The sequence below is a fragment of the uncultured Gelidibacter sp. genome (genome assembly GCF_947500795.1).
Classification (GTDB): Bacteria; Bacteroidota; Bacteroidia; order Flavobacteriales; family Flavobacteriaceae; genus Gelidibacter.
In genome coordinates, this window is sequence record NZ_CANMTE010000002.1 from 1 (window position 1) to 115,343 (window position 115,343).

At 37.3% G+C, this 115,343-nt stretch carries 100 protein-coding genes and 1 tRNA gene (1 of these 101 running past the window's edge); 55 read left to right on the forward strand and 46 right to left on the reverse strand.

The window, feature by feature from the left end:
• A partial coding sequence (locus tag Q0947_RS05215) for a hypothetical protein (protein WP_299392935.1) occupies positions 1-283 on the reverse strand: 283 nt, incomplete at its 3' end.
• A gap of 592 nt (positions 284-875) precedes the next feature.
• On the opposite strand from Q0947_RS05215, the gene rplM reads away from it, so the two are divergent.
• The 6 genes from rplM to Q0947_RS05245 all read left to right on the forward strand — a co-directional run bounded on the left by rplM (position 876) and on the right by Q0947_RS05245 (position 4,716).
• Complete coding sequence (rplM, locus tag Q0947_RS05220) at positions 876-1,331, forward strand: 50S ribosomal protein L13 (protein ID WP_299392939.1); 456 nt, start codon at positions 876-878, stop codon at positions 1,329-1,331.
• Positions 1,331-1,717, forward strand: a complete 387-nt coding sequence (rpsI, locus tag Q0947_RS05225; RefSeq protein WP_299392944.1) for a 30S ribosomal protein S9 — start codon at positions 1,331-1,333, stop codon at positions 1,715-1,717. Before rplM ends, rpsI begins: the two co-directional genes overlap by 1 nt.
• Positions 1,718-1,910: 193 nt before the next feature.
• On the forward strand, positions 1,911-2,687 hold the full coding sequence (rpsB, locus tag Q0947_RS05230) for a 30S ribosomal protein S2 (protein ID WP_299392948.1): 777 nt from the start codon (positions 1,911-1,913) through the stop codon (positions 2,685-2,687).
• 92 nt (positions 2,688-2,779) lie between these two features.
• Positions 2,780-3,745, forward strand: coding sequence for a translation elongation factor Ts (gene tsf, locus Q0947_RS05235; protein ID WP_299392953.1), 966 nt, complete (start codon positions 2,780-2,782; stop codon positions 3,743-3,745).
• Positions 3,746-4,052: 307 nt separating this feature from the next.
• The gene (locus Q0947_RS05240) at positions 4,053-4,301 is read left to right on the forward strand and encodes a DUF6364 family protein (RefSeq protein ID WP_299392956.1); all 249 of its coding nucleotides are present in this window, start codon (positions 4,053-4,055) and stop codon (positions 4,299-4,301) included.
• A 151-nt stretch (positions 4,302-4,452) separates the two neighbouring features.
• On the forward strand, positions 4,453-4,716 hold the full coding sequence (locus Q0947_RS05245) for a hypothetical protein (protein ID WP_366915495.1): 264 nt from the start codon (positions 4,453-4,455) through the stop codon (positions 4,714-4,716).
• A gap of 594 nt (positions 4,717-5,310) precedes the next feature.
• On the opposite strand, the gene Q0947_RS05250 is transcribed toward Q0947_RS05245, so the two are convergent.
• The 9 genes from Q0947_RS05250 to uvrC all read right to left on the reverse strand — a co-directional run bounded on the left by Q0947_RS05250 (position 5,311) and on the right by uvrC (position 20,065).
• Positions 5,311-8,001, reverse strand: coding sequence for a carboxypeptidase-like regulatory domain-containing protein (locus Q0947_RS05250; RefSeq protein WP_299392965.1), 2,691 nt, complete (start codon positions 7,999-8,001; stop codon positions 5,311-5,313).
• A gap of 166 nt (positions 8,002-8,167) precedes the next feature.
• A complete protein-coding gene (gene pgi, locus Q0947_RS05255; RefSeq protein WP_299392969.1) occupies positions 8,168-9,814 on the reverse strand; it encodes a glucose-6-phosphate isomerase in 1,647 nt (548 codons plus the stop codon).
• Between the two features lie 3 nt (positions 9,815-9,817).
• Entirely contained in the window at positions 9,818-11,098 is a 1,281-nt protein-coding gene (locus Q0947_RS05260) for a peptidoglycan DD-metalloendopeptidase family protein (protein ID WP_299392972.1), read from the reverse strand.
• Positions 11,099-11,113: 15 nt separating this feature from the next.
• Positions 11,114-12,046, reverse strand: coding sequence for a tryptophan 2,3-dioxygenase family protein (locus Q0947_RS05265; RefSeq protein ID WP_299392977.1), 933 nt, complete (start codon positions 12,044-12,046; stop codon positions 11,114-11,116).
• Between the two features lie 6 nt (positions 12,047-12,052).
• Positions 12,053-12,838 (reverse strand): DUF3108 domain-containing protein, encoded by a 786-nt coding sequence (locus Q0947_RS05270; protein ID WP_299392981.1) that lies wholly within the window; start codon positions 12,836-12,838, stop codon positions 12,053-12,055.
• Positions 12,839-12,999: 161 nt separating this feature from the next.
• Positions 13,000-14,160 (reverse strand): 4-hydroxyphenylpyruvate dioxygenase, encoded by a 1,161-nt coding sequence (hppD, locus tag Q0947_RS05275; protein ID WP_299392985.1) that lies wholly within the window; start codon positions 14,158-14,160, stop codon positions 13,000-13,002.
• 305 nt (positions 14,161-14,465) lie between these two features.
• On the reverse strand, positions 14,466-15,620 hold the full coding sequence (locus Q0947_RS05280) for a homogentisate 1,2-dioxygenase (protein WP_299392990.1): 1,155 nt from the start codon (positions 15,618-15,620) through the stop codon (positions 14,466-14,468).
• Between the two features lie 353 nt (positions 15,621-15,973).
• The gene (locus tag Q0947_RS05285; RefSeq protein ID WP_299392995.1) at positions 15,974-18,139 is read right to left on the reverse strand and encodes a patatin-like phospholipase family protein; all 2,166 of its coding nucleotides are present in this window, start codon (positions 18,137-18,139) and stop codon (positions 15,974-15,976) included.
• A gap of 135 nt (positions 18,140-18,274) precedes the next feature.
• On the reverse strand, positions 18,275-20,065 hold the full coding sequence (gene uvrC / locus Q0947_RS05290; RefSeq protein WP_299392998.1) for an excinuclease ABC subunit UvrC: 1,791 nt from the start codon (positions 20,063-20,065) through the stop codon (positions 18,275-18,277).
• Between the two features lie 313 nt (positions 20,066-20,378).
• Here uvrC and Q0947_RS05295 point away from each other — a divergent pair, with 313 nt between their 5' ends.
• From Q0947_RS05295 to Q0947_RS05310, 4 genes are all read left to right on the forward strand, one after another.
• Positions 20,379-20,810 carry a RimK/LysX family protein gene (locus Q0947_RS05295; protein WP_299393003.1) on the forward strand — a complete coding sequence of 144 codons (432 nt, stop codon included), beginning with the start codon at positions 20,379-20,381 and terminating at the stop codon, positions 20,808-20,810.
• A gap of 70 nt (positions 20,811-20,880) precedes the next feature.
• Positions 20,881-21,753, forward strand: a complete 873-nt coding sequence (gene rimK, locus Q0947_RS05300; protein WP_299393008.1) for a 30S ribosomal protein S6--L-glutamate ligase — start codon at positions 20,881-20,883, stop codon at positions 21,751-21,753.
• An 8-nt stretch (positions 21,754-21,761) separates the two neighbouring features.
• A complete protein-coding gene (locus tag Q0947_RS05305; RefSeq protein WP_299393011.1) occupies positions 21,762-22,736 on the forward strand; it encodes a succinylglutamate desuccinylase/aspartoacylase family protein in 975 nt (324 codons plus the stop codon).
• 9 nt (positions 22,737-22,745) lie between these two features.
• Entirely contained in the window at positions 22,746-23,315 is a 570-nt protein-coding gene (locus Q0947_RS05310) for a 5-formyltetrahydrofolate cyclo-ligase (protein WP_299393016.1), read from the forward strand.
• Here Q0947_RS05310 and Q0947_RS05315 read toward each other — a convergent pair.
• From Q0947_RS05315 to panC, 12 genes are all read right to left on the reverse strand, one after another.
• Positions 23,297-23,959 (reverse strand): lipoprotein signal peptidase, encoded by a 663-nt coding sequence (locus tag Q0947_RS05315; protein ID WP_299393020.1) that lies wholly within the window; start codon positions 23,957-23,959, stop codon positions 23,297-23,299. The two genes, Q0947_RS05310 and Q0947_RS05315, sit on opposite strands and share 19 nt — an antisense overlap.
• A 176-nt stretch (positions 23,960-24,135) precedes the next feature.
• Positions 24,136-24,519 (reverse strand): TraR/DksA C4-type zinc finger protein, encoded by a 384-nt coding sequence (locus tag Q0947_RS05320; RefSeq protein ID WP_299393024.1) that lies wholly within the window; start codon positions 24,517-24,519, stop codon positions 24,136-24,138.
• A gap of 4 nt (positions 24,520-24,523) precedes the next feature.
• Positions 24,524-27,997 (reverse strand): isoleucine--tRNA ligase, encoded by a 3,474-nt coding sequence (gene ileS, locus Q0947_RS05325; RefSeq protein ID WP_299393029.1) that lies wholly within the window; start codon positions 27,995-27,997, stop codon positions 24,524-24,526.
• Between the two features lie 154 nt (positions 27,998-28,151).
• Positions 28,152-28,616 carry a hypothetical protein gene (locus Q0947_RS05330; RefSeq protein ID WP_299393034.1) on the reverse strand — a complete coding sequence of 155 codons (465 nt, stop codon included), beginning with the start codon at positions 28,614-28,616 and terminating at the stop codon, positions 28,152-28,154.
• An 8-nt stretch (positions 28,617-28,624) separates the two neighbouring features.
• A complete protein-coding gene (locus Q0947_RS05335) occupies positions 28,625-28,951 on the reverse strand; it encodes a hypothetical protein (protein WP_299393038.1) in 327 nt (108 codons plus the stop codon).
• Positions 28,941-29,174 (reverse strand): hypothetical protein, encoded by a 234-nt coding sequence (locus Q0947_RS05340; protein WP_299393041.1) that lies wholly within the window; start codon positions 29,172-29,174, stop codon positions 28,941-28,943. The genes Q0947_RS05335 and Q0947_RS05340 overlap by 11 nt, the downstream gene beginning before the upstream one ends.
• Positions 29,175-29,229: 55 nt before the next feature.
• Positions 29,230-30,588 (reverse strand): DNA repair protein RadA, encoded by a 1,359-nt coding sequence (gene radA / locus Q0947_RS05345; protein ID WP_299393046.1) that lies wholly within the window; start codon positions 30,586-30,588, stop codon positions 29,230-29,232.
• A gap of 72 nt (positions 30,589-30,660) precedes the next feature.
• Positions 30,661-31,830 (reverse strand): alpha/beta hydrolase-fold protein, encoded by a 1,170-nt coding sequence (locus Q0947_RS05350; RefSeq protein ID WP_299393050.1) that lies wholly within the window; start codon positions 31,828-31,830, stop codon positions 30,661-30,663.
• Between the two features lie 87 nt (positions 31,831-31,917).
• On the reverse strand, positions 31,918-33,057 hold the full coding sequence (locus tag Q0947_RS05355) for an alpha/beta hydrolase-fold protein (RefSeq protein WP_299393055.1): 1,140 nt from the start codon (positions 33,055-33,057) through the stop codon (positions 31,918-31,920).
• Between the two features lie 82 nt (positions 33,058-33,139).
• On the reverse strand, positions 33,140-34,111 hold the full coding sequence (locus Q0947_RS05360; protein ID WP_299393059.1) for a lysylphosphatidylglycerol synthase transmembrane domain-containing protein: 972 nt from the start codon (positions 34,109-34,111) through the stop codon (positions 33,140-33,142).
• A 2-nt stretch (positions 34,112-34,113) separates the two neighbouring features.
• Positions 34,114-34,464, reverse strand: coding sequence for an aspartate 1-decarboxylase (panD, locus tag Q0947_RS05365; protein ID WP_299393065.1), 351 nt, complete (start codon positions 34,462-34,464; stop codon positions 34,114-34,116).
• A 13-nt stretch (positions 34,465-34,477) separates the two neighbouring features.
• Positions 34,478-35,326 carry a pantoate--beta-alanine ligase gene (gene panC / locus Q0947_RS05370; protein WP_299393069.1) on the reverse strand — a complete coding sequence of 283 codons (849 nt, stop codon included), beginning with the start codon at positions 35,324-35,326 and terminating at the stop codon, positions 34,478-34,480.
• A 112-nt stretch (positions 35,327-35,438) separates the two neighbouring features.
• Here panC and Q0947_RS05375 point away from each other — a divergent pair, with 112 nt between their 5' ends.
• The 7 genes from Q0947_RS05375 to Q0947_RS05405 all read left to right on the forward strand — a co-directional run bounded on the left by Q0947_RS05375 (position 35,439) and on the right by Q0947_RS05405 (position 46,409).
• A complete protein-coding gene (locus Q0947_RS05375; RefSeq protein WP_299393073.1) occupies positions 35,439-36,248 on the forward strand; it encodes a glycogen/starch synthase in 810 nt (269 codons plus the stop codon).
• A gap of 50 nt (positions 36,249-36,298) precedes the next feature.
• Complete coding sequence (locus tag Q0947_RS05380) at positions 36,299-37,912, forward strand: DUF4270 domain-containing protein (RefSeq protein WP_299393076.1); 1,614 nt, start codon at positions 36,299-36,301, stop codon at positions 37,910-37,912.
• Between the two features lie 5 nt (positions 37,913-37,917).
• Positions 37,918-39,765, forward strand: coding sequence for a glutamine--fructose-6-phosphate transaminase (isomerizing) (gene glmS, locus Q0947_RS05385; protein ID WP_299393079.1), 1,848 nt, complete (start codon positions 37,918-37,920; stop codon positions 39,763-39,765).
• Between the two features lie 213 nt (positions 39,766-39,978).
• Positions 39,979-42,729 carry a TonB-dependent receptor gene (locus tag Q0947_RS05390; RefSeq protein WP_299393083.1) on the forward strand — a complete coding sequence of 917 codons (2,751 nt, stop codon included), beginning with the start codon at positions 39,979-39,981 and terminating at the stop codon, positions 42,727-42,729.
• An 11-nt stretch (positions 42,730-42,740) separates the two neighbouring features.
• Entirely contained in the window at positions 42,741-44,357 is a 1,617-nt protein-coding gene (locus Q0947_RS05395) for a G-D-S-L family lipolytic protein (protein ID WP_299393088.1), read from the forward strand.
• A gap of 191 nt (positions 44,358-44,548) precedes the next feature.
• On the forward strand, positions 44,549-46,057 hold the full coding sequence (atpD, locus tag Q0947_RS05400; protein WP_299393091.1) for a F0F1 ATP synthase subunit beta: 1,509 nt from the start codon (positions 44,549-44,551) through the stop codon (positions 46,055-46,057).
• Between the two features lie 76 nt (positions 46,058-46,133).
• Positions 46,134-46,409 (forward strand): F0F1 ATP synthase subunit epsilon, encoded by a 276-nt coding sequence (locus tag Q0947_RS05405; protein ID WP_299393096.1) that lies wholly within the window; start codon positions 46,134-46,136, stop codon positions 46,407-46,409.
• A gap of 58 nt (positions 46,410-46,467) precedes the next feature.
• On the opposite strand, the gene Q0947_RS05410 is transcribed toward Q0947_RS05405, so the two are convergent.
• The gene (locus Q0947_RS05410) at positions 46,468-48,255 is read right to left on the reverse strand and encodes a PDZ domain-containing protein (RefSeq protein ID WP_299393100.1); all 1,788 of its coding nucleotides are present in this window, start codon (positions 48,253-48,255) and stop codon (positions 46,468-46,470) included.
• A 98-nt stretch (positions 48,256-48,353) separates the two neighbouring features.
• Here Q0947_RS05410 and Q0947_RS05415 point away from each other — a divergent pair, with 98 nt between their 5' ends.
• The 9 genes from Q0947_RS05415 (at position 48,354) to Q0947_RS05455 (ending at position 57,147) form a co-directional block, all read left to right on the forward strand.
• A complete protein-coding gene (locus Q0947_RS05415) occupies positions 48,354-49,499 on the forward strand; it encodes an aminotransferase class I/II-fold pyridoxal phosphate-dependent enzyme (protein ID WP_299393105.1) in 1,146 nt (381 codons plus the stop codon).
• Positions 49,496-49,912, forward strand: a complete 417-nt coding sequence (locus Q0947_RS05420; RefSeq protein WP_299393110.1) for a DUF2007 domain-containing protein — start codon at positions 49,496-49,498, stop codon at positions 49,910-49,912. Before Q0947_RS05415 ends, Q0947_RS05420 begins: the two co-directional genes overlap by 4 nt.
• Positions 49,909-50,517, forward strand: a complete 609-nt coding sequence (gene bioD, locus Q0947_RS05425; RefSeq protein WP_299393116.1) for a dethiobiotin synthase — start codon at positions 49,909-49,911, stop codon at positions 50,515-50,517. Before Q0947_RS05420 ends, bioD begins: the two co-directional genes overlap by 4 nt.
• A 79-nt stretch (positions 50,518-50,596) precedes the next feature.
• Positions 50,597-51,862: an adenosylmethionine--8-amino-7-oxononanoate transaminase gene (gene bioA / locus Q0947_RS05430; protein ID WP_299393119.1), complete on the forward strand. Its 1,266-nt coding sequence runs from the start codon at positions 50,597-50,599 to the stop codon at positions 51,860-51,862.
• 82 nt (positions 51,863-51,944) lie between these two features.
• Positions 51,945-53,111, forward strand: coding sequence for a beta-ketoacyl synthase N-terminal-like domain-containing protein (locus Q0947_RS05435; protein ID WP_299393121.1), 1,167 nt, complete (start codon positions 51,945-51,947; stop codon positions 53,109-53,111).
• A 112-nt stretch (positions 53,112-53,223) separates the two neighbouring features.
• Positions 53,224-54,333 carry a serine hydrolase gene (locus tag Q0947_RS05440; protein ID WP_299393124.1) on the forward strand — a complete coding sequence of 370 codons (1,110 nt, stop codon included), beginning with the start codon at positions 53,224-53,226 and terminating at the stop codon, positions 54,331-54,333.
• A gap of 177 nt (positions 54,334-54,510) precedes the next feature.
• Positions 54,511-55,605: a biotin synthase BioB gene (gene bioB, locus Q0947_RS05445; RefSeq protein ID WP_299393127.1), complete on the forward strand. Its 1,095-nt coding sequence runs from the start codon at positions 54,511-54,513 to the stop codon at positions 55,603-55,605.
• Positions 55,606-55,731: 126 nt separating this feature from the next.
• Entirely contained in the window at positions 55,732-56,601 is an 870-nt protein-coding gene (locus tag Q0947_RS05450) for a cupin-like domain-containing protein (protein ID WP_299393131.1), read from the forward strand.
• A 54-nt stretch (positions 56,602-56,655) separates the two neighbouring features.
• Positions 56,656-57,147 carry a DUF6646 family protein gene (locus tag Q0947_RS05455; protein ID WP_299393136.1) on the forward strand — a complete coding sequence of 164 codons (492 nt, stop codon included), beginning with the start codon at positions 56,656-56,658 and terminating at the stop codon, positions 57,145-57,147.
• Between the two features lie 133 nt (positions 57,148-57,280).
• Here Q0947_RS05455 and Q0947_RS05460 read toward each other — a convergent pair whose 3' ends face one another.
• The gene (locus Q0947_RS05460; RefSeq protein WP_299393140.1) at positions 57,281-57,751 is read right to left on the reverse strand and encodes a regulatory protein RecX; all 471 of its coding nucleotides are present in this window, start codon (positions 57,749-57,751) and stop codon (positions 57,281-57,283) included.
• Positions 57,752-57,866: 115 nt separating this feature from the next.
• Between Q0947_RS05460 and Q0947_RS05465 the strand changes: the two genes are divergently transcribed.
• A complete protein-coding gene (locus Q0947_RS05465) occupies positions 57,867-61,190 on the forward strand; it encodes a choice-of-anchor D domain-containing protein (RefSeq protein WP_299393145.1) in 3,324 nt (1,107 codons plus the stop codon).
• Positions 61,191-61,230: 40 nt separating this feature from the next.
• Here Q0947_RS05465 and Q0947_RS05470 read toward each other — a convergent pair whose 3' ends face one another.
• From Q0947_RS05470 to gdhA, 4 genes are all read right to left on the reverse strand, one after another.
• Positions 61,231-63,642 (reverse strand): TonB-dependent receptor, encoded by a 2,412-nt coding sequence (locus tag Q0947_RS05470; RefSeq protein ID WP_299393150.1) that lies wholly within the window; start codon positions 63,640-63,642, stop codon positions 61,231-61,233.
• A 20-nt stretch (positions 63,643-63,662) separates the two neighbouring features.
• The gene (gene recO / locus Q0947_RS05475; protein ID WP_299393155.1) at positions 63,663-64,382 is read right to left on the reverse strand and encodes a DNA repair protein RecO; all 720 of its coding nucleotides are present in this window, start codon (positions 64,380-64,382) and stop codon (positions 63,663-63,665) included.
• Between the two features lie 19 nt (positions 64,383-64,401).
• Positions 64,402-66,774, reverse strand: coding sequence for a two-component regulator propeller domain-containing protein (locus Q0947_RS05480; protein ID WP_299393159.1), 2,373 nt, complete (start codon positions 66,772-66,774; stop codon positions 64,402-64,404).
• A 123-nt stretch (positions 66,775-66,897) separates the two neighbouring features.
• Positions 66,898-68,238 carry an NADP-specific glutamate dehydrogenase gene (gene gdhA, locus Q0947_RS05485; RefSeq protein WP_299393164.1) on the reverse strand — a complete coding sequence of 447 codons (1,341 nt, stop codon included), beginning with the start codon at positions 68,236-68,238 and terminating at the stop codon, positions 66,898-66,900.
• 293 nt (positions 68,239-68,531) lie between these two features.
• On the opposite strand from gdhA, the gene Q0947_RS05490 reads away from it, so the two are divergent.
• On the forward strand, positions 68,532-69,341 hold the full coding sequence (locus Q0947_RS05490; RefSeq protein WP_366915491.1) for a glutamate dehydrogenase: 810 nt from the start codon (positions 68,532-68,534) through the stop codon (positions 69,339-69,341).
• A gap of 73 nt (positions 69,342-69,414) precedes the next feature.
• Here Q0947_RS05490 and Q0947_RS05495 read toward each other — a convergent pair whose 3' ends face one another.
• Positions 69,415-70,554 (reverse strand): cystathionine gamma-synthase, encoded by a 1,140-nt coding sequence (locus tag Q0947_RS05495; protein ID WP_299393168.1) that lies wholly within the window; start codon positions 70,552-70,554, stop codon positions 69,415-69,417.
• 73 nt (positions 70,555-70,627) lie between these two features.
• On the opposite strand from Q0947_RS05495, the gene Q0947_RS05500 reads away from it, so the two are divergent.
• Together Q0947_RS05500 and Q0947_RS05505 are read left to right on the forward strand one after the other, a co-directional pair.
• Positions 70,628-71,377, forward strand: coding sequence for a DUF3298 and DUF4163 domain-containing protein (locus Q0947_RS05500; protein ID WP_299393172.1), 750 nt, complete (start codon positions 70,628-70,630; stop codon positions 71,375-71,377).
• A gap of 69 nt (positions 71,378-71,446) precedes the next feature.
• A complete protein-coding gene (locus tag Q0947_RS05505) occupies positions 71,447-71,803 on the forward strand; it encodes an ArsC/Spx/MgsR family protein (protein WP_299393177.1) in 357 nt (118 codons plus the stop codon).
• A 12-nt stretch (positions 71,804-71,815) separates the two neighbouring features.
• Here the strand turns inward: Q0947_RS05505 and Q0947_RS05510 are convergent, their stop codons facing one another.
• A complete protein-coding gene (locus Q0947_RS05510) occupies positions 71,816-72,292 on the reverse strand; it encodes a thioesterase family protein (protein ID WP_299393182.1) in 477 nt (158 codons plus the stop codon).
• Between the two features lie 205 nt (positions 72,293-72,497).
• On the opposite strand from Q0947_RS05510, the gene Q0947_RS05515 reads away from it, so the two are divergent.
• Genes Q0947_RS05515 through nadD form a run of 3 tightly spaced genes read left to right on the forward strand, consistent with a single transcriptional unit; the run spans position 72,498 to position 74,596 of the window.
• Complete coding sequence (locus tag Q0947_RS05515) at positions 72,498-73,358, forward strand: YicC/YloC family endoribonuclease (protein ID WP_299393186.1); 861 nt, start codon at positions 72,498-72,500, stop codon at positions 73,356-73,358.
• Between the two features lie 49 nt (positions 73,359-73,407).
• Positions 73,408-74,001, forward strand: coding sequence for a guanylate kinase (gene gmk, locus Q0947_RS05520; protein WP_299394965.1), 594 nt, complete (start codon positions 73,408-73,410; stop codon positions 73,999-74,001).
• Between the two features lie 13 nt (positions 74,002-74,014).
• On the forward strand, positions 74,015-74,596 hold the full coding sequence (nadD, locus tag Q0947_RS05525) for a nicotinate (nicotinamide) nucleotide adenylyltransferase (protein WP_299393190.1): 582 nt from the start codon (positions 74,015-74,017) through the stop codon (positions 74,594-74,596).
• 13 nt (positions 74,597-74,609) lie between these two features.
• On the opposite strand, the gene Q0947_RS05530 is transcribed toward nadD, so the two are convergent.
• Positions 74,610-74,969 carry a YraN family protein gene (locus Q0947_RS05530; protein ID WP_299393194.1) on the reverse strand — a complete coding sequence of 120 codons (360 nt, stop codon included), beginning with the start codon at positions 74,967-74,969 and terminating at the stop codon, positions 74,610-74,612.
• A 159-nt stretch (positions 74,970-75,128) separates the two neighbouring features.
• Positions 75,129-76,064, reverse strand: coding sequence for an LD-carboxypeptidase (locus tag Q0947_RS05535; protein WP_299393199.1), 936 nt, complete (start codon positions 76,062-76,064; stop codon positions 75,129-75,131).
• 246 nt (positions 76,065-76,310) lie between these two features.
• Between Q0947_RS05535 and metG the strand changes: the two genes are divergently transcribed.
• The 4 genes from metG to Q0947_RS05555 all read left to right on the forward strand — a co-directional run bounded on the left by metG (position 76,311) and on the right by Q0947_RS05555 (position 82,049).
• Entirely contained in the window at positions 76,311-78,404 is a 2,094-nt protein-coding gene (gene metG, locus Q0947_RS05540) for a methionine--tRNA ligase (RefSeq protein ID WP_299393205.1), read from the forward strand.
• Positions 78,405-78,482: 78 nt separating this feature from the next.
• Positions 78,483-78,950 carry an META domain-containing protein gene (locus Q0947_RS05545; RefSeq protein ID WP_299393211.1) on the forward strand — a complete coding sequence of 156 codons (468 nt, stop codon included), beginning with the start codon at positions 78,483-78,485 and terminating at the stop codon, positions 78,948-78,950.
• A 92-nt stretch (positions 78,951-79,042) separates the two neighbouring features.
• Positions 79,043-79,828: a copper resistance protein NlpE N-terminal domain-containing protein gene (locus Q0947_RS05550; protein WP_299393216.1), complete on the forward strand. Its 786-nt coding sequence runs from the start codon at positions 79,043-79,045 to the stop codon at positions 79,826-79,828.
• A gap of 97 nt (positions 79,829-79,925) precedes the next feature.
• The gene (locus Q0947_RS05555) at positions 79,926-82,049 is read left to right on the forward strand and encodes a Tex family protein (RefSeq protein ID WP_299393221.1); all 2,124 of its coding nucleotides are present in this window, start codon (positions 79,926-79,928) and stop codon (positions 82,047-82,049) included.
• Between the two features lie 3 nt (positions 82,050-82,052).
• On the opposite strand, the gene Q0947_RS05560 is transcribed toward Q0947_RS05555, so the two are convergent.
• From Q0947_RS05560 to Q0947_RS05570, 3 genes are all read right to left on the reverse strand, one after another.
• Positions 82,053-83,009, reverse strand: coding sequence for a calcium/sodium antiporter (locus tag Q0947_RS05560; protein WP_299393225.1), 957 nt, complete (start codon positions 83,007-83,009; stop codon positions 82,053-82,055).
• 140 nt (positions 83,010-83,149) lie between these two features.
• Positions 83,150-83,653: a hypothetical protein gene (locus Q0947_RS05565; RefSeq protein WP_299393228.1), complete on the reverse strand. Its 504-nt coding sequence runs from the start codon at positions 83,651-83,653 to the stop codon at positions 83,150-83,152.
• Between the two features lie 81 nt (positions 83,654-83,734).
• Positions 83,735-84,079: a hypothetical protein gene (locus tag Q0947_RS05570; protein WP_299393231.1), complete on the reverse strand. Its 345-nt coding sequence runs from the start codon at positions 84,077-84,079 to the stop codon at positions 83,735-83,737.
• Between the two features lie 149 nt (positions 84,080-84,228).
• On the opposite strand from Q0947_RS05570, the gene Q0947_RS05575 reads away from it, so the two are divergent.
• Together Q0947_RS05575 and Q0947_RS05580 are read left to right on the forward strand one after the other, a co-directional pair.
• Positions 84,229-85,179 (forward strand): hypothetical protein, encoded by a 951-nt coding sequence (locus tag Q0947_RS05575; RefSeq protein WP_299393233.1) that lies wholly within the window; start codon positions 84,229-84,231, stop codon positions 85,177-85,179.
• 68 nt (positions 85,180-85,247) lie between these two features.
• On the forward strand, positions 85,248-86,150 hold the full coding sequence (locus Q0947_RS05580) for a histone deacetylase (RefSeq protein ID WP_299393236.1): 903 nt from the start codon (positions 85,248-85,250) through the stop codon (positions 86,148-86,150).
• An 80-nt stretch (positions 86,151-86,230) separates the two neighbouring features.
• On the opposite strand, the gene ssb is transcribed toward Q0947_RS05580, so the two are convergent.
• Positions 86,231-86,566: a single-stranded DNA-binding protein gene (gene ssb, locus Q0947_RS05585; protein WP_299393239.1), complete on the reverse strand. Its 336-nt coding sequence runs from the start codon at positions 86,564-86,566 to the stop codon at positions 86,231-86,233.
• A 183-nt stretch (positions 86,567-86,749) separates the two neighbouring features.
• Between ssb and Q0947_RS05590 the strand changes: the two genes are divergently transcribed.
• Positions 86,750-87,394 carry a spermidine synthase gene (locus Q0947_RS05590; RefSeq protein WP_299393242.1) on the forward strand — a complete coding sequence of 215 codons (645 nt, stop codon included), beginning with the start codon at positions 86,750-86,752 and terminating at the stop codon, positions 87,392-87,394.
• Positions 87,395-87,455: 61 nt separating this feature from the next.
• A complete protein-coding gene (locus Q0947_RS05595; RefSeq protein WP_299393245.1) occupies positions 87,456-87,806 on the forward strand; it encodes a hypothetical protein in 351 nt (116 codons plus the stop codon).
• Between the two features lie 12 nt (positions 87,807-87,818).
• On the opposite strand, the gene Q0947_RS05600 is transcribed toward Q0947_RS05595, so the two are convergent.
• Positions 87,819-88,556, reverse strand: coding sequence for a hypothetical protein (locus Q0947_RS05600; RefSeq protein ID WP_299393248.1), 738 nt, complete (start codon positions 88,554-88,556; stop codon positions 87,819-87,821).
• A gap of 40 nt (positions 88,557-88,596) precedes the next feature.
• A complete protein-coding gene (locus tag Q0947_RS05605; RefSeq protein WP_299393253.1) occupies positions 88,597-89,091 on the reverse strand; it encodes a CBS domain-containing protein in 495 nt (164 codons plus the stop codon).
• 112 nt (positions 89,092-89,203) lie between these two features.
• On the opposite strand from Q0947_RS05605, the gene Q0947_RS05610 reads away from it, so the two are divergent.
• From Q0947_RS05610 to Q0947_RS05620, 3 genes are all read left to right on the forward strand, one after another.
• The gene (locus Q0947_RS05610; RefSeq protein ID WP_299393257.1) at positions 89,204-91,504 is read left to right on the forward strand and encodes a M28 family peptidase; all 2,301 of its coding nucleotides are present in this window, start codon (positions 89,204-89,206) and stop codon (positions 91,502-91,504) included.
• The gene (locus tag Q0947_RS05615; protein ID WP_299393261.1) at positions 91,497-92,306 is read left to right on the forward strand and encodes an NAD(P)H-binding protein; all 810 of its coding nucleotides are present in this window, start codon (positions 91,497-91,499) and stop codon (positions 92,304-92,306) included. The genes Q0947_RS05610 and Q0947_RS05615 overlap by 8 nt, the downstream gene beginning before the upstream one ends.
• Positions 92,307-92,409: 103 nt before the next feature.
• Positions 92,410-93,099 (forward strand): hypothetical protein, encoded by a 690-nt coding sequence (locus tag Q0947_RS05620; protein ID WP_299393265.1) that lies wholly within the window; start codon positions 92,410-92,412, stop codon positions 93,097-93,099.
• A gap of 140 nt (positions 93,100-93,239) precedes the next feature.
• Here Q0947_RS05620 and Q0947_RS05625 read toward each other — a convergent pair whose 3' ends face one another.
• Together Q0947_RS05625 and Q0947_RS05630 are read right to left on the reverse strand one after the other, a co-directional pair.
• Positions 93,240-95,306: a M13 family metallopeptidase gene (locus Q0947_RS05625; protein WP_299393269.1), complete on the reverse strand. Its 2,067-nt coding sequence runs from the start codon at positions 95,304-95,306 to the stop codon at positions 93,240-93,242.
• Between the two features lie 157 nt (positions 95,307-95,463).
• Positions 95,464-95,988: a hypothetical protein gene (locus tag Q0947_RS05630; RefSeq protein WP_299393274.1), complete on the reverse strand. Its 525-nt coding sequence runs from the start codon at positions 95,986-95,988 to the stop codon at positions 95,464-95,466.
• A 229-nt stretch (positions 95,989-96,217) separates the two neighbouring features.
• Between Q0947_RS05630 and Q0947_RS05635 the strand changes: the two genes are divergently transcribed.
• Positions 96,218-98,656: a hybrid sensor histidine kinase/response regulator gene (locus tag Q0947_RS05635; protein ID WP_299393278.1), complete on the forward strand. Its 2,439-nt coding sequence runs from the start codon at positions 96,218-96,220 to the stop codon at positions 98,654-98,656.
• On the opposite strand, the gene Q0947_RS05640 is transcribed toward Q0947_RS05635, so the two are convergent.
• A complete protein-coding gene (locus Q0947_RS05640) occupies positions 98,634-99,986 on the reverse strand; it encodes a sigma-54 dependent transcriptional regulator (protein WP_299393282.1) in 1,353 nt (450 codons plus the stop codon). The two genes, Q0947_RS05635 and Q0947_RS05640, sit on opposite strands and share 23 nt — an antisense overlap.
• A gap of 111 nt (positions 99,987-100,097) precedes the next feature.
• Positions 100,098-100,400 carry a hypothetical protein gene (locus Q0947_RS05645; protein ID WP_299393286.1) on the reverse strand — a complete coding sequence of 101 codons (303 nt, stop codon included), beginning with the start codon at positions 100,398-100,400 and terminating at the stop codon, positions 100,098-100,100.
• A 326-nt stretch (positions 100,401-100,726) separates the two neighbouring features.
• On the opposite strand from Q0947_RS05645, the gene Q0947_RS05650 reads away from it, so the two are divergent.
• The 10 genes from Q0947_RS05650 (at position 100,727) to Q0947_RS05690 (ending at position 111,475) form a co-directional block, all read left to right on the forward strand.
• Positions 100,727-101,689: an NAD-dependent epimerase/dehydratase family protein gene (locus Q0947_RS05650; protein WP_299393291.1), complete on the forward strand. Its 963-nt coding sequence runs from the start codon at positions 100,727-100,729 to the stop codon at positions 101,687-101,689.
• Positions 101,690-102,033: 344 nt separating this feature from the next.
• Positions 102,034-102,510 (forward strand): PA2169 family four-helix-bundle protein, encoded by a 477-nt coding sequence (locus Q0947_RS05655; RefSeq protein WP_299393296.1) that lies wholly within the window; start codon positions 102,034-102,036, stop codon positions 102,508-102,510.
• Between the two features lie 364 nt (positions 102,511-102,874).
• Complete coding sequence (locus Q0947_RS05660) at positions 102,875-103,321, forward strand: response regulator (RefSeq protein ID WP_299393301.1); 447 nt, start codon at positions 102,875-102,877, stop codon at positions 103,319-103,321.
• 7 nt (positions 103,322-103,328) lie between these two features.
• A complete protein-coding gene (locus Q0947_RS05665) occupies positions 103,329-106,913 on the forward strand; it encodes a PAS domain S-box protein (RefSeq protein WP_299393304.1) in 3,585 nt (1,194 codons plus the stop codon).
• Positions 106,914-107,058: 145 nt separating this feature from the next.
• On the forward strand, positions 107,059-107,622 hold the full coding sequence (locus Q0947_RS05670) for a helix-turn-helix transcriptional regulator (protein ID WP_299393307.1): 564 nt from the start codon (positions 107,059-107,061) through the stop codon (positions 107,620-107,622).
• A 10-nt stretch (positions 107,623-107,632) separates the two neighbouring features.
• Entirely contained in the window at positions 107,633-108,079 is a 447-nt protein-coding gene (locus Q0947_RS05675; RefSeq protein WP_299393311.1) for a response regulator, read from the forward strand.
• Positions 108,076-109,869 (forward strand): CHASE3 domain-containing protein, encoded by a 1,794-nt coding sequence (locus Q0947_RS05680; protein WP_299393314.1) that lies wholly within the window; start codon positions 108,076-108,078, stop codon positions 109,867-109,869. Before Q0947_RS05675 ends, Q0947_RS05680 begins: the two co-directional genes overlap by 4 nt.
• A gap of 173 nt (positions 109,870-110,042) precedes the next feature.
• Positions 110,043-110,189: a DUF5670 family protein gene (locus Q0947_RS15190; RefSeq protein ID WP_366915492.1), complete on the forward strand. Its 147-nt coding sequence runs from the start codon at positions 110,043-110,045 to the stop codon at positions 110,187-110,189.
• A 98-nt stretch (positions 110,190-110,287) separates the two neighbouring features.
• Entirely contained in the window at positions 110,288-110,413 is a 126-nt protein-coding gene (locus tag Q0947_RS05685) for a hypothetical protein (protein WP_299393318.1), read from the forward strand.
• Between the two features lie 48 nt (positions 110,414-110,461).
• Positions 110,462-111,475: an AraC family transcriptional regulator gene (locus Q0947_RS05690; protein WP_299393323.1), complete on the forward strand. Its 1,014-nt coding sequence runs from the start codon at positions 110,462-110,464 to the stop codon at positions 111,473-111,475.
• Positions 111,476-111,689: 214 nt separating this feature from the next.
• Here Q0947_RS05690 and Q0947_RS05695 read toward each other — a convergent pair whose 3' ends face one another.
• The 4 genes from Q0947_RS05695 to Q0947_RS05710 form a co-directional block, all read right to left on the reverse strand.
• Positions 111,690-112,610, reverse strand: coding sequence for a hypothetical protein (locus Q0947_RS05695; protein ID WP_299393327.1), 921 nt, complete (start codon positions 112,608-112,610; stop codon positions 111,690-111,692).
• A 100-nt stretch (positions 112,611-112,710) separates the two neighbouring features.
• A tRNA-Asn gene (locus Q0947_RS05700) sits at positions 112,711-112,784 on the reverse strand.
• A gap of 74 nt (positions 112,785-112,858) precedes the next feature.
• Positions 112,859-114,199 carry an RIP metalloprotease RseP gene (rseP, locus tag Q0947_RS05705; RefSeq protein ID WP_299393331.1) on the reverse strand — a complete coding sequence of 447 codons (1,341 nt, stop codon included), beginning with the start codon at positions 114,197-114,199 and terminating at the stop codon, positions 112,859-112,861.
• A 79-nt stretch (positions 114,200-114,278) separates the two neighbouring features.
• On the reverse strand, positions 114,279-115,343 hold the 3' portion of the coding sequence (locus Q0947_RS05710; protein ID WP_299393335.1) for a M1 family aminopeptidase. It continues 867 nt past the right edge of the window; 1,065 of the gene's 1,932 nt are visible here — the last part of the coding sequence; its start codon lies beyond the right edge, outside the window — the gene reads right to left on this strand; it ends in the stop codon at positions 114,279-114,281.

A 115,343-nucleotide genomic window follows, 5' to 3' on the forward strand; every position in this document is an offset into this window, starting at 1 on the left:
ATTTTATATAATTGCAGTATCTTTCAAAGTGGCACGGTTTGACCGAAACACGTGGCACCATCACTCCGAAATAGCCAGCTTCATCCTTTTCTAAAATATTACCTATTTCACTTAAGGATTCTTCATCTCTATAAACACCATTCCTATCATTCCACACTAACCACTCTATTAAATCCTCACGACACCAAGAATTCAATTCAACTTTAAGGCTATTAGGACTTAAGTCCATTATTTTGTAATTTGGATGTCTGAGCTTTTCTTCTTCTAGTGCATTAAAAGCCATATAATATAGTTTTAAGATTTCACTCCTAAAGATAGCAAAATTAAACATTAATTGACTGATTATATTACACTTATAAACTGTAAATCTAACTAATCTGAAGAGAAATTTCCTATCCTATAATATGATGACTAAATTTTAGAAGGTGAGCTCAAAGATTATAAAGGAGCAAAACCTATGAGCATAAATTGGGAACTTCAAGAACCAATGCCTCATTATTTATGGAAAGATGCGGCTAAACTTTCAGTTGGATAATTGCATTATAATGATGTCCATTAACTACCTCCCCACCCCAAATAAATGTTAATAACCTCAATCCCCTTTCAAAAATCCCACCTCAAATAAGGATGGAAACACCAAAACCTACCAAATCCTTAAGATTTTGATTTTGAGGGGTTCGCCCTACGCAAACGGTCTAAAACTGTTAAAAAGCATTCCAAAAACTGAAAGAATCTGAGCCACAGTAATTTTATCAACAAAATTCGGTGCATACTATTTGGTAATCACATAGATTATCGTAAATTTGCAAACTCTTTTTATGAGAGGAATGTTTAACCAGTTGCGCTTATGGCGTGACTTATAAAAATTAATTAGTGTGAATACATTAAGCTACAAAACGATTTCAGCTAACAAAGCTACTGTTGATAAGCAGTGGGTTTTGGTTGACGCTGAAGGGCAAACACTAGGTCGTTTAGCTTCTAAAGTTGCAAAACTTTTAAGAGGCAAACACAAACCTAACTTCACACCACATGTTGATTGCGGAGATAACGTCATTGTTATCAACTCTGAAAAAATCAACTTAACAGGAAACAAGTGGAACGATAAAACTTACATTCGTCACACAGGATATCCAGGTGGTCAAAAAAGTTTATCTGCTATGGAGCTATTCGGAAAAGATCCGGCTAGAGTAGTAGAAAAATCAGTAAAAGGGATGCTCCCTAAAAACAAATTAGGTGCAGATTTATTCCGCAACCTAAACGTTGTTGTAGGTGCTGAGCACACACATGCTGCTCAAAAACCTAAAACAATTAACTTAAACGAATTCAAGTAATGGAAGTAATTCACAAAATTGGCCGTAGAAAGACGGCTGTTGCTCGCGCTTATGTGTCTCAAGGTTCTGGGAACATAACAATTAATAAAAAAGACATGGCGGTCTATTTTCCTACTGCTACTTTGCAGTACAAGGTAAACCAACCTTTAGTCATGACTAACAATGAAAGCAACTTTGATATTACAGTAAATGTATATGGAGGTGGTATTACTGGTCAGGCAGAAGCAATCCGTTTAGCTATTTCTCGCGCAATGTGTGAGGTTGATGCTGATAACAGAGGCATTCTGAAACCAGAAGGATTGTTGACTAGAGACCCAAGAATGGTTGAACGTAAGAAATTCGGTCAGAAGAAAGCTCGTAAGAAATTTCAATTCTCTAAGCGTTAATCTTATTACCAACTCGATTGGAAATATGTTCAACTATATTTCCAATCAAGTTTTTTAAAAACAAAATTTAACCCAGTTAATGTTGTCTATCACACCGCGGTGTGAGGGTTTAGTTTAGCATCTAAATGGTAAAGGCGCGCAAAATGCAACCACTTTATCATTGCTAATTCAACAGAACGTAAACTATTACAAAATGGAAAAAGTAGAAGTAAAAGAATTACTTGAAGCAGGTGTACACTTTGGTCACTTGACAAGAAAATGGGATCCAAACATGGCTCCTTACATTTATATGGAGCGTAATGGCATCCATATCATCAATCTTTACAAAACAGCTGCTAAAATTGAGGAAACTTCAGAAGCCCTTAAAAAAATTGCAGCTTCAGGAAAGAAAATTTTATTTGTAGCTACAAAAAAACAAGCTAAAGACATCGTTGCTGAAAAAGCAGGTGCTGTAACTATGCCTTACATCACTGAAAGATGGCCAGGTGGAATGTTAACTAACTTTATTACTATCAGAAAAGCGGTTAAGAAAATGGCTTCTATTGATAGAATGAAAAAAGATGGTACATTCTTAACATTGTCTAAGAAAGAACGTTTACAAGTTGACCGTTTAAGAGCTAAGTTAGAGAAAAACTTAGGTTCAATTTCTGACATGACCCGTTTGCCAGGTGCTTTATTTGTAGTGGACATTAAACGTGAACACATTGCTATTAGAGAAGCCCAGAAATTAAACATTCCAATCTTTGCAATGGTGGATACGAATTCTGATCCACGTCAAGTAGACTACGTAATTCCTGCGAATGACGATGCTTCAAAATCTATTGACAAAGTTTTATCTATCGTAACTTCTGCAATTGCAGACGGTTTATCTGAGCGTAAATCAGACAAAACTGATAAAGATGATACGACTGTAGAGAAAACTGAAAAGAAAGCAGCTACTAAGAAAGTTGCCGCTGACGAAGAAGAATAATTAAATATTATACAATATCTTAAAGTCGTTTGTTTCTTTTCTTTGCTGAAAATAAATCGAACGACTTTTTTTAATAAATACACTTAGAAATTATGACAAAAATAACAGCTGCAGACGTTAACAAATTAAGACAAGCTACAGGTGCAGGAATGATGGACTGTAAAAAAGCTTTGGTTGAAGCCGAAGGTGATTTTGATAAAGCAATTGATGTATTGCGTAAAAAAGGTCAGAAAGTTGCTGAAAAAAGAGCGGACAGAGAATCTTCTGAAGGTGCTGCTGTTGCTAAATTGAACGATGACAACACTGTTGGTGTTGCTATTGTTGTTGGTTGTGAGACTGACTTTGTTGGTAAAAACGAGTCTTTCATCGCCCTAGCTAATGATATTGCTGATATTGCTCTTAACTGTACTACTAAAGAAGAAGTTTTAGCTTCTGATTTTGGTGGAATGACGGTTGCTGAGAAATTGATTGAGCAAACTGGTGTTATTGGTGAGAAAATTGATTTAAACGCTTTTGAAAGATTGGAAGCTCCTTATGTTGGTGCTTACGTTCATATCAATAAAATTGCTGCTTTAGTTGGTTTCTCTTCTAAAGTTGACAACGTTGAAACGTTAGCGAAAGATGTAGCTATGCAAGTAGCTTCTATGGGTGCTACTACATTATCTTACAAAGATTTTGATCCTGCATTCGTAGCATCAGAAACTGAAGCAAGAATTGCTGTTATTGAGAAAGACAATGAAGAATTAGTACGTTTAGGAAAAACGCTTAAAAATGTACCTAAATACATCTCTATGTCTCAATTAACTCCTGAAGTTTTAGCTCAAGCTGAAGAAGATGCGAAAGCTGAATTGAAAGCTGAAGGTAAACCAGAGCAAATCTGGGACAGAATCCTTCCTGGTAAAATGGAGCGTTTTATTGCTGACAACACAACGTTAGATCAAGAAAAATGTTTATTGGACCAAACGTTTATTAAAGACGAAAAGATGAATGTTGAGAAGTATGTTGCTTCTTACGGCGATGTTAAAGTTACTGACTTTAAACGTGTATCTTTAGGATAATCAACTCATTCCTGCGACGGCAGGAAACCTTTTAGGTTAAGCGCAAGCTAATCTTTTATTACAAAAGCCCCGACTTCATTCTTATTGAGGTAGGGGCTTTTTGTTTTGTATGCTTGTTTTGAACGATTGATAATACTAGAATGGATGGTGGATTGGTTTGCTGGAAGAAAACAGCAACTATGGCATTATCCTGGTAATTGTATAACGCCAACCCTTCCTAAGAGGATATAATTATCATAAAAAAAGCACAATCATAATAACGGTACTTATAAAATAATTATATTAATACGTATAATTAGAACCTGACATGGACGCAAAACTCACTTTAAAATTAAATCAAGAAATTATTAAAAAGGCAAAAATATATGCTTCAAATAAACAATTGAGCCTATCCCGTATTATCGAAGCTTACTTGCAATCTCTGGTTTCAGAAAAGATAACTTCTGATTTTGAAATCTCACCCTTTGTGAAAAGCATTTCTACAGGCACTAAAACACCAAGTAACTTGGATTATAAGGGAGCATACGGGGAACATCTGATGAAAAAATACAAATAAAAAAGCGGTTGTTTAGAGACACAACTGTCATGTTGGATTTCTTGGGTGAACGGGAACCCTTTTATGATGCAATCGCTAAAATTGCCACATTAGCGGATACAAACTGACTATTGTTGTTTCTCCAATTTCGTTTGCCACAGTAAATTACTTTATTTCAAAATTTGAAAGTCCAAAAATTGCCAGAGAAAAACTTCGTAAGTTTAAAATATTGAGTGAAGTATGTTCACTTGACGAACAAACTATTGAAAAAGGACTCAATTCATCAATAAAGGATTTTGAAGATGCGCTACAATATTTCAGCGCCACCGAATCAGATTGTGAAATCATCATTACTCGGAATGGAAAAGATTTCAAAAAATCGCTTCTGCCGGTGATGACTGCCGACGAATTCTTAAAAAGTTTGATTAAGAATTAACTTGTAGTATTAAGGAAATAGATTTGTTCATGGAAAACAATAACAATCGCTTTACCCTGATAATGGCGCATACGTAACGATAATCGACAATTAGTTTAGTTTAATCATACCTACGCCGCCTTCCCCTCAATCTGACCTGTTTTAAACCGTTTTAGAAAGCTTCTCTCCGCCAATTGATATTGGGCTTCAAAAGATATAGCACAAGCAATCACATCGCTTATAAACCTTTTTATACATGCTCAATTAGGAACGACTCCCCATTCTATTGTCATCATTTCTAAATCCTCTTCTTTATCGGTATATCACCCAGCAATCGCGAAGCTCCCCAAAGTTAAAAATGCGCCATTTCAACGCTTCAAATAATTCTATCACTCAAGTATTCCTAAGCATCATTAAGTGTCTTGTAAACCTCTTAAAAATGCTTGAAAAACGACCTTTGATCAACTTTTAGAGCCGCTTTAATCTTCGTGGCAGCAAAATCGGCCGTCTATAAAAATTTCAAAATAGTGCATAAAAAAAACGTCCATCAAATTGATGGACGCTTTCTACTTTATAATAACCTCCTAAGAGTGTTATATATATTTAAAACTTTGCTTAGAAGTTGTAACGTAAGCTAAAGTTCCAAGTTCTACCCCAACCGAAGTATCCTTGGTTACCATCAGCAACACCTTCGTAAACTCTGTTATTTGATACGTAAGTCCCTTTAGATGGATCACGTGGATCAACATTATCAGTTACCTGAATGTTAGATCTTAATTCAGAAAGATAAACTTCTCCAAATACGTTGTTCACGTTTAATCTCATCACTAAAGAATTAGTTTTCTCTTTACCTAAAAGCATTTTGTAAGAGATACCAGCATCCATAATGTCATAAGAAGGTAATTCTACGTTGTTTTTAACTGCACCAACATTAGCGTATAATTTATCATACATTCTATAGTCAGCATCAATAGAGAAACGCTCTAAGATTTCGTAGTCAAGACCTAAACCAACTGTAAATTGAGCAGCATCTCCAACTTTACCACCGTCAACATCTTGTGATTCTTTAGCCAACACAACACGGTTGTCGTTTCTTGTAGTTGTTACTGCGTCACCAACATATTCCCAGTTACCAAAAGAAGCGAATCCTTTAATATCTAATTTTTCAAATGGTTTTGCAACAACATCCAACTCAATACCTTGGTGTAATTGTTCAACACTTTCGTTAGTGATAAATACTTCAGTTCCTGCAGGAACAACAGTTCCTTCATAATCAGTATCTCTTGTTAAGATTCTTGAAGAACTTGTTACTCTATCTTTCCAAGACGTTCTGTAAGCGTTTAAGTTTGCAGTAAAGAATTGGCTCTTAAATGCATAACCAGCTTCCAATCCTAAGATTTTCTCATTCTCAGTTAATGGGTTTACTTGGTTAGTAAAGTTCAAGTAAATGTTATCGTGGTATGGTTGACGAGAGTAGTAACCAGCGTTTACGTAGATAGAGTTATCTTCGTTAAGTAATACGCTACCTCCAGTTTTTAAGTTGTAACCAAAATTAGTTACTTTTTCAGCATCTTTAAACTGAGTTAAGTAATCAAAACGATCTTCACGCTCATGGCTTTGGTTAGATACAGATCCTTGGAAGAATGCTGAAAAACCATCATTAGCATACTCTACTTGAGTAAATGCACCACCGTAGTTGATTCTTTCGCTATAGTCATAGTTGATTCTTTGATCTTCAGCAGCAGTATTGAAAGTTGCGTACCATGGCTCGATTTTATAATTTGTATCGATATTTCTCAATACATTGTTAGCGTTATTTCTTTGGTGATCAGCACCTCTTAAGTTAACACTTTCTTGCCATCCGTCTAATCCTACAAAGTTAACTACTTGTCTGTAGTGTGTACCGTAGTAAGTTCTTAAATCGATACCTGCGTTTAACGTTAAGTTTTCAGCAAGTTCTGTTTCAAAGTTAGTTACGAAACCGTACCAGTTATGGTTGTTTGCAGATGCACGTAATAAATACCCGCCATCAGAAAAACTTCCAGTTCCAATGTTTCTATTGCTTGCAGCAATGGCATCATAGTCGATTAAACCAGTTTCAGAATCTTTAAGTTTGTAAGCACTTCTTCCGTAGTTACCTGTTCCACCACCACGGCCCCAAGAAGCGTATAGTACAGTAGATAATGAAGTGTTGTCATTGATTGACCAGTCCCAGTTTAAGTTAGCTACTGGTTTGTGGTAGTAGTTAGTTCTTTCACTTAAATACTGACCATCTAAATAACCGTAGTTATCGTTGAATTTTCTTCCACGTTGTAAATACGTTGCAATACTTTTTGAGAAGTTTTGATCGTGTTGTTGTGGTGCACCAGTAATCAAGAAGTTGAAGTTATGGTTGTCATTTGCTTTGTATCCAACAGATACGAAGTAGTTTTGACCTTCACCAAAAGTACCGTGGTTGTAACCATCACCTTGCCAGTGTGTCAACATTGCACTTACACCCCATCCTGATTCTGTCATTCCGCTGTTATAACCTACTGTAGATTTGAAGTAGTTGTCATTTGCAACACCAGTTTGGATAAATCCACCTTGTCTTCTATCAGTTGCTTTAGTTACAAAGTTAACTGTTCCACCAACAGATGAAATCGCTAATTTAGAAGAACCTAAACCACGCTGAATTTGAATTGCGCTAGCAATATCAGACATACCTGACCAGTTAGACCAGTACATTTTACCATCTTCCATTCCGTTGATTGGTTGCCCGTTCAATAAGAATGCAGTATTATCTTGCTCAAAACCACGAACAGAGATTCTTGAATCTCCAAATCCGCTTGATTGTCCTGCAACATATACAGAAGGTGTGTTCACCAACGTAGCAGTAACATCACTAGTACCAACTTTAGCTTGAATTTCAGAAGCTCTAATCGTAGAAACTGCGATTGGCGTTTTTCTGTCATCAGCTAAATCGATAAGACCAGAACCAACAATAACAACCTCATCTAATGAGTTATCTGTTAATAAGTTGATTGTTCCTAAGTCTTGACCACTTGTGAACGTAATAGTTTTTGAACCGAAACCTACGTAAGAAATTACTAAACTACCAGAACTTGCTTGCGTAGTTAAAGTGAACTCCCCATCAAAGTTTGTGGTGGTTCCGTTTGTTGTACCTTTTTCAACAACGTTGGCTCCTGGAAGTGGTGCGTTCATGTCCGCATCCATAATCTTCCCCTTTACCGTGCTTTGAGAAAAAGCTGCTGTAGCAAATAACATCGCAACAGACATCATTAAGAATTGAGTAAATTTTTTCATTTTTAACGTTTAAAAATTAGATTTTAAATTTCGCGCAAAATTACAGTATTATTATGATTTAATAATACGAAAAGGTTAAGAAATATTTAACACCACGAATTTAACAGATTTTAACATTAAAAACTTCGCTATCAGAATGAAGCTACACGAAAGTTCTTAACAGTTTTTACCTAAATTTCTTATAATATGACAACAAATTCATTGTAGAACTATCATGATTGATAATTTCATCATGTGTATCGAATTCATTTAAAATTTTGGTGGCAAGCTGCTTTCCGAGCTCCACTCCAAATTGGTCATAACTGTAAACGTTCCATATCACGCCTTGCACGAAGATTTTGTGCTCGTAAAGCGCTATCAATTTTCCTAAACTTTTAGGAGTCAATTGATTAATTAAAATAGTATTTGTTGGCTTATTGCCTTCAAAAACTTTAAAAGGTCTAAGTTGTTTAGCTACCGCTTCACTAACACCTTGATTTTCAAATTCCTTGTTAATAACTTCTTCTGATTTGCCATTTAAGAGCGCTTCAGTTTGCGCAATAAAGTTGGACATCAGCTTATCTTGATGATCGGCATTGCCATGTAATGACTTGGCAAAACCTATAAAATCAGCAGGAATCAATTTAGTACCTTGATGGATTAACTGAAAAAAGGCATGTTGTGAATTGGTTCCCGGCTCTCCCCAAACAATATTCCCCGTTTGGTAGGTTACCTTCCCCCCGTTTCTGTCCACACTTTTGCCATTACTTTCCATATTGGCTTGTTGCAGATAAGTCGCAAACTGGTTTAAATATTGCGAATACCCAATAACGGCTTCACTTTCAGATTCGAAAAAATTAGTGTACCAAATACCGATTAATGCCAGTACAACAGGAAGGTTTGTTTTAAGATCTTCTGTCTTAAAGTGCTCATCCATATCATGGGCACCTGCTAACAAAGCATCAAAATTGTCATAGCCTACCGCCAAACTAATGGATAAGCCTACTGCACTCCATAAGGAGAAACGTCCACCCACCCAATTCCACATTGGGAAAATATTGTTTTCGTCAATCCCGAAGTTTTTGACATTCTCTATATTGGTTGAAACGGCCACAAAATGCTTGGCAATATCAGCCTCTGAAGCCGATTTTAAAAACCATGCTTTAATGGTATTCGCGTTAGATAAGGTTTCTTGGGTCGTAAATGTTTTGGAAACTATGACAAATAATGTGGTTTCAGGATTTAGCTTTTTAAGCACCTCGTTCACATGATCGCCATCCACATTGCTCACAAAATGCGTCGTCAGTTGATTCTTGTAATACTGTAGCGCATCGACTACCATCGCCGGACCTAAATCAGACCCGCCAATACCAATATTTACAACATCTGTAAAGGCTTTATTGGTGTAGCCTTTTTTTGTACCATCAACCACACTTGCCGAAAAGTCTTTGATTTTTGCTTTTACCTCATGGATTTCAGGCATAATGTCCTGACCTTCTACCATGATTTTTGCAGACTTCGGACTTCTTAAAGCCGTGTGCAATACTTCCCTGCCTTCAGTTTCATTGATGACATCTCCTTGGAATTGTTTATCGATAGCCGACTTTAATTCCGTTTCTTCAGCCAACTCCAACAACAAGTCTAGGGTTTTGGCGTCCATTCTATTTTTAGAATAGTCCACATAAAAATCTTCCCACTGAATGGTCATGTCTGACGCACGATTTTCATTTTCAGAAAACCACTGGGTCATATGCACATCCTTGATACTTTTATAATGTTCTTGAAGTTTAGCCCAAGCTTTAGTATGTGTAGGGTTGATTTTAGGTAGCGCCATGTGTTATTTTTTTGTGATTGAATATCCCTGCTCTATCGTTGTTTCATTTTGATATTGATACGGGATTTTATCCAATTGTATTTTTAAAGGTTTGATGTAATCTTTGTACTTAACAACCAAATGGTTTGGAATCGATTCTGATGTTGGCAGTTTTTCCTTAAACGGATCTACTTGCTGTCCATTTTTCCAAAAACGATAGCATACGTGAGGGCCTCCAGTATTTCCTGTCATCCCAACATAGCCAATAACATCGCCTTGTTTTACATACTGCCCTTTTTTAACAGCTTGATTTCGCATATGTAGGTACTGCGTGCTGTACGTGTCACTGTGTTTAATTTTCACGTATTTCCCATTCCCCCCTTTTTGGGTCGATTCTACTACCGTTCCGTTGGCGGTGGCTAAAATTGGTGTCCCGATTGGCGCTGCAAAATCGGTTCCTTTATGAGGTCTTAATGCGTAACCGTAATAAGCTATACGTCTATTTAAATTGTAACGCGAAGAGATGCGACCAAAATTTACCGGCGCTTTTAAGAAGGCACGTTTTAAACTTTTAGCCTTATCATCAAAGAAATCGCCTTTTTTAGTGATAGAATCGGTTTCAAATTTAAAGGCATAAAAATCTTCCCCTTTATGTTGAAAATACGCCGCTTCAATCCCATCCAATCCTGCATAGATGGAATCTTCAATATAGCGTTGTTTGTAGATGATCTTAAATTTATCGCCTTTTTGAAGTTTCCAGAAGTTGATGGTCCAAGCATAAATATCGGCCATTTCACCAATCAAACTCTGTGGCAAGCCTTGGGCATCCATAGTCACCGACAAACTCCCGTTAATTTCACCGGAAGCCTCTTTGGTAACAATAGTGACCGGTTTTTTCTCTTTGTAGGTTACAATAGAATCCGCAAAGTGGATCACTACATAATCGACATTATTCTCCTGATAAATAAAACACTGCGGCGTTTGCAAACTGTCTTTAGAAAACAGCATGGTATAAGGCTTACCAATTTGAAGTTTACGGATATCGTACGAATCTTTCGCACTCTCCGCTATCTGATAAATTTTTGGATAGGTTAAATTATTACGCTGCAAAATGGTTCCGAAACTATCTCCAGAACGGATCGTGTCTCGTTTTACGATATAATCATTAAGATTAAATCCGAACTCTCTAATTTCAACAGGTTTTATATAGGCTTGAAAAGGTGTTTTATTAATTTCTTCCTCGTTTTTACACGACCACATCACCACTCCCAACAATAAGGCTACTACTACACTTTTTAGATACATTAACTACTACATTTTTTACAGGTCCGTCCCCCAATTTTCTAATTCATTTTCGCTCCAAAGTTCCGGAAAAAATATGCGTCTTTGGTATTTAGGATGCATATATTTTTTCCAATCGCTTCCGCCTGTGGCTTCCCCATCACCAGAACCGCTTTCTATATAATGCTTTGCGGCATTGTAATGTGCCATCACCCAAGTTACATTTACGGTATAATCATAATGACGCATCGCCTTTACCAATTCCTCATTTTTCTGATCGGCTTCAGGAAGCTCTTTAAATTTGGTCCATAAGTTTTTAGTATTATGGGCTTCCATAAATCTTAAAAACTCATCTTTATAGCGCTTTTCAAAATTGACCAGCAAAATAGATTTCTTTCCCGTTTGATAATCTTTCCCTGCGGCTTGCCAATACAAATGTTCAAACGCATGAGTGTACGAAGTATTGCGATCAATGTCTTTGCGGAAGCGATAATCTATCAAATTAATCAATTCTGTAGATGCAAATTCGATCAATCGGTATTGCGCACTCTGAAATCCGCTGGCAGGTGTTAAGGTGCTTCTAAACTTCATGTACTGTTCCACATCCATTCCTTCTCTCATGATATTGAAGGAGGTTGTCAACATATCAAAATACCTGCTGATGCGCATTAATTTCGATTCAAAAAACGCGGTGGTAATAGCATCATTTTCGGACACTTGTGATATTTCCCAAAGAATCATCTTAAACAACAGCTCATTGATTTGATGATATGCAATAAAGACCATCTCATCAGGAAGCGTGGTTCTCTGCACCTGTAAATTCAACAGCGCATCGGTTTGAATATAGTCCCAATACGTAATAGGCTTACTGTGGAGTAAGCCTTCTAAATACGTGTGGGTATCTTGGTTTATAGCAGCATATTTATCCTGCAGTTCCTTTAAAATAGGATCGAAATCTTGTGGGTTGGACATTAGTTTTTAAAATTGTACTTTAAATGAATGTTTTAAGCCTTTAAAAGCTTCTAAATCGGCTCTCAAAGAACCTACAGCCAAATCGGCTTGTATGCGTAATGGAATTTTATTGTCGTCAGCGCTGACCCATAAGGTCAAACTCTCTTTCTCTTTAAACACACGACCTGCCATTACATAAGGTCTGAATTTTAATGTTTTTATCGTTCCGAAGGCCGTATTAAGCTCTTCCCTGCCTAAAAATTTGAGTCGGAAATTATAATTTTCTTCATCAAAGAACATATTTAGGCTCACCACATCCCCTTCTTTAATAGAGTTGGTATTGTAGTTATTTCTGAGATAGTAAAACGCCGAGACCATATCTTGGACGTTCTTCTCGATGGAATAAGACGCTTTGGTCTTCTCCTTCTTGTTATTAACGTGGGCTAAACCCGCATTATGATCAAATTCAACTTCAAGATCTTTGGTGTGCCCGCCTTCATCAATATCCCTGATGAATTTATATGGCAAGCCCGTGTTTTTATCAAAATAGGATTCATAACGGTCTTTAACCTTAAAAAACCATTTGATGGCTCCCGAAGTCCAGCCTTTGCCTACCACATGGTAGACGTCCTTTCCATTCAATCGGGCTTCTTTGACTTCCAAAGTGGCATTACCTGCTTTCAGAAAGCCACTATAACTCATTTTGAATTTGAACCATTCACCTGCCTCAAAGGCATTTTTTTCCTGTTTTTGTTGAGCTGAGGCGCCGAGGACTACGAAGAATAACGCAATGATCAATGTAAATTTTTTCATATCTCTGAATAATTGTAAATATAACTTCTTATACGATGCTTTCGTATGTATCCTCAATAATTACAATTAGCGTTCCAAAAGTATTAAAACAAAAAAACTCCGTCAAATTAATGCGGAGTTTTTAAACCTTTAAAAAAGTTAAATATTTGTTAGCGTTTTAGTTATAGTGTGCCACGCAAAGCTTGCTCTCTTTCGATAGATTCGAAAAGCGCTTTAAAATTACCCGCACCAAAGCCTTTGGCTCCCATACGCTGAATGATTTCAAAAAACAAAGTCGGTCGATCTTCCACTGGTTTGGTAAAGATTTGCAACAAGTAGCCTTCCTCATCAGCATCAATCATGATGCCCAAGCTTTTTAATTTTTCAATGTCCTCACGCAATTCATGACTATAGGCTTCCAAACGTCCCGGAACAGCATTATAATACGCTTCTGGTGGTGTCGATAAAAATTCAACACCTCGAGATCGTAATTTAGACACCGTGGTAATAATATCATCCGTGGCTACTGCAATATGCTGCACACCTGGACTTTCATAAAAATCGAGGTACTCTTCAATCTGCGAACGTTTTTTACCTTCGGCAGGTTCATTGATCGGGAATTTGATACGGCCATTGCCGTTGCTCATTACCTTACTCATCAACGCCGAATATTCGGTATGGATTTGCTTATCATCAAAAGAGAGGAAGTTCACAAAGCCCATCACATCTTCATACCATTTGACCCAAGTGTTCATTTCGCCCCAACCAACATTACCAACCATATGGTCAATAAATTTCAAGCCTACAGGCTCCGGATTGTAATCAGATTTCCATTCTTTAAATCCTGGCATAAAGGTGCCATTATAATTTTTGCGTTCTACAAACATGTGGACGGTTTCGCCATAAGTGTAAATCCCGGCTCTCACCACTTCACCATGTTCATCCGTCTCCACGGTTGGTTCCATATATGATTTTGCACCGCGCTTGGTGGTTTCTTCATACGCACTGCGTGCATCTTCCACCCATAATGCTACCACTTTAACCCCATCACCATGTTTCACGATATGGTCGTTAATTGGCGATTTACTATTTAGAGGCGTGGTCAATACCAATCTGATTTTATCCTGTTTGAGCACATAACTCACCTCATCTCTCGATCCCGTTTCCAATCCTTTGTAGGCATAACTTTGAAATCCGAAAGCAGTTTTATAAAAGTGAGCTGCTTGCTTGGCGTTACCCACGTAAAATTCTACGTAATCTGTACCCAATAGTGGTAAAAAGTCTGATGCCCCTTCAAAAATTTTCTCTAGCCCGTATTCAACGGATTTTATGTCTTTACTCATAGTTTTCTTTTTAGATGAAAGAAAAAAGAACAGAGAATAGAGACTTTTACACTCTCTAATTTCTCGCACTCTAGTCTTTCCTTATTTATGTTTTGTTTTTTATGTTTTTCTTTCGGAAAAAAGAGAAGCGACTAGAAACTTTGTATTCTTATAATTTCCATCTCTTAGTCTTAACTGCTTAATATTCGCATTATTAATTTTTATATCAAATGTCAATTGAAGCAGATCCACTCTCTTCTCTCTTCTCTATTTTCTATGTTCTATATTCTATTCTCTTAGTACTCAATACTAACTACTCAATACCATCAAACCCACGACCTAAAATAATCCTCATCCGCAATTTTCAAGGCTTCTTCAGTTATCTGCAAAGGCTTAAACGTATCGACCATTACGGCCAATTCATCGGTTTTAGTTTTCCCAATGCTGCGTTCTACAGCGCCTGGATGCGGACCGTGCGGGATACCAGCGGGATGTAGTGAAATATGTCCAGCATCCACATCATTACGGCTCATGAAATCGCCGTCCACATAATACAACACCTCATCACTATCAATATTACTATGGTTGTAAGGCGCAGGAATGCTCAACGGATGGTAATCATACAAACGTGGCACGAAACTACAGACCACAAAGGCATCGGTTTCAAAAGTTTGATGCACAGGAGGCGGTTGGTGGATGCGACCGGTAATAGGTTCAAAATCGTGGATTGAAAATGCATACGGATAATTATACCCATCATACCCGACCACATCAAATGGATGTGCCGCATAGATCATTTCAAAAATATCATTCTGCTTTTTGACTTTTATGAGAAAGTCGCCGGTTTCATTGTGGGTTTCTAATTCTTGAGGACGGCGTAGGTCGCGTTCACAATACGGCGCATGTTCCAATAATTGTCCAAACCAGTTACGGTAACGTTTTGGAGTATAGATTGGGCGGCGAGACTCGACAATGAACAAGCGGTTATCTTCCGTATCAAAATCCATTTTATAGATGATGCCTCTTGGCACAAGCAGATAATCGCCGTATTTGAAATCGAGATTTCCCAGATGTGTGCGTAGTTTTCCACTGCCTTTATGTACGAAAATCAATTCATCAGCATCGGTATTTTTATAAAAATAAGCTGTGGTAGACTGTTTTGGCGCTGCTAAAATGATGCTGCAGTCCGAATTGGTAAGCACTGTTTTACGGCTTTCCAAATAATCATTTTCAGGCTTCACTTCAAATCCGCGGAAGCGATACGATTGAATGTGATTGGCCTTGGCAATTTTAGGAGCTACACTGTATTGCTTTCTAATTTCCTTAACCTGCGTTGGACGTTGCTCATGATAGGAATTGGTGTACATGCCATCAAAGCCGATGGTGCCAAACAATTGTTCAGAATACAAGCTGCCATCCGGTTTTCGGAATTGCGTATGTCTTTTGGGAGGTATGTTCCCGAGTTTATGATAAAATGGCATTTTTTTGAGTTTAATGATCAATAATTACCCTGTGACTCCGTTGATTACGGCAGGATATGAAACTCTATAAAGATACAATAATGCGCGCTTATTCTGGATTCCTTTTGATAAGGAATTGAAGATGCTCTAATAAACCGGTCCAGAAAAGTGTGGTCATGTTACAAATATAGAAAAAAGATGCAAAGCACAGTGGGTTCGATTTTTACCGATAGCGATTTTTTAAAATCTCTTTAATGAAAGCGGCCTACAAACTTTAATACGCTCCGCTTGTCACACTGAGCGCAGTCGAAGTGTATTAAAACCAAAAACTACCTATTGTCACACTGAGCGCAGTCGAAGTGCATCATCAAGTGCTAAAACCAGAACCCCAAATTAAACAGCCAAATGCTATTGCCAAGCTCCGGAGAATATGTGTATTTTGCTTCTATAGGCCCCAAAAAGGTTTCTAATCCGTAACCAACAGCATAACCTGTGTATGGAGAATCTAGCCAATTTCCCGACTCAAAAAGTCCGTAACCGATATTGGCAAAGTTGGCCGCTAAAGTGATATGGTTTTTCTTAAAAATCTCATAATCCAAACTCAGCTTCCCTTTTACAAAACTATCTCCAGTGAGCGCCACGTAGTCATACCCGTAAAAAGAAATAAAGTTATTGATGAAATTATTCCCGTAACCCCCCAAAGCAAAATCGAGCGATTGGGTATTTGTATCGCCAATTTTAAATCCACCCTGGGTGAAAATATTGGCCGATAATTTATCAGTTATTCCAAAAGCGTAGCCTATATCTGCCTTGGCAATAGAGAACTTATCAAAATCCGCATTAAAATGTGAAGCATGAAAATAAAGATGAAAATCGCCGCTGAAATACACCCCATTTTTTGGATAGTATTTATGGTCATAGCGATCCAATCTTAACGTTGCGAAAACTGATAAGTAATCGGTGTTTTCAAAAAATCGTTCTTTATCTTGACCATTAGAAACTACAGTTTCTGATTTTATTTTCAAACGCTTATGTTCGCCTCCAAAACTTAAGGCAAAATCCTTTCTAAATAAAGTTTGAACATAAAGCTGATTGGTTTGATCTTCCAATTCAATATCAATCTTATTTAAGCCAACCAACGATTGCTCATAATCATTCAAAAACAGCTTGGCATTGACATTTCTATTAAATTGGTTAAAGCGCGAACGCACACCCACACTCCAATAAAATCCTTTGTCAATATAATACTCAAAATTATAACGGACCTGATCGCCCAAAATCACATCCAACGACATCACATCATCATCTAACAAGGCCCGTTTTTTGGTAAAATTAACCAGCATGGCACTTTTATAAAGATCATCATAATGCAATCCGAATTTCAAAAAATTGGTAATGTTAGTTTCTTCAACAGTAGCCGATAAATTGAAAACGTTAGGTGTATTCGTTTTTTCAAATTCATAATAAAACGTGGTAAAGTTGTTGGTGGCAACCAAATTATTCACCCCTTCCTTAAAATCTTCATAACTTACTTTTGTCTCCTCAATAAGTTTCAGTTTACCTAAAATATAAGCACGTGTATACCGATTATTGCCGTGAATTTTCACGCGATTAATCGTAATGCTATCCTGCGCTATCAAATCATTGGCAACCGGTCTTGTGGTTCTATATTTTGGAAGCTTTTTCAGATCGTCTAACTTCAGATTTGCCGCCTTAACCCCATTTTCAATAATTTTTTTGCCTTCACTAAAGGACACCACAGTATAATTTGTAATATCAGGTTTTATATAAATATCCGTATCTTTTGCTTTCTTAACCATATCACTAATTGTGCGATAATTATTGATTTGAAGTAAAATGGAAGGCGCAGAATTCAAATCGTCTCGGCTAGCCAATCCATCCTGTACATCAACGCCAATAATGATATCCATCCCTTTAGCTTTTAGCTCCTCAATAGGATAATTATTGATGACACCACCATCAATTAACACACGATCATTGATAATAACGGGCTGAAAAAGCGATGGAAACGCACCACTGGCAGTAACCGTCTGCGACAGATTTCCCTCATCTAAAATGATGGCCTCTCCAGTTTCGACATCCGTAGCGATACAAAAGAACGGAATTGGTAACCTTTCAAAACCTGGAACATCAGTTACATGCAAGGTCAACTTTGAAAGCAAATTGAACACGTTTTGACCTCGAGACAACGCCGACGGTAATTTCAATTTAAAATTAGTAAACGGCAAGGTCACCGCATATTTTTCAGAGTTATCACGCTCGTAGAATGTTTTGGCCGACCGCGGTAAATAATCACTGATTAGATCATCAAAATTGACCGATTTAAAAATGGAATCCAATTGCTTACCAGAATATCCCGACGCATATAAAGATCCGATAATGGCTCCCATACTGGTTCCCGCCACATAATCAACCTTAATATTGAGACTGTCAATTACTTTTAAGACTCCAATATGCGCAAATCCCTTGGCGCCACCACCACTCAATACCAAACCTACTTTGGGTTCTTTCAGTTGCATTAGGGGAATAGAGTCTTGTGCTCCCGACAAAAAAGAAGTGCATAAAAAAAGAAATGTGATGTAAAGTTTAGTTTTCAAATTATGTGTGTTCAATATGCAGACCTTCATGGCTTGCAATAGGTGTTTTAGCTTGTGTTATTTACTATAATATTCAAGAATCTTTTTTGCCCTTGATGCGCCAATAACAGCTTCCAATTCTTCAAAGGTAGCGTTACTGATGCGTTTAACGGTTTTAAAATGCGTCATCAAATCTACAATAGACTGCTCTCCTATTCCAGAAATCAATTCCAGCTCTGTAGTTAAGGCACCTTTGCTTCGGCGGTTGCGGTGGTGTTCTATGCCAAAACGGTGGGCTTCATTACGCAGCTGCTGAATGACTTTTAAGGTTTCACTTTTTTTATCTAAATATAGTGGAATTGGATCATCCGGATAAAATAATTCTTCCAAACGTTTCGCAATTCCGATAATGGCTATTTTCCCTCTCAGGTTTAGCATGTCCAAGCTTTTTAAAGCAGATGACAACTGTCCTTTTCCTCCATCAATAATAATGAGTTGTGGTAAGGGCTCCTCTTCTTCCAACAAGCGTTTGTAACGCCTGTATACGACCTCCTCCATTGAGGCAAAATCGTCAGCGCCAACAACGGTTTTTATATTGAAATGTCGGTAATCCTTTTTACTGGGTTTACCGTTTTTAAACACCACACATGCTGCCACCGGGTTTGTACCTTGAATGTTCGAGTTATCAAAACATTCAATATGTCGGGGCTCTTCACTCAGGCGTAAATCGACCTTCATTTGTGCCATTATTCTATTGGCATGGCGGTCCGGATCGATGATTTTCACCTGTTTGAAACGCTCCATGCGATAGTATTTCGCGTTGCGCTCGGACAAGTCTAAGATACGTTTTTTATCGCCCAACTTAGGGGTACTGACCTTAATATCTTCACCTAAATCAACCTCAAACGGCACATATACCTCTCTACTCTTACTGTGGAAGCGTTGTCGAATTTCGGTAATGGCAAGCTGGAGTAACTCTTCGTCCGACTCATCCAATTTCTTTTTAATTTCTAGCGTATGGGATCTAATGATAGACCCATAAGAAAGTTGCAAGAAATTGACATAGCCATAACCTTCATCAGAAACAATTGAAAACACATCTACATTGCTAATTTTAGGGTTGACAACGGTAGACTTGGCCTGATAATTTTCGAGAATATCAATCTTTTCTTTAATGCGTTGCGCCTGCTCAAATTCCATAGCATCCGCATGCGCCCGCATTTGTTGTTTAAATTGTGAAAGTGAATCTTTAAAATTACCTTTCAATATTTCGCGGATCGCGGCAATGTTTTGATGATAATCTTCTTCGGATTGATAGCCTTCACACGGTCCTTTACAATTGCCCAAATGATATTCCAAGCACACCTTAAATTTGCCGGCATCTATTTTATCCTGAGCCAAATCATAATTACAGGTTCGCAGTAAATACAGGCCTTTTATTAAATCTAACAGCGTTTTTACCGTTTTCATACTGGTGTACGGTCCGAAATATTCAGAACCATCCTTAAAAACGCGACGTGTAGAAAACACTCTAGGAAAACGCTCCTTTTTGATGCAAATCCATGGATAGGATTTGTCATCTTTGAGCAACACATTATAACGGGGTTGGTATTTTTTAATCAGATTATTTTCGAGAAGTAGTGCATCGGTCTCCGTTTCTACCACAATATGTTTGATGGTAACAATTTTTTTGACCAGTACTTTGGTCTTGCCGTAATCGTGGTTTTTGGTGAAATAAGAACTCACCCGTTTCTTCAAATTCTTTGCCTTACCTACATACAAAATCTTATCATTGGCATCAAAATATTGATACACTCCAGGCTCATTTGGCAATGTTTGTAATTGGATTTCTAAAGTAGGCTTACTCATAAATCAAAGATACTATAAGTTCAAAACATTTCCACAGAATGAATTTTAAGAATTTCATCTAAAAAATCAGATACTGAGATGCCTCATGAACTATGAGCGAAAACGGATAAAATAAAAAGAAAGAAACCTAACGATGGTGTCCCATTGAACGTCTGTTTCAAAAATTAAACAATTGAAACACTACAATTTACAAACCATCAAAAATAGGGTTGGTTATAATTGGTTAATTCATACCAAAAAAACAAATAGGTGATTTAGGAATTACAATAAAAGAATGAATTTTTATTACCTTGCGAGCCAATTATGTACAAACATGCCTAAAAAAATTATTGGCAGAGTCGATAAAGCCGATTTCCCAACACTTGATCTTTTTGATATTGACATCAAAATAGATACTGGTGCGTACACCTCATCCATACATTGCCATAAGGTTTTAGTTGATTCTGACACTAATGAACTGGTCTGTTTGTTTTATGATGAAGGCCATCCGTATTACAATGGGAAAGAATTCAGGTTTAAAGATTATACCTTTGCTAAAGTTAAAAGTAGTAACGGCATTGTTCAAAAACGCTACAAAGTAAAAACGACGATGGTGATATTTGATAAAAAATATCTCATTTCCCTTACCTTGAGCACAAGAGAAGACATGAAATATCCTGTATTAATAGGACGTAAATTCTTGACTAACAAATTTATTGTTGATGTCACGCAAAAAAATGTATCTTTTAGCAAGAAAAATAAATAGCCATTTTTGCTCCCTTTTAAATAGCATCATTTTAATCCTTATAAACTAAAAATTAAAGCCATCAAGCTCAATGAACATCATCGTATTATCCAGAAACCCTCATTTATATTCCACGCAACGCCTTGTTGAAGCGGCAAGACAACGTAAGCACACTTGCGAAGTTATCGATCCTTTAAAATGTGACATTATAATTGAAAAAAAGAATCCTGCCATTTTATATAAAGGCCGTGTTTTAGAAAATGTAGATGCTATTATTCCGCGTATCGGTTCTTCCGTAACGTTTTATGGAACGGCAGTGGTGCGTCAGTTTGAAATGATGAAAGTATTTTCAGTGGTGGAATCTCAGGCTTTAGTAAGATCTAGAGACAAACTGAGAAGTCTACAAGTACTGTCTCGTGCTGGTTTGGGAATGCCTAAAACGGTGTTTTCAAATTACACAAAAGATGCGTCAGAAGTTATTGCTTCTGTTGGTGGTGCGCCATTGGTTATTAAACTTTTAGAAGGTACTCAAGGCTTAGGCGTTGTATTGGCAGAAACCAATAATGCGGCAGAATCGGTTATTGAGGCGTTCCATGGTTTGCAGGCACGTGTGATTATTCAAGAGTTTATTAAGGAAGCAAAAGGTGCAGACATTAGAGCGTTTATTGTAGATGGTAACATTGTTGGAGCAATGAAACGCCAAGGTAAGGAAGGCGAGTTTAGATCAAACCTTCACCGTGGTGGTAGCGCTGAAATTATTCAGCTTACTGATGATGAAGAAAATGCGGCATTAAAAGCGGCAAAAGCACTCGGATTGGGTGTTTGTGGTGTCGATATGTTGCAATCTGCTCGTGGGCCATTAATTCTGGAAGTGAACTCTTCCCCAGGACTTGAAGGTATTGAAGCTGCGACCAAAAAAGATATTGCAAAAAGTATTATAAGATACATTGAACGTAACGTTTAACACCATTTATGTCTAAAGACACGGAGAATATCATTACCATTTTAGGGGAAGACATTCCTTTAGGGGCGTCGAGAGAAATCAATTTTAATATTGCAAAACTCCATACCTCTACAAAAATTGAAATCCCGATCATAATTGAACGTTCAAAAATTCCTGGACCTACTATTTTATTTTCGGCAGGAATTCATGGTGATGAAATAAACGGTGTTGACATTGTCCGACAACTGATTGCAAGGCGAATTAACAAACCAAAACGAGGCACAATTATTTGTATGCCTATTTTGAATATTTTCGGGTTCTTGAACAGTAAACGTGCATTTCCTGACGGACGGGACCTTAACCGGATGTTCCCAGGAAGCTCCAATGGTTCTTTAGCCAGCCGCGTAGCACACAGGTTAATGCATGAGATTATTCCGGATGTGGATTTGATTATCGATTTCCATACCGGTGGCGCAAGTAGATTTAACGCGGCACAGATTAGAATTGTAAAAGACAATCCTGAATTGGATGAATTGGCCCGTATTTTTGGCGCGCCTTTCGTATTATATTCAAAACACATTACAAAATCCTTCAGAAACGCCTGTTTTCAAATGGGGAAACCCATCTTACTTTATGAAGGCGGGAAATCGTTTTTTGTAGATAATAACATCTCTAGAGTTGGTGTGGAAGGTGTAAAACGTATTTTGGCACATTATGACATGCTACATCCGCGCATTAAAGTATCGCCACCTAAAGTACCGACCGTTTTTATTGAAGATAGCAAATGGATTAGAGCCAAACAATCAGGGATGTTCAAAGCTCTAGTTTCGGTGAATACCAAGGTTAAAATTGATGATGTTTTGGGACAGATTACAGATCCCTACGGAAAGATTTACCACGAGGTAAAATCGAGTATTGACGGGTATATTATTAATGTGAACGAAGCCTCATTAGTCTACCAAGGCGATGCCCTTTTTCATGTTACCAAACAGGTGAGTTCTTAATCCACAGCAATGGACAAAGCAACATTAAGACGACTCTACAAACAAAAACGACAAGCGCTTTCATTAGAAGCGATTGACAATGGGAGTTTGGACATTTCCAACCAACTACTCAAACTTCCTATTTGGAATGCCACGTTCTACCACGTTTTTTTAAGCATTACTGAACACAAAGAAATCAATACTGATTATATCCTCAACATTTTATCAGGGAAGGACAAGACTATTGTGATTTCCAAAAGCGATTTTGAGAGCGTTAAAATGACCCATTACCTATTAATGGATAATACAATTATTCGAAAAAACAAATGGAACATTCCCGAACCTTTTGACGGCATTGAAATTAGTGCAGATAAAATAGAAGTGGTATTTGTCCCGCTTTTAGCTTTTGATCAGCAAGGCCATCGGATTGGCTATGGCAAAGGTTTTTATGATAATTTCCTTGCAGAATGCCGCCCAGAAACCATCAAAATTGGACTATCACTTTTTGAGGCGGAAGAAAAGATTGAAAACGTGTTTGACACGGATATCGCCTTAGATTATTGCGTGACCCCAACTCAGATCTATTCTTTCTCTAAATAATCAGTTTCTGTAGTTTCCTCCTCTTTTTCATCTAGGTGAAAGGCTTTTTTATTAAAGACAATCAGCATCCCAATTCCTGTACTGATAGCCATATCAGCTACATTAAATACAGGTTCAAAGAAGGTAAAGTAATCGCCTCCAACCAACGGTATCCAATTTGGTAAAACGCCCTGCCATATTGGAAAATGCAGCATATCTACCACCTTTCCATGAAATAAGGTATCATAACCTACTTCTGGTAAAAATGTCGCTACTTGACTGTAGCTTTCATCAAATATAATCCCGTAAAAAACCGAATCTATAATATTTCCTAAGGCACCAGCAAAGATGAGTGCAATGGCCACAATAAGAATATTTGGGCCTTTTTTACGGACCGAAGTCACCATCCAATACCCGATACCTATAACAGCCACAATCCGGAAAATAGTCAAGGCTAATTTCGCAGTCCGGTCTGATATTCCCGTAATAAAATCGCTGAGTTTTGTGCCCCAAGCCATGCCATCATTCTCTACAAATAAGATTTGAAACCATTCAAACACCTCTATTCTATGGTGCAAAGCAAAATGAGTTTTAATATAGAATTTACTAACTTGATCAATCAGTAAAATGATGAAGATTAATAGCGTTGCGTTTTTAAGAGACATGCTTTAGTATTGGATTAGGGCAAAAATAGAATTTAAAATAAGTAAACCTACAAAAGTTAACAAAACAAAAACGTCTTGCTGGTGCAAGACGTTTTTAATTTATCAGTCGCGAAGTCTATCAGTAGATTAGCAAAACGTAATCTCTGATTTTCGAGATTCCCAGTTATAAGGGAATGTTACTGTTGCATATTTTTTGCTTCAATACTTAAAGTAGCATGAGGCACGAGTTTTAAACGCTCTTTACCGATCAATTTACCGGTAACTCTACATACGCCAAAGGTTTTGTTCTCTATACGTATCAAAGCGTTTTTAAGGTCGCGGATAAACTTCTCTTGACGGATTGCCAATTGCGAGTTTGCTTCCTTACTCATGGTTTCACTGCCTTCTTCAAAAGCCTTAAATGTAGGAGATGTATCATCAGTCCCATTATTTAAGTCGTTCATGTAAGCACTTTTAATAAGGTCTAAATCATGAATCGCCTTTTGAATTTTCTCTTGAATCAATTCTTTAAATTCTGCTAAATCTTTGTCAGAATATCTAACGTTTAAATCATCAGCCATAGTTCTATAATTTTTGAATAAACAATTTTGTGTTTACATCATCAAAAGCAACTTCTATACCATTTGTTAGGTCGTCTACGATTTCCAACGTTTCGGTTAAAGTTTCAGTCTTAATGTAATCTATATTCTTGTTTATTGCGTTAATAATTTGTTCATCTTTTTGAAATTGGACCACAATCCTATCTGTAAGCTCATAACCTGAATCCTTTCTTAAATTCTGGATTCGGTTTACCAATTCTCTTGCGATACCTTCCTTCCTCAATTCATCAGTTATAGTGACGTCTAAAGCTACTGTTAATGGTCCTGAACTTGCCACGAGCCAACCTTCAATATCTTGAGAGGTAATCTCTACATCTGAGAGCTCCAAAGTAATACTTTTTCCATTAACTTCTATGTCTAAAGTACCCTTTTCCTCAATTGCACTAATATCTTTTGCAATAAAGTTACTTATGACTTGCGCTACCGCTTTCATGTCTTTACCAAAGCGAGGCCCAAGGACTTTAAAGTTAGGTTTTATCTGTTTTACAAGGATATCAGAAGCATCTTCCAACACTTCAATTTCCTTAACATTGACCTCAGATTTGATCAAATCAGCAACCGCCAAAATTTCATTTTTTTGAGCTTCGCTAGAAATTGGGATCATGATTTTTTGAAGCGGCTGACGCACCTTTATTTTCTCCTTAGCTCTTAATGAAAGCACTAACGATGAAATGGTTTGTGCCGATTCCATTTTATGTTCTAATTCCTTATCCACAAAACGTTCATCATACACTGGGAAATCAGATAAATGGACGCTCTCAAACGCTTCTTTTTTAGTGACCTTATTCAAATCCATATACAGACGGTCCATATAGAACGGTGCAATTGGCGCACCTAATTTCGCAATGGTTACCATACACGTATACAAGGTTTGGTAGGCTGAAATTTTATCTTGTTGATAATCGCCTTTCCAGAAACGTCTTCTGCTTAAACGCACATACCAGTTACTCAAATAATCTTGCGTAAAGTCAGATATCACACGTGCCGCTTTTGTTGGCTCGTAATCTGCATAATATTCGTCTACCTTTTGTATTAAGGTGTGTAATTCTGATAGAATCCAACGGTCTATTTCTGGACGCTTCTCCAAAGGCATTTCTGGCTCTGAATAGTTGAAACTATCTAAATTGGTATATAGCGTAAAGAAGGAATACGTATTATATAAGGTGCCAAAGAACTTACGTTTTACTTCTTCAATTCCTTCAAGATCAAATTTAAGGTTATCCCAAGGGTTGGCATTAGAAATCATGTACCAACGCGTCGCATCAGCACCGTAAGAATCTAATGTTGCAAATGGATCTACAGCATTGCCTAAACGCTTGGACATTTTTTGTCCGTTTTTATCCAACACCAAGCCATTAGATACGACGTTTTTATAGGCCACAGAATCAAAAACCATGGTTGAAATCGCATGCAAGGTATAGAACCATCCACGTGTCTGATCAACACCTTCCGCAATAAAATCAGCTGGGTAAGCTTTATTATCGTCAATTAATTCCTTATTCTCAAATGGATAGTGCCACTGTGCGTAAGGCATCGACCCAGAATCAAACCAAACATCAATTAAATCTGCTTCACGTTTCATTGGTTTGCCTGATGGCGATACCAACACAATTTCATCTACAATATTTTTATGTAAATCGATTTTAGCGTAGTTCTCTTCTGAATTGTTACCAACCTCAAAATCGGCGAAAATATCAGCGGACATGTGTCCTTTTTCTACTGATTTTTGCATCTCAGCCTTCAATTCTTCAACTGATCCGATACAGATTTCTTCCTTACCATCTTCAGTTCTCCAAATTGGCAATGGAATTCCCCAATAACGTGAACGCGACAAGTTCCAATCGTTAGCATTAGCCAACCAGTTGCCAAAACGGCCTGTTCCTGTAGATTTTGGTTTCCAATTGATGGTATCGTTTAAGGACACCATTTGGTCTTTTACATCAGTAACTTTAATGAACCAAGAATCTAATGGGTAATATAAAATTGGTTTGTCAGTACGCCAGCAATTTGGATAACTGTGTTTATATTTTTCAACCTTAAAGGCTTTATTTTCATTCTTTAGTTTCAGCGCCAAACGTTCGTCAACACTTAAATATTCTTTCAGATTGGCAATGACAGATTTTAAACTCTCTTTCTGCTTTTCGTATTCTGAAACTAATTCGGCGTCATTTAAATATTCAGATTTTACGTATTCGCCAGCAAACCCGTACAATTCATCCTTAATTTCTTTTCTAAAACGCCCTTGCAAATCTACAAGAGGCACCAAGTTTCCGTTTTCGTCCTTTACCAACATTGGCGGAACTTCAGGGCTTGCTTGTTTAGCGACTAAAGCATCATCCGCACCAAAAGTAGGCGCTGTATGCACAATTCCGGTACCGTCTTCAGTAGTTACGAAATCGCCAGAAATTACTCTAAAGGCATTTTCAGGATTGTCATTTGGCAATGCATATGGCAATAATTGCTCATAAGTGATGCCTACTAAATCTTTTCCTTTAAATTCTTTGACAACAAAATATGGGATTTTTTTATCGCCAGAAGTGTATTCCAACAATTCAGCTTTGGTCTCTACTCTTTTAAACTTCCCATCAAATTGATTGTTGACCAATGGCTTTGCCAAAACAACATTTATAGGCTCAAAGGTGTATTGATTGTAAGTCTCCACCAACACGTAGTCGATTTTAGGACCTACAGTCAATGCCGTATTACTTGGCAAAGTCCAAGGTGTGGTCGTCCAAGCTAAGAAATAAATAGTGCCTTCATTCTGTAAAAAGTCAGGAAGTGAAGCTTCATTTGCTTTAAACTGCGCCACAACAGTGGTGTCCGTCACATCTTGATAAGTACCTGGCTGATTAAGCTCGTGAGAACTCAATCCCGTACCTGCCTTTGGAGAATACGGTTGGATGGTGTAGCCTTTGTAAATGAGTTGCTTCTCATAAATTTGTTTCAGCAACCACCAAACGCTTTCCATATATTTTGGCTCATAGGTAATGTACGGATTGTCCATATCTACCCAATAGCCCATTTTTTCAGTAAGGTCATTCCACACATCCGTATAACGCATCACGGCTTTACGGCACGCAGCGTTATAATCTTCAACAGAAATGGTTTTACCAATATCTTCCTTAGTAATGCCGAGTTCTTTCTCAACACCAAGTTCTATAGGCAAACCGTGGGTATCCCAACCTGCTTTACGTTTTACCTGAAAACCTTTCATCGTTTTATAACGAGGAAAAATATCTTTAATGGCACGCGCCAAAACGTGGTGTACCCCAGGTAATCCATTAGCAGAAGGTGGCCCTTCAAAAAACACAAACGGTGTGCTTCCTTCTCTGGTAGTTATACTTTTATCGAAAATGCTTTTTTCCTTCCAATAATTACCGATATCTTCAGCAACTTTTGGCAAGTCAAGTCCTTTGTATTCAGTGAATTTACTGCTCATTATCTCATTAATTCTAATCGAAGTGCGAAATTAACGATTTTTGATAAAATAGAGGAATTAAATGACCGAAAAAGAACAGCTAAAAAGCTGATCTTAAAAAGCCTTTAAATAGCAGTTTTGTTGGTTGGAAGAAATCCACGACAATGGCCGAATACTAATGCTCTCTTTGGAATGCTTTCAGGAATCGGTTTGCCTTTTCTAACAGTAGTTTTTGTGCTGAAGGTTCTGTTTTAGTTTCTGAAATGACTTTGTTTTTATGAACATACATTTTAGATGCCGTTCCTGCAGATTTGGTATCAATCAGCACCACATCTCCATCCTTAAAATAATACACTTCGGTTAGTGTTTCAGCCGTAGTTTCAACATTTTTAATTTTATAGAGCGTATTGGATTGCTCATCAAAATATACAGTGTATTTGTAATTTCCAATATCCTTAAACCCTTGCGTATCCGTTAGAGCGCCTTCAATGGTCTCCTGTTTTAAATTTTTATTTGCATCTACTTGAGAGACATAACTATTGATTTCAGTAGTTAGCGATGCCGTAGATTTGCCAGGTTTTGGTCCGCAGGAAGCGAATAAAATCATTCCGAATATAACTAAAAGGGCTTTTGTTTTCATATATTGATTTAAGGTGTGTTTAGTAATTTTTTTAAGGTTTTAGGATTCATGCGATTATTGAAAAACACAATTAAATAAATGATTTTATTATGCGTTTCTTCTTTAAAATATAAGGAAACATTCTTGTGGATAATCGCCTTTTTAATTCCAAATTCTGTATTTATAGTAGGAAAGTCAACTTGCTGAGATTTAATTTTCGCCAAAATTGAGGTTGTCAATTCGTGAAACTCCTTAACTTCATTTTTAGTCCATCTTGCTTGGAGATTCTCTATAATTTCAAAGTAAGTAATTTTAGCAAATTGCGTCCATACAATTTCCATAATCTTATAGACCATAGGATTTACTGATTTCTTCCATTACTTGATCATGAGAAAATGTTTTACCATGCTCAAGATCTTTCAATCCTGCCTTTATAAAAACTTTTTCAACTTCAGAGACATCAGCCGTAAAAGCGTCTTCATGCTCTTTTTTGAATTGCTTTATCTTGGAAATAAGTGTTTCATCATTCAATCCAATTAGCCATTCTACGAGTTTATATTTTTCTAATTGAATATCCATAACGGTCTATTTTAATATTAAAGATAGCTAATAATTTGATTTTAATTCCAAGGCACTACACCAAAAAACTCACCAAATCCTCAATTTTTGAGATCAACTGAATTTTGATAACGGTGTTTTTTAAAGCTATTTTATTGTATTTGGAAACGAATATGGTTGAAAACCCTAATTTTTCAGCTTCCAAAATTCGCTGCTCTACACGTTGTACAGGTCTGATTTCTCCTGAAAGTCCCACTTCTGCAGCAAAACAGTAATCCTTAGGAATGGCCACATCTTCATTTGAAGATAACACTGATGCCACCACCGCCAAATCTATAGCAGGATCGTCCACCGAAATTCCGCCCGTAATGTTCAAGAACACATCCTTCGCGCCCAATCTGAATCCGGCACGCTTTTCCAATACTGCCAACAGCATATTGAGGCGTTTGGCATTAAACCCGGTGGCGGATCGTTGTGGCGTTCCGTAAACTGCAGTGCTCACCAAGGCTTGTACCTCAATCATAAGTGGACGCATTCCCTCCAAAGTTGAGGCCACCGCATTTCCTGAAAGTTCTTCGTCTTTTTTGGATATTAGAATTTCTGACGGATTGGAAACTTCGCGTAGTCCTGAGCCTTGCATTTCATAAATCCCCAGTTCATTGGTAGACCCAAATCGGTTTTTATGGGCGCGCAGGATGCGGAATACGTGATTACGATCGCCTTCAAATTGCAAAACGGTATCCACCATATGCTCCAAAATCTTTGGCCCTGCAATATTTCCATCTTTGGTAATATGCCCGATTAAAATAACTGGAGTTGCTGTTTCCTTAGCGAATTTTATAAGTTCAGTGGTACATTCCTTAATTTGAGAAATGCTTCCTGACGACGATTCGATATAATCACTATGCAGCGTTTGGATGGAATCGATGACCACAATATCAGGCTCCAATGCTTCAATTTGCTTAAAGATATTTTGGGTTTTCGTTTCCGTCAGAATATAGCAATTGGCACTGTTAGGATTAATGCGTTCGGCACGCATCCTAATTTGCTGCTGACTTTCTTCACCAGAAACATAGAGTGTTTTATAGGGTAATTTTAATGAAATTTGAAGCAATAGAGTACTCTTTCCAATACCTGGTTCTCCACCTAATAAAATTAATGATCCGGGAACAATTCCGCCACCAAGCACCCGATTGAATTCTTCATCTTGAGTATTCATTCGTGCTTCTTGGGTCACATCAATCTCATTAATACGCAACGGTTTTGATGTGCGTTTTACTGCCGATGTTGGGGTTTTCCAATCTGACTTTTCCTCTTTTTGGATGACCTCCTCTACAATGGTATTCCATTCTTTACAAGCCGTGCATTGCCCTTGCCATTTAGAATATTGGCTACCACAATTTTGACAAAAGAAGGTTGTTTTTATTTTGGCCATGCTTGAAAGTTTAGGCTAAAATAAAACTATTTGAGGTATTAATCTGTATTGAAAATCTTAATTGACCTTTTATTAATCTTCAATGTCAGTTACATTATCATCAACAGCAATGGTAAGGCCTTCTACCTTTGACAAAATCAAATCTTTATTGATATGATCAGTAGATTCCAGGTCTAAAGCAGACTCATATAATTTTTTAGCGCGTTTGGTTTTACCCGATTTTTCTGCATGAAGTGCCAGGTAATAGGTGCCGTAAGATGTGTTTGGATTTTGTTTGTTGGCCAATTTTCCTATTTTTTCCAAGGAAGCAAGATCGTTGCGTTGCTCTGCAGCTTTCACGATTTTTTCAAATTCTTCTTCAGAAATAGGTTTATGTACTCCGAATAAATCTTCAATTTTTTGATATCGCTTACTAATATATTGGTCTAAAGTACCTTCATAAGAAAGAATATCTTCCTTAAACTCTCTATCGCTAATAGGTTTATACAATTCGAAGATCTTGTCTAAAGCTTGAGACAACGCTCCAGTTACCAACGTGTAATGTGAATCGTCCTTAAAATCTTCAAAATAATACTTCAACGCTTTATTATCTAGCTGTTGCAACTCTTGATCAGCATTCTTGATGTCACTTCTTATTGGCGCAATATCCTTATCGCTCGTTACCATATAATAAAACACATCTTCCTTTAACCATTTTAATCGGTTACTGACATTTTCGACCATTTTCCCTTTAAAATCTGGACTTAAATTGATGTACGCTTTAAACAATGGCTCGTCCTTAAGTAAAAAGGAGTTCATGAAATTGGCCATAAGATCATGTCCAACCGCCACTTTAAATTTACTTGTGTTGAAATTTCTATCGATATAAGGCATCAACTCTAAGGTGATGAACTCGAAAAATTTAGCTCCAAATTCGATAGGCAATCCAGAAACTTCATCATGAAAACTGTCATAAAAACGTTGCTTTCCTTGTACTAAGCCAACAACAATGGCTTCTGGCATTTTATCAAAATAGGTTTGAAAGGCTACTTGTCCAACTACGGGCTCAAAAAGATAATCGCCATCAAACACTAAAATAACAGGATATTTCAAATCTGATTCCGGATCGTAATTCTTCGGAAGCTGGATTTTTATATCTCTAGTAGAATTTAATTTTCTTGATTGAAACTGCTCGTAAATGGCTTGTGCATTGATAGAAACAGTACAAAACAAGATGAAGATAAAAGGTAGGGCTCTTTTCATCGTTAAGTAGGTTTTTGATTGGGATGCTAAATATATACAAATTATAGTTAATCTGTATAATTTATTCGATGAAATGCACCTTTTGTATTAATTTCCGTCTTTAATAGTATATATTTTATCTAATAAAACATCTTTATCTATAAAGTCAGAAGCCTTCAATAAAAGACCTGATTGGTAGTATTGCAGCGCCTTTTTTAAATTGTTTTCCTGCTCATAATACAAGCCTGTGTAATAGGCGCTAATCATGGAATCCGGATATTCCTTACGCACCATTCTTGACAATTCCTTTAGGGCATCTATGTCGTTTTTATTAATTGCTGCAGCGGCTACGGCCTTAATATCATTCTCAACAATTTTTTTCTCAAATCCGTAAAACGACTTAATATCGTCATATTTTTTTACTAAATACTGAAAAGGACCTGCTTCATAGGTCAATACCTGAGTTGTATATTCTTGTTTATTGATAGGTTTATAGAGTGAAAAAATCTCATTTAACGCCTTCGGGATCCCAAGACCTACCAATGAATAATGGTCAGCATCCGTAAAATCATCAAATCTGTAATGCACTTTAGGATTGGTCAACGCCGATAATTGCGCGTTGTGAGCCATTATCTTTTCCTTCAATTGGCTGATGTCATTTTCTGCCGTAGCCACATAGTAAAACGAATCTTTGTTCATTAATGAAAGACGCTCCCGAACCCTATTGGTCATTTCTGGTCCTAAATCTGGACTGAATAGAATAAAGGCTCTAAAAATAGGATTATCCTTAAATAAATAATAATTGATAAAATTGGCACTTGCATCATGGCCTGCCACAATTCTAAAATTTGAAACGTTGTATTTACTTTCTATATGAGGGATGAGTTCCATGCCGATAAACTCGAAAAAGGATGCGCCCTCATGAGCAGGGAAATAAATTTCCTTATCATAAAATAGATCTTTGTCTCTTGTCTTCGCTTGATTGATGCCAACCACAATACATTTTGGCATTTCGCCCCAATAGGCCTGATAATCTAAATTACCTGCAAAAGGTTCAAATAAATAATCGCCATCTAAAACAATAATCAACGGGTATTTATTTTTATCCTCAGGATCGTAGTTTCGCGGCAATTGAATTTTGATTTCTCTTGTTTCTCCTAATTTTGAAGAATACAAAGGTTCATAAATAACTTGGGCATTTATAGAGATGCTGAAGAGAAACAACAAGAGCAGCGTTAACTTTTTCATATAATTTTTTGATTATTTGTAGCTATGCAAGTTAAAGAATAATTCGTTTCGTTTAACTATGCTTTTTAATGATTTGTAGACTTTAAGATTGTTTAACAACCTTATTTTTACGGTTAAAGATAGGCAAAAACAAGAAAGATAAACTTCCTAATATGATGATCATAGCGGTTTGAGATGCCCATATGATCCACCCAAAAGCAATGCTTGGGTTTTCAGGAATATCAAAAACGGAGAATGCAGCGCCAATGGCCAATGGATACACAAAAATGCCTCCATTAGTGGCCGCTATGGTGAAACTCCCCGCAATAAATGCTATCAAAAGTGCGCCTACTGACACGCCATTCAAATCATCTACAGCCAAGGTTGTCACGTAGAACATGAGTAAATACATTACCCAAATAAAGAGCGTATGACCGATAAAAGCCCACTTTTGCTCCATCCTGAAAATACTCAGAATACCATCTAATAATCCCAAAACAAAGTGACGTACTTTCTGTGCTATTTTAGACTGGCTCTTTCTAAGATATAGGATAAGTAGAACACACATGACCACTCCAAAAACACCCATCAACATTAATTTTTGGGGCTGGAAGGCATTTTGTAACAATTCATAAATGAAATCAAACTGAATGAGAAAAGTGATGCCCACAATACTGAGAAGAATGAGAAAATCTGCCATTCTTTCCGCGATAATAGTCCCGAAACTCTTTTGAAAAGGAACGCCTTCGTAGTTTGTCAAAACGGCGGCTCGTAATACTTCACCTGATCTCGGAATTCCAAAATTTGCCAAATACGCGATAAAAACCGCCATGGTTCTATTCGGTAATTTTGCAGGGTAACCCATAGGCTCCAATAAATATTTCCAGCGGTAAGCTCGGGATAAATTACTGAGCAACCCAAGGAGCATCCCTAAAGCAATCCAACTATAATTAGCGGATTTAAAATAGGGTACAATTTTATCTATCGGTAATTTTGAAAATGTATACCACCCAAAAAAAACAGCCAACAAAAGCGGAAGCGCTATTCTTACTACTTTTTTAGTCTTGGGGCTCAATATTATTTGAGTAAGTTGGTTGCTTCATCAGGAAACACCAAAGAAGGTTTAAAGGTTCTAGCTTCCTCCAAATCCATAAACGCATAGGTGATTAAAATTAGCGTATCGCCAACCGCTACTTTACGTGCAGCAGCACCATTTAAGGTGATTTCACCAGAATTTCTTGGACCAGGAATCACGTAAGTATCCAAACGCTCACCGTTATCATTGTTGACAATTTGAACTTTCTCACCCTGAATGATATTCGCGGCATCCATTAAATCTTCATCAATAGTAATGCTGCCTATATAATTTAGTTCAGCTCCGGTACATTTGACACGGTGTATTTTCGATTTTACTACTTGTATTTGCATGTGGCAAAGATAATTAATTAAGAGCAATGTTGTCTATCAGTCGGATATCTCCTGCAAATACCGCTATAAACGCTCTATATGATTTTGATTTTTCTTTTGTTTCAACAGGCTGCAAAGTCTCTTCATCAGCAATTGTAAAGTATTCCAACTCTAATAATTCATGCTTTTTGAATTGTTCTTCAACCCATTTCGTGACCTCTTCTGCATTTTCCGTGCCAAAATGCGCTTTTGCAGCTGTTAGTGTTTGGAAAATAAAAGGTGCAACTTCGCGATGTTCTTTGGTTAAACGTTGATTTCTGGAACTCATAGCCAAGCCATCTTCTGCTCTAAAAATATCACAACCCACAACGGTAACGCCAAGATTATGTTTTTCAACCAATTTCTGAATGATTCGCAATTGTTGAAAATCCTTCTCTCCAAAATATGCAAAATCAGGTTTTACGATTTCGAAAAGTCGTTTCACAATAGTTCCTACGCCATCAAAATGTCCTTTTCTGAATTTCCCTTCCATTTGATGCTCTAAACCATCAAAGTCAAAAGTCTCAGAAGCAATCGCATCACCATAAACATCTTCAACAGTTGGCGCATAAACCAAGATATCTTCAGAAAGCGACTTCAACATTTCAATATCACTCTCTAAAGTGCGCGGGTATTTTTTAAGATCGGAAGCATTGTCAAACTGGGTCGGATTGACAAAAATACTGACCACCATTTTGGCATTTTCTTGTAATCCTTTGTCTATTAATGACAAATGTCCTTCGTGTAAAGCACCCATTGTTGGCACAAAACCAAGGGTTTGATTTTTGAGCGCTAACCCATCTAACACGTGTCTTAACTCCTCTTTTTTATGGCAGATTATCATTGTATAACAAAAAATTAACAGCCTGCAAACTTAAGATTTTACTCGCAATCTGCATAAAATTTTGTAATTTTGCGTGTTTTAAATTTTAACTTTTTTTTAAACTACGAGATTTATGAAAGATAAGAGGATATTGTACGTGTCTTCCGAGGTTGTTCCTTATTTACCTGAAACTGAAATTTCTTCGATGTCTTTTGAGGCTCCAAGAATGGTAAATAAACAAGGTGGACAAATACGAATATTCATGCCAAGGTATGGAAACATAAACGAACGTAGACACCAATTGCATGAAGTGATTAGGCTATCCGGGATCAACCTAGTAATTAACGATCTAGATATGCCACTTATTATTAAAGTAGCATCAATCCCTAAAGAAAGAATCCAAGTCTATTTTATTGACAACGAAGAATACTTTAAGAGAAAAGCAACCTTAACGGATGAAGATGGCAACATGTTTCCTGACAATGATGAGCGTGCTATATTCTTTGCAAAAGGCGTGATTGAAACGGTTAAAAAACTCAACTGGGCACCGGACATTATCCATGTTAACGGATGGTTGGCTTCCCTACTTCCTGTCTACTTAAAAGAGTACTACAAAAACGAACCTTTGTTTACGGACAGTAAAATTGTGACCTCCATATACAATCAAAGCTTCGATGGTACGTTAGATGAAGGTATGATAAACAAAGTAAAATTTGATAATATTGATGAGGCTGCCGTTAAAGTATTGGAAACTCCTACTTATAACAACCTTATGAAAGTTGCAATTGATTACTCTGATGCGCTTATAAAAGGCTCTTCTGAACTCCCACAAGAATTGGAAGATTACCTAAAAGCATCAGATAAACCAGTTTTAGACTATTTCTCCCAAGAAGATTTTGCTGAACCTTACGCTGAGTTTTACAACACTAAAGTACTCGTTTAACACCTTAGTAAAACTATTCTATTCGCTTTTCAATCTATTTAAACACATTAATGAAAAAGACAAAATTCGCCTATACACCACTATTCCTACTTGTAGCACTAATGACTTTGATCATTGGATGTGATAAAGATTATGTGTCTCTAGATTCAGATATTTCTGGACAAAACAATTTTGGTGTGGCTGATAGCCAGTATGAAGTTACTGCATACACCAACAAACTTAACCCTGTTCAAACCAACGGATTGCCATCCAATTTATTAGGCTACTATAACAATCTCGTATACGGTTCAACTACCGCCCATGTGGTTTCACAATTGGCACCGGCTATATATGACCCTAAGTTTCCTGAAGATGTAAGATTGGATTCTGTGGTTTTAACAGTGCCTTATTTCAGTAAGGCTACAGGCAATAAAGATGGTGTTACAACCTATCAATTGGATTCTGTTTATGGTTCTTCACCTATCAATTTAAAGATTTACGAGAACACGTACTTTTTGAGAAGTTTTGATCCAAACTCGGAATTCAACAGTCCTCAGAAATATTATTCAGACCGTTCATTGTCTGCTTCTTCTAAAATTCCTTTAGCATCTTTAAAGGGTACGCAATTACAAAGCATCACTAACTTTAAACCTAGTACTGCAGAAATTGTTCAGAAAGTTGGCGACGAAGTTACAAGGGTAGCGCCAGCGTTACGCTTAAAAATGGATACTGAATTTTGGAAGAATAAGATCATTCTGAAAGAAGGAGGTACTGAACTTAGCAACGCGAATAATTTTCAAAATTACTTCAGAGGTATTTACTTTGAAGCTGAAGCTATTAATAACAAGGGCAGCATGATGCTTCTTAATTTTGCAGCGGCCAATGCAAGTATTATCTTGCATTACTCCTCACCTCCTACCGGAACAGCAACGGAGCGCGTTAAAGGAAATTATCAATTAAACTTCTCTGGAAATAGAGCTAATTTCTTTGACAATACTAACACGTTACCAATTCCTCAAGGCAATCCAACTACAGGTGATGAAAAGTTGTATTTGAAAGGTGGACAAGGCGCAATGGCTGTTATCAATTTATTTGATGGTACTGACATTGACAGCGACTTAGGTACACTAACGCCATTTGAGGAGTTTAAAAACGCCTATGTTGAAACAGATGCGAATGGTAAGTTTGTAAAAGCAAAACGTTTGATTAATGAAGCTAATTTGGTGTTTTATGTTGATCAATCGTTGACACAAGGCCAAGAACCTGACAGAATCTATATTTACGATACAAAAAACAACAGACCTTTATTTGATTATAGTTTTGATACGGCCGACAATGTGACGCCTAACGACTCTAGAATCAACCACCTTGGTAAATTGCAACGTGTAAGTGATGACAAAAACTCTCAAGGGGTTAAATATAAAATCAGGATTACGGAACACATCAAGAATCTTTTGTTAAGAGATTCAACCAATGTCAGTCTTGGTTTAGCCGTTTCAACAAACGTCAACGCTGAAGGTGGCTCAGTACCACTTTCCGTTTTGTCAACAGAAAATAAACCAGTAAAAACAGTTCCAGTTAGCGCTATTCTTTCTCCAAAGGGCACAGTGTTATATGGCAACAATACAACCGACCAAACTAAAAAATTATATTTGGAGATATTTTATACAGAACCTAACAAATAAATTATATGTGCGGAATCGTTGGATACATCGGTCATAGAGAGGCCTATCCTATTATTTTAAAAGGATTAAAAAGATTAGAATACAGAGGTTATGACAGTGCTGGTATTGCGTTATTTGATGGTGAAGACCTCAATTTAAGCAAAACAAAAGGCAAGGTTGCTGACTTACAAGAACTACTAGAAAAAACAATTTCAACTAAGGGGAAATTGGGCATGGGTCACACACGTTGGGCAACTCACGGTGTTCCAAATGATGTGAATTCACATCCTCATTATTCCAATTCAGGAAACCTTATTATTATTCATAATGGAATTATTGAAAATTATGAATCATTAAAAAAGGAATTAATCCAACGTGGTTACACATTTCAATCAGATACGGATACGGAAGTATTGGTCAATTTGATTGAGGATGTCATGATCAATGAAAAAGTAAAACTTGGAAAAGCGGTTCAAATCGCATTAAACCAAGTAGTCGGTGCATACGCTATTGCTGTGTTTGACAAGTCAAGACCAAAGGAAATTGTAGTTGCCAAACTTGGTAGCCCATTGGCAATTGGTATTGGCGAAGGTGAATTTTTCATCGCTAGTGACGCTTCTCCTTTTATTGAATTTACAGATAATGCCATTTATCTTGAAGACGAAGAAATGGCAATCCTTAGGCTTGATAAAGACATCAAAATCAGAAAGATTTTAGATGATTCTTTGGTCAATCCGTATATCCAAAAATTACAACTCAATTTAGAACAGATTGAGAAAGGTGGCTATGATCATTTTATGATTAAAGAAATCCACGAACAGCCTTTAGCTATAAAAGACACTTATAGAGGTCGATTATTGGTAAACGAAGGCATTATAAAAATGGCGGGTATTGAAGATAATATGAAACGCTTTTTAAATGCAGATCGTATTATCATTGTAGCTTGTGGTACGTCTTGGCACGCAGGATTAGTTGCTGAATATATTTTTGAGGATTTGGCTAGAATCCCTGTTGAAGTGGAATATGCATCTGAATTCAGATATAGAAATCCTGTGATTACAGAAAAAGATGTGGTAATCGCCATTTCTCAATCTGGTGAAACTGCAGATACTTTGGCGGCTATTAAATTAGCAAAATCTAAAGGTGCTTTCGTATTTGGTGTATGTAACGTAGTTGGTTCTTCTATTGCAAGAGAAACTGATGCTGGCGCTTACACACATGCTGGTCCTGAAATTGGTGTGGCATCAACAAAAGCATTTACCACTCAAATTACAATCTTGACTTTAATTGCCTTACGTCTTGCAAGAGCCAAAGGAACTATGTCAAGTTCTGACTATAGAAGACAGTTACAGGAAATGGAATTAATTCCTGAAAAAGTAACTGAAGCTTTAAAAGCAGACAAGCACATTCAAGCTATTGCAGAAGCCTACAAAGATTCTCCAAACATGCTTTATTTAGGAAGAGGTTACAACTTCCCTGTAGCATTAGAAGGTGCATTGAAACTTAAGGAGATTTCATACATTCATGCGGAAGGATATCCTGCTGCTGAAATGAAACACGGCCCAATTGCATTAATTGATGAAAACATGCCTGTCATTGTAATCGCTACTAAAAAAGGGCATTACGAAAAGGTAGTTAGTAACATACAAGAAATCAAATCTAGAAAAGGTAAGATTATTGGTATTGTTACCGAAGGTGATGTGAGTGTAAGAGAACTTGCTGATTATGTGATAGAAGTTCCAGAAACCTTAGAAAACCTATCGCCATTACTAACAACAATCCCACTTCAACTCTTATCATACCATATTGCGGTAATGTTAGGTAAAAACGTGGATCAACCAAGAAACCTTGCAAAATCTGTAACCGTGGAATAGCGATTCCATCAATTGTTACTTTTACAATAAATTTACCCTTAAGAGGGCCAAAAACTATTAAATCTTAGTTTTTGGCCCTTTTTTAATGGATTTATCAATTTTTAAAGTATTTCATTAACAAATTATACTATGCATGCATAATTTTTTAAAAAAAACAATTATAAGTATGATTATATTATTTATATTGGTATCCAAATTAACTAATTTCCTAAAATGAAAACAATTCTTAAGATTATGCTACTGTTCTGCGTTACACTCACGTATTCGCAAACAACAGTTACAGGAAAAGTAACCGACACAAATGGACAACCGCTACCAGGAGCCAACGTCATTGTTGTAGGCACAGCCACTGGTACAATAACAGATTTTGATGGTAACTACTCGTTAAACGCTCCTCAAACCCCACCTTTTTCTATTCAGGTGAGTAGTGTTGGATTTGATACCGTTACAAAAGAAGTCACCTCAACAACTCAAGCTATCGATTTCAAATTAAGAGAAGGAACCTCTTTAGATGAAGTGGTAATTTCTGCTTCCAGAACACCAGAACGTGTTTTTGAATCGCCAGTAACTGTTGAAAGATTTGGTCTTAAGGAAATAAAAAACACAGCTTCTGCAGGGTTTTACGACGGATTGGAAAACTTAAAGGGAGTAGATATTAACACTAACAGTTTAACATTTAAATCAATTAACACCAGAGGTTTCGCCTCGTTTGCCAATACGCGCTTTATGCAATTGGTAGATGGTATGGACAACTCTTCTCCGGCGTTGAACTTCCCAATAGGAAATTTAGTTGGTATGAATGAAACTGACGTATTAAGTGTTGAGTTATTACCTGGTGCAGCATCTGCTTTATATGGTGCGAACGCCTTTAACGGTATCCTCTTTATGCGTAGTAAAAACCCATTCGATTTTCAAGGTATTAGTGGATACCACAAGCAAGGAATCACTTCCCAAGATGCTAGTGGAGATAACACTTATAGAGATTCAGGTATAAGAATGGCTTATAAATTCACTGATCATTTTGCTGCAAAAGTGAATTTTGGTTGGTTGAAAGGAACGGACTGGACCGCTAATAATTATGCTGGTAAACCAGGTTCAGGAGATACAAGAGCAAGTATTGGTTATGACGGTTACAACATTTATGGAGATGAAGTTTCTACAAACATTAGAGCTGCTTCTGGTGGATTAGGGGTTATTCCTGATGTGGTAGTTAGCCGTACAGGTTATGAAGAACGTGATTTGACTGATTACAATGCGGAAAGCATCAAAGCGGACTGGGGATTATATTTTAGACCTTGGGCTAACGATTTTGAAATTCAATATGTTGGTAAAGTTGGTACAGGTTCTACAATCTACCAAGGAACAAACCGCTATGCTATTGATAATTTCATTCAGCAACAACATAAAATTGAAGTTAAGAACGACAATTTCTTCGTAAGAGGGTATGTAGTTTCGGATAATGCCGGCGATTCTTATGACATGGTATTTACCGGAATTAACATCAACCGTGCATGGAAACCAGATCAATTATGGTTCCAACAGTATATTCAAACTTATGCAGGTGCAACCTTTAATGGTGCAAATGATGCACAAGCGCACGCAGCAGCAAGATCAGTAGCAGAAACTGGACGATATGCACCAGGATCTCCTGAATTTAAAGAAGCATTTGACAGAATCATCAAGGATCCTGATTTTTCTAAAGGATCACAATTTAGAGATGAATCTAAATATTCACATGTGGATGCCAATTACAATTTCAGCCACTTATGGGATGTTATCGATATTCAAGTTGGTGGGTCTTATAGAAAATATGAGCTAAATTCTTCAGGTACTATCTATACAGATTATGATGGTTCTATCCCTTATTCAGAATTTGGAGTCTATACCCAAATGCAAAAAGGATTTGACCTAGGCGAAGAGATGAAATTGAAGTTAACAGCATCTGCTCGTTATGACAAATCAGAATTTTTTGACGGATTCTTATCACCAAGACTTTCTGCTGGTTTAACAGTTAACCAAAACCATAACATTAGAGCATCTGTGCAAACAGGATTCAGAAACCCTACAACTCAAGATTTATTTATTGGTTTAGATGCTGGTCGTGCCATTTTAGTTGGTTCAGCTCCTGCAAACTTAGACCGTTACTCGCGTAGTTATGATATTAGTGCTGCCGGACAGGCTGGCTTTGGTCAACCTGCTCAAATTACGCAAACAGGTGGTGCTGCTTATACCAATTCCTATTTAGCTTCTTCAGTAAGTGCTTTTGCTAAATCTGAAAATCCTGCCGACTTAGAAATTGGAAATTCAGCGCTTGTAACACCTGAAAAAATCACCACTGCAGAAGTTGGATATAGAGGTAAAATTGATAGAGTAGTTATTGATATGAGTGTGTATTATAACAAATACCAAGATTTCATTTCTGGTGAAGTTGTAGTCGCTCCTTTTTACGGAACTGTAGGTGATAATGGTTTGTCTATAGCAGCAATTGCCAATGGCGATTATAAAGCTTACCAAACTTACACCAACTCAACAGCTGATGTTAACTCTTATGGAGGTTCTATCGGTATCACTACTAAGGTCTTTGGAGATTTTGACTTAGGAGGAAGTTATACGTACACGAAACAAGATTTCGATCAAGCGGCTTTCCCTGATTTCAAAACAAGTTTTAACACACCAGAACACAAAGCAAAAATTAATTTTGGTAACGCCAACTTATTTAAAAACTTCGGCTTTAATACGGCATGGAGATGGAGTGACGATTACTACTGGCAAGCAACATTTGGTGATGGTGCCATCCCAGCTTATCACGCATTAGATGCACAAATCAACTACACTGTACCTTCAATTAAATCTACTTTTAAAGCAGGTGCAACCAACGTTCTTGGTGAAGAATACAATACAGCAATTGGTACAGGTTCTATAGGATCAATGTATTACGTTTCCTGGACTATCAATAACTTATAAAAAATAACACAATGAAAAATATAAAATATTTACTGCTGTCCGCCATTTTAGTAGGTTTCACAGCGTGTAGTGAAGATGATTATGATTATAACCCCGCTCCTGAACCACTTCCGGAACTAACCGCTGGCTCTGTAGACTTTTCAAATTATGTAGCTGTTGGGGCATCGTTTTCAGCAGGATTTACAGATGGCGCATTGTTTATAAAAGGTCAGGAAAATTCATTTCCAAACATTTTAAATAACCAGTTTGCAACTGTTGGTGGCGGTTCATTTACACAGCCATTAATGAAAGATAACATTGGCGGATTTGTTATGGGCTCAACTGTGGTGCAGTCTCCAAGATATTATGTAGATTTATCAGGACCATCACCTTCACCAAAACTATTGGATGCTACACCAACAACACAATTAACCGAGCGTTTGACGGGTTCGTTTAACAACTACGGTATACCAGGTCTTAAAAGCTTCCATTTAGGAATACAAGGCTATGGTGCTGCTAACCCTTATTTCGGTCGTATGGCATCTAGTGCCACAGCGACAGTAATTGGTGATGCAGCAGCTAAAAACCCAACCTTCTTTACGCTTTCAGAAATAGGCGGGAATGATGTTTTAGCATATGCTACTTCTGGTGGAACAGGTGTAAACCAATTGGGTAATATTGATCCTAGAACTTACGGTTCAAATGACATCACAGACCCTAATGTGTTTGCAGCGTCATTTAAAGGTGCAGTAGCAGAATTAACAAAAAATGGTGCAAAAGGGGCTGTGGCAAATGTACCTTACATTACAAACTTAGCTCATTTTACAACCGTACCTTATAAACCTTTAAGCCCTGCTAATCCGGCGTTCGGACCACAAATTCCATTGTTGAATAACATTTTTGGAGCCTTAAATCAAATTTTCGCACAGGTTGACCCAAGCAGAAAAATTGTTTTCTCAGAAACAGCTGCAAGTGCTGTAGTTATTTATGATGAAAGCTTAACAAATATTGCTCCGGTAATTGAAGGTGCTCTTAATGCGAGTCCAACATTCCCTGCATTTATTGCACAGTTTGGATTGCCAGCTCAAGCGGCTCCATTAGTAGCGAATCTTCTTGCAACTACTTACGGTCAAGCAAGACAAGCTACAGCTAATGACTTACTCGTTTTACCAAGTATGAATACTATTGGTACCGTTAATATGGCCTCTGTTCAAACATTAATGGCGAAAGGTTTACCTCAAGCTTTGGCGGGTCAGTTTTCTGTAGAAGGCGTAACATTGCCTTTAGCTGATAAATGGGTTTTGATCCCAACTGAGCAAGCAGAAATTAAAACTGCTACAGACGCTTACAACCAAATTATTGCAGCGGTTGCAGCAGAAAAAAACTTAGCTCTTGTTGATTTTAAATCTATTTTAGAGAAAGCTACTACTGAAGGCATTCATGATGGCGATTTTATCTTCAGAACTAACTTGGTGAGTGGTGGATTGATTAGTTTGGATGGTGTGCATTTAACATCAAGAGGCTATGCACTTATGGCTAACGAATTCTTGAAAGCCATTGATGCTCAGTACGGCTCTAATTTTATAGCGGCTGGCGTAAAAGCTAACGCTGGAGATTATCCAACAAACTACAGCAAAGACTTAAGATAATTAAGAATTAAAATTTATAATTAAAACACCTTTCCAAAGAAGGTGTTTTTTTATGCTTAAAAAACCGTATAAAAGGAGTTTATAATTAGTTAAAAAACTATATCTTTGCAGCGCGAAAAACAAACTACCCAACTCATTTGGGTAAAAACATTTTAGCAAAAAAATTCAATTCAACATTAAACATATAAGTAATGTCAAAAGTTACAGGTAAAGTTGCACAAATCGTTGGTCCAGTTATCGACGTAGCCTTTAAAGCGGGTTCAAGCCTTCCAAAAATCTATGATTCTTTAGAAATTAAAAGACCTGACGGTTCTTTATTGGTACTAGAAGTTCAATCACATATTGGTGAGGATACTGTACGTACCATCGCTATGGATTCTTCTGATGGACTCAGCAGAGGAACTGAAGTTGTAGCAACAGGCGCTCCTATTCAAATGCCAATTGGCGAAGATGTTTACGGACGTTTGTTTAATGTTATTGGAGATGCTATTGATGGATTGGGCGATTTGCCTAAAGCTGGCGATGCTGGTTTACCAATCCACAGACAAGCACCTAAATTTGAAGATTTATCAACTTCAACTGAAGTTTTATTCACAGGTATCAAAGTAATCGATTTGATAGAGCCTTACGCAAAAGGTGGTAAAATTGGTTTATTTGGTGGTGCAGGTGTTGGTAAGACTGTATTGATTCAGGAGTTGATTAACAATATTGCAAAAGGTCACGGTGGACTTTCAGTATTTGCTGGAGTTGGAGAAAGAACTCGTGAAGGAAATGACCTTTTGAGAGAGATGTTAGAGTCAGGAATTATCAAGTATGGTGATGCCTTTATGCACTCAATGGAAGAAGGCGGATGGGATTTATCTAAAGTTGATAAATCTGTGATGAAAGATTCTAAAGCAACTTTCGTATTCGGACAAATGAACGAACCACCTGGAGCACGTGCTCGTGTGGCATTATCAGGTTTAACTATTGCAGAATATTTCCGTGATGGTGCTGGTGACGCTCAAGGTAAAGACGTACTTTTCTTCGTTGACAACATTTTCCGTTTTACACAAGCTGGTTCTGAGGTATCTGCATTATTAGGCCGTATGCCTTCTGCGGTAGGTTACCAACCAACATTGGCTACTGAGATGGGTGCGATGCAAGAGCGTATTACATCAACAAAAAGAGGTTCTATTACATCTGTACAAGCGGTTTACGTACCTGCGGATGATTTAACGGATCCTGCGCCGGCAACAACGTTTGCCCACTTAGATGCAACAACAGTATTGTCTCGTAAAATTGCTGAGTTAGGTATTTATCCTGCGGTAGATCCATTAGATTCTACTTCACGTATCTTAACTGCTGACATTTTAGGACATGAGCACTACGCTTGTGCACAACGTGTAAAAGAGTTATTACAACGCTACAAAGAATTACAAGATATTATTGCTATCCTTGGTATGGAAGAGCTTTCTGAGGAAGATAAAATGGCTGTAGGACGTGCAAGACGTGTACAACGTTTCTTATCTCAACCATTCCACGTTGCTGAGCAATTTACAGGTATCCCAGGAGTATTGGTAGATATTAAAGAAACTATCAAAGGATTCAACATGATTATGGACGGTGAGTTAGATCACTTACCAGAAGCTGCATTCAACCTTAAAGGAACTATTGAAGAAGCAATCGAGTCTGGAGAGAAAATGCTTGCTGAAGCTTAATAATAAGTAAGCAGTCTACAGTTTTCAGTCTTTAATAACTGCAAACTGTAGATTGCGCACTGCAAACTAAAAAACTATGTATTTAGAAATTGTATCCCCAGAAGCATCCTTAGTTAGCGGTAACGTCGATAGTGTTACTGTTCCAGGTTTAGAGGGTGAATTCCAAATGTTGAATAATCACGCCGCTATTGTTGCTATTCTTGGTAAAGGAAAAGTAAAATTTAAAGGCGATGCAACCATTGCTAATGGACAAGAAAAGAACTTCACAAAAGAAGATGGGCAATGGGTAATGCAAATCAACAGTGGAACTGTAGAAATGAAAGATAATAATGTGATTGTGTTAGTTGACTAACCTTTACATTTTTTACTAGATAAAAAAAAATCACGCTTTTCAGCGTGATTTTTTTGTTTTATACTTTAGATGCCAACCAACTCGATTGCTTCTCTTTTAGTTTCTTAGTAAACTCTTTCGAATTTGCATCCATCAACTTCAAGTTATAAGAGGTCCCGGTACCAATAGTTAATTCTAATTCCTTTTGAGTTCCGTATCGTTCAACAACCACAGACTCCTTTTCGCCTACTTTAAAGCCATTTAAAACTGAATTGACACCTACGTTCCCTTCAAGTTCCGTACCGCCTATTTTGAGCAGCTTATCCCCTTTCTGAAATCCGGCGTTGTAAGAGGGAGAACCGATTTTAGGGTTACTCACCAAGACTTGGTTTCTGACCATGGTTCCAAACTCAATATCATTTTTAGTTTCTAAGATTACGCCTACATTTTTCAGGAGTCGTTCAAAATCTGGCATGCCACTTTTATGAATATAATTTTCGAAGAAATCATCCGCCAATGGCTTACCCGCAAATTTCACTAAACTTTGATGTAAATCAGCCACCGTATAACCGACCTCAGTTTTCCCATAAGTATTCCAAACCAACGTCATATACTCATCAAGTGTCAAACCGTGTTCTCTCAAGGTTAAATCTAACGCCAATCCTAACATGCTCCCGTAAGAATAATAGGAAATGAACGTGTTTTCCCTATTGGTCTCATCCACTGATTTGGCCGCGTCTACAAAAGGCGCTTGGTAACTCATTTCAATCGGATTGAAAAATTGCCTTCCTGGCGAGGTCCACACATAGTTAAACGTTCTTACCAATCCGTTAATGTAATCTTCGCGACTCATGATTCCTGATCTCACCAACGATAAATCATCGTAATAGCTGGTAAATCCTTCGGCAAACCATAAATCGCCGCTCATATTAGCTTTTGAAAAATCGAATGGCTCTAACGATTTTGGACGGATTCGCTCCACATTCCAGCAATGGAAAAATTCATGCGCCACCGTCCCAATATTACCTTCCATTCCGCCTTGCGACAAACTTCGTGAACTTGGGATAGCGGTAGAATTCCGATGCTCCATTCCATCACCAGTCGCATTTGGCATATAGCAGGCTAAAAATAGATACTCGCCGTAATCAAAGCTTGGTAATTCTCCAAACACCATCATTTGCTCCAACACGACCTTTCTGACCTTTTCAAAATAAGTATCTACTTCATCCTCTGAAGCGGCATCATCATGCATTACCAACACTATTTTTTGACCTTTCACATCAAAAGAACGCTCTCTAAAATTCGCAATTTCTACAGGACTATCCATAAAATACTGAAGATTTGGCGCGTAATAGGTGTTGTTTTGTTGATGCTTTAACTGGGTGGCAATCTTCCAATTTAAATCTTCACGCACCTTAAATGTCACTTCCATTTCTTGATGTTCAAGCTCAGGAACATACATAAACGTTGCAGGTATATTTAAATGTGCATGGGTTTCATCAACTTGCGCATAAGTACCGTCGCCATGGTTTGCAAACAGCGTGTAACTCACATTTATGGTACCATCATGACCATTTACTTCCCAAGAGTACGGATCTGGGCGAGTTGCTTTAAGCTCCTCTCCTTTACCGTCAGTAACCTTTACATTATACAAGTTTTTCGCAAATTCATGCAAAGCGTAGCGTCCAGGTGATGAACGACTCATACGAAACGTTGCCGTTTCCGATTTTAAATTGCTAAATGTTGCTTGAATGTTAGCTTCATGATGAACAGCATTCTCAAAAGAGATGGTGTATTTTGAAGAAATTTGGGCTTGCAAAACAAATGAAGCCATGAAAAATAACAGACAGATACTAATACGAATCATGATTTTAAAATTTTGATTCTCAAATATACAATCTTTTATATTCCTTTCTCGGCGCCTACAGGTATTAAAAACCTGTGAGGACTTCGTATCTTTACGCTATGATTCCTAAAAAACTTCAAGATAAATTAGAGGCACGAAAAGCGGACAATACCTTTCGGAAATTGCGCCAACCTCATGAGTTGATTGACTTTGCATCCAACGACTATTTAGGGTTTTCGTTATCCAAAGAAATTTTTGATCATACCCATTACTATTTGGAAGAAGCATTCATTTTCCAAAATGGCTCCCGGGGTTCCCGTTTACTAACTGGTAATCACAAACTTTACAAAGATGTTGAGGACTTAATTTGCAAAACGCATGATTGCGAAAGTGCCTTGATTTTTAATTCTGGTTACGATGCCAACCTCGGATTTTTCTCAAGTGTTCCCCAACGTGGCGATGTGGTTTTTTATGATGAATACATCCATGCGTCCATCCGGGATGGAATTTCCATGGGCCATGCCCAAGCCTATAAATTTAAACACAATGATCTTGACGATTTAAAGCAGAAATGTCAGTTTCAGCGTGAAAGGATTTCTAAAGATTCAGAAGTTTATATTGCTACAGAATCAGTGTTTTCTATGGATGGCGATACACCAGATTTGATAGCAATGGCTGAATTTTGTAAAACAAATCATTTCAAGCTGATTGTTGATGAAGCACACGCCGTTGGTGTTTTTGGTGAAAACGGGATTGGTTTGACACATAGTTTAGGAATTGATGCAGCTATTTTTGCAAGAATCATCACTTTCGGAAAAGCCCTCGGTTGCCATGGCGCCGCAATTTTAGGATCTAAGCAACTTGCCGATTATCTCGTTAATTTTTCGAGACCCTTTATTTATACCACTGCCCTGCCGCCCCATTCTTTAATGACCATTAAGTCTGCCTATAAAGAGTTACAACAAACCCACGCTATAGAAAAGCTGCACGAAAACATTAACTATTTCAAAGAAAAAGTAGCCGAGCACCAACTGCAAGAACGTTTTATTACGAGTGAATCTGCAATTCAATGTTGCATAATCCCAGGAAATGACACCGTTAAAAAAGTTTCGCAAGACTTTTATGCACATGGTTTTGATGTAAAACCGATCGTCTCTCCTACGGTACCTAAAGGTCAGGAGCGTCTGCGTTTTTGTATCCATTCCTATAATGCTGAAGAGGAAATCTCAAAAGTGTTAGCGCTTTTAGCTACATTTATAAAATGAAAAATGAAACATTTACGACTGTTGCGGTATTTCAATATTCTTCGGAAGCGCAAATCATTAAAGGCAGATTGGAATCGGACGGGATTGAAGTTTTTCTAGCCGATAACCTCACTATAGATACGGACCCACTGGTGAGCAATGCTATTGGCGGGGTTAAGTTAAAAGTCCTTTCTACGCAAGTAGCTGAAGCCAAAGAGATTCTGAATTCCATTCAGCCATATGCCATTGACGATGAAGGCAATGCTTTAAATTGCCCTAATTGCATGAGTACGGATGTCGAATTATTCTCCACAATTAAAGACATAAAATCCTTTTTCTGGTTTATTTTTGGGTTCCTATTTTCATCACTTCCATTTTATACCAAGCACAAATATATGTGCGACGTGTGTGGAACCGAATTTGATATAAAATGAACAATTATTTCGTTACCGGTATCTCAACAGATGTTGGAAAAACCATCGCTTCAGCAATTTTAGTAGAAGCCCTCAACGCCGATTATTGGAAACCAATCCAAGCTGGCGATTTGGACAATTCAGATACGCATAAAGTGCAGCGGTTAGTCTCCAATAAAAAATCGAAATTTCACGACAGTAGTTACTTGTTGAACACGCCTATGAGTCCGCATGCCGCAGCTGAAATTGATGGCGTTACGGTATCTACTAAAACCATAAAAACACCAAAAACCAAAAAGAATTTGGTGATTGAAGGCGCGGGTGGCTTGTTGGTTCCTATCAATGATTCTGAAACCATTCTCGATTTGATCAAACCCGAATATAAGGTGATTGTTGTATCAAGACATTATTTGGGAAGCATTAACCATACGCTTTTAACGGTCAATCTTTTAAAATCGAAAGGTTTTGACTTGGCACTAATTTATAGCGGCGAAGCACATGCATCCACAGAAGCAATCATCGAAAAAATGACTCAAGTCCCAGTCATTGGGCGCATCGATGAAGAGCCTTATTTTGATAAAAATGTGGTGCTGGAATACGCTGAAAAATTTAAAGAGACTTTATAATACTTCGCAGAATATCCTGGAGATGTTAATCAATACATTGCATTGCGACTGCGCCCAATGCAACAAATACCGTATACAAATGACCCTAAAAGAACGCGATAAAAAACACCTTTGGCACCCACTAACGCAACACAAACTGCACCCAGACACCATTGCCATTGTTAAAGCAAAAGACTGTACACTTACCGATGAAGATGGCAACACATACATCGACGCCATCGCATCTTGGTACACGTGCATGTACGGACATTGCAACGCTTTTGTTACCGATCGTGTTGCAGCTCAAATGCAGCAGTTGGATCAGGTGGTTTTTAGCGGATTTACGCATGAACCGGCAATCAAACTTTCTGAAGCCTTGATTTCTATTCTTCCAGAAAATCAAAACAAACTCTTTTTTAGTGATAACGGATCAACAAGTGTTGAAATCGGCATTAAAATGGCGCTGCAATATCATTTTAATAAAGGCGAAAAACGCAATATCCTTCTCGCTTTTGAAGATGGGTTTCACGGTGATACGTTTGGTGCCATGAGCGTTTCTAGCTTATCTGTGTACAACGGTCCTTTTGAAGAGTATTTTTTGGATGTGAAGCGAATTCCAACGCCAAATGGTGAAAACCATAACTCCATTTTGAATCTTCTTGAAAAATTGGTTTTGGAGCATGATATTGCCGGCTTTGTATACGAGCCTTTAGTACAAGGTGCGGCGGCAATGAAAATGCACAACGCAGATGGTCTTAACCAAATTTTGAAGTTTTGTAAAGATCATCACATTATTACGGTTGCGGATGAAGTTATGACCGGATTTGGAAAAACCGGGAAAAATTTTGCATCTGACTATATGGACACGAAGCCTGATATCATCTGTATGAGTAAAGCGCTCACGGCAGGATTGCTCCCTATGGCAATTACTTCCTGTTCCCAGCCTATTTATGATGCTTTTTATAGTGATGATATGAGCAAAGGACTCTTCCACGGACATACGTATTCGGCTAATCCGTTAGCGTGTACTGCTGCTTTGGCGGGGATAGAGTTATTAAAATCGGAAGCCATACAACAAAACATTGAACGGATTAGTGCGGCTCACCAAGGCTTTAATGAGCGTATTAAAGAGCATCCAAAGGTAAAATCGACGCGCCAAACTGGAGTTATTTTTGCGCTCGACCTGAATATTGAAATGGAACGTTATGGCGATTTACGCGATAAAATTTTCAAGTTCTTTATGGACAATGGCGTCTTCTTAAGACCTTTAGGGAGCACCATTTACATTCAAGCGCCATATGTGATTACGGAAAGTGAATTGGAAAAAGTATATCAAACCATTGAAAACGCATTGGACATTCTCTAAAATATTTAATCACATTTGGAAATAACATAGTGTTTCCTATTCCACGCTCGAGATAGTTTTATTTTTGCTTAAATTTTAAGTTTTGCTACAACCCGTTTCTATCACTGCTATTAGTTCCATTTCCCCACTAGGAGAGACTACACCTGATATTTGGAAGAATTATCAACATAACGGCCATTGTCTTTCTGAAAAATCTTTTGGGGACATTAAAGCGATGGTGGGTCAGTTACCTTCTGTGGTAAAATCGGCTATTAAATCTTTACAACACTCCGATTCCCATTTTAAGAATTTAGATCCATCGGTTTTGTATGCGATTTACACGTCGCGAAATGCAGTAGCTGAAGCTGGTTGGACTTCCAAAGATAATTTCGGAATCAATATTGGTTCCTCGCGCGGTGCAACTGCTTTATTTGAAAAATACCACGAAGATTTTCTTAATCGTGGGCGCGCTCAAACATTGAGTTCACCTACGACCACATTAGGTAATATCTCCTCTTGGGTAGCGCACGATTTGCAAACACAAGGACCAGAAATAAGCCATTCCATAACTTGTTCTACTGCTTTACATGCTTTATTAAACGGTGTGGCATGGATAAATTCTGGAATGTCAGATAAATTTTTAGTTGGTGGTAGTGAAGCGCCATTAACAAATTTTACGGTCGCTCAAATGCAAGCCATAAAAATTTATGCACCGCTTCCTCCACAAACGAACGCTAATTTTTATCCTTGCCGATCTTTAGATCTCCATAAAACAAAAAACTCCATGGTACTTGGCGAAGCGTCCGCTATGGCGTGTTTAGAACGCGGCATTTCTGAAAATGCGTTGGCCAACATCATTGGTATCGGGTATGCTACAGAAGTCTTGGAACATAGCGTCTCAGTATCTTCAGACGCCCAATGCTTCCAACGCTCCATGAAAATGGCTTTAGGGACGATAAATCCGAATGAAGTAGATATAATTGTCACTCACACCCCTGGCACCATAAAAGGAGATTCGTCAGAATTGAATGCTATAGATGCCGTTTTTCTGGATAAAAAACCCGCCTTAACTACCAATAAATGGAAAATTGGCCACAGTCTTGGCGCTTCTGGCCTATTAAGCTTAGAGATGGCCATTTTAATGTTGCAAAACCAAGAGTTCATCAATGTGCCTTTTATAGAAGCGCAAACGCCACAACGTATTAAAACCATTATGGTAAATGCGGTCGGATTTGGGGGAAATGCCGTCTCCATATTAATATCTCGATAGATTCGCAGTAGAAGTGGCACTTTTCCACTCATAGCCTTTTTTTAGCATCAAAAAAGTTCTCATTAAAAAGTTAATAGATTCAGTTCTCAAACCTTTTCTTTATTTTTAAGGTATGAAATATGGTTCTCTACTTATAATTTTTATGATGATGGGTTGCGCATCTGTCAGCCCAATTAAAAAAGCAATCTCTGCTGATGATGTAAAACTCAATACAATCATGAAGCAGTTGCCTTTACATGAAGTACAAGTACTGTTTTCTGAAGTCATTCGCGATAAAAATGGCCATGTAAAATTTTTGGAAGATCAGTTTCAAGTTGATGATGCAACGTATTTCTACCCTGCGAGTACTGTAAAATTGCCCATCGCCCTATTGGCATTAGAAAAGTTAAATCGCAACGCTTTAGTGGATAGAGATACACCTTCTAAAGTGGAAGATGACACCATCGTTTCAACCTTTACTAAGGATATCATCGATATATTTGCGGTTAGTAGCAACACGGCCTACAATCGATTATTTGAGTACCTAGGTCAAGATGAGATCAATCAGCAACTAAAAGATAAAGGCATTAATGCTAAAATTTATCACCGCTTGTCCATCCCAAATTCCGCCAATTTAACCACAAAACCATTGTTGTTCTACAAAGACGGTTCCGTCATATATAAGACAGAAGCCAAGACCAATCAACCTATGGCACCTTTACAGTTGAACAGCCTCAGCAAAGGTGTGGGTTACACCATTGGCAACAGCTTGGTCCAACAACCCATGGATTTCTCTATGAAAAATTACCTACCGGTAACCTCCTTACATGGCATATTGAAGCGATTGCTATTCCCTGAACTCTTTCCAAAACAGCAACAGTTTGCGTTGACTGAAGCCGATCGCAAATTCTTGATTGACGCCATGTCCATCCTTCCAAAACAAGCGGGTTATAATCCTGAAGATTTTCCCGATACCTACATGAAATATTTAGTTGTAGGCGATTCAAAAAGCACAATGCCCGAAGATTTGGAGATTCATAATAAGATAGGTTCTGCTTATGGCTATCTAACCGATTCTGCCTATATCATCAATAAAAAAACCAATCAAGAATTCCTAATAACGGCGACCATACATGTGAATAAGAACAAAATTTATAATGATGGTGTTTATGAATATGATGATCTTGGCATTCCCTTTTTAGCAGCTCTTGGCAGAAAATTGATATTATACCAATTAAAATAGACACAAAAAACGTCCATTTCTAAGATTATCTAAAGTTAATTTTCATCACCTTTAGTTGTGCTGAAAAACAACAATTTAAATCACACTTAAGTACACCACCAAAAAATTTATAGGCTTTCGGAAGATTTCTTTCATATTAAATAAGTTATTTTTACCTCATCATTGAAATTGACTAACATGACCAACATAAGACATAACTGGACAAAAGAAGAAATTCTCAATATTTATAATAAACCTTTTATGGAGTTGCTTTATGAAGCAGCAACAATACACAGGCAGCATCACGACCCGAACACGGTGCAGGTGTCTACCTTGCTTTCCATAAAAACGGGAGGTTGCCCTGAAGATTGCGGCTATTGTCCGCAAGCAGCGCGTTACCATACGAATGTTGAAGGCAATGATTTGATGAGCGTTCAGCAAGTAAAAGCGCAAGCCTTACGTGCAAAATCAACAGGAAGTTCTCGTGTATGTATGGGAGCAGCTTGGCGTAATGTAAAGGACGGTGAGGAATTTGATCAAGTTTTGGAGATGGTACGTACCATCAACAAATTGGATATGGAAGTATGTTGTACCTTGGGAATGATTACTGAAAATCAGGCACAACGTTTAGCTGAAGCCGGATTGTATGCTTATAATCACAATTTAGATTCTTCAGAAGAATATTATAAAGAAGTCATTTCTACCAGAGGTTATGAAGACCGTTTACAAACGATAGACAACGTACGTAAAACCAATGTTACGGTATGTAGTGGCGGAATCATTGGAATGGGAGAAAAAATTGAGGATCGCGCGGGCATGTTGGTGGCATTATCCACTTTAAATCCGCAACCAGAATCTGTACCGATCAATGCTTTGGTTGCCGTAGAAGGTACCCCGTTGGCAGATGAAAAACCTGTTGAGATTTGGGACATGATCCGTATGGTAGCTACTGCTAGAATCGTGATGCCAGAAACTCAAGTACGGTTAAGTGCAGGCCGTACCCAAATGAGTAGAGAAGGTCAAGCCATGTGTTTCTTCGCTGGTGCAAATTCTATTTTTGCCGGCGATAAATTATTGACGACTCCAAACCCAGACGTCAATGAAGACATGAAAATGTTTGAAGCATTAGGCCTTAATCCGCAAAAGCCATTTACTAAAAAGGTGCAACCACAAACGGTTGAAGCAGCAGAATCTAAATTTCAAGCGTTAGGAGAAAAACCTAAATGGACACGCCCTGATCATAAAATTGAACGTAATGAGATTGCAAAACAACAATCGAAGGTTTTAAAATAGTCAAAACTTAGGTCGAAAATTGCAATTTTAAGAGTTCTCCAAAACGTGTTAACATGTTAATATTTAACATACATTTTAATACGTTTCGTAACCATTTCTTAACTTTGCAGCCTAAATTTTTGAACTTTGGAATTAGACCTACAAGACATTCCTCGAGTAAAGACGATTACTAAGGAAGATTTCATTAAATTCTATTTTAAGCCTCAAAAACCAGTTGTTATTGAGCGCTTTATCGAAGATTGGCCGGCATATGAGAAGTGGAATTTAGACTATATCAAGTCTGTTGCAGGAGACAAAGTTGTACCCTTGTATGATGACCGTCCGGTAAATCATGAAGATGGTTTCAATGAGCCTCACGCCAAAATGAAAATGGCAGATTATATAGATCTTCTAAAGCGGGAACCTACAAAATTTCGCATTTTCCTATGGAATATTCTTAAGGAAGTTCCACAATTACAAAAGGATTATTCGTACCCAGATTTTGGTCTAAAACTCATGAAGGTTCTGCCGATGTTGTTTTTTGGCGGAGAGAACTCGCACACCTTTATGCATTATGATATTGATTTGGCCAATATCTTCCATTTTCATTTTAACGGCAAAAAGCTGTGTATTTTATATGATCAAAGACAAAATCCATTCCTTTATAAAATTCCGCATTCGTTAATTACGCGAGAGGATATCGATTTTTCCAATCCTGATTTCGAAAAATGGCCCGCACTAAAAAAAGCTAAAGGCTATAGAACGGAATTGAATCATGGTGAAGTGCTTTATATGCCTGAGGGTTATTGGCATTATATGAAATATATCACGCCAGGGTTTTCCATGAGCTTACGCGCTATTGCGAGAAATCCGAAAAATTTAGGAAAAGCCATCTATAATATAGTGGTCATGCGTCATTTTGATACTGTCATGCGTAAATTAAAAGGTCAAAAATGGATCGATTGGAAGAACGACAAAGCCTTTAGCAATACTCAAAAGAGTTTAGAGCAGTACTAACGTATTTTAAAAAACATAGCTATATTTGCCCAAATTAAAAACAAAACTTATATCATGAAAAAACTGATTGTAATCCTATGCATTTTAAACGTTTCTTTTGCTAATGCACAAGCTTTTAAAGGTAATGGCGATAATAAATTGCAGATTGGCGCAAATTTTCAAGACTATGCAACTGGAATCAATGTAGCTTTTGATTATGGTTTAGGCGAAAACATTTCCGTAGGTGTTTCCGGTGCATATGCCTTAGGCGTAAAGGAAGAATTAGATGCTAGTTTTGGTGATCGTTTTGACCTTAAAGGACGTTTCAACGCACACTTAGGAAGTGTTTTGAACATTGATGAAAATTTTGATCTTTATCCAGGTTTAAACTTGAGTTTAAAGAATTTTGGTGGCCATGTAGGCGCACGCTATTTTTTCTCTGATGGTTTTGGAATTTATGCTGAAACGGTATTCCCATTAGCAAAATATGATACCACTATTACAAATCCAGCTGAAGAAATCCATAACCAGTTCGTGGTAAATATTGGAGCGACATTTAGCTTATAATAAAAAACTAATTGCTATTTAAAACTGCGTTGTTCTTCGGAATGATGCGGTTTTTTTTTGTGAATATTCTTAAAATGAATTGTCAAACCTCAAACCTCAAACCTCAGAACCTCAAACCTCACACCCTACATTCTCAAAACAACTCATTGACCTTGTCATACACCAAATGACTTTCCCAACCTCTATAAAAGAGGTAATCGGCTAGTTTTTTCTTTTTCTTCATTGGGTTTTTTTCTCGGATAGTTTCTGCCTTCTTTTCTGCAAGTGCATGAAACGTATTCAAGTAGTCCTGATCGCTAATAGTTTGAAGCGCCTCCGCAATCAGTGTTTTACCGATTTCCTTTTGTTTAAGTTCCCGCGTCAAACGTTGTTTGCCCCATTTTTTAATTCTGAATTTCCCGCTGACAAATGCCTTTGCATAGCGTTCTTCATTTAAAAAATTGTCCTGCATCAATTTCACAACAATATGGTCAATTACCTCAGGAATCATTCGCATGGTATATAGTTTTTGGGTGACTTCCTTATGACAGCGTTCTTGATAACTGCAATAGCGCTCCATTTTTTTTAAAGCCTCCTCAACCGTATACGTTTTATGTGTTTCCATATGCAAAAATAGCAACATTTTGTTAATAAGTTAAAAATTATAACACGCTGTTTATGAGCTATTTTAGTCTACCTTTAATTCCTTGTGTTAGTAACAAGGATTTATTTATGCAATTATGGATAAAACACTAAATCTCGTAGTATTAGCATCACTGAGTTTTGTGTTTTCCACGGTTGGCCAAGCTCCCGAAATCAAAGTCGAGGGCAATGTAGGCACCTATCCAGAAATTGTAAGTGGCGACACCAATCCACAAGGCACCGATAATACCCTGTTTGCTGCACAATTTATCGGGTCTTCACAATCTAAATCGTACCGCATTCGCAATCTAGGGAATCTCAACTTAACGGTTTCTAGTGTGAGCATCTTGGGTGCAAATCCGGGTGATTTCACTATCACAACAACACCTAGCGCCACTATTTCACCTGATAGTTTTTCGCTTCTAGAAATACAATTCGCACCCTTAGTTTCGGATGTAAGAAACGCCATTGTTTCAATCATAAATAATGACAGTGACGAAAACCCTTACACATTCGCCGTACGTGGCACCGGACGATGCGTAACTGCGAGCAACACCATATACCCAACGAGTGGTCCCGTAGGCACAATTGCCACAATTATAGGCGCTAATTTTGGGCCAACAACCGCTGCAATCATCAATGGCATACACATGCCGTTAACGCTAATAAATTCCACTACTATTGAAGTCAAAATTCCCAATGGCGCATCAACAGGGAATATCAAAATTGTGAACACTCTTGGCTGTATAAGCATAACGCCCTTTACGGTTATAGATAGCGCCATTGGCGGCTGTGAAGGAAGCATGTTTCTATCCGACTTATTTATTAGTGAAGTGACGGATGCTACCGCTGGCGGATTAAGTTATGTTGAAATTTATAATGGGACAGGTGCCACAATTGCGCTTGAAAACTATGCATTAGCGATTTATAATAATGGTGTCTCAAGTCCAACGAACACATTAAAACTAAGTGCTGTAAGCCTAGCTCATAATTCAATTTACACTGTTGCCATGGGCATTTCCAATAATCCAACTACAGGGAACACTTGTCCTCAGATTGGGGGAAATGGGCAATTGGCAAATCAAACGAGTACGGTGGTAGGCATCAATAAAAAGGACAATGAACATGATCTTATCCGTTTGATGAAAAATAACAACACAGTGGTTGTTGATGAATTCGGTACATATCTGGATAAAGATTGGATGGACACTACAATCATAACAGGCGATCGTGGCTTTAACTTTAGACGGTTAAATTCTGCGTCGATTCTTCCCAATCCTACTTTTAATCTGGCCGATTGGAATGCTATTGATTGGGTAGGTTCGGGTGCAACGTCTTGTGGCACGAATGATTATTCGAACATTGGAATCTATGATTTCTCCGGTGGTGCTCCTCCCACAATTACGATTCACCCAATTTCACCATCTTCCGCTTGTAGTTTATCAGCATCATTATCGGTGCAAGCATCTGAAGGCGTGTCAGGCGGCCTGCCTTTAGCCTACCAATGGTATTACAATGCACCCAATACTTCAAATTGGATCGAAATTTTACCAATGGACACAACATATTCCGGTCAGCAAAGTTCAAACCTCAGCATTTTAAATTTGGAAAATTTTGATGGGTATCAGTTTTACGTACAGGTTCGCGAAAACGGAATCACATGCTATAAAGCCAGCCATGTAGTACCCATAAAAATTAAAAAAACCAGTTGGACTGGTACGCATTGGAGCCCAATCTTACCAAACAGCAGTACAGTCACCGTTTTAAATGCAAATTACACTACTAATGCTACCAACGGCAGTTTTTCAACGTGCAGCCTCGTTGTGAATTCCGGATACAGCTTACATATTACGGACGATCATTATATAGAAATACTAAACGATGTGATTGTTAAAGGAAACTCACCTTCGGATTTTGGAGAAATCGTAGTAGAAACTAAAGGAGCTTTTGTACAAAGAGGCGATGATTCTTCAGCTGGAAATTTCACGATCGTTAACTCTGGCACCTCACGTGTTAAAAAGTCGACTCCCATTAAACAGAAATGGTATGCTTATACCTATTGGAGTTCTCCGGTTGGCACGGAAACCGTGGAAAGGGCATTGAGTATGGCCTTGCCTAATCGTCGGTTTTATTTTGATGCTTCCAGTTATTTAGATGCTGATGGAAATGATATTGATGATAATGGAGACGATTGGAAACTGGCGACCGGCCGTATGATACCAGGCGTCGGCTATGCAGCAACTTCCAAAACGACAAGTATCCCATTTCCTAGAATTGATGAAACCGAATTTAGTGGCGCTTTTAACACAGGAAATATTTCCGTGAATATTATAACCAATAACCTCCCCACAGACAATGATTGGAATTTAATTGGCAATCCCTATGCATCTGCCATAGCTTTTAAATTGGTCCACAGCGCAAATCCTGATGTTATTGATGGCGCTGCCTATTTATGGTCTCACTTTTCTCCTCCCTTGGCTAGCAATCCTGGGAACCAAGTTTTGAATTTTAATAGTGCAGACTATGCCGTAATTACAACAGGAAGTGGAAATGCAGCAGGCGCAAGTAAAATCATTCCATCGGATTATATTCCGTCAGGTCAAGGCTTTTTCGTGAAAGGCATTCATAGCGGTGGCACATTGACTTTTAAAAACGCTATGAGAATGGCCGATGTCTCAAGCAATGCACAATTTTTTAAATCTGCTCCCACGGATATAGCTAACAAATACTGGATTAATCTTACTTCGGATAGTGGAATATTTAGTCAAATTCTCGTCGCTTATGTAGATGATGCCACTGACGGTTTTGATGGATTCACCTATGATGCCGAACGAAATTTAGCGTCTGGTATTGGTGCAAATATTTATACTGAAATCCCAACACGCAATAAAACATATGTTATTCAAGGGAAATCTCCCGCTAGTTTAACATTGGAAGAAGAATTACCAATAGCATTTTACACTACCATTACCCAGCCCACCAACTATAAACTATCACTCGCCCAATCACAAGGAGCGTTCTTTGAAGAGAACAAAATTCATATTAAGGATAATTTACTGGACATTTCCCATAATTTATCTCAAAGCGACTATAGTTTCACGTCTGTCATCGGCGACTTTAAAGATCGATTTGTAGTTCATTTTAAAACCCAGACGTTGTTACTTGAAGATGCAGTTGTGGAGTCGGATATGCTATCGATAATCGAACTTAAAAATGGAAGTGTTCAATTTTCTATCGGGCAACATCTCTCTATAAAATCAGTGGAAATTATTGATGTTTTAGGCAGAACCTTATATCATTTCAAAGGTAGTTCTAACAAAGAAATTTATGAATTAGGCGACACAAGTCAAGCTGTTTACATTGCCCGAGTGAGGCTTTCCAACGACCGAATCATTACAAAACGCATACTAAAGCGCCATTAGTCTAGACATTGAGAGTCAAACCCGAAAGATAATAGATGCCTTAGAGCGCATACTTTAACGACAGTATTAAGTTACGTCCTGGCGCTGCGATACCTGAAGAATAGGTCTTGTAGCGTTGATCGGTGATATTCTCCAATCCAGCTGTTAATGATACAGCATCATTCAATTGATATTGCGTTCTAAAATTAAGCGTGTACCAAGATGGCGCATAAGGATTTCCATTACCATCTTTAGCGTACATATATCCTTTGTCCTGTTCTGAAGGTGCCAGTTGGTTGTTTGACAATTCACTGTTGTATGCTGCAAAAGCATCAAACTGTAGCTTGTCCTTTTGCCATATCAAATGTGTCGTACCAAACTGCGGTGCGGCATGACGTAGCGATGTGCTTTCACCATAATCATCTTCTTCCCTACCTCCAATAATGTTATAATTGGAAGTTAATTTAAAATCATCAGTCATATTCACCAGCAAGCCCACTTCAAAACCATAAATTCTCGATTCTGCCGCATTCTGAATGGCCTGTACAGTACTCATCTCACCATCATACATCACTTCAGACTTCCCATTCAGATTAAAATCGCGACGGACCAAAGTATTATCCAAATAGGTATAATACGTAGCCATATCAAGAATTACTTTGTTTTCGAAGTTGAATTTCACACCTAATTCGAGTCCGTAGGCATATTCCGGTTTTAAGTCGTGATTAGGTACTACCACCGCACCAGGCTCTGAGTCGAAAACTTTGCCTATATCATCAATATTTGGCGCTCTGAATGCAGAAGACGCATTAAATTTTAATGCAATAGTTTGGTTGGGATTCCAATTGACTCCCGCCGTCCCTGTAAAAGCTCCCGTATTGATTTTAGTAGTGCTATACGGTAAATTTAAATAGGTGTTATTCTCAGTAAAGTCGGCATTTAGGACCACATGGTTGTAGCGTACGCCAGTTTGGAATACAAACTTCGGATTAGGTTTGTATTTTAAACTGGTATAGGCGGCTACAGATTGCCAATCGGAGCCTGTTGGATAGCGTGATACCGTAGGCAGGCTCGTGCCTGTTTTAATGTATTCTTCACTTCCTGAAGACGTCACAAGATTGTAAATATATTCCAATCCGTAGAACAATTCGGTTCTTGCACCGAGCTGTTTTTCTAGATCTAAATTAGCAGAAACAGCGTCTACAGCTTCTTCCCTCACATTTCTAATTGGCTTATTAAAATCTCTATCCATACGACTTTCCTGAAAATTCTGATAGGCAACTGTCGCCTGAATTTTATCGTATAAATTAGAATTACTGCTCAATTTGGTCACCTGTATGTTTCCCATAAACCAACGTTGCGGACCATAATTCCACTCCGCAGAGCGCAAATTATCACCTTTATAGCGAATCAATCGGTCGTATCTGGAATAGTCTGAGGTTGTGGAATAGTGCAGTCCTAAATCAAACGTCCAATCTTCCATTGGTTCATATCTGACTTTCTGTAAAAAGTTAATTTGATCATAACCCGTAGGCTTTTGAACTAACGGATAGGCATTCGGAACCATTTGGTCAACGCCATCTATAGTGCGAACATACTCATATCTTATATAATCCGAAGGTCCGTGACTTCCCATGCGCAAATCGTCAAAATCAGTGTAACTAACACTACTGAAAAACGCCCATTTCTTAAGTCCGAAATTTAAATCGATATGACCCGTTTTTTCGTTATTGGCTGTCGCATATCTTGCTACCGTATTTCCTCTAAAATATAATGAATCAGAATATGACAAATGCGGTTTACGGGTGTAAAAACTCATAACACCACCAAGCGCATCACTTCCATAAACTACCGAACCTGCGCCAAGGGTGACTTCCGTATTGTGAATTGCAAAAGGATCTATAGAGAGTACATTTTGCAAATTCCCGCCTCTAAAAATGGCGTTGTTCATTCTTACGCCATCTACGGTTATTAAAAGCCGATTGGTAGACAACCCTCTAATCATCGGACTCCCACCTCCCATTTGACTTTTTTGAATAAAGACATTTCCTGTACTTTCCAATAAATCGGCGCTGGTTTGTGGATTTGAAAAAGCAATAGATTTTGCGGTGATATTCATAATTTTCTGAGGAATATCACGCTTACTCTGTTGAAACTTTGATGCCGAAAGTACAACTTCATCCAAACCTTCAATTTTAGGTTTTAAAAAGATCGTTTTATTGTTAATCTCAGAGACCTTGAAGTTTTTTGTTTTATATAACAAATGCTCTACAAATATCAGCTCATCAATTGAAAACTGACCCAAGTTGACAACGCCATCAATATCAGACATTGTAGATTTTGATTTTGAAGCATTATATACTAATGCACCTGCAACGGGAAGGTTCGTTTTTTCTTCTAAAATTTTAATGTGTTGTGATTGGGCAGAAACACTTAACAGCAGAAACATACAGCATGACAACAAAAATTTCATATAAGGGAGAGTCAATTTTTTTAATTAAATACTTGATTTAACACTTGAAGTGATTTCGGTTTTCTGAAATCGGTGAGGTGCAATTCAAAATAAAATAACAATGTGTTCAATAATGTTTGCCTCTGTGCAGAGGTCATTTTTACTGTACTTAGCTCATCAAATTTTATGCCCAATAGCGCTTTTAGGAACTTTAAATTTTCTCCTGTAATGGTATAGTGATTTTGAGGTTTCAATTCAAACGTTCCCGTGCTTAAATTGAAGTATGGAAAGCTTGATTGGCTCGTGTCGGGATAAAACCCCAAATGCTTGGTCAACTCTAGTAAAAACAACAAATGGAAGTTGGCAAAATCGGTTTCATGGTCCAGCCACTGTAGGGTGGTTTCGAGGAATTCATAGAGTACTAAATTGCGCTCCTCCTCTTTTAATGTGGTCGCTAATACTTCAGATAAAAACATCACAATTGAACTTTTAAGGATGTTGGTATGCATACTTTGGTAAGGCACACTCAATTTTACGTCGGTTATAAAGTGTAAAGAGTGATTAGCTTTAAAATTTTCCTCGATTTCTAATTGTGAAAGTGGTTGGTAATAGGCAATTTTAGAGTTGCTCCGCTTGCTTTTTAAAATCCCCTTCAATAAATAGCTGACGACACCACGATTTTTAGTGTAGCACTTCACAATGACGTCATGGTCTCTATACTTCAGTTTTGAAAGTACAATCGCATTGGTTTTAACTAACATATTTTTTTGAATAAAGCCATTATCGAATAATCATCAGTTTTAAAACCTTGGTTTCAAAGGTATCCAAATCAGAAATCATAATAAGATAAACGCCAGATGCGACAATGTTATTGGCTAAATTTTTACCGTTCCATATAGCGGTACCACCATCAATGGCAAAATTATAGTTAGAACGTGACGCACGTAAATTAACTCTGGATTGTGCTTCGGCTACAAGATTTCCTTCAATATCTGTAATCTTAATATTGACGTTTTTAGTGATTCCTTTAATTTTAACGCCTTTAGTAATATCATTTAAACTATTTGCGCCAAGAATATCATACTCAGGCCTAACAGGATTAGGATAGACAAAAGCATTTGTCAATTCTTCCTTAGGGCTGGACGCACCCGACGTGAAGGACAAAAGTCCTTTTGAAGTTGCAATATAAACCTTCCCATTTTGCGCATCTATTGAAATGTCTTTGATAAAATTTGAAGGCAACGGCGAATTATCCTTCGTAAAGTGATAAATGGTTTGTTGTCCGTTAGGAGAAAAACAGAAAATCCCGGCATCCAACGTACCAATCCATTTGTTATTGGACCCATCAACTTTAATATCGGTTATGTATTGATTGGACAGTAATTCTTGCGGAATTCCATCATCAAGCACCACGATTTCCTTCACATTGGCATTCGAATCTTCAAAAAATCCAGCCGTATTATAAAGCACTCTTAAGCCTTTAATTGTGCCAATCCACAGTTGATTATTATTATCTACAGCTACGGCGTTTACCACAGTGCTGGGCATATTTTGTGCTTCTGTATTTAAGTTTTTAATCTTGTTTCCATTTTCATTGTACCCAATAATACCTTTCTGAAAAGCACCAATCCATTTGGTGCCGTTTCTGTCAATAGCGATATCCCCAAAACCAAGCTCATCATTAAATGCATCCGGAATAATATCCTTAAAACTATAGCCACGCCATTCTTTTGTACTAGGATTATAGGATTTTAAGGCTTTATCAACACGACATGTTAGCGTCCATAACACGCCATTCCGATCAAACAAGGAGCCGGTTTGCCTCACAGAAACGGTGGATGGAGACGATGGCACACGCAAAGATTCAAGTCCGCTGTTAGTTTGATCCATCAGAATTTTTGGAACCTCATCATTTAATTCCAAAACACCTTGTTGACAAGCGCTAATAAATACTTGCGAAGGATTAAATGGATTGACGGCGATATAATTTAAATTCTGTGCCGTTAAGAGATCGTCAAATGGCGTGTTTTTCCACTGCTCATCAACCAAGTGACTAATCCCGTAACTGCGTAATGGGAAAGGATTATAGGACTCGGTATAATCGCCATAAGTTACCCACAAAGAATTCTCAGCAGCTTCAATTTTAAAAGCGTCATTCATCAACGGTCCTTCGGGCATTATCACATCAACACTATTGGGATTTGAAAAGCTCGTTTTCAAAACACCAAAATTTTGTGTTCCAGCATAAATCATATTATCGGCAACAACAGCACTCGTAAATTGTGTACTATACTCAGATGTAAGCGTTGCGCTAGATAAAAGATTAAAATTGGCATTGTAGACATACACTTTATCTTTTGTGGATACGACTAAGTTATTATCAACCGCTTTTGTATCTAAAGGCATACTCGGATAGTTAAACAAAGCCCTGAATGCGCCATTTCGGATTTCATAAATAACCTGATCCGTTTTCACTGCATATAGGCGATCGCCCACATGTTCAACAGAAACAAAACTCCCGCTACCTATGGTTTTCCATTGTTGATAATCAATAAGATTAGGATTGGCTACGTCTGCCGATTTAATAGCATTATTGTTTCCGCAGGCCGCATAAATCTTAGAATTTAAAATTGTGGTTTGATTGACATTACTATGACTGCCGCCATTGCCAATAAAATAAGAATCGCCAAATTCCAGTCGCTCTAAATCGTATACAGAAATACCATAATCTGTCGCGATATAAACCTTGTCATTATCAATATTAAAATGATTGATTCTCTTGAGATTGGGAGCGATGGTTTGTTTTTCAAGAATGTCAACCACGGATAAAATTTGATTCTCGGGCCCAGAAACTATTTCAATAAGCCCGTTGGCATAACCAATTAATAAGGTTTCATAAGCATCACTGTAGGCAATTGTGGTAATTGTTTCTCCTGACAATCCTTCAATAGTGGTGATGGTTTCTAATTCATTGGAAGACAAATCGTATGTAAATACAGCATTTTCTGAAGCCGCATAAATTTTAGTGTTGCCTTTTACAACATCCTTAATATGATTGTAAGAAAAATGGCCCTGCCATAAAGCCGAAACCTCCTGAGCATGAGTAACACTTACAAGACAAAAGAAAAAAAACGTTGTAATCTGTTTTATCATACGTTGTTAATAGATGTCAAAGATATTTATAACTAACGACATTTAAGAAATATTCAGTTTTATACAAAAAAGACCTCCATAACGTATTACAGAAGCCTTTAATAACTTGATTTTTATCTTCAATTATACTACTCCTTGAGCAAGCATGGCATCCGCAACTTTCACAAATCCAGCAATGTTTGCACCTTTCACATAATCAATAAAACCATCTTCCTGCTTTCCGTATTGAACGCATGATTGGTGGATATTATCCATAATATCATAGAGTTTGCCATCAACTTTTTCTCTATCCCAGTTTAGACGTAATGAGTTTTGACTCATTTCCAATCCCGAAGTTGCAACACCACCAGCGTTTGATGCTTTTCCAGGCCCGAACAACACCCGTGCGTTTTGAAATGCTTCAATAGCCTCAGGTGTAGAAGGCATATTTGCACCTTCTGCCACAGCTATGACGTTATTTTTGATGAGGGTTTTTGCCTCTTCTTCATTCAATTCGTTTTGCGTGGCACAAGGCAAGGCAATATCACATTTTACACCCCAAGGGCGACCTTGGTGAAACGATGCCGATGCATACTGATCCGCATAGGCACTAATACGGCCACGTTTTACGTTCTTAAGATCCATAATAAATGCTAACTTCTCAGCATCTATACCTTCTGGATCATAGATATAACCCGAAGAATCTGACATGGTCACTACTTTTGCCCCAAATTCGGTTGCTTTTTCACAAGCGTATTGCGCTACGTTTCCTGCTCCTGATATGGTAATGGTTTTATCTTTTAAAGTTTCATCTTGAACTGCCAGCATATTTTTTACAAAATACACACAACCATAACCGGTGGATTCTGGTCGGATTACGGAACCGCCATAAGACAATCCTTTTCCGGTTAAAATGCCCGTGAATTCATTTCTTATCTTTTTATACTGGCCAAACATATAGCCAATTTCACGTGCTCCAACGCCAATATCTCCAGCAGGAACATCTGTATTTCCACCAATATGACGGTATAATTCGGTCATAAACGATTGACAAAAACGCATGACTTCATTATCACTCTTTCCCTTAGGATCAAAATCAGACCCGCCTTTTCCGCCACCCAAAGGCAATGTGGTTAGGGAGTTTTTAAAGGTTTGTTCAAATCCTAAAAACTTGAGAATACTTAAATTTACAGTCGGATGAAAACGAAGTCCACCTTTATAAGGTCCAATAGCCGAATTGAATTCAACCCTTATCCCTCTGTTCATTTGTATGTTACCTTTATCATCCACCCATGGCACCCTGAAAATAATGGTCCGCTCAGGTTCTACCATGCGTTCAAGTAACATTTTGCCTTGATATTTTGGGTTTTCCTCTATAAAAGGAATTATCGTTTCTGCAACCTCGTGCACGGCCTGTAAAAATTCCGGTTCGTGTCCATTATTTTTTTTTACAAGCTCTAAAAAAGAATCAATCTTGTCTTTCATGAATTAACTTATTAAGAATCAATATAATATTTGGTATCTCAAAGATACGTTATCTTGAGGTTTCTATGGCTATTTTAAGGCCTCTCAATCATCGCTTAAATAGAATTTGACCCTAAAAACCATGACCATTTCCAATTTCTTATAGCAACTTTAAAGTAGAATTAAAACAATATTGGATAATCGCACACGTTGTTATAACATCGTGCACATCTTATGTTATACATGTTTTGTTTGTATGTTAAGTCAGTTTTCATATATTTGTTTTGACCAACAATTTAATCACCTCAAAGCCTATGATGCTTAAAATAAAACAGTTGACCTTTATAACGCTTTTCGTTATGGGTTTTTCAACTAGTTTTGCTCAATTAGGGTTTTCTCACGAAATAGGTGTTATTGCTGGTCCCGTAGCATTTCAATCAGATTTTGGCGAGCGCTACAATTTTGAAACGAATGCAGGTAATACAGGTATTGGAATAGGCTTAATCCATTACATCAATTTTTCTTACAGAGCCGATTGTTCGTGCTATACTACAGACACCTATTTTAATGATCACTTTAAATTACGAAGTGAAATTTCTTGGAACACAACCAAACTCAATCATTTTGGCCGATGGGTAGCCCCTACGCAAACAGGTATTAATGCTGATAAATTAAGAGCACATTCCGGTGAAGCTACCAACTTTGATATTGGAACGCAATTGGAGTATTTCCCATTCAGTATTAGAGCCTTTTCTGTTCAAGTGGATTCATGGGCGCCGTTTGTAAGTTTAGGTGTCCATTTAACGAAATATTATCCTAAGGTGGCGACCACTTGGGGCGATCAAGATCCAGAAAATTTAGATAATTATTATGGCCCGTGGCATTATCCTTACGGCGGTTTAGACAATGAATTTATAAACGTCAATAGCGGCACAACATGGTCGGTTGTAGGTAGTATTGGTACACGATACAAATTATCAATATTATCAGATTTGATGGTCGACTTAAGATGGCAATACTATTTTAGAGATACGATTGATGGGTTAGATCATCAACTGAATTCCAATAAAGCAAATGACTATTTGGTTTGGTTGAATTTTGGATATATCTATTATCTCGATTAACATAATACAGATACTAAAACAAAAAAGACCGAGCATGAACTCGGTCTTTTTTATATCTATAAGTTAATCCTCATTAACCTATCGCCTGTTTTAAATCGGCAATTAAATCTTCTTCATCTTCTATACCAACACTCAAACGAATTAACGAATCTACAACGCCTGTTTTTTCGCGTTCTTCTTTCGGAATGCTCGCATGCGTCATACTTGCTGGATGTCCTGCAAGCGACTCAACACCACCTAACGATTCGGCCAACGTGAAAATCTTTAATTTTTCAACAATTTTAATGGCTTCTTCGTAATTGTTCCCTTTGGTGGTAAAAGATACCATGCCTCCAAAATCTTTCATTTGCGCTTTTGCAATATCATGATTAGGATGGTCTTCAAACCCTGGCCAATACACGTTTTCAATCTTAGGATGCTTTTTCAAATATTCAGCAACAGCCTTTCCGTTTTCACAATGACGTTGCATTCTAATGTGTAAAGTCTTGATGCCTCGCAATACTAAAAAGCTATCTTGAGGTCCACAAACTGCACCACTCGCATTTTGAATAAAATACAAACGATCTGCCAAATCTTTATCTTTCACCACAAGCGCACCCATAACTACATCACTATGGCCACCCAAATATTTCGTAGCAGAATGCATTACGATGTCAGCACCTAAATCTAAAGGTTGCTGTAAATATGGCGTTGCAAACGTATTATCAACCGCTAACAGAATATTGTGTTTTTTAGCAACTGCAGCAGTGGCTTTAATATCAATAATATTCATCATTGGATTGGTTGGCGTTTCCACCCAAATCAACTTTGTATTTTTATTGACATACGATTCTATATTTGAGGCGTTTTCCATTCCGACAAAATGAAATTTAATACCGAATCCTTCAAATATTTTTGTAAATAATCGATAAGTGCCACCATAAAGATCGTTTGTTGAAATCACTTCATCTCCAGATTTCAGAAGCTTCATCACCGCATCAATAGCAGCTAAACCTGAACCAAAAGCCAAACCGTGTGTTCCATTTTCAATACTCGCAAAAGAATTTTCTAAAGCTGTACGCGTAGGGTTAGCACTTCTTGAGTATTCGTACCCTTTATGCCCACCTGGAGTGGTTTGCGCATAAGTTGATGTTTGATATATTGGAGGCATCACAGAGCCATAAGCTTTGTCATGTTCTTGGTTACCGTGGATGGTTTTTGTGTTGAATTTCATAAACTATAATTTTGTTGACAATAAATTTAACCTTTAATTGCTTGGTTACAAAAGGATGTAATACCTTTATTGAATGTTTAACAAATCCTCTGAAACCTTGAAAAAAATAAGCTATTTTCTGTTGATTGCCTTTACAGTATTCGCCTGTAATGAAGACGTCAAATTAAATTTCGAAACCCAACATATCGAAAAATCATCCGATGCCGTAATTGTGATTAATTATCCAAAAGCTATCGGTACGAAGGCTGTAGCAGAAAAAATAAATCAGAAGATTGAACATGTCATCGCCAATGAAATGAATATGGCAGAAACAACTGAAAATAACATCTCCGTTAAAGAAGCGGTTTCAATGTTTGACAACGAATACAAATCATTCAAAAAAGACTTTCAGGATTCAAGCCAAAAATGGGAAGTAAAAGTTGACGGAAGCGTGATGTATGAGTCTGCAGAGGTAGTTTGTATCAGCTTAAAATCCTACATAGACACTGGCGGTGCACATGGCAATAGCAGATTGACTTACTTAAATTTTAACCCTGAAACCGGGGCGCTTTTAGATCAAGATGACATTATAAACAATGCAAGTGATTTTAAAACTTTAGCTGAAAAAGCTTTTAAAGCACAAACAAAGCCGGAAGACGACACCGAAACTATTGAAGATTTTTTCTATGGAGAGGATTTTCAATTGCCTGCCAACATGGGCTTCACAAAAGATGGCTTAGTATTACTTTACAATAACTACGAGATTGCGTCTTATGCGCAAGGGGTTACAAAAGTCGTATTGCCTTACGAAGACGTTAAGGGACTTTTGAAGATAAATCCATAATTTTGTAGGTTCGCTAGATTGATTACCTGTAACTTTTAACGATTTCATTCGAATCAAAAACTAATTATTTTGAAGAAAATTTACCATTTAAAAACCTGTAGTACCTGTGTTAGGATTATCAAAACTCTAGACTTGCCTTCAGATTTCATCTTACAAGATATCAAGAGCGAAGCCATAACACCTGAGCAATTGGAAGAACTTCACAAATTGGCAGGTAGCTATGAGGCGTTATTTAGCAAACGCGCACAACTGTATAAATCCTTAGGGTTGAAGGATAAAAATCTGACCGAAGAAGATTATAAAAATTATATTCTAGAACATTACACCTTTTTGAGCAGACCAGTGTTGGTTTACAATGACCAAATTTTTATTGGTAATAGTGCCAAAACTGTAGAAGCTGCCCGAAAGGCTATTCACGAGAGTTAGTAGCTCAAGAAACTAGCTTAATTTAACCGGTTTTTTCCCGAATTTTCGCGTGTCTTCTTTCGTCAAGGTCTTGAAATCAGCAGACTTAGGAAAAGTTCCCATTTCCGACAAAAATTCTGTTGGCAATGCGGTCAACTCACGTGTTTTTAAGTTGATCCACGCTCCCATTAACTCACAATTTGCTAAGTTTTCGCCTTTATGATTGTAGAGATTATGCTCAATTTCAAAAAACATTCCATCTTCACTCAAGCCTTTTACCTCTAGACTAACCTTGATTGGTGTGCCTAAAAAAGCTTCCTTGAAATAATAGATGTGCTCATAGAAAATCACCGGGCTAATTTGAAACTTAGCCAAGTTGGATAATGAAAAATTATGGTCTTCAAAAAAAGCCACACGGGTATGACTCATAAAATTCACATAAGCTGAATTGGCCAAATGTCTATTGGCATCAACATCACTCCATCGTATTTCAAAATCCTTTAAGTACATCGTTTATCAAATTAGAGATATGAGCGTATTAACTATTGTCTCAAGGTCAACATCCGACAATAATTTTATAGGCTTCTATCTTTTGTTATTTATTATAGAGTGCAAATTTAGAGTTTTTTAAGCATGTCGCCACAATTCCACGCCTTAATTAACCCGTTAAAACTGATGATTTTCATTACCTTTGTGCAACTTTTAAAATAAGTCCATGATACAATCCATGACAGGGTATGGAAAATCTGTTCTACAGCTTCCTACTAAAAAAATATCAATAGAGGTCAAATCTTTAAATAGCAAAAACCTCGATCTGAATACGAGAATGCCCTCTTTATATAGAGAAAAAGAACTCGAAATCCGAAAATTGATTGCTTCAAAACTGGAACGTGGCAAAGTAGATTTCTCCTTATATATGGAAATTACTGGCGAAGAAACCTCTACTCAAATCAATAAAACCGTTGTAAAACAATACATCAAGCAATTGAGAGACGTTGTTAATACTGGTGATGAAACTGAATTGCTAAAAATGGCTATCCGTTTACCAGATGCCGTAACGACTGAGCGTGATGAAATGGATGAAGATGAGTGGGAAGCGATAGCTGCCGAAATCAACACGGCATTAGATAAAATTCAGCAATACCGTTTGGACGAAGGGAAAAGTTTAGAATCTGAATTCTTTGACAGAGTAAAAAACATTTCAGATTTATTAGACGAAGTCATTGCTATGGATCCTGAGCGTATTGAAGGTGTGAGAGAGCGTTTACACAAAGGCGTGGCCGAATTGAAAGAAAAGGTAGATGAAAACCGTTTTGAGCAAGAATTGGTGTTCTACATCGAGAAATTCGACATTACTGAAGAAAAAGTACGTCTAAAAAACCATTTGGATTATTTTGTTTCAGCACTTAATAGTGACGATTCCAACGGAAAGAAATTAGGATTTATCAGTCAAGAAATGGGACGTGAAATCAATACTATTGGTTCTAAAAGCAATTATGCCCCAATGCAAAAACTGGTCGTTCAAATGAAAGACGAATTGGAAAAAATTAAAGAACAACTTTTAAATGTTCTTTAAGAACAAGAGTTTATAGATTTATTACATTAAAATAGCATTCGTGACCAAAATCAAAGACATCCCAGAAAAAGGCAAACTCATCGTATTTTCAGCCCCTTCTGGCTCCGGCAAAACCACACTGGTAAGACATTTACTGAAACAGCAAGAATTAAATTTAGAGTTCTCCATTTCAGCTACTTCTAGAGAGAAAAGAGACAATGAAACGGACGGTAAAGATTACTACTTTTTAGATGCTCAAGCATTTAAAAACCGCATTAAGAATGATGAGTTTTTAGAGTGGGAAGAAGTGTATCGCGATAACTTTTATGGTACTTTAAAGACTGAAGTGAAGCGTATCTGGGCACAAGGTAAAAATGTTATTTTTGATATTGATGTTTCTGGCGGATTGCGAATCAAACGTAAATTCCCTGATCAAACACTCGCTATTTTTGTGAAACCACCGAGTATTGATGAGTTAAAGATTCGCTTAAAAAAGCGTCAGACTGAGACTAACGACAAAATCAATATGCGCATTGCTAAAGCTTCCGCAGAATTAGCCACTGCGCCGCTTTTCGATGTTATTGTAATCAATGATGATCTTGAAAAGGCAATAGACGAATCCTACAAATTGGTTTCTGATTTTATCAATAAACCGGAAGAATAAAAATTTTATAGCCATGAAAATCGGACTCTACTTTGGCACGTTTAATCCCATCCATATTGGCCACTTAATTATTGCCAATCATATGGCTGAACATAGTGATCTTGACCAAATCTGGTTTGTGGTCACCCCTCAAAGTCCGTTTAAGGTAAAAGCGAGCATGCTCGACAATCACGATCGGTTGGAAATGGTGTACCGCGCTACAGAAGATTACGAAAAGTTGCGCCCGAGCGATATTGAATTTGGAATGCCACAACCAAATTACACCATCAACACGCTCACTTATCTACAAGAAAAACATCCAAAATATACCTTTTCATTAATCATGGGCGAAGACAACTTAAAGAGTCTTCACAAATGGAAAAATTATGAATTGATTTTGGAAAACCACGACATTTACGTGTATCCAAGAATTTCAGAAGGTGTGGTTGAAACACAATTTGACAAGCATCCTAAAATTCATCATGTCGCGGCACCTATTATGGAAATCTCTTCCACATTTATTAGAAAATCCATCAAAAAGGGCAAAAATGTACGCCCGATGTTGCCGGACCCTGTTTGGAACTATATAGATGAGATGAATTATTACGGGGCTTAATTCCTATGTAGAACTAAAAATGATAAAACGCATTTTCATAATGCGTCACTTCCTCTCGACTTTTATTTTTCAGAACCGCAATAATATCAAAACGCGATTCTAAATCGAGATCATTTTCAGTGATGTAAGCATCCATCGCCCTGACTAACAACTTGATTTTACTTGGGGTTACAAAATCTTGAGGATCTCCAAAAAAATCGGAATTTCGAGTCTTGACTTCCACACATACCATCATGTTATTGTGTTTCGCAATAATATCAATCTCCGCTTTTTGAAAGAAATAGTTTTTGCACACAATCTCGTAGCCTTTTGAATAAAGGTATTGGGCGGCAAGTTTCTCGCCTATTTTACCGAGTTCATTATGGTGCGCCATGTTTTTTTTAGTTGGCAGTATTCAGTATTCAGTATTCAGTCTTCAGTTGGCAGTATTCAATTTTCAGTCTTCAGGTGCTCTTCTCTATTCTCTATTCTCTATTCTCTTTTCTCTTTTCTCTTTTCACTCTCCAATTTAGGTTGTCTTATAAAAACTACCTTAGTTTTTGAATTTGATTGTTGAAGCTTCCTTGCCTACAGAAAGATCAATTGTGCGGCCAATTAGTAATGCTCTATTATCATCTTCATGCCCCGCTGGCATTTTAAAAGCGATTGGGAAATCATATTCTGATAAGGCGTCTAAAATCAATTGCTCCATTGATGTGCCCCAAGGCGTGGTATTTTTTCTAACTTTAGAGAAATCGCCCACAATAACACCTTTACAATTATCAAAATATCCAGCACGTTTTAAACTTTGCAACATCCGGTCGACACTATATTCATATTCGCCAATTTCTTCAATAAAAAGGATACGATCTGAAACATCAATGCTTGTTTTAGAGCCCAACATGCTATATAATAAACTCAAGTTGCCACCTACGAGTTGCCCCGAAACTGTCCCAGGTTTATTATAGGTTGATCCTTCTAACGTATAGGCTAAAGGCTTTCCGAAAAGAGCGTCCTTAAACGTTTGTACGGTTTCTTTAATTTCACTCAAATCCTCAACCACACTCACGGCCATCATGGCGTGCATCGATTCAAACCCTTCCACATTCAATTGGTTGTGCAAGGCTGTAATGTCAGAATAGCCAATTACCCATTTCGGATTTTCCCTGAATTTGGTATAATCGAGTTTATCAATAATTCTAACGGTACCGTAACCCCCACGAGCAGCCCAAATGGCACTAATAGTCGGATTGTCCATTGCATTCTGAAAATCGGCACAACGCTCAGCATCAGTGCCCGCAAAATGATTGCCATCAGCAAACAAATGCTTCCCTAAAACGGTGTGCAACCCCCAACTGCTCAGCAAGTCTTGAGCGCGTTTTATTTCAGCTGTTCGGTTTTTTAAAATTCCAGAAGGCGCCACAATGGCTACTGTATCTCCTACTTTTAAATATGGTGGACGCACAAGCGTTTGCTGTTTATTAGACATTAATTTTTGTTGTGCTGAAAACTCTTGTGTTCCAAGTAGCACAAATAAGCAAGTTATTACGACGGTAAATGTGATTTTCGACATAATGTAAAAATACATTTTTTTTCTAATTCGAGGTCAAAATGCGTACTTTTGTAACTGTCTTTAAGAAGGCAGATGTCAGGTTGAGCGCAGTCGAAACCATTAATGATTTAAAATTAATAAAAACACGCTCGAGCACGCTCGAGATTACAGATTTCATATACAATGAACCATCCAAAACGCTATACCATTACCGCCGCATTACCTTACACCAACGGACCAATCCATATTGGCCATTTGGCAGGTGTTTATGTGCCTGCAGATATTTATGCACGCTATTTAAGACTCATTGGAAAGGACGTGGCATTTATCTGCGGAAGCGACGAACACGGTGTACCTATTACTATCAAAGCAAAAAAGGAAGGTATTACACCTCAAGATATTGTGGATAAATACCACGCGATCATCAAAACATCGTTTGAAGATTTTGGTATCAGTTTCGACAACTATTCTCGCACTTCAGCAAAAATTCATCATGAAACTGCCCAGGAGTTTTTCAAAACTTTATACAGTAAAGGTGAATTTATTGAGGAAACTACGGAGCAACTTTATGATGAAGAAGCCGATCAGTTTTTAGCGGATCGTTTTGTAACGGGAACTTGTCCGAAATGTGGTAATGAGGAAGCTTATGGCGACCAATGTGAAAAATGCGGAAGCAGCTTAAATGCCACGGATTTGATCAACCCGAAATCGGCCATTACCGGTAACGTTCCAACATTAAAACAAACCAAACACTGGTTTTTACCTTTAGATAAGCACGAAGCATTTTTAAAAGAATGGATTTTAGAGGGTCATAAAAAAGACTGGAAACCTAATGTTTACGGCCAAGTAAAATCGTGGATTGACGATGGGTTACGCCCAAGAGCAGTGACGAGAGATTTAGATTGGGGCATTCCTGTGCCTGTTGAAGGCGCTGACGGAAAAGTGCTTTATGTGTGGTTTGATGCGCCAATTGGTTACATCTCTTCTACTAAAGAATGGGCTGATCGCGTCGGGAAAGATTGGGAGCCATATTGGAAAGACAAAGACACCAAATTGGTGCATTTTATCGGGAAAGACAATATCGTTTTTCACTGTATTATTTTCCCAGCCATGTTAAAAGCGGAAGGTTCCTATATTTTACCAGATAACGTACCTGCCAACGAATTCTTGAATTTGGAAGGCAATAAACTCTCAACTTCAAAAAACTGGGCCGTTTGGTTGCCAGAATACTTGGAGGATTTCCCAAATCAGCAGGATGTTTTACGTTATGCGTTGACGGCGAATGCGCCTGAGACTAAGGATAACGATTTCACATGGAAAGATTTCCAAGCACGAAACAATAATGAATTGGTGGCCATTTTCGGGAATTTCATCAATCGTGTGGTGGTTTTAACCGATAAATATTACGGTGGTGTGGTACCTGAGGCTTCAGAATTTAGTGCCGTTGATCAGGAAACTTTAGCGGCTTTAAAAGCTTATCCAGATGTGATTGCAAGCTCCATTGAGCGCTACAGATTTAGAGAAGCGAGTCAGGAATTATTGAATCTTGCGCGTTTAGGCAATAAATATCTCGCTGATGAAGAGCCATGGAAATTGGTTAAAACCGATGAAGTCCGCACCAAAACAATCATGTTTGTAGCACTTCAAATTGCATCTGCTTTAGCAACTTTAAGCGAACCGTTTTTACCGTTTACGTCTGATAAATTAAAATCCATTCTTGGTATCAGCTCAAGTGACGCTAGTGACGGGAATCGTATTAGCAATACTTGGAATGATATTTCATCAAAAGATATTTTGATCCCTACAGGTCATCAGATTGGCAAAGCAGAATTGTTATTTTCAAAAATCGAAGACGACACCATTCAACAGCAATTAGACAAATTAGTGGCAAGTAAAAAAGCAAATGAAGTGGCAAATAGAAAGGTAGAACCTCAAAAAGAAACCATCACCTTTGAAGATTTTTCTAAATTAGATATGCGTGTGGGCACTATTATTGAGGCAGAAAAAATGCCAAAAGCTAATAAATTATTGGTTTTAAAGGTAGATACAGGTATTGATGTGCGTACCATTGTTTCAGGAATTGCTGAAAGCTTTACGCCTGAAGAAGTGGTTGGAAAACGCGTTACCGTGTTGGTCAATTTAGCACCTAGAGCACTAAGAGGCGTGGAAAGTCAGGGCATGATTTTAATGACAGAGTCAGAAGACGGCAAATTAGTTTTTGTAAATCCGGACACCACAACGGGCGCTAAAGTGCCTAACGGATTGCAAATAAGTTAACATCGCGGTTTTCTTTTTTAATCTAACTTGAAACAGTTCATTACCTTTGAGTAACAGAATTATACAACTTTATATATTATGAAATACGTTTTAAGTTTATCGCTACTATGTTGCCTAATCTTTTTTAGTTGTAAAACTCAGGTTGTACCTCAACCACCAACTGAGACTACCAATACTACAGATAAAAAAGTTGAAGCACATCTTGTTGGCGCAAAATGGATGTTAACAAAACTTAATGGCGATGTTGTCAACCTCAGTAATACGAAGCTAAAACAACCATTTATAAGGCTCACGGCAAAGGATAACGGCGTTGGCGGTAACGGTGGTTGTAATGCGTTTGGTGGTACTTTTAAATTGAAAAACAATCAGAACATTGAGTTTTCTGAAATGTTAGCGACTATGATGTACTGCGATGACAGCGGCATTGAAAGTGTTTTCATGAGCAATTTGCGCAAAGCATCAAGTTATACGATTGTCAATAATGAATTGACATTTAAGGACGAAAACGGCTATGTTTTGTCAACTTTTGAATCCGTTGCGGAATAAAACTATTTACAAACCGACGTGTTAAGATTACTTTAAAATTATTTCAGTGTCCTCATAGTTTAATAAATTCCCCAAATCAAACATTTAAAACAATGAAAAAAACACTTATAAATAGTCTATTCGCAGCGGTCTTAGTAATGAGTACCGCTTGCAACTCTGGCACTAAAAAAGATAATCAGGCAGCTGAAGCTTCTGAAATGGAAGCCATGGCTGACAACAGTAGAACTTCATTAGATTGGGAAGGCACTTATGAAGGCGTTGTACCATGTGCCGATTGTGAAGGCATCAAAACGGTGGTCACCATTAATGGCGACAATACGTATGTCGTAAAAGAAACTTATTTGGGGGCTGAGCCAAAAACATTCGAGTCTAAAGGCACCTTTAAATGGGACGATGAAGGCCAAAGACTATTATTATCAGACTCCAAAAGAAACCCATATTTTGTTGGAGAAAACACCTTGACCCTTTTAGATGCAGAAGGCAATAGACCTACGGGCGAACTAAAATCCAATTATGTTTTAAAGAAAGTAACCGATCAGTTAGTGGGTGAAAAATGGCATTTGGTATTATTTAGAGGTGATAAAATTCAACTAAAAGAAGTTAAAGGTGGACACCCATTTGTTCAATTTAGTGATGATTTCACCATACATGGGTATACCGGCTGTAACGATTTACAAGGCGGTTATGAAGTTGGAGACGCGCTTAAACTGAAGTTCTCTAATTTAATAAATACGCTTAAATCATGTCCGGAAATGGAAACTGAAAATCAATTTATTAAGATTATGACTGCCACGAGATCTTATGCTTTTGAAGATCGCGCGTTGGTAATGTATGATGAAAACCATCTTAAATTGGCAACTTTTAAAGCGGCTAATTAATAACATAATTCATAATTATAGCATTCAAAACTGTTTGAAACCTCAAACAGTTTTTTTTATCTTCTTATCTTTGTATTCCATATTTTAAAGCGACTCCATGCAGCTGATTTCTTATATTATTTCCCAAACAAAACTTCCAGAAACTTCCGTTAAAAACACGGTCGAATTGTTAAATGAAGATGCTACCATTCCTTTTATATCAAGGTATAGAAAAGAACGCACAGGTAATCTTGATGAAGTTCAAATTGGAGATATTGTAAAATTTAAGGAACAGTTTGAAGCGCTTGAAAAACGCAAAGTTGCCATCCTGAAAGCTATTGAAGAACAAGATGCACTAACACCTGAACTTCGACAACAGATTGAAAATGTTCTCGATTTAACTGCTCTGGAAGATTTATACCTTCCCTTCAAGAAAAGCAGAAAGACAAAGGCTGAAACTGCAAGACAAAATGGATTAGAACCTTTGGCTAAAATTATTATGAGCCAAAATGCTTCAGATATTGAAGCGATGGCTTATAAATATGCAAAAGGAGACGTCGCTTCTGCGGATGATGCTTTGGAAGGTGCGCGCCATATTATTGCAGAATGGATCAATGAACGCACAGATCTGAGAAACAACATTCGTCAGCAATTGGAACGTTTTGCCATGATTTCCACTAAGGTGGTAAAGGCGAAGGCTGATGATGAAAATGCACAGAAATTCCGCGATTATTTTGATTGGGAAGAATCGTTAAGTCGCATTCCGTCGCACAGATTATTGGCAATTCTACGTGCCGAAAACGAAGGATTTATCAAATTTAAGATAAGCATTGATGATGAAAAGGCGCTCTCTAAAATTGAAGATCGCATTATTCGCTCCAATAACGAGTGTTCAGAGCAAATCAAAATCGCTATTCAAGATGCTTATAAGCGTTTATTATTGCCATCACTTTCCAATGAAGCCCTTCAAAACGCAAAATTAAAAGCTGATGAAGCAGCTATTTCTGTCTTTGCTAAAAATTTAAAACAACTACTACTTGGTTCTCCATTAGGTGAAAAACGCGTTCTTGCCATAGATCCTGGATTTAGAACGGGCTGTAAAGTGGTGTGTTTGGATGCGCAAGGCGGACTTCTATACAATGAAACCATTTATCCACATCCACCAAAGAATGACACTATTGGTGCGATGAAAAAAATAAGCTCCTTGAGTGAAGCCTATCAAATTGAAGCAATCGCCATTGGCAACGGCACAGCATCAAGAGAAACCGAAGCCTTTATCAGAAAAATTAGGTTTAAAAATGACATTCAGGTTTTTGTGGTGAGTGAAGCTGGAGCAAGTATTTATTCGGCTTCTAAAATTGCAAGAGATGAATTCCCAAATTACGATGTTACTGTTCGAGGATCTGTATCTATCGGCAGACGCCTTCAGGATCCGTTGGCGGAATTGGTTAAAATTGACGCCAAATCCATTGGTGTTGGGCAATACCAACATGATGTCGATCAAACCAAACTCAAAAAGGAATTGGACGTCGTTGTGGAAAGTTGCGTGAATGCTGTTGGGGTAAATCTTAATACTGCAAGCACAAGTTTATTAAGTTATGTTTCTGGAATTGGGCCTAAATTAGCTGAAAACATCGTTAATTATCGCGAAGAAAACGGTGCTTTTACGTCTCGAAACGACATTAAAAAAGTACCACGCTTGGGTGGAAAAGCGTTTGAACAAGGCGCAGGATTTTTGAGAGTCAAATCGGCTAAAAATCCGTTGGACGATTCTGCGGTACATCCTGAAAGCTACCCAATAGTTGAAAAAATGGCTAAGGATTTAGGTAAAAAAGTATCAGAATTGATTGGCAACAAATCTGAACTTCAAAAAATCGATTTAAAGAACTATTGTACTGACACGGTTGGACTTCCAACACTTCAAGACATTATTAAGGAATTGGAAAAACCAGGCCTGGATATTCGTGAGCAGGCCAAAGTGTTCACGTTTAACCAAAACATCAAAACCATCAACGATTTGGAAGAAGGACAGTTGCTACCTGGAATTGTCAATAATGTGACCAATTTTGGCGCCTTTGTCGATATCGGAATTAAAGAAAGTGGGTTGATCCATGTCTCCAATTTATCCGATTCGTTTGTAAGTGATGTGAATGAGCATGTGTCCCTACACCAACAGGTGATCGTTAAAGTATTAGATGTTGATGTTCCGCGAAAACGCATTCAGCTTAAATTGCACAACTAATATTTATTGCAGTTCCTGAAGCACGAGGTATGTAGTATAACCAATAAAGACGGTCAGTAACAGCCCAGATTCCCATCGGTCTAACGTTTTTCTTTTGCCGGTAAACATCGCTACAAATAGAAATACTGTTCCACCCACAAGAAGATAAATATCGGTATTAAAAACGGTGCTGAATTCGATTGGACGTACCAAAGAACTCACCGAAAGAATCAGGAAAATATTAAAAATATTAGAGCCAATAATATTCCCTATGGCAATATCGCTGTTCTTTTTAAGCGCCGCAACCACACTTGTCATAAGTTCTGGCAACGAAGTCCCTGCCGCAATAATGGTGAGACCAATAATCTTCTCACTCACGCCCAAATCACTGGCAATCGAAACGGCATTGTCAACAATTAATTTCCCTCCAATCACCAAACCAATCAATCCTAATACAATAAACCCCCAAATCTTATAATTAGAGGCTGTGATCTCCACTTCCTCAGTAGTCGAGACATCACTTTTCATTTGTTTGTAAATGTAAAACAGAAAGGCTAAGAATAAACTTAGTAAAATGATTCCGTCAACTCTGGACAGCCCCATATCTCCCAAAACATATCCGTTTGCCAACACCAAAAACACCAATGCTGCCAATAGCGAAATAGGGATTTCCTTCCAAACGGTTGATGATTGAACGGCAATAGGAAAAATTAGTCCGACAATTCCTAAAATCATGAACAGGTTAAAGTTATTACTACCAATAACATTCCCTAATACAATATCAGAATGGTTTTCATAGGAGGCTACGGTATTCACCACTAACTCTGGCGCGGAGGTCCCAAATGCTACAATAGTCAAGCCTATGGCCAGATCTGGAATTTTGTTCTTCTTAGCCAAAAGTGTTGAACCATTAACCATCCAATCGGCCCCTTTGATAAGAAGCACAAAGCCGATAACGACTAGAATACTAGAGAGTAACATAAAATATATTTTAGTAAATGTATGCTATTAAGTGATGTAAAAAAATAATTTTATAGAGAAAAGCCGTCTCCATTGTCAAGATTTTTAAAGAATATTCAACAACTTAAAAGAGATGGCTTTTTCAACTGAACTATAATGAATTAGGCCGCTACATTTTTGGGTTTAGCACCTTTATGTTTATCGATTAAAGCCAACCATTTTTCAGCACGTGCAACGTCTTGGTTCTGTGAAAAATTGTCTTCTGCATTATAAAAAGTAATTGCTACCGGATTGCTATTTGAGAGAAAGCTAAATTCCATATCCAAACGCGCCAATTCAGAATAGTGCCGATCGCCATTTTTGTAATCTTTCATAAACTTGTTAATGACACACTTTTTAACCTCATTCAATTTAATTTTTTGAACAATTGGTTCTGGATTTTGCGTATTGATATACAATAGAACGTTTCCTTCTTCCTGAAAACCTAAGCAGGTATTATTCCAAACTTCTTGTGAGCTGAATTGGACATCATTCGCCTTTGCGATGGCATCAAAAGCTTTCTTCTTTTTTGAAAGACCACCTTTTTCTGCTAAGACAAATAAAATTACAGGTACTATTACGAGTAATGATACAAGGATCATTACCATATTCATTGATATATGCATTGGTTTAAATTTTAAATTATTGATAGACGAATTAGGGTGTAATGAAACACCTCAAGATTATTTCTTAAAAAAAATAAGTGACTATGTGAACCAATGAAAGGGAAAAATGATGGCTTTTGTAGAGAGTTTGACCACAATTTGCTGGCCAATAGCGTAATATGAAAGTTGATAGTTTAAAGGAGTTATGGCGTTTTCACTAGGCCTATAAGGCTGTGGAAAAAGTTTTACTCCTGGAACTTCATAGGTAAATGAATGGTTAATATCAATAACCGCATCAAAAGTAAACGGCACATGATCATGATCCTGTGACGCTGCAATAGTATCCACTGGCGTATAAGTTGCCACTGATGAAGCTGTCAGATCAGAAGATCCGAGCAACATCACCCATCCGAGTACGTATAGAATGGCTCCTTTTATAGTGAACATAATGTCATTTAAAAACACAAAGGTAAATGAATGTCATGTTAAAAAAATCCAAAACATTTTAATTTTATTTCCTTACAATTAAATAACGTTACCGTAACATTTGATGGTAGGAACAGAAATACATTTGCCTAATTAAAATACACATCCCTATGGAATTAATGATTGGAGCTATCGGGTTTATCATATGTGCCTATGCTGTAATTGCAAACGACGTGATCCAAACACTGGGTACGTTCATGGCTTCCAATCACAACTTAAAATGGTGGTGGCTATGGCTGTTTGCCGTTACTATTTTATCTACCACTTTAATCTATGGATGGGTTATGCACTCAGGCGACGTTTCCTATGGGCGATTGCTCAATATTCCTTTACCTGAAAACATGGAATGGTGGCTTTTGTTAGCACCTTTGACTTTATTAGTTATTACGAGAATAGGCATACCTGTCAGCACCACCTTTATGATTCTCAGTGTATTTTCCACCGGTCAGATTATCGAAAAGATGATTTTAAAATCCGTTTATGGATATGCATTGTCTTTTGTTTTTGCAATTCTGGTGTATGTTATCATTTCCAAAAAATTTGAATCGCCTTTATCCTTAGAAAAGTTAGACAAACATTCCCGCAAACATTATTGGTTGGTAGCCCAATGGATTTCTACCGGGTTCTTATGGTCGCAATGGCTCATCCAGGATTTCGCCAATATTTTTGTATTTCTTCCGCGACAACTCTCGTTGACTGAATTACTGTTAGCACTGAGTGTTATTCTTGTGATTATGGCTTATATTTTCAAGAAGCGAGGTGGCAAGATTCAAGAAATTGTAAATCAGAAATCGAATACTAAAAATATCCGTTCTGCAACCATCATCGACCTTATTTATGGTGTTTTCCTGTTCATTTTTGGAAACCTCAACACCATTCCAATGAGCACCACTTGGGTTTTTATCGGGATTTTAGCTGGAAGAGAATTGGCAATGACCTATTTGCTCAACAAGAATAAAATCAAATACACCTATATCATTATTGCGAAAGACTTAGGAAAGGTGAACATCGGATTAATGGTCAGCGTGGTTATTGCGTTTATCATTCAATATCTAAAATAGATTTTATAATTTGCGCATCGATCAGCGTTACATTCTGCTCATTTAACTTTTGTGCACCTTAGAAATTTATGCTTAAAATAGCGTTCCACCCTATTTACAAACATCCTTTGCCAGAAGGCCATCGATTTCCGATGCTTAAATACGAGTTATTGCCTGAGCAATTAATCTATGAAGGAACCTGTAACGCTGCAAATTTCTTTGAGCCAACAATACCTGATGATGCTTCTATTTTGAGAGTGCATACCTCCGAATACTTTAATCACCTCAAAAACTTAACGCTCGACTCGAAAGCTGTTCGGAAAATCGGATTTCCATTAAGCGATATGTTGGTGAAACGCGAGGTAATGATTGCCGACGGGACTATGAAAGCGAGTGAATACGCTCTAAAAAACGGCATTGCGATGAATATTGCTGGTGGAACGCACCACGCATATGCTGACAGCGGCGAAGGTTTTTGCATCTTGAACGATCAAGCCATTGGCGCCCGCTATTTGCAGGACAAAGGCTTGGCTAAAAAAATATTGATAGTTGATTTGGATGTACACCAAGGTAATGGCACCGCTAAAATCTTTCAAAATGATCCGTCTGTATTCACTTTTTCCATGCACGGGAAAGCCAACTATCCCTTTAAAAAAGAACAAAGTGATTTAGATATTGCGCTCGAAAACGGTTGTGATGACGACACCTATCTTTCGATTTTATCAGATACCTTACCAAAATTGATTGCTGCTGAACAACCCGACTTTATCTATTATTTGAGTGGTGTGGACGTGATTGCTTCAGATAAACTAGGAAAATTGAGCTTGTCTATAGAAGGTTGCAAAGCGCGAGACCGCTATGTTCTACAAACTTGTAAAGACCACAACATTCCTGTAATGTGTAGTATGGGCGGTGGTTATTCGCCAGATATCAAAATCATTATTGAAGCGCATGCCAACACGTTTCGATTGGCTCAAGAGCTCTATTTTTAAAAAATAATAACTAAAAAAAAATCCAAGCCCCAACTGTTACCAATTGGAATTTGGAATTTTATATTTTTGCGATTTGATTGTTATTTCGCTCCCAACATCAGCAGTTCATTGCACTGAATTTCTGTCATATACTGCTTATTGCCATCTTTGTCGTCCCAAGAGCGGTTGGTCAATTTGCCCTCAATGGCGATCTCCTTGCCTTTGGCGACATATTTTTCAACCACGTCTACCAATCCACCTCTAACAACAACGTTATGCCAATACGTACGCTCCACTTTGGTGCCACTTTTGTCTTTATAGCTGTCATCAGTAGCTATAGAGAATTTAGCAATTTTGTTTCCATCTGGAAAACTTACGATTTCTGGATCTTGTCCTAATCTTCCAATCAACTGTACTGTGTTTCTTAATGCGTTCATGAGTTCTAAAATTTAAAGGTTAAACAGTTAATACTATTGAATATCGTTCGGTCAATTCAACAGTGCAAAGATGTGACAGGGTCTTTATGTTATTCGGTAGTTAACTATTTAAAATCGTTTGTAAATGCTTGTAGTCGTTTGTAAACGGTTAATTCAGACCATTAAAAACACTATATTTGAGTCATGGCAAAGCTTTTAAGTTATTTCTATCCCATCACAAAAAAAGTGCATTCAGACTTCAGTGGCACTTTAGAAATTACATGGTATAACGGCAAAAAGCATCTCGACACCAAAAACGCGAATTATTCCTATGGGTCACTACAACGTATTTTAAAATTTGGCCTCGAAAAGATCAATCTAAAGCAAGTCAATTCCGTTTTGCTTTTAGGTCTTGGCGGTGGCAGTGTCATTGAAACTTTACGCAACGATTTTTCTTATTCTAAATCCATTACTGCAGTGGATATTGATCCGGTAGTCATAGACATTGCAAGAAATGAGTTCAACCTTAAAGAAGATTCCATCTTAAAAATTATTTGTGACGATGCATTATTGTTCATGCAGTCAAATAAAATAGCATATGATTTGATCATCATCGACTTGTTTATTGATACAGATGTACCCATTGCATTTTTAGCCATTCCGTTTTGGAAGCAAGTCATCGCAGCGTCCACTAGCAATGGCGCCATTTTATTTAACGCCTCCTTGCAAAAAACAAAAAGCAAGGCCTTAGTTGACGTGATTGAGTTGTTAAAATCCCATAAATATCATACTGAAGTGTTTGAAAAAGTGAATAACACCAATACCCTGATTCTTTCAAAAGGATTGTAATTCCGGATTCAGCAAGAAAGTATATCTTTAATAGCAAAAGAACACTCTCAAAACCCTTAAAATGAACAAAGAATGTTTAGAATGTGGTGATAAAATTATCGGGAGAACCGATAAAAAATTCTGCAGTGATGGTTGTAGAAATTCCTACAACAATACCATCAATAAGGACAGCAAGAATCTGATTAGAAACACCAATAACAGGTTGCGTAAAAATTATCGGATTTTGGAAAGTTTAAATCCAGATCAAAAAACAAAAGTCTCTCGTGGGAAACTCATTGAAAAAGGATTTGACTTTAATTACTTCACAAGCATCTATACCACCAAAGTTGGAACAATGTATTACTTTGTGTATGATCAAGGCTACTTGCCTATTGAAGGCGATTTTTATGCCTTAGTAAAACGCGAGAGTTAATATTAAAGTTCCTTATCGATATTCAAACTGGCTTATGTATATAGCAGATTTATCATCTTCAATTTGGAAAACTCTTTGTTCAGAATCGAAAATGTATCGGTAATCATAAAAAGACATAGGAACGCTATAATCATCTCCTTCAAACGGATAAACTTTTTCAACACTAAAGATATTCGTGAAAAACGGCTTATAATCTATTCTTAAAATCCCAATGGATTTAATCAGATTTAAGGGATTTCTTTTACTTGTATCATAGTCTAAATATTCAATTCTCGTCTCCCCGTCAACATTTAATGACACTATATTCTTATTGGAATCATAAATGAAGGTTATATGGCGCTCATGGCTGGTATTGAGATGGGTCCTGTATGAACTAAGCATATCGCCATCAAACATAAATTCTGCTATTTTTTCGTCTTGTGCATCTAACACTTCTGCAACATTGTTTGTCCACAATATTGATTTATGAACTCTTCCATCCCTTACCTCTTTAACCACCTGACCTTTACTGTTATATTCAAAATAACTAACCCGACTGTGCTGTGGAAAAAGGAAGTTGGTGTAATCTTCCGAAATTACCTTGCCTTCTTCATCCATTGCGTAATTTTGTCTATACACGACTTTAGAAGTATCGTTTTTCTCCATCAAAGTATAGGTAAGAGTTTCAAAGGCTTCGGGCTGCTCGTTTGTATCTTTGGGGGAACAGGTTAGCAACACTAACCCACAAAGGCATAAAACAAAGTTTCTCATGAAATTTTCTTCAAATTTTATAATAAGTTTTTGAGATTGATTATCCGATATTACTTGTCCGAGTGGTTGAATTCCAATTATCACTCTTCATTTCCAAGGCGGCCATTAAAATATCTTTCTGGCTAATTTGACCCACTAATTTACCGTTTTCTAAAATCGGGAAGCGGCGGTGTTTGGACTCTAAAAACACATTGGCCGCATCAAAAACATTCATATTACCATCTAAGGTTTCTACATTTTTGACCATGCGTTTTTCAACCGTATCATTCTCCATTGGCATGTTGTAATAGCGACTTTCACTAATTTGTTTTAAACAATCGCCTTCAGAAATAATCCCCACCAATTCATTATGCTCATTAACCACAGGTCCACCTGAAATTTTATGCTTTATGAGGATTTCCACCACCTCTATTATTTTCTGATCTGCTCTAAATGTTATCAGATCTTTTGTCATATAATCACAGACTCTACAAGACAGCTGCGCGGTGCCTTTTTCTGGATACTTTCTTGCCCCTTGAAAACTCTTTATCGCCATAACTTATTAATTTAGTGAACATTAAATTTAATTAAAATTCTCCGTTTTACCTAATTCACTTTTACACCAATTTAATTTTGTAGATTTAGCCTACCAACCAAACTATGTTTTTATGCTTAAAAAAGCTATCGCACTTGCCCTCATTATTTTGGCTATTTATTCGAGCTTTTTCGCTTTAATGCCAACGAAAATTTCTGATCTAAATACTGAAAAAACGGCTTTCTCTTCTGAACGTGCTTTAATCCACCTTAAAAACATTACTAAAAAACCACATTATGTTGGTTCTGCCGAGCATGAAGTGGTTAAAAATTACCTCATAAAAGCCTTGGGCGACCTCGGCTTAGAGACTCAAGTACAAGAAGCTTACAGTCAAAATAAAAAATGGGGAAGCATCGTAAAACCAAAGAATATTTTAGCACGGATTAAAGGCAGCGACAATACGAAAGCCCTACTCCTGCTCTCCCATTACGACAGTAAATCTCACGCCTCATTGGGTGCAAGTGATGCTGGCTCAGGCGTGGTTACTATTTTGGAAGGCATTCGGGCCTTTTTGAGCGAAGGTAAAACACCTAAAAATGATATTATTATTCTGTTTTCTGACGCAGAAGAATTAGGATTAAATGGCGCAGATATTTTTGTAAATCAGCATCCGTGGGCAAAAGACGTCGGACTCGTTTTAAATTTTGAAGCACGTGGCAGCGGCGGTCCAAGCTATATGCTGATAGAAACCAACGGGGGCAATCAAAATTTAATTAAAGGATTTAAGGAAGCAAATCCAGATTATCCGGTAGCAAATTCCTTGGCCTACAGCATTTATAAAATGTTACCTAATGATACGGATTTAACCTATTTCAGGGAAGATGGCGATATTGACGGACTTAATTTTGCTTTTATAGATGACCATTATGACTACCATACGGCTTTAGATAACTATGAGCGTCTCGACCGAAACACCTTAGAACACCAAGGCAGTTATTTTATGCCTTTACTACATTATTTCTCGGACGCTAACCTCAACAATGTAAAAAGCACTGAAGATTCTGTCTATTTTAACGTGCCACTTTTTAAGATGGTGAGTTATCCAAATTCATGGATTTTACCAATGCTCATTTTGGCAATTCTTATCTTTTGTGCCTTAGTATTTTATGGGATTAAAAAACGAAGCTTAAACGCCAAACACATGGCCATTGGCTTCCTTCCGGGGATTGGTGCACTGCTCATTAACGGCGTTGTAGGTTTTTTTGGATGGAAATTATTGTTGATAATGTATCCGCAGTATGGCGAAATCCTTCATGGTTTTCCTTATAATGGACATTTATATATTTGGGTTTTTGCCTTATTTTCTACGGCCGTATGCATGTGGCTTTACAACAAGGTTTATAAACCAGAAAACACAGCAAGTTTAACCGTTCCGCCATTATTACTATGGTTAATTATCTGTGGTGCGGTTGCATTTAAGCTTAAAGGGGCCAGCTTTTTTATCATTCCGGTGTATTTCGGATTGATTAGCCTTTTTGTTTTGGTCAGACAAAAGCGTCCGGACATCATTTTAATGACCTTGCTGCTCTTTCCGCTATTACTGATCATGTCGCCATTTATACAAATGTTTCCTGTTGGGCTTGGACTTAAAACCATCATTGCAACTACACTTTTAGTATCGCTCATGTTTTCATTGTGTATTTCTGTTTTCGGATTTTCACGTTATAAAAACCGATGGGCTTTCCTATTATTTTTTGCATCCTTTGGATGTTTTGTAGCCGCACATTTCCAATCTGATTTTAATGAAGAGCGTCCGAAACCAAACAGTCTGGTGTATTTGTATGATGCCGATAAAGATGAAGCACATTGGGCAACCTATGATAAACTATTGGACGATTGGACCCAAGCTTATCTTACTGACAGTCCTGATGTGTTCGACGCGTCTTCTGTCAACTTTGAAAGTAAATATGGCACACAGTTAACGTACAGTAAAAAAGCGGTCATCAAACCTCTTAAAACACCTTATATTGATAAGCAAAAGGATACTGTTATTGGAGATGTCAGACATCTTCAGGTGTTTATTTCACCGCAACGCGCTGTCAATACGTTGGAATTTTTTGCCGACAATTCCAATCAATTTCTATCGTTTAATATTAACGGATTAGAGATTGAAAAGGAAGGAAATGAGATGCTCGTTTTTGCAAATCGTATCAAAGACAGATTGTTCAGCTATATGGTGACCGAACATAAATCAATCGAATTGAATTTCACCGTTCCGGCAGAACAAAAAACCACCTTTCAAATATTTGAAGTTTCTTTTGATTTGTTAGAAAATGAATTATTCCGAATCCCAAAACGTCCAAATACAATGATTCCGAAACCATTTGTGCTTAATGACGCTATAATGATAAAAAAAACCATTTCTTTTGAATAAACGCATCAGCATCATTGGTTGTGGTTGGTTAGGCTTGCCACTTGCAGCTGCATTGGTCAAAAATGGTCATATTGTGAAAGGCTCGACAACCTCAAAAGACAAATTTGAGCTTTTAGAATCGGCAGGGATTAGGCCATTTGAAGTAACCATTTTTGAAGATAAAATAGAGGGTCAAATTCAAGCCTGTTTAGCAGATTCTGAAATACTGATTATCAATATTCCGCCAGGACTGAGAAAAAATCCCAACTCCGATTTTGCAAAAAAAATGGCGCTGCTTTGTCAACACATTGAAAAGTCGGGAATCGAAAACCTAATTTATGTGAGTTCCACTTCGGTTTATGAGGAAACTATAGACATGCCAATTATTACCGAAGAAAGCGCCACAAACGCACAATCGTCATCCGCCAAACAACTCATTGCTGCAGAAGAGATTTTTAAGACCAATCCGAATTTTAAGACTTCCATCGTCAGATTTGGTGGTTTGATTGGTGATGATCGTGATCCTTCAAAATTCCTATCTGGAAAAAAAGACGTTAAAGATCCTGATGGCCCTGTTAATTTGATTCATCAGGAAGATTGCATTGGCATTATTAAAACCATTATTGCAACCCAAAAATGGCAAACAGAGTTTAATGCCGCGGCACCTCAGCATCCCACACGAGAAGCCTATTACAACGCGGTTTGTGACGCCAAAGGCATGCCACGTCCCCAATTTAACCATACAGCACCAAGTAAAGGGAAGCTCATTTCCAGCAAGAAAGTGGAAACCAATTTAAAATACACGTTTCTTCACAGCCTTTAACAATTAGTACGGTTTTAAGAGTTTATTTTATTAATTTTTATAGATTTGGCGCAATTAACTTAATAATGTCCTGATTTAAAGACACTGAATACCTTATTAAAACATGAAAAAACTAATACTACTTGTAGCCGTGATGAGTTCCCTAAGCATCACTGCACAGACAAAAACAGAACTTCAAAAACATTTTGAAAGCTATTATAAGCAAATGAAAAAGCAAGGTGATATTCAAGGTGTTATCAATGCGATGACGCACTTGGATGTTCTTAATCCTACGCAAGCCAGAAAGGATACATTAGCGTATATCTATGTTTCTGAAGGCAGAAATATGGAAGCTTTAAATACTATTGGTATTGAAAAAAGCGGTACAGATTCCGATTTGAATACTGAAATTAAAGCTATTGCATTAAACGCATTGGGCGAACGCAAACGCGCCTTAGAATTTTACAACGTTCTTTTCACTAAAAAACCGAACCCAAGTATTGCTTACGAAATTGCAGATTTGTTATTGCAAACTGGCGATTTAGCAGGCGCTAAAGAAAAGGTAGAATATGGTTTGGCGAATGCTACGGATGAAATGAGACGTACGTATTACGAAACACAACAACCTTATCAAACGTCGTTAAAAGCAGGATTTTTATACCTAAAAGCAATTGTTGTTTATAGTGAAGATAAAGATGCGAACCAGGAAATTGCGTTGGCGACTTTAAACCGCGCATTAGCAATTGATCCTAATTTCAATATGGCACAAATAAGTAAAGAAGCGTTATTGAACCGTAAAAAAGGAACGGAATAAGGATAATAGAATTAAGAATTAAGACCGCTTCGCTTTTAGAATTAAGAAGTTGAAAATCGGTCAGACATAAATTCATACCAAACAAAAAAGCAGCCTATTTTTCAATAGACTGCTTTTTTTATATCATAGTTTTTAGACTATTACCAAATTCTAACACGCTTTTCAGGTGCTAAGTACATTGGATCACCTTCTTTAATATCAAAAGCTTCATAGAATGCATCCACATTTTTTAAAGGTTGTGTCGCTCTATAGATTCCTGGAGAATGCGGATCTGTTTTAATCTGCGTTCTTAAGGCATCTTCTCTGGTTAATGTTCTCCAAACGGTTGCCCAACTCATAAAGAAACGTTGTTCTGGCGTAAATCCGTCGATTTTATCAGGACGTCCGTGTTTCTCAAAATGTAGTTGTAAACCATCATAAGCACCAAGAATACCACCAAGATCTCCGATGTTTTCACCCAAAGTAAATTTACCGTTAATGTACACGCTGTCTAACACTTCAATACTGCTGTACTGTTCTGCCAAAGCATTACCACGTTTCGTAAATTCTTCTAAATCTTTTTCTGTCCACCAGTTTTTCAAGTTTCCATCGCCGTCAAAACGAGCTCCAGAATCATCGAAAGCATGAGAAATTTCATGTCCAATTACAGCTCCAATTCCGCCATAATTTACAGCATCATCTGCAGTATAGTTATAGAATGGAGGTTGTAAAATAGCTGCTGGGAATACAATCTCGTTGTTACGAGGGTTGAAATAAGCGTTTACAGTTTGTGGCGCCATTCCCCATTTTTTCTTGTCTACCGGCTCATTGATTTCAGAGAAATTCTTTTCTCTTGCCCATGTTCCAACAGCCAACATGTTTTCAGCAAAGCTATTGCCTTCCTTAATTTGAAGTTTTGAATAGTCTTCCCACTCATCAGGATAAGCAATCTTAACAGTGAATTTATCTAATTTTTCAACCGCTTTTTTCTTTGTCTCTTCAGTCATCCAATCCAATTTCATGATTCTGTTTTGGAATGCTTTGATGACATCTGCAATCATTTCTTCAGCTTTCGCTTTAGCTTCTGGCGGGAATTTTGCTTCCACATAAAGTTTACCGATAGCTTCTCCAACTGCACGGTCAACAGTACCTAACGCACGCTCTTCAAATGGACGTTGTTTTTGTGCACCGTTTAATGTTTTTTCGTAAAAATCCCAGTTTGCTTTCTCAATTTCAGTAGATAAATAGTTAGCTGAATTGTCAAGAGTATTCCAAACCATTAAAGTTTTTACATCTTCAATAGGGGTTTGTTTTAAGAAGCTTTGTAATGATGACATATATTTTGGCTGCATTACATTGACAGTTTCAATCTTTTTGTCAATTCCTAAATCATCCACCATTTTTTGCCAGTTGATAGCAGGTGTCAATTTTTGTAAATCAGCAAACGGTAACGGATTGTTATAGTTACGCGCATCTCTCATAGCTACTTTATCCAATCTTGGCTCAGCCAATTTGGTTTCCATAGCTAAGATTTTCTTAGCAGCCGCCATCGCTTTAGCTTCATCATAATCGATAAATTGAAGCATTCTTGCAATATGCGCTACATATTTTTGTCTGATTTCTTTTGATTTAGCATCCTGATCTAAATAATAATCTCTTTGTAATCCAAGACCTCCAGGAAATATCCAAGTCATGTTCATACTACTATCATTAAGATTTGGCGATGCTGCAATACCAGCAAATGGTGAACTTACACCATCTACAGTTGCCACAACAGTTTGCATGTCACTGATGTTTTTTATGCCATCAATAGCACTCAACGCAGGTTTAATTGGCTCAACACCCGCTTTATTTCTTGCTACAGTATCCAATTGACTTTCAAAAAGCAATAAGGCTTTCTTTTGGTCTGAACCATCAGCGTAGGTCCCTAATTCTTTTGAAGTTTTAACAATATCTAAAACATCTTGACGGGTTGCTTTACGCAACACCCCAAAACCGCCCCAACGGGTTTCATCATCAGGGATTACAGTGTTTTTTTCCCAGTTTCCGTTAACGAATTTGTAAAAATCATCCTTCGGACTCACTAAAGTGTCCATGTTTTCAAGGACGATACCAGGAATTTTTTCTTCTGCCATTGTTGTGTCTTTTTTTGGTTCTTCCTTACATCCAACAAGGGTTGTAACGGCCAAACCAGTAATTGCCAGCGCATACTTAAGATTGGTGTTCATAGTTTTTAAAAAATTTAATTTGCCTAATTTAGTTATTAATGAGAAGCTTATCCGGTGCATTTGTTACATCTTAACAAAATATTAAGACATTTTGCGAGAGAAATGAAAATCTTATTTCTTTGGATATCTTTTAGCGTTAGTGCTTTATGAGAGCGCTTTATTGCTCCGTCTTTACAGGAAGTTGAATTTGTTGCGCTTCTTTTTCGAACTTTTTATTCATTTGAAGTTTAAGATTGGCATCTGCAATGAGGAGTTCCCGTATAGCTTCTAAAAAGTCCTGCTTTTTAATATTATCAAGATTAGAAAGATTCTGTAGTTTCAAAATATTAGTTTCCAAAACGGTCATTCTCGACCTAATAGCCGGTGTCACCACAACTGGTGGTTGCTGCATTTTCATTTCTGAAATAAATTCCTCCATAATGCCCTTCTCAACTCTAAAAAAAGAAAGGTTCCCTCCTTTTAAAAGTTCGATATTGTTTTGGAGATCTTGATACAATTGCCAATCTAAAATAGCTTGGGAACTATCTGGGCTCAACACATAATCCGTATACTTTAAGTTTTCGATATCCTCTGCTTTTATGGTGTACGCCTTTTCTTGAGTATCCGACGTATTTTCTACAGGTTGTGGATCAGATTTACAGCTCACAAAAATTAAGACACATAGTAACATTAGCTGTTTCATAAATCAGGACATTTGTATAAGATGATTAAGACCCAAAGGTAAATAAAATAATTATTGAAATCGGCCCGCCCATCAATGGCCAAAGTGTGATGTTGCGATTATGTTTTCGGTGACTTGCATTCAAACAGTTGTCGCAAGCCACTAATTTTTTATAAATAGGATAAAATAGTTTTGATATCGCACCAATAGCACACATTTTTTATCTTGCTTTGCCTTTACAACTGTTTTTATGATCGCATCTAATAGAAAAATCACATTTAAGGTCCTTTTTGGCTATATCGCGCTAGGCATTTTAGCAGCGATTTCAGGATGGCTTGTGTTTTCTGAACTTAGAAATTTCACGGCTGCGCAAACGGACGATTTAAAAGACCGTGATAAACTGATTAGAATTAGCGGTTTGGTAGCTGATATTTATGAGAACGAAAGCTTATCAAGAGCAGCGCTTCAACTTAATACAAACTCTCAATTCAACGCGTATCTACTACAAAATGACAGTCTCCTTTCCACCATTGACACGCTCACTAATTTAGTTAATAACGATTATCAAAAGGCGCTATTAGATAGTGTTAAGGTCATTTTTGACAAAAAATATACCGATTTAAACGAATTACGCCGTCTTAAGGAAAATAATTCGTCTGAAAAATCTATTGAACTGACCATTAATAAACTTAAGAGTATTGACCCTATTCTCGGGAAATTGACTTTGGAAGATTATGTGGAAAATCCGAAGTCGATTGACCCTAAAACCAAAGAAGTTCTGGAAGGGTTCATTCAATTTTCCAATGATTTAAAAGCGAAGGATTCGGTGAGTAAAGTGGATCAAAAGCAGATTGATTCCATTGTGACGATTTCCCGAAACATGTTGAACAAAATTCAGAGAGATGCAGCATCTCAAAAGCAATCTTTAATGTTGAAAGAGCGCGAATTGGTAGAGAATGATTTGACGACTTCTAGGCAATTGCGCAACCTCCTGCGTGCGTTAGAGCGCGAAATGGTAGCCTCATCGCAAAGCATTATGACGCAACGTCAAAAAGCCTTGGACAGAAGTACCACCATTATTTACTTGGCAGCATTAGTCAGTTTCATTTTAGTGATAATTTTCACGATTGTCATCTTAAACGACTTTTGGAAAAGTCAGCAATACCGCGAAAAACTTGAACAATCGAATGCTTATACCAATTCGCTTTTAAAAAGTAGGGAGCAATTGATTAATATGGTAAGTCATGATTTACGCTCGCCTTTAAGCACGATTTCCGGGTATAGCGAGCTGCTTCAAAAAACAGCACAGAACACAAAAGAAGTTAATTATTTGGATCATATTAAGAATGCTTCGAGCTATATGAGCCAATTGGTAGATGATCTTTTGGAATTCTCAAAACTTGAGGATGGCCATATTACAATTGAAAGCATTCCTTTTAATCTGCGCACCATTTTAGACGAAACAAGTTCAAATATCAAAGCGATTTATGATGATAAACCGATTGAACTTTATGTTAAACATGCCCCACAGCTCGACCGCACCATCGTTTCCGATCCTTTCAGAATTAAACAAGTGCTCTATAATTTAATTGGAAACGCCTACAAATTTACTGAGGAAGGCAGCATTACAATTAGCACCCAATTACACTCCAAAAACAATGTACATACCGTAACCATTATCGTTTCAGACACCGGAATTGGTATCAGTAAGGAAAAGCAAGAGGATATTTTTAATGCATTTACCCAAGTCAACCAAACCAAAAACTCCAAGAATTCAGGTTTTGGATTAGGATTGGCCATTTCCAAAAAGTTGATGCACATTTTAAAAGGGAAATTAACCTTGGAAAGCACACCAGGACGCGGCAGCAGATTTGAAATATCATTCCCTGTAAAACTTTCTGATGCTGTTTTGGAAACGACACCAGCTATTAAAAAGACATCCCATTTTAAATTGAAGGCGGTTATTGTGGATGATGACGCCTCATTACGACAATTAATTACCGATGTGTTGGGGCAACACAACATCACAACCTATACGTTTGAAGACGCCAAAGCTGCTCTTGCCGATATGGAAAACCTGAAATTTGATGTTGTAATTACGGACATCCAATTGCCAAAGATGAACGGCTTTCATTTTATGGAAACCCTTAAAAAGACGCCATTTTATAAGCAGCAACCAATTATCGCGATGACTGGAAGAACAGATATTGCTACTGAAAATTATATTGAAAGTGGCTTTTCAAAAGTGGTTTTCAAACCGTTTGCATCGCATATATGGTTTGATATTTTAAGCGAATTATTTCCGAAGAGTATTACAAAACCAGAAGAAAGCAAAAAAACGCAATCCTATAGCTGTGACTATTTTGATACTAATTCCATCGCTGGCTTTTTAAATTATGATGAAGAGGCACTGAAATCGCTTTTAGAGTTGTTTTTAAAAGACACTAAAAAACATATGGCCGAGCTAAAAACAGCAGTCCAGCAAAATGACCTTAAAACCATCACCGATTTAAGTCACAGAATGCTGACCATGTTCAAGCAATTAGGCGCACATACCATAGTGCCTTTTTTAATAAAATTAGAGCGCACACCCGTTGCCGACAAAGCGCTTGTGGATGCTTTAGAGAAAGAGCTTGACCCTTTTTGCAAAGCTATGGAAGCTTATATTACTCCAAATTATACTCCTTAAGCTTGTTATAAAGTGTTTTTCTAGAAAAATTGAGAAGTTTTGCAGCCTTTGTTTTGTTGTTGTTTGCTTCTTGAAGAGCTTTAACAATCAGTTCTTTTTCGTTGTCTTTTGTAGAAAAAGAGCGTGTAGTCGCTTCTTTTTGTGGCGATGATAATTCTTGTGGCAAAACTTCCTTTTGAATGACCTCACCGTTGGTCAATAAGGTAGCGCGTTTGATCACGTTGGAAAGTTCACGCAAATTGCCAGGCCAAGAATAATTTTGGAATATTTTTAGGACTTCAGGTGAAAACCCGATGATGGATTTGTTCAATTGCTGATTGGCATTCTCTAAAAAGAAATCGGCGTAAATTATTAAATCATCACGGCGTTCCTGTAAACTCGGTACTTTAATAGAGAACTCATTTAATCGGTGGTACAGATCTTCTCTAAAATCGCCTTGCTCAACAGCTTGCAATAAATCTTCATTTGTAGCCGTCAATAAACGAATATCAACTTCAATTTCCTCATTACTCCCAATTGGTTTTATGCGACGTTCTTGAAGGGCGCGCAACAACTGAATTTGGTTTTCATAAGTAAGGTTTCCAACCTCATCTAAAAACAAGGTACCGTGATTGGCAGCTTCAAAATGGCCTTTTTTATCATTAATAGCACCTGTAAACGATCCTTTTTTATGGCCGAAAAATTCGCTGGCTGCAATCTCTTTAGGGATAGCGCCACAATCGACCGCTATAAAAGGCCGCAGTTTTCTTGAACTGCTCAAATGAATAGCTTTTGCCACAACCTCTTTTCCTGTTCCACTTTCGCCAGAAATTAAAACAGACATGTCCGTTGGCGCCACAAGATTGATATGGTCATATAACACTCTGGATGCGGCACTAATACCGGTAACCAAATTAGATGTAGATTTTGAAGTTTCTGAAGTTTCAGAAGTAATTGGAGTTGTTGAAGTACTTTGTTTTGTCTCAGCACTCGGTTTTAGGAGCGCATTTTTGACCACCTGTAAAACTTCTTCAGGATTAAAAGGTTTTGAAATATAATCAAAAGCGCCTTCTTTCATGGCCTTAACGGCAGTAGAAACCTCAGCATAACCCGTCATTAATACTACAGGAATGGACGCGTCTTTATTCTTAATATGATTTAAAAGTGAAATTCCATCGCCATCAGGAAGCCTAAGATCTGCAAACACCAAATCGAAGGTCGATTCCTTTACTTTTAATTTAGCATCTTCTAGCGTATAAGATGATACAACGGAATGGTGGTGACGTTCCAAAAAACGTTTCAACATTTCAGAAAAGCTAACATCGTCTTCAACCAAAAGAATGGTACTCATGGATTCCTCATTTGTACAAAAATATCAAGTTAATTTCAGTAAACCCTTTAAAAAAAACATAAAAAAAGGACGTTTAAAAAAAACGTCCTTTTCCTGCTTTAAAGAGAAACCTTATTCTTTCTCAATCCAGTTTCCATCTTTATCAGCATATACAGTTGTTGCCGCACCTTCTACAGTAAGTTCCAACTTATATTCTAGCTTTTCATTAACATAAGCTTTATCTAAAGTTGCAGTTTCAAAATCAACGGCCAACGCATCTTTCACTGCTTGTGGAAGCTCTTCAGCCTTGATTAATTTATATTCCTCCTGAGTTGTCATTACAACCTCATCTGTTTGGCTTAAAGCCATTGCAGGTGCTGCAAATGTTGACAATCCTCCTAATACTATCGCTGCTGTTAAAAATACTTTTTTCATAATTTCAATTTTTTAAATTTTAATGTTATTTGTTATTGTGTTGTTGTTAGTTAATAAGAAATAAACATGCCAACCAACACAAAATCAGCTTCACAACATACAAATACCTGATTTTTAGGTATTTATCATATTTAAGATATATTGAGCAGCATTCAGAAGTGTATAATAATCCCGCATTTGTGAATTTTTCCGTGTAAATATTACACAAACCCACTTTCCGGATGATTTTGTCTATCACCAACTTATGAAATTGGCGTCATTGAATCCTTTAAATTCCATTTTCTTCAGAAAAAAACTTCGTATTTTTGCAGTAAAATCAAACAACAATGGCGCAAAAGATTCTAATTATCGGTGCATGTGGTCAAATTGGATCAGAGCTAACATATAAATTACGCAGCATCCATGGGGATGACAATGTAATTGCTTCTGACATTAACTATAATAATTTAGAGGTTGTCAATTCAGGTATATTTGAAATTGTTGACGCCCAAGATTACGGCTCAATCTTACTTTGCGTAGAAAAGCATAACATCGACACCATTTATTTGATGGCTGCGATGTTGAGTGCCACTGGAGAAAAATATCCTATGAAAGCTTGGGATTTGAACATGAATTCTCTTTTTCATGTGTTGAACTTAGCCAAAGCAAAATTTATAAGTAAAGTATTCTGGCCATCGAGCATTGCTGTTTTTGGTCCGACAACTCCAAAAGAAAATACGCCTCAGCACACCATCATGGAACCAAGTACTGTTTATGGTATTACCAAACAGGTAGGGGAACGTTGGTGCGAATATTATCATGACAAGTATGGTGTAGATGTGCGCAGTATACGCTACCCAGGGATTATCAGTTGGAAAACAATGCCAGGCGGTGGAACTACAGATTATGCGGTAGAAATTTATCATAAAGCGATTACAGACGGTCAGTATGAAAGTTTCCTTTCGGAAAATACTGAATTACCGATGATGTTTATGGATGATGCTATTGATGCAACGATTCAGATTATGGACGCTCCTGCAAACCAACTATCAATTCGTTCGTCTTACAATTTAGCTGCTATTAGCTTTACACCTAAGGATATTGCTGATGAAATCCAAAATCACATTAAGGATTTTATCATTACTTACAATCCAGATTTCAGACAGCAGATTGCCGATTCTTGGCCAAAATCTATTGATGATAGCGTAGCACAAAAAGATTGGAACTGGAGTCCAAAATTTGACCTAAAAAAGATGACTGAGGAAATGATTACTCAATTAGGCAAAAAATACGCTGAAGCTAAAAAATAACCAATATCATATATACTTATACAAGCACTTTAAGACTACTTAAAGTGCTTTTTTTTTGATTTTACATAAGAGCATCCTTACTGTCCATAACCATTTTCCCTCCTCTGCTCGACATTCATTTTCTGAAATTCTGACGCAGACTCCACATCGAAAAGATTCTTTTTTACCTCATTTTATGACATGTATTTATATTATTTGAAATTGATTTGCCCAATTTATTCCTAATACCACTCCTATTATTACAACATTTTAAATTACGTTAATCCTATCCTAAACCCATGTTTTTTAACATCTTAAGAACCATTTTTTTCGTAACTTAGGTCAAACCATAAAACCAGGAAATCATGAGAACCTCATTAGAAGCAGCCAGGGAACAAATCCATATCGATACGGTTAATGTTCTACAAAGTATTATTGAAAAAAATTACGATGCCGAAAAAGGCTATAAGAAAGCAATGAAGGATGCCAAAACACCTGAATTGAAGAATTTTTTAAAACGACAAGCAGTTCAACGCAGTCATTTTGCTACAGCCATTGACAAAGAATTGCATCTGTTAGACGAAACGCCAAGAGACAAGGGCAGTATTGCCGGAACACTACATCGTGCTTGGATTGACATCAGAACGTCGGTCACAGGAAAAGATGATGAAGCCGTTCTTAGCGAAGTTTTACGTGGTGAAACCGCAAGCGTCAAGGAATATGAAGAATTGATGAAACATAATACCTTGGTGCCTCATGCCTCTAATGTCTTAAAATCGCAATTAAAAGAATTGCAAGGAACATTGGAACGTGTAAAATCTCTAAAAGATATTCAAGGCTAAGTCACCATGAGCACAATTTTTACTTAATGAAACCCCGCATGATGTGTGTGGGTTTTTTTATGCATCCCTTTTAGAGTTTGATGTCAGTACGCCGAGGAAATTTTCTGAAACTCTAATATGAAAAGGGCCATAACTCTTCGCCTAAACCTAAAAGCCATTTACAATACGGAGGAATTAAAATAGGATTAAAAGTGCTATTAAGACAATCTATAACCTAAAGAGTTAAGAATTTTGATTTCACTATTCACGGAAATAATGTATTTTTAACAACTTGCTGATTTTTTTTGCTTCCAAATCAACAAGCATTTAAGAAGCCTTAATTCAGTAAAAAATTAGATAAATATCCCAGTCGCACGCATACAAAATGAAACACACTAAACTACACTTACTGCTTGCTGATGATGATTTGGACGATTGCGATTTTTTTAAGGAAGCAATGGAAGAATTACCTTATGAGTGCAACCTCTCCATTGTTCATAATGGCGTAGAACTCATGAATTTGTTAGAATCTGAAAATTCTGAACTTCCTAATTTAATTTTCTTAGACCTTAACATGCCTCGTAAATCGGGAATGGAATGTATCCGGGAAATTAAATCTTCAGGTACATTATCCCATATTCCCATCATTGTATATTCCACTTCGCTTGATCCGTCTGTAGTAAATGAACTGTACGAAATAGGTGCACTTCATTACATTCAAAAACCAGCCGAATTTGCGTGCATTAAAAAAGTCATTGAAAAAGTGCTGAAAATCTTTAAAACCGATTTATCACCAACGTCTTCAAGAGAACATTTTATTATTCAACCATAGGTAGTGCATGGGTATTAGCAAAACAACACATAATTTTTTAGATGGTGGCGGCGAAATGGGGAAACTCATTAGAGCTAAAGATTGGAGTAAAACCCCTTTGGGAACACCTGAAAATTGGCCTCAAAGCTTACGTACCATGGTGAGTGTGATGCTCGATAATCCTTTTGGGATGTATATAGCTTGGGGTAAGGAATATACTCAAATATATAATGATGGCTACCGTCCAATTTTAGGTGCAACCAAACATCCTGAAGCTTTAGGCATTAGCACCAGAGAAACATTTTCTGAAGTATGGCACATTATCAGCTCGATGTTTGACAGTGTTATGAAGGGTGAGGCCATCGGTTACCCAGATTTAATGCTGCCTTTAAATAGGAATGGCTATGTGGAAAAATGTTATTTTGATTTTGCTTATAGCCCCATAAGAATGGATTCGGGCGAAGTTGGCGGTGTTTTAGTAACAGTCATTGAAACCACCAATAAAAAATTAGCTGAAATTGAGTTAAGAGAGAGTAAAAATGAAATGGAGTTTGTAATTGAGAATACCCAATTAGGCACCTTTGATTACAACCCTATAAACAACAAGTTTACTTGCAATAACCGCTTAAAAGAATGGTTTGGATTGCCTATAAACGACGTAATAGAATTATCCCACGCCATAAATGCAGTTGTAGAAGACGACAAACAACGTGTCATTGAAGCCATTGAAAATGTCTTAAAACCAGATTCAGAAGGGAGCTATAACATAGAATACACGATTGAAAATCCGATTTCTAAAAAGCAAATTATTGTCCACGCCAAAGGGCGAGCTTGGTTTAATGAATTTAAACAAGCCTACCGCTTAACTGGAACCCTGGAAGATGTTACCGAACGTGTATTATCCAGAAAAAAGATAGAAGAAAGTGAGCGCAATTTAAGGCTCATGATACTTCAAGCGCCTGTAGCCATAGCTATCATAAGAGGTGACGATTACAAAGTGGAGATTGCCAACAAACTAGCACTCAATCTTTGGGGAAGAACCGAACAACAGGTATTGGACACGCCTTTATTTGAGGCTATGCCGGAACTTGAATCACAAGGCATAAGAGACTTTCTGGACGATGTTAGCAAAACCGGAAAACGTTTTGAAACTTCTGAAATGCCCGTCACATTTTCGGTGAACGATGAGTTGAGCACGATTTTTATTAATTTCTCTTTTGAAGCATTATTTGATGTTGATGGCTCTATTAACGGAATCATGGCGATTGGTATTGATGTGACACCTCAAGTTGAAGCACGTAAAAAAATAGAAGATAGTGAGCAGCATATGCGCGCTTTGGTGGATAGTGCTCCATTTCCAATTGGGGTGTATGTAGGTGAAGAATTGCGCATCTCATTGGCTAATCAATCTATCATGGATACCTGGGGAAAAGGTAATGACGTAGTAGGCCAATTATATCCGGACATTTTACCAGAATTAGAAAATCAAGATGTCTATAGTCAAATTAGAAAAGTGCTACATACCGGAACGGCATTTCATGCAAAAAACCAAAAGATATATCTTGTCAAAAACGGTCAATTAGGTGCTTATTATTTTAATTACAGTTTTACCCCATTATTTGATAGCGCAGGAAATGTATCTGCTGTAATGAACACCGCCGCCGATGTGACCGAACTTCATGAGGCTAAGCAAAAGGTTGAAGAAAGCGAAAAGAAGTTCCGAGATTCTGTAATGCAGGCTCCATTAGGCATTGTGATTTTTAGAGGATCAGACCATGTCATTGAAATGGCAAATGATCATTATTTGCAGTTAATAAATCAAACAAGAACGCAATTTGTAGGCAAGCCTCTTTTTGAATCCTTACCGGAGGTTAAAGATAAAATGCTTCCTATAATTTGTGATGTTTATGAAACTGGCAATGCCTTTTATGGCTATGAATTCCCAATCAAAATAAACCGCCATAACACCATTGAAACCAGTTATTACAATTTTGTTTACCATCCTTTAAAGGAAAACGATATTATAACAGGTATTATGGTCGTTGCCACTGAAGTTACGGCTACCGTAAAAGCAAAACAGCTTATAGAGGAGAATGAAGAGAAATTAGAGCTTATTATTGAAGCGAGTGATTTGGGTATATTTGATGTCAATTTAAAAACAGACGACGTTGTTGTTTCCGATCGATGTTACGAAATTTTAGGCTTTCCAGATAAACATCATCTCACGCGAAATGATCTCATTTCCAATCATTACCCAAATGACCTAAGATTAAGGGCAAAGGCATTTGAAGAAGCCTATAAAACTGGAACGCTTCGTTATCAATCTAGAGTCATCTACAATGACAACTCTCTACATTGGATAGACGTCAAAGGAAAGGTGTATTATGACGATCAGAATCAACCAGAACGGATACTTGGTACGGTAAGAGATGTTACTGAAGAACGCACGTTTCATCAACAATTATTAGAGTGGGAAGAGAAATTCAGACTCTTGGCTGATTCCATGCCGCAACATGTTTGGACATCAGATCCACAAGGTAATATGAATTACTTCAATCAGTCTATCCTTGAATTTACCGGACTTACATTAGATGAAATTAATGATGAAGGTTGGATTCAGATTGTACATCCTGATGAACGCGAAGAAAACATTAGACTGTGGACTGAAGCTATCCATTCAGGAAATGACTTTTTAATAGAACACCGTTTCCGGATGCATACTGGCGAGTACCGTTGGCAGTTAAGTCGCGCCATTCCTCAAAAAGACGAAGACGGCACTATAAAAATGTGGGTAGGCAGCAGTACGGATATCCAAGACCATAAGATGTTTACTTCGGAGTTAGAGAATATGGTACAGTTGCGTACGGCTGAGTTGCAGCAAAAAAATATTGATCTTGAAAACATGAATAAGGAATTGCAATCCTTCGTCTATATTTCCAGTCATGATTTACAGGAACCGCTAAGAAAAATTCAAACATTTTCATCCCGTATTGTAGAAACCGAATACGAACACTTATCCGACACTGCCAAGAGACACTTTACAAGAATGCAGCAGTCGGCGTATAGAATGCAAAAATTAATACAGGATTTAATTGCTTACTCGCGTACCAATGTGCAAGAAACAAAATTCGAAAATATCAACTTACAGGAGGTTGTTAATGATATAAAAGAAACATTGAGCGAAGAACTGGAACAAAATGATGTCACCATAAACTTAAACAATATGTGTGATGTTAGGATTATTCCTGTGCAGTTTAAGCAAGTGATACACAACCTCACAAGCAACTCCATAAAATTTGCCAAAACAGACGTTCCGATAATTATAGAGATCACTTGCGATATAGTAGATGGAAAGTCGGCCGGAATCGCGGCATTATCTAAAAACAAACACTATTGCCATATAAAATTTTCGGACAATGGCATTGGATTTGAGTCTCAATACAGTGACAAAATATTTGAAGTTTTTCAGCGTCTACATAGTAAAGATGACTATACAGGAACCGGCATCGGACTTGCTATTGTAAAAAGGATTATTGAAAATCATGAAGGAATAATTTTAGCCAACGCACGTTTAAATGAAGGTGCGGAATTTGATATTTACATTCCGACATAATTCATTTTATTAAAAATCAAAACGGTTCAGCACCAAATTGAAAGTAAAAAATTGATTAAAATTGAGCGGTATACTACGCTTATGGCGATTAAAATCGAATAAATAATTAAAATTATAATTACATTAGTCAACCATTAAATCCCTTATGAAAGTCTTTATTAAATTCGATTTTGCCCAATTTTGTTCCAAAGTTCTCGATGAAAAGCTTTGCGAACTCGGCATCAAGTATAGGATGTTAAATTTTGGTGAGCTTGAGTTTTTGGAACCGGTTTCTGCTGATCAAATGAAGGCTTTTGAGACCGTTCTCAATGATTATGGCATTGAGAAAATAGAAAATCAAAAGGTTATTTTGGTTCAGAAAATAAAAGATACCATTGTGGATATGGTATTTAATGCAAATGAGTCCATCGCGGTAAAAAGTTCCGTTTATCTTGCCGACAAATTGGGGCATAGCTATGGATATCTATCAAATTTATTCTCTGAAGTGACCTACACGTCAATAGAAAATTTTATCATTTTACAACGTATCGAATACGCTAAATCTCTCATTACCAACACTGATTTATCATTAACAGAGATTGCGTTTCGATTGCAATATTCAAGTGTCGCGCATTTAAGCACACAATTTAAAAACACAACAGGTATTACTCCTACTACCTTTCAGCGTATTATCGCAAAAAGAAGAGCGCTAAAAAATAATAAAGATTAAAAAGTAAAAAATGCAAGAAGATTTCACATATGTGGTTTTGGCAGATGATGATGAAGACGACCGCCTGTTCTTTGTAGAGGCATTTGATGAGCTTAAAATACAAACCAAAGTAGACGTTTATAAAGATGGCTTAGAGCTTATGGATGCGCTAAATCACCCCGACGCTGTATTGCCGAACATCCTTTTTTTAGACTTAAATATGCCTAAAAAGTCGGGTATTGAATGTTTAATAGAAATAAAAAGCAACAAAAAGTTTAAAGACATTGCCATTGCCATATATTCTACCTCTGCATCGGAGGAAGATATTGAAGACACCTTTGTTCAGGGCGCGAATATTTATATCAAAAAACCGAGTGATTTTAATGATCTTAAAAAGATTCTATCAGATGTGGTCACCATTAACTGGCAATACCATACCAACGCATTAGATAAAGACAATTTTTTATTACGTTTATGAACCTGCCCTTAAAATTTATTGCCCGCTCAGAACGCTTTCTAAAAATAATTTTTGGGGCCAGCCTATTCATTGTATTAGTGATGGGCGGCGTTGCCTATAAATACATAAAAGAACTTTCCAAGTCTATAGATGATGTGCAACATAATTATCAGGTCCATATTGCTTTAGAAAGAATGGCCTCCGCACTTAAAGATGCTGAAAGTGGGAAGAGAGGTTTTATGATTTCGCGAGACTCTACCTATTTAGAACCGTTGCTAGTAAGCAGTTCCGCTTTTGATAATAGTTTGAAAGACTTAGAAGAACTCACTAAAAACAATCCTGAACAACAAAAAAACATTGCCGAATTAAAAATAAAAGTTGACAAGAATATCGAGATTTTTCAGAAGACATTGGAGCTTTCAACCAGTAACGACTTCGATTCTCCTGAATTCATAGCGGCTTTTAGAGAAGGAAGGCAAACGATGAATAGTGTGCGTTTTAAAATCAATCAAATGACCGCACATGAAAATGATGTGCTTAGTTTGGCAAGAGAGATAAGCTCCAAGCGTTTGTCCAACGCCCCAATGTTAGTGTATTATGTGCTGATTTTATCGCTCCTAATTTTATTATTGACCTATCTTCAAATTACTAAAAACTTAAAGATTTTAAAGGAAAAGAATGAACTTCTGGAAACCTTTAAAAAATCGACTATCCAATCTGAAATCATAAGCAAACACGGCAATTGGATTTGGCATATAGAGGAAAACATTTATGAATATTCTGATAATTTGTATCGCTTATTAGGAGAGGAACCGCAATCTTTTGACCCTAACTTAGATAATTACCTATCCTTTGTCCATCCCGATGATGTTGAAAAATTGATGGAGCATGTTGAGGAAATGATGGAAAATGAAGATCTGCCATTCATCCACTATAGAATCATTCAAAAAAACGGCGCTATAAAGCATTTTAAAGCCTATGCCAAATTATTGGTCGATTCCGATGGGCATAAACGACTTTTAGGCACGACGGCAGATATTACGAACGAAATTGAAAATTACCGATTAATAGAAAAACGAAATCTAGAATTAGAGCGCAGTAATAAAGAGTTGTCTTCCTTTAACTATGTTGCCAGTCATGATTTGCAAGAACCATTACGAAAGATTCAAACCTTCTTATCACGATTGGAGGACAAAGAAAAAGATAAATTATCCAACAGTGGGAAACTTTATATAGAGCGTATAAAATCGTCGTCATCAAGAATGCGTTCCTTAATTGATGATTTACTACAGTTTTCGAGAACAAATAAATCTGAGGAAGCGTTTGAAGAGTCAAACCTCAATATATTGTTAGAAACTGCCAAGCACGATTTAGCCGAAATAATTGGAGATAAAAGAGCGCGTATTACCTCTGACTCGATGCCTTCAATGAAGGTGATCCCGTTTCAAATAAAACAGCTGTTCCTAAATCTACTCAGTAATTCATTAAAATATAGTCGTGAAAATACGCCGCCTGCCATCACCATTACCTATTCTCTAACGAATGCAAGCGATTTGCCAAAAATCAAATACTCCAAGTTTAATACCTACCATACTATAACCGTACAGGATAATGGGATTGGCTTTGACCAAGAGTATGCGGAAAAGATTTTTATTCTATTTAATAGACTTCACAATAAAAACGAATATTCTGGTACGGGCATCGGTCTTTCTATTTGTAAGAAAATAGTTGATAACCATAACGGCTATATCACTGCTGTAGGCGATACCAACACAGGGTCCACCTTTACAGTATACCTCCCGAAGACTTAATACACCTCAAGTATTTCATTTTAAATCACCCCATATCCTATATATGGGGTGATTTTTTATGCACTTATGGGAATTCTATAACCAATTCTGAAAATACTGTAAGAGACAACACCGAGTAATGAGTCATCTTTGTATTGAACGCAATAAGCCACAAAATGCACGAGGATTATAATATGAAAACATTCTTTTATACTGTTTCCGTCCTCATGATTATTATATGGGCCTTGAGCTACTTTGTATATTCATTGAAGCCATCAGTACACTTATTATTGCCATTAGCAGTTTTAATGGGAATTATAGGAATGAAGAAGAAAGAGTAATTAATTAAAGAACACATCATGTCTTACGTGTTATAATGATCATAACTATAAAGACGAGAATTAGGAAACATTATAACTCACTATAAAAAAAATAAGTTATGAAAACCAATCAAGAATCACAATTAAGACAATACGCCAGGGTAGCACGAGTGTTTCCAAAAACTGGAATTACAACCACAAATGCGAGAATTAGAGTGTTGGCTACAACCAAACCTCAAGTTTAACATTTACAGACATTATATTTTAATAATTAACCATAAAACCATCACATCATGATAACAATTGCATCAAAAGTTAACGATTTGTATTCTTTTTTCGAAGCACTCAAAAATGAATTGGGTGGTACGATAGAACAAAATACAACCGAGTGCAAACTCGAAATAAATAACGATTTAGCCCGCGGGAGCATTCGCTCGATCGCTTTAGAGGATGGCATCGCCGTACTAGAATTTAATTTGATTGCCTTTCAGGATATCCAAATTACAATTGATGCTCTTTTAGAAGCTCATGTCAATTTTATGTATTGCTCAAAAGGAAAGTTGACACAGTCTTTCGATAAAGACAGTGAGACAAATACTATTGATGCTTTTCAGACAAGTATCGTCGCCAACATTATATCTGGACAAAACATTATTATGTTAGAAAAGGATATCGAAACCGTAGCAACGCTTATTTCTGTTAATACGTCTCACGAAGGAAACAACAGTTCCCAATGGAGCAGCAGTTTAAGAGAAGCCTTTATCGCAGATAAAACCGACGACTATCTATACATTGGTTCTTACAACCTTAAAATAGCTGAAAACATAAAACAGCTACAATGTATCAAACAAGAAGGTTTGGTGCGTCAATTGTTGACTAAAGGCATTGTAAACGTCATTTTAGCGCTCGAAATTGATCACCATAATATGGATATTGAAAATTTAGACATGGAACCTACAACCTTGACTAAAATGGAAATCGGTCTAATTGCGAAACTTACAGAGTATATCAATGAGTATCCAGATTTAGATCATAAGGTTGAAAACCTAAGCGAGAGAGTTGGTTTATCAGCCGCCAAATTGCAAGAAGGATTTAAGTTTCAACACGGATTGACTATTTGCGAATATATCCGCTCCGTAAGATTGACAAAATCAGAGGACTTAATCATCAATACCGACTTGAACATTTCAGAGATTGTTTATAGTGTAGGATTTACCAGCAGAAGCTACTTCTCTAAAATATTTAAGGAACGTTTTGATTGTACTCCGAGCGATTACAAAAAAAATAAGTTAGCTGTATCAGCATAATATATATCTAGTAGTACTTCAAGGGATTTAAGTACTAATTAATTCGAAAAAGCTCTAATGAAAATTAGAGCTTTTTTGTGTTAATCCCACATTATTTTAAAAACTCGTGGAATTAGGAAACAATGAGATTATCACTCCATATTCTGGGGCAATATTATAGAGGATTTATCGAATTGAGCATAGACCTACCTGACTCGGTTAGTCTATGAAAAGGTTAGGCTATTGCTTTTAACTCTTGCAGAATGTCGAGTATTTCCCCCATTCTTGAAGGATTTTTAGAATTCTCTTTTTTGGTAACTTTGATGCCTTTTAGCTTTACTCCGTTAGGCTTAGCAAAGATGTTTTCTATTGATTTATTAAAATCATTATAATCTGATACAATGTAGCCAGATTTAAATAGCTCTTCTAAAAGAGCAACAAGAGTGACTTGAGAAATCACCTTTTTATTTTTAACACTCACGCACAACCATTTTATGTACTCATCATTTTCCAAAGGCTTATCAGTAAAAGCTTTTGTAAAAGTCTCTAATGAGGAGTTAATGAAAGGTGGCTTAGCATTCATCAATTTATTGTAGAGAAATTCAATTTCTTTCTTTTTATGGCTTTCCTTCCAATTAAAAGAAAGTGTAATATGATTTTTTTTAATCTCCTTTCTATATACAGAAAGGGTTTCAAGGTATTCTTTTGAAAAGTTATGGAACCTATTGTATTTAGAATATAGAAATTCCATTAAATCAACAATGACTTTGTGTATTATACTATAGTCACTATGGTTGGAATTACTCTTTAAATCCAATAAGGTGTTTTCGGTAAATGAGAAGAAAGTATTATTTGATTGGTTGGAAGAAAGTATTATTGCAGATTTAGAAGAAATTAGCGCTTTGGCTATCTCCTTTTCCTCATCCAGTCTTCTTCTTAAGAAGTCATTAAAATCATTTTTAATCTTAATAGATTCATCATATTCAGTTCTATCAATACTATAAATGATATTATTATCAGCTTTATCAATATGAGTTGATGTAAATGTTTCCCTAACACCACCGTAAAAGGTGTCTCTTAATTCTTCAATACCATTTTCATCTAATAGTAAAGATTCAAAAAAAGCTAAAGTTCTATCCTCTGATGGCTTCAACATAATCCAAATTTAAGTAAATTAATACAAAGTTAGACCTAAACTGGGACCCGCCTAAAAAACAAAAGCCACTCAATTTCTTGAATGGCTTTGCTTCACTGTGCTCCTCTTCTTGGGCTCGAACCAAGGACCCTCTGATTAACAGTCAGATGCTCTAACCAACTGAGCTAAAGAGGAAGGTATATTACCTTATTTTGAGGATGCAAATATATTGCTATTTTTGAATTGAACAAAACAATTTTGAAAAATTTTTAATCAGTTATTGCTTTAAAAATATCATTCCCATTCGCGAACAACACTAACATAATGAGTATCACGAATCCAACTAATTGAGCGCGCTCTAAAAATTTTTCTGAAGGCGTACGTCCTGAGATCATTTCGTATAATAAAAACATCACATGACCACCATCCAAAGCAGGAATTGGCAACAAGTTTAAGACGCCTAACATAATTGACAGGAACGCTGTAATGCTCCAAAATACTTCCCAACTCCACATATCAGGGAATACATCAAAAATGGCCTTAAATCCACCCACACCCTTGTAAGCGCCTGTACTTGGACTGAATATTAATTTCAACTGTGTGAAATAGCCTGTTATTTGGCTTGTGAATTTATTAAAACCAACGCCAAAACTTTCGCCAAGTGTATATTCTTTACGTACTACGTCAAAATATCCAAGTTTTGCCCAATCATTAATTGAGCGACTTAATTCAATACCTAATTTCCCATTATCATCAACTTGTAGGGTGATATTTTTGGTTTGGCCATCTCTTAAAATTTCTGTTGTAACAGTTTGCCCTTTAAGCGACTTTAATACGTTATCAGCTTGATCTAAATATTCCACTGATATGCCATTGACAGCTTTCACAATGTCGCCTTTCTTCAAATCTGCCGATTTATTTAAGGACGTATCTGCGACCGCAGCGACTAAAAATGGTTGTCTAAGACCAAATAGACCTTCATGTTTACTTGTGGATAATTGTCCTAAAAAATCTTCAGGCAATGCAATCGTTTGCTCAGTACCATCACGCTCAAGTGTAATCGTTTCGGCTCCTATCAAGTTGGTTCTGATATCTGAATAATTTACAACCTCAGCATCACCAACCTTCACAATGGCATCACCAGTTTGAAATCCTAAATCGGTTAACAACGGATTGTCAATTAAATAGCCGTCCTTGAAACTTGCTGCAGAAATATCAGTATCGCCATAGGCAAAGGCTATCATAATATAAATGATTAGCGCCAATACAAAATTGACCGTCACACCACCCAACATGATAATTAAACGTTGCCACGCTGGCTTCGCACGAAATTCCCAAGGCTGTGGCGGCAAAGCCATTTGTTCCTTGTCCATGCTTTCATCAATCATTCCGGCTATTTTCACATAACCACCCAAAGGCAACCACCCGATGCCATAAACGGTGTCCCCTATCTTTTTCTTAAATAAGCTGTATTTGATATCAAAAAACAAATAGAATTTTTCTACGCGTGTTTTGAATAGTCTTGCTGGTATAAAATGTCCAAGCTCGTGTAAAACGATTAGAAGGGACAAACTCAATAAAAATTGAGAAATTTTAATAATAAACTCCATTGATATCTTTTCAAAAAAAATTATAAGGCACAAAAGTAATCTTTTAAGTGCAGTTAGGAAACTAAAGCCAATCTAAAGGCTAGTTTTTTAACAGCGATTTATTAAAGTTACCCTTGTTTGTTTGCAGTTTTATAAGGAATAGACCGGAAGCAAATGTAGACACATCAATGCTATTGCTCCAACCTGCTGAATACATAAGTTGACCCATTATATTATAGATTTGTATCTGTTCAATAGTGATATGATCAGGCTTTTTAATAAAAATACTGTTTGATGTTGGATTAGGATACACCGATATTCCTTTATCTAGCAAATGGTCTTCCACACTTAATACCGCACTGTTGTTTTTGGAAACGACATCAAACTCCGGATTAACAATAACCTCAACAACATTAAAGTTTACAGATTTTGTAAAATCTTCTGTATTCTTTGTATGCTCTAAAACGAGGTCAAGCGTTTCTCCAGATGCTCCAATCAGCCTGATTGGCAATGCCGTTTCAAAAAATGAAACCGAAGGATGACTTTGGGATTGACTCAATTTAAAGTTGATTTCCGTGGGTTTAGATTGATACCATTTCAAATCAAACGTTGGATAGCCTTCACCATAAACCCAATCATCAAAAAACTCAGACAAATCTTGATTGCTTGCCGCAGTCAAAATCGTTAGCAGATCTTCAGTTTTTGCATACCCATACGCATGGTCTGGATGATTTAAATAATCCTTCAGTCCTTTGTAGAAAATATCATCCCCTAGTTTTTTCCTCAGCATATGCAATACCATGGCGCCTTTATTATAAGATAATCGTCCATCAAACACCCTATTCACGTTCAGCGTATCGGATTCTTTAACATATACAGCACCGCCACTTCTAGACGTTACCGAATTAATTGTCTGCTGTCTCCAGGTTTTAAATGGCGTTTCACCATCTAAATGCTCAACCACCAGTCCAGTCATATAAGTTGCAAAACCTTCATTGAGCCAAATATCCTTCCAACTTCCGCAAGTCACTTTATTCCCAAACCATTGATGACCCAATTCATGGGCAATTAAATTCCGATCGAAACTCCCCATAAAAGAAACCGTTGTATGTTCCATCCCGCCATTCCAACCAAATTGGGCGTGCCCATATTTCTCATCTGCATA

Bases quoted from the DNA above. Each gene is read 5' to 3' on its own strand.
- rpsB (WP_299392948.1), top strand. From the start codon at position 1,911: ATGGAAAAAGTAGAAGTAAAAGAATTACTTGAAGCAGGTGTACACTTT.
- Q0947_RS05480 (WP_299393159.1), bottom strand. From the start codon at position 66,774: ATGATAAAACAGATTACAACGTTTTTTTTCTTTTGTCTTGTAAGTGTT.
- Q0947_RS05575 (WP_299393233.1), top strand. From the start codon at position 84,229: ATGGAATTAATGATTGGAGCTATCGGGTTTATCATATGTGCCTATGCT.
- Q0947_RS05355 (WP_299393055.1), bottom strand. From the start codon at position 33,057: ATGAAAAAGTTAACGCTGCTCTTGTTGTTTCTCTTCAGCATCTCTATA.
- rimK (WP_299393008.1), top strand. From the start codon at position 20,881: ATGAACATCATCGTATTATCCAGAAACCCTCATTTATATTCCACGCAA.
- Q0947_RS05240 (WP_299392956.1), top strand. From the start codon at position 4,053: ATGGACGCAAAACTCACTTTAAAATTAAATCAAGAAATTATTAAAAAG.
- Q0947_RS05500 (WP_299393172.1), top strand. From the start codon at position 70,628: ATGTTTAACAAATCCTCTGAAACCTTGAAAAAAATAAGCTATTTTCTG.
- ileS (WP_299393029.1), bottom strand. From the start codon at position 27,997: ATGAGCAGTAAATTCACTGAATACAAAGGACTTGACTTGCCAAAAGTT.
- Q0947_RS05350 (WP_299393050.1), bottom strand. From the start codon at position 31,830: ATGAAAAGAGCCCTACCTTTTATCTTCATCTTGTTTTGTACTGTTTCT.
- Q0947_RS05645 (WP_299393286.1), bottom strand. From the start codon at position 100,400: ATGAAAAAAGTATTTTTAACAGCAGCGATAGTATTAGGAGGATTGTCA.
- tsf (WP_299392953.1), top strand. From the start codon at position 2,780: ATGACAAAAATAACAGCTGCAGACGTTAACAAATTAAGACAAGCTACA.
- Q0947_RS05570 (WP_299393231.1), bottom strand. From the start codon at position 84,079: ATGTTCACTATAAAAGGAGCCATTCTATACGTACTCGGATGGGTGATG.
- Q0947_RS05305 (WP_299393011.1), top strand. From the start codon at position 21,762: ATGTCTAAAGACACGGAGAATATCATTACCATTTTAGGGGAAGACATT.
- Q0947_RS05390 (WP_299393083.1), top strand. From the start codon at position 39,979: ATGAAAACAATTCTTAAGATTATGCTACTGTTCTGCGTTACACTCACG.
- Q0947_RS05650 (WP_299393291.1), top strand. From the start codon at position 100,727: ATGGCGCAAAAGATTCTAATTATCGGTGCATGTGGTCAAATTGGATCA.
- Q0947_RS05285 (WP_299392995.1), bottom strand. From the start codon at position 18,139: ATGCAACTGAAAGAACCCAAAGTAGGTTTGGTATTGAGTGGTGGTGGC.
- Q0947_RS05655 (WP_299393296.1), top strand. From the start codon at position 102,034: ATGAGAACCTCATTAGAAGCAGCCAGGGAACAAATCCATATCGATACG.
- Q0947_RS05680 (WP_299393314.1), top strand. From the start codon at position 108,076: ATGAACCTGCCCTTAAAATTTATTGCCCGCTCAGAACGCTTTCTAAAA.
- Q0947_RS05405 (WP_299393096.1), top strand. From the start codon at position 46,134: ATGTATTTAGAAATTGTATCCCCAGAAGCATCCTTAGTTAGCGGTAAC.
- Q0947_RS05550 (WP_299393216.1), top strand. From the start codon at position 79,043: ATGAAAAAAACACTTATAAATAGTCTATTCGCAGCGGTCTTAGTAATG.
- Q0947_RS05545 (WP_299393211.1), top strand. From the start codon at position 78,483: ATGAAATACGTTTTAAGTTTATCGCTACTATGTTGCCTAATCTTTTTT.
- Q0947_RS05515 (WP_299393186.1), top strand. From the start codon at position 72,498: ATGATACAATCCATGACAGGGTATGGAAAATCTGTTCTACAGCTTCCT.
- Q0947_RS05460 (WP_299393140.1), bottom strand. From the start codon at position 57,751: ATGGAAACACATAAAACGTATACGGTTGAGGAGGCTTTAAAAAAAATG.
- Q0947_RS05260 (WP_299392972.1), bottom strand. From the start codon at position 11,098: ATGTATCTAAAAAGTGTAGTAGTAGCCTTATTGTTGGGAGTGGTGATG.
- Q0947_RS05470 (WP_299393150.1), bottom strand. From the start codon at position 63,642: ATGAAATTTTTGTTGTCATGCTGTATGTTTCTGCTGTTAAGTGTTTCT.
- Q0947_RS05410 (WP_299393100.1), bottom strand. From the start codon at position 48,255: ATGATTCGTATTAGTATCTGTCTGTTATTTTTCATGGCTTCATTTGTT.
- radA (WP_299393046.1), bottom strand. From the start codon at position 30,588: ATGGCCAAAATAAAAACAACCTTCTTTTGTCAAAATTGTGGTAGCCAA.
- Q0947_RS05280 (WP_299392990.1), bottom strand. From the start codon at position 15,620: ATGCCATTTTATCATAAACTCGGGAACATACCTCCCAAAAGACATACG.
- bioD (WP_299393116.1), top strand. From the start codon at position 49,909: ATGAACAATTATTTCGTTACCGGTATCTCAACAGATGTTGGAAAAACC.
- Q0947_RS05580 (WP_299393236.1), top strand. From the start codon at position 85,248: ATGCTTAAAATAGCGTTCCACCCTATTTACAAACATCCTTTGCCAGAA.
- Q0947_RS05600 (WP_299393248.1), bottom strand. From the start codon at position 88,556: ATGAGAAACTTTGTTTTATGCCTTTGTGGGTTAGTGTTGCTAACCTGT.
- Q0947_RS05395 (WP_299393088.1), top strand. From the start codon at position 42,741: ATGAAAAATATAAAATATTTACTGCTGTCCGCCATTTTAGTAGGTTTC.
- Q0947_RS05440 (WP_299393124.1), top strand. From the start codon at position 53,224: ATGAAATATGGTTCTCTACTTATAATTTTTATGATGATGGGTTGCGCA.
- Q0947_RS05670 (WP_299393307.1), top strand. From the start codon at position 107,059: ATGAAAGTCTTTATTAAATTCGATTTTGCCCAATTTTGTTCCAAAGTT.
- metG (WP_299393205.1), top strand. From the start codon at position 76,311: ATGAACCATCCAAAACGCTATACCATTACCGCCGCATTACCTTACACC.
- Q0947_RS05530 (WP_299393194.1), bottom strand. From the start codon at position 74,969: ATGGCGCACCATAATGAACTCGGTAAAATAGGCGAGAAACTTGCCGCC.
- Q0947_RS05420 (WP_299393110.1), top strand. From the start codon at position 49,496: ATGAAAAATGAAACATTTACGACTGTTGCGGTATTTCAATATTCTTCG.
- Q0947_RS05565 (WP_299393228.1), bottom strand. From the start codon at position 83,653: ATGCATATATCAATGAATATGGTAATGATCCTTGTATCATTACTCGTA.
- Q0947_RS05535 (WP_299393199.1), bottom strand. From the start codon at position 76,064: ATGTCTAATAAACAGCAAACGCTTGTGCGTCCACCATATTTAAAAGTA.
- Q0947_RS05695 (WP_299393327.1), bottom strand. From the start codon at position 112,610: ATGTTGAAGCCATCAGAGGATAGAACTTTAGCTTTTTTTGAATCTTTA.
- Q0947_RS05640 (WP_299393282.1), bottom strand. From the start codon at position 99,986: ATGAGTACCATTCTTTTGGTTGAAGACGATGTTAGCTTTTCTGAAATG.
- Q0947_RS05690 (WP_299393323.1), top strand. From the start codon at position 110,462: ATGATAACAATTGCATCAAAAGTTAACGATTTGTATTCTTTTTTCGAA.
- nadD (WP_299393190.1), top strand. From the start codon at position 74,015: ATGAAAATCGGACTCTACTTTGGCACGTTTAATCCCATCCATATTGGC.
- Q0947_RS15190 (WP_366915492.1), top strand. From the start codon at position 110,043: ATGAAAACATTCTTTTATACTGTTTCCGTCCTCATGATTATTATATGG.
- Q0947_RS05605 (WP_299393253.1), bottom strand. From the start codon at position 89,091: ATGGCGATAAAGAGTTTTCAAGGGGCAAGAAAGTATCCAGAAAAAGGC.
- Q0947_RS05380 (WP_299393076.1), top strand. From the start codon at position 36,299: ATGAAAAAGACAAAATTCGCCTATACACCACTATTCCTACTTGTAGCA.
- Q0947_RS05665 (WP_299393304.1), top strand. From the start codon at position 103,329: ATGGGTATTAGCAAAACAACACATAATTTTTTAGATGGTGGCGGCGAA.
- hppD (WP_299392985.1), bottom strand. From the start codon at position 14,160: ATGAGTAAAGACATAAAATCCGTTGAATACGGGCTAGAGAAAATTTTT.
- recO (WP_299393155.1), bottom strand. From the start codon at position 64,382: ATGTTAGTTAAAACCAATGCGATTGTACTTTCAAAACTGAAGTATAGA.
- Q0947_RS05270 (WP_299392981.1), bottom strand. From the start codon at position 12,838: ATGAAAAAATTTACATTGATCATTGCGTTATTCTTCGTAGTCCTCGGC.
- Q0947_RS05320 (WP_299393024.1), bottom strand. From the start codon at position 24,519: ATGGCTGATGATTTAAACGTTAGATATTCTGACAAAGATTTAGCAGAA.
- glmS (WP_299393079.1), top strand. From the start codon at position 37,918: ATGTGCGGAATCGTTGGATACATCGGTCATAGAGAGGCCTATCCTATT.
- bioB (WP_299393127.1), top strand. From the start codon at position 54,511: ATGACCAACATAAGACATAACTGGACAAAAGAAGAAATTCTCAATATT.
- Q0947_RS05635 (WP_299393278.1), top strand. From the start codon at position 96,218: ATGATCGCATCTAATAGAAAAATCACATTTAAGGTCCTTTTTGGCTAT.
- Q0947_RS05340 (WP_299393041.1), bottom strand. From the start codon at position 29,174: ATGGATATTCAATTAGAAAAATATAAACTCGTAGAATGGCTAATTGGA.
- Q0947_RS05595 (WP_299393245.1), top strand. From the start codon at position 87,456: ATGAACAAAGAATGTTTAGAATGTGGTGATAAAATTATCGGGAGAACC.
- Q0947_RS05265 (WP_299392977.1), bottom strand. From the start codon at position 12,046: ATGTCCAACCCACAAGATTTCGATCCTATTTTAAAGGAACTGCAGGAT.
- Q0947_RS05330 (WP_299393034.1), bottom strand. From the start codon at position 28,616: ATGAAAACAAAAGCCCTTTTAGTTATATTCGGAATGATTTTATTCGCT.
- Q0947_RS05630 (WP_299393274.1), bottom strand. From the start codon at position 95,988: ATGAAACAGCTAATGTTACTATGTGTCTTAATTTTTGTGAGCTGTAAA.
- panD (WP_299393065.1), bottom strand. From the start codon at position 34,464: ATGCAAATACAAGTAGTAAAATCGAAAATACACCGTGTCAAATGTACC.
- Q0947_RS05465 (WP_299393145.1), top strand. From the start codon at position 57,867: ATGGATAAAACACTAAATCTCGTAGTATTAGCATCACTGAGTTTTGTG.
- Q0947_RS05620 (WP_299393265.1), top strand. From the start codon at position 92,410: ATGAAAAAACTAATACTACTTGTAGCCGTGATGAGTTCCCTAAGCATC.
- Q0947_RS05510 (WP_299393182.1), bottom strand. From the start codon at position 72,292: ATGTACTTAAAGGATTTTGAAATACGATGGAGTGATGTTGATGCCAAT.
- Q0947_RS05250 (WP_299392965.1), bottom strand. From the start codon at position 8,001: ATGAAAAAATTTACTCAATTCTTAATGATGTCTGTTGCGATGTTATTT.
- Q0947_RS05625 (WP_299393269.1), bottom strand. From the start codon at position 95,306: ATGAACACCAATCTTAAGTATGCGCTGGCAATTACTGGTTTGGCCGTT.
- uvrC (WP_299392998.1), bottom strand. From the start codon at position 20,065: ATGAGTAAGCCTACTTTAGAAATCCAATTACAAACATTGCCAAATGAG.
- bioA (WP_299393119.1), top strand. From the start codon at position 50,597: ATGACCCTAAAAGAACGCGATAAAAAACACCTTTGGCACCCACTAACG.
- Q0947_RS05495 (WP_299393168.1), bottom strand. From the start codon at position 70,554: ATGAAATTCAACACAAAAACCATCCACGGTAACCAAGAACATGACAAA.
- gdhA (WP_299393164.1), bottom strand. From the start codon at position 68,238: ATGAAAGACAAGATTGATTCTTTTTTAGAGCTTGTAAAAAAAAATAAT.
- Q0947_RS05310 (WP_299393016.1), top strand. From the start codon at position 22,746: ATGGACAAAGCAACATTAAGACGACTCTACAAACAAAAACGACAAGCG.
- Q0947_RS05295 (WP_299393003.1), top strand. From the start codon at position 20,379: ATGCCTAAAAAAATTATTGGCAGAGTCGATAAAGCCGATTTCCCAACA.
- Q0947_RS05415 (WP_299393105.1), top strand. From the start codon at position 48,354: ATGATTCCTAAAAAACTTCAAGATAAATTAGAGGCACGAAAAGCGGAC.
- pgi (WP_299392969.1), bottom strand. From the start codon at position 9,814: ATGGCGCTACCTAAAATCAACCCTACACATACTAAAGCTTGGGCTAAA.
- Q0947_RS05335 (WP_299393038.1), bottom strand. From the start codon at position 28,951: ATGGTCTATAAGATTATGGAAATTGTATGGACGCAATTTGCTAAAATT.
- rpsI (WP_299392944.1), top strand. From the start codon at position 1,331: ATGGAAGTAATTCACAAAATTGGCCGTAGAAAGACGGCTGTTGCTCGC.
- Q0947_RS05455 (WP_299393136.1), top strand. From the start codon at position 56,656: ATGAAAAAACTGATTGTAATCCTATGCATTTTAAACGTTTCTTTTGCT.
- Q0947_RS05490 (WP_366915491.1), top strand. From the start codon at position 68,532: ATGATGCTTAAAATAAAACAGTTGACCTTTATAACGCTTTTCGTTATG.
- ssb (WP_299393239.1), bottom strand. From the start codon at position 86,566: ATGAACGCATTAAGAAACACAGTACAGTTGATTGGAAGATTAGGACAA.
- Q0947_RS05610 (WP_299393257.1), top strand. From the start codon at position 89,204: ATGCTTAAAAAAGCTATCGCACTTGCCCTCATTATTTTGGCTATTTAT.
- panC (WP_299393069.1), bottom strand. From the start codon at position 35,326: ATGATAATCTGCCATAAAAAAGAGGAGTTAAGACACGTGTTAGATGGG.
- Q0947_RS05660 (WP_299393301.1), top strand. From the start codon at position 102,875: ATGAAACACACTAAACTACACTTACTGCTTGCTGATGATGATTTGGAC.
- Q0947_RS05375 (WP_299393073.1), top strand. From the start codon at position 35,439: ATGAAAGATAAGAGGATATTGTACGTGTCTTCCGAGGTTGTTCCTTAT.
- atpD (WP_299393091.1), top strand. From the start codon at position 44,549: ATGTCAAAAGTTACAGGTAAAGTTGCACAAATCGTTGGTCCAGTTATC.
- Q0947_RS05685 (WP_299393318.1), top strand. From the start codon at position 110,288: ATGAAAACCAATCAAGAATCACAATTAAGACAATACGCCAGGGTAGCA.
- Q0947_RS05675 (WP_299393311.1), top strand. From the start codon at position 107,633: ATGCAAGAAGATTTCACATATGTGGTTTTGGCAGATGATGATGAAGAC.
- rseP (WP_299393331.1), bottom strand. From the start codon at position 114,199: ATGGAGTTTATTATTAAAATTTCTCAATTTTTATTGAGTTTGTCCCTT.
- Q0947_RS05555 (WP_299393221.1), top strand. From the start codon at position 79,926: ATGCAGCTGATTTCTTATATTATTTCCCAAACAAAACTTCCAGAAACT.
- Q0947_RS05315 (WP_299393020.1), bottom strand. From the start codon at position 23,959: ATGTCTCTTAAAAACGCAACGCTATTAATCTTCATCATTTTACTGATT.
- Q0947_RS05560 (WP_299393225.1), bottom strand. From the start codon at position 83,009: ATGTTACTCTCTAGTATTCTAGTCGTTATCGGCTTTGTGCTTCTTATC.
- Q0947_RS05590 (WP_299393242.1), top strand. From the start codon at position 86,750: ATGGCAAAGCTTTTAAGTTATTTCTATCCCATCACAAAAAAAGTGCAT.